Below are 114549 nucleotides of genomic sequence, written 5' to 3' on the forward strand. Positions count from 1 at the left end.
AGCGGACGCTGGCCGAAAAGGACGTGCTGATCGAGCAGAAGGACGTCCTGATGAAGGAGGTCAATCACCGTGTGCAGAACAGCCTGCAGATGGTCTCCGCCTTCCTCGCGCTACAGGCCAAGGCGGCGGGCGACGCGAACGTCACCGCGCATCTTGCCGAGGCGCAGGCACGGCTGTCCGCGGTCGCGCTGGTGCACCGGCGTCTGTACCGCGACGACCAGGTCCAGTCGGTCGACCTCGCGCGCTATCTCGAGGAACTGGCGGGCGACATGAAGGGGACGCTGGGGCAGGAATGGGGCGCGCAGATGCGGCTCGACCTCGCACCCGTGCTGATGCCGACCGACCGTGCGGTCAATGTCGGGCTGATCCTGACCGAACTCGTCATCAATGCCAGCAAATATGCTTATGGCGGACAGCCCGGGCCGATCCTGATCGCGCTCGAGCAATATCGCAACCAGATCCGGCTGATCGTCGCGGACAAGGGCGTCGGTCAGACCGGCACGCGCGTCGGGTTCGGCAGCCGGATGATGAACGCGGTGGTCGGGCGGTTGTCGGGATCAATCGCGCAGCAGGACAACATGCCCGGGCTGCGCGTGATCATGACCGCCCCGATCGAGGATTGAGGCTTAGCGCGCGGCGGCGGCGCGGCGGTACAGGTCGAAGGTCGCGCGCGCGCCGGTGATCGCCTCGTCGATCCAGACGTCCGATCCCGCAAGCGTCGCAGCGTTGTCGAGCGCGCCGAGCAGCTCGCGCCATTCGCCCGACAGATGCCGCGCGCCGAGATAGGCGGTCGGCTGCCCGTCGGGCACGGAACGCGCGAGCATGATGCCGCCGAGCCGCGACCCCTCCACGACATAGAGCGCGCCCCAGGCCGCCGCGTCGCCCGCGGGCAGCGTGAAGGGCAGGGGTGGCGGCATCGTCTCGCCCAGCGCCGCGAGGTCGGCGGCGAGGAGGGGCGTGCGGGGGCGGAAGCGCGGTAGGCCCGGGACGGCGACGAGCGCGTCCTCGGCTGCGGGAAGCGCGCGCGCGTGCGCATGGAGGAACGTGCGGTAGCTGTCGGGCGCGGCGAGGTCGAAGCCGCCATAGGCGGTGTCGACGCGGTCGTGATCGCCGCCTGTCGCGCTGCGCAGCGCGGCGACGATCGAGCGTGGCGGGTCGTTCAGCAGCATCGGCCACCGCCCTTGCCGCCGTAGCGCGCCTGCTCGCGGTCGCGGAAGAACGCCGCGGGATCCATCGCCGCATGGCCGGGGTGATGCTCGGCCATGTGCCGCAGATAGGCGGCGTAGGAGGGCTGGCCGACCATCATCAGCGCGGTCTCCCGCGCGCGTGCCAGCAGGTGGCGGATCCGCGGCGTCATTCGGCCGGGACCAGCATGGGCGGAACCTCGGTCACGGTCGGGCGATCGACCTTCAGCGCCGCGCGGCAGCTGCGGATGCCGAAGGCGAGGATCGACACGACGACGCCGAGGAACAGCGCGATCAGCGCCGCGTCGATGCGGTCGTTGAAGATGATCCGCTGCATCTCGGCCATCGTCTTGGCGGGCGCGAGGATCTCGCCGCGCGCCGCCGCGTCCGCGAACTTGGACGCATGCGCGAGGAAGCCGACCTTCGGATCGCTCGAAAACAGCTTCAGCAGCCCCGCGGTGATCGTGCACAGGCACAACCACGCGGCGGGCAGGATCGTCACCCAGGCATAACGCTGGCGCTTCATCCGGAACAGCACGACCGTGGCCAGGATCAGCGCGACCGCGGCGAGCATCTGGTTCGAGATGCCGAACAGCGGCCACAAGGTGTTCACGCCGCCGAGTGGATCGGTGACGCCCTGATAGAGGAAGAAACCCCAGGCCGTGACGCACAGCGCGGTGGCGACGATGCCCGGGCCGATCGCCGAGGCATTGCGGAACGACGGCACCGCGAGCCCGATCAGGTCCTGCAGCATGAAGCGCCCGGCGCGGGTGCCGGCATCGACCGCGGTCAGGATGAACAGCGCCTCGAACAGGATCGCGAAGTGGTACCAGAACGCCTTCATCGCCTGACCACCGATCAGGTTGCTGAAGATCTCCGCCATCGCGACCGCGAGCGTCGGCGCGCCGCCGGTGCGGCTGATAATGGTGGTCTCGCCGACGTCGCGCGCGGCCTGCGCCAGCGCCTCTGGGGTGATTGCAAAGCCCATATTGGTGACCGCGGCGGCCGCCGACGCTGCATCCGTACCGAGCACCGCGGCGGGGCTGTTCATCGCGAAATAGATGCCGGGATCGAGGATCGTTGCGCCGACCAGCGCCATGATCGCGACGAAGCTCTCCATCAGCATCGCGCCATAGCCGATGAAGGGGGCGTCGCCCTCGCTGGCGATCAGCTTGGGCGTGGTGCCGCTGGCGATCAGCGCGTGGAAGCCAGAGACTGCACCGCAGGCGATCGTGATGAAGAGGAAGGGGAACAGCCCGCCCGACCAGACCGGACCGCTGCCGTCGATGAACTTGGTGAGCGCGGGCATGCGCAGCGGCGGCGCGACGACCGCGATCCCGATCGCCAGCGCGACGATCGCGCCGATCTTGAGAAAGGTCGACAGATAGTCACGCGGCGCGAGCAGCAGCCAGACCGGCAGAACCGACGCGACCGCGCCATAGCCGACCATCAGGATGCACAGCTGGACCGGGGTCAGCGTGAAGACCGGGCCCCAGAAGGCGGACTCGGCGACCTGGCCGCCATAGACGATCGCGAGCAGCAGGCCGATGACGCCGAGGATCGAGACTTCGCCGATGCGCCCCGGACGGATCCAGCGCGTGTAGACCCCCATCGCGAAGGCGAGCGGGATCGTCGCCGCGACGGTGAACAGCCCCCAGGGGCTGCCCGCGAGCGCGCGGACGACGATGAGCGCGAGCACTGCGAGGATGATGACCATGATCGCGAAGGCACCGATCAGCGCGATCGTGCCGGCCACCGCACCCATTTCCATGCGGATCAGCTCGCCGAGCGACCGCCCGTCGCGGCGCATCGAGATGAACAGGATCATGAAGTCCTGCACCGCGCCCGCCAGCACGACGCCGGCGAGGATCCAGAGCGTGCCGGGGAGATAGCCCATCTGCGCGGCGAGCACCGGCCCGACCAGAGGTCCGGCGCCGGCGATCGCCGCGAAATGGTGGCCGAACAGGACGTTGCGGTCGGTCGCGACATAATCAAGCCCGTCCGCGCGGCGGATCGCCGGGGTTGGGCGCGTCGCATCGAGCTGCATGACGTTGCGCGCGATATAGCGGGCGTAGAAGCGATAGGCGATCAGGTTGACCGAGACCGACGCGGCGACAATCCACAGCGCGTTGACATGCTCGCCGCGCTGGAACGCCACCACCGCGAGCGCGCACGCCCCGAGCAGGCTCATCGCACCCCAGCCGATCTTTTCGCGTAACGTCATGCGGTTGCTCCCCCGTCCGGTCCTTGTACCAGCCATCGCGGATTTGCCCGAGAAGCGCTAGGGGGGAGCGCTAGGGGGAGTCGCCTCAGACCTGCGAGTGGTGGCCCTTCAGCTCGTCGCCGACGATCCGGACGACATGCAGGACGTTGGTCGAGCCCGGCGTCCGGAACGGCACGCCCGCGAGCACGATCACGCGGTCGCCCGCCTTCGCCATGCCGTGGCGCAGCGCCATGCGCTTCGACTTGGCGACCATATCCTCGAACGACTCGACGTCGCGGGTGTGAACTGCATGCGTGCCCCACAACAGGCCGAGGCGGCGCGCGGTGTCCTGGCTCGGCGTCAGCACCAGCAGCGGCACCGAGGGCCGCTCGCGCGCGATCCGACGCGCGGTCGAGCCCGAGGTGGTGAAGCAGATGATCGCGACCGCGGATACCGTCGCGGCGATGTTCTTCGCCGCCTCGGCCAGCGCGTCGGCCGTCGTCGGATCGGGCTTCATCACGGTGAAATGCATGCGGTCGCCATGCTCGGGGTCGGCCTCGACCGACACGCCGATCGCGTCCATCATCGCGACCGATTCGACCGGCCACGCGCCCGCGGCGCTTTCCGCCGAGAGCATGATCGCATCGGCACCGTCATAGACCGCGGTCGCGACGTCCGAGACCTCGGCGCGCGTCGGCGAGGGCGAGGTGATCATCGATTCGAGCATCTGAGTCGCGACCACGACCGGGCGGCCCATGCGACGCGACACCTCGACGATGCGCTTCTGCAGCGGCGGCACCGCCTGCGGGGGCATTTCGACACCGAGATCGCCGCGCGCGACCATCACGCCGTCGCAGGCCTCGACGATCTCCTCGAGCCGCTCGATCGCGGCTGGCTTCTCGATCTTTGCGAGCAGCGCGGCCTTGCCGCCGATCAGCTTGCGCGCCTCCCACAGATCCTCGGGACGCTGGACGAACGAAAGCGCGATCCAGTCCACGCCCTGGTCGACCGCGAAGTCGAGATCGCTGCGATCCTTCTCGGTCAGCGCGGCCATAGGCAGTACGACGTCGGGAACGTTCAGACCCTTGTTGTTCGACAGCGCACCGCCGACCTCGACCCTGGTCGTGATCTCGCGCGGGCTGTGCGAGACGACGCGCAGCACCAGCTTGCCGTCGTCGAGCAGCAGGCGCGCGCCCGGCTCGATCGCGGCGAAGATTTCGTCATGCGGCAGCTCGACGCGGGTCGCATCGCCCGGCGTCGTGTCGCGGTCGAGCACGAAGGTCGAGCCGGTTTCGAGCACGGTGCGGCCGCCGTCGAACTTGCCGACGCGCAGCTTGGGCCCCTGGAGATCGGCGAGGATCGTCGAGGGACGACGATATTGCTTCTCCAGCGCGCGAATCGCCTGGATCACCGCGATCTTCGACTGCTGGTCGCCGTGGCTCATGTTGATGCGGAACGCGTCGGCGCCGGTGCGGAACAGCGTCGCGATCATCTCGGGCGTGCTGCTGGCAGGGCCTAGCGTCGCGAGGATGCGGACTTTGCGCGAGCGGGGTGCGATGGCCATGGTCATGCGTTGCGTTTCCTGGGGGAGGTCTTTGCCGCCACGGGCCTTAAACCCTATCTCGGTGGGATCAACTACGGAGCATACGAATGAACCACGATAGCGACACGCTGGACACACTCGACGATGCCGTAGCGGCGCAGGCCTTTCGCCGGCTGATCCGCCACCTGCGCCACCGCGACGATGCGCAGAATATCGACCTGATGGGTCTGGCGGGGTTCTGCCGCAACTGCCTGTCCGACTGGGTCGAGGAGGCTGGTGGTCTCGACAAGGATGCGGCGCGCGAGGCGGTGTATGGCATGCCCTATTCGCAGTGGAAGGCGCAGCACCAGGGCGACGCCACGCCCGAGCAGCTCGAGCGGATGAAGGCCAGCGTCGCCAAGAATGCGGTCGTCTGACCCGGGGTCGCTTGAGCCGCGAACGGTTACCGCCTAGACGCGGCGCCGCACTTGCAGCGGCGCGATTCATCGGCGGTCCTTGGGACCCCGGTCGCCGCATGCGGGTCTGTGTTTCGAGCGAATGGGGACGAGTATCATGACGGACGAACGCCAACACGGCATGGGCGGCGGCGCGGTCGCAGCGGACGAACTGCGTCTGCTGATCGAGCGCGCCGAGCGTCTCGAAGAAGAGAAGAAGGGTATCGCGGACGACATCAAGGACGTGATGGCCGAGGCCAAGGGCCGTGGCTACGACCCCAAGGCGATCCGCAAGATCCTGTCGATCCGCAAGAAGAAGAAGGAAGAATATCAGGAGGAGGAGGCGATCCTCGAGGTGTACCTCCAGGCTCTGGGGATGATCTGACGATCGGACTCTGCGCGGTGTCTCCCTCGCGATGCGTCATCAACGCCGGGGTGGACGCCGCGTCAACGTCGACGCGGTACCAGTGAGCCATGCTCGTATCGATCGCGGCGGCGTCATTTCTGTTTCTGGTGATCAACGCGGTCACGGTCGCCGCGTTCGCGCTGGATAAGCGCCGATCGCGCGGTGGCGCATGGCGCATCCCCGAATCCCGTTTGCTCTGGTTCGCAGCGCTCGGTGGCAGCCCCGGCGCCTTCTGGGCGCGCCGTCGGTTTCGTCACAAGACCCGCAAGCAGCCGTTCGTCGGCCGGCTGCAGATGATCGCGATCGTGCAGATCGGCGTGATCGCCGGACTGGTCTTCGCTTTCGCGGTCTAGTTAAGCCGCTTCTGCCGGCAGTGTCGTCCAGCCGAGTCCCGGGATCGTGATAGAGCGCTTGCCCGCCAGGTCTGTGCGGCAGACGATCAGGTTGCGGCTTTCGATATAGCCGATGAGGCGCTTCACGCGGCCGAGCGAGCTGGTGCCATAGGTCGCGGCGATGCGCGCGTCTGAGGGGCAGGGTTCGCCCTCGCGTGCGGCGCGTGCGACCAGCAGGAAGGCGCCGAGCATGTCGTCGGGCAGCCCGCTCGCGACGTCGAGCGCGGCGGTCCACGCCTCGTCGGTCATGTCGAAGATGCCGGCGCGTGCGCAACTCAGCCGGCGGACGAAGCCCGGCAGATCGAGCGGGGGCTTGGCGAGGCCGCCCATCCGGCATCGCACCTGAAAATCCTGGAACAGCACCGAGGGCGGGCGCAGCGTCGATTCGGGATCCTCGACGATCGCGCGGAACACGTCGGCATAGACCGCCTCGACCTCGTCATCGGTCTTCTCGGGTGGTGGCGGCGCGGCGGTGCGCGGCTCGGGCGGGCGGGCGATACCGTCGAGCAGTTCTTCCGCCGGAACGCGCCGCGGGCGCGAATCGAAGAGCAGGCCGAGTTCGGGCGCGTCGACTACCGGCTCGGACAGCAGGTCCTGCAGGTCCATCGGCGCGGCGCTAGGGAGCGGGGTCAGCTTGGGGCTGCCGCTGCGCGCCGAGGTCGCGACGTCGCCGATCTTTACGGTGATGGGGCGGCGCGAGACCGCGGGGCCGAGCGCCATGAACGTGCCGCGCTGGAGGTCGCGGATCGCCTCCGCCTGACGCCGCTCCATGCCGAGCAGATCGGCGGCGCGTGCCATGTCGATGTCGAGGAAGGTGCGGCCCATCAGGAAGTTCGACGCTTCCGCCGCGACGTTCTTCGCGAGCTTCGCCAGACGCTGAGTCGCGATCACGCCGGCGAGACCACGCTTGCGGCCGCGACACATCAGGTTGGTCATCGCCGCGAGCGAGGCACGGCGTACCTCCTCCGACACTTCGCCGCCGGTGACGGGCGCGAACATCTGCGCCTCGTCGACGACCACGAGCACAGGATACCAATGCTCGCGCGGGGCATCGAACAGCGCGGAGAGGAACGACGCGGCACAGCGCATCTGCCCTTCGACCTCGAGCCCCTCAAGGCTGAGCACCGCGGACGTCCGGTGTTCGCGCAGGCGGGTGGCGATGCGCGCGATCTCGCGTTCGCTATAGTCGCCCGCCTCGATCACGACATGGCCATGCGGGCCCGCGAGCGTCACGAAATCGCCCTCGGGATCGATCACGATCTGCTGGACATGCCCCGCCGACCGTTCGAGCAGGCGGCGCAGCAGATGCGATTTTCCCGATCCCGAATTGCCCTGCACCAACAGGCGCGTGGCGAGAAGTTCCTCCAGGTCGACGCCGACGGCCGTACCATTGCCGTCGGTGCCCATATTCACGCTAACCGTCATGCCGCGCGTTTGGCAGGTGCGGGCGCATCGGGGCAAGGAGTCTTTCGCGGGTCTCGTCGCAAGCGCGATTTTGCGCGCTGGCTTAATCCGCAATCGCGGTTACGCCTTTCGCCATGGCTACATCCTCTCCGCTCGACGATCTCTCGCACCGCCTGCTCGGCAAGTCCCCCGGCGAGCTCAACGACGAGCAGCGCCGCGTGCTCGCGGGGATCGAGGCGGGGACCACGGTCAGCCGCGATGCCGCCGACCTTGCCGACGAACGCGCGACGTTCGGCGAGCGGCTCTCGGACCGGGTTGCGGCGGTCGGTGGGTCGTGGGGGTTCATCATCGCGTTCACTGCGGTGCTGCTCGGCTGGATGATCCTCAATTCGGACATCCTCACGCATTTCAACGCGGCGTTCGATCCCTATCCCTACATCTTCCTCAACCTGCTGCTGTCGACGGTCGCGGCGATCCAGGCGCCGATCATCATGATGAGCCAGAACCGGCAATCGGCGAAGGACCGGCTCGCCGCGAGCCTCGATTACGAGACCAATCTGCGCGCCGAGCTCGACATTTTGCGCGTGCATCACAAGATCGACCATCTGGTGCTCGCGCGGCTCGACGCGATTGAGGGAAAAATCGATGCTCTGGCGAAATCGGGTGCCGGAGCCTAAGAGCGGCGCATCAGCTATAGAGGCACAGATGGCAGGCCATTCCAAATATAAGAACATCATGCATCGCAAGGGTGCGCAGGACAAGAAGCGCTCGTCGGCGTTCAGCAAGCTCAGCCGGGAAATCACGGTTGCGGCCAAGATGGGCCTGCCCGATGTCGACATGAACCCGCGCCTGCGCGCGGCGGTGAACGCGGCCAAGGCGGCGTCGCTGCCCAAGGAGAACATCCAGCGCTCGATCGACAAGGCGAGCCGCGGCGATGCCGAGAATTACGAAGAGATCCGCTACGAGGGCTTCGGCCCCGGCGGCGTGTCGCTGATTATCGAGGCGCTGACCGACAACCGCAACCGCACCGCGACCAACGTGCGCGTCGCGGTCGGCAAGAATGGCGGCAACCTGGGCGCCGGCGGGTCGGTCAGCCATGCGTTCGACCGCGTCGGGCTGATTTCCTATCCGGCGAGCGCGGGCGATGCCGACACGGTGTTCGAGGCAGCGCTCGAGGCGGGCGCCGAGGACGTGACGTCGAGCGAGGACGGGCACGAGGTCTGGACCGCGCAGGGCGATCTGCACGAAGTCGCCAAGGCGCTCGAGGCGAAGCTCGGCGAGGCCGAGGGCGCGAAGCTCGCCTGGCGTCCGCAGACGATGGTCGCGGTCGACGCGGACGATGCGGCGACGTTGTTCAAGCTGATCGACGCGCTCGACGATGACGACGACGTGCAGACGGTGTGGGGCAATTACGAGATCTCGGACGAGATCATGGAGACGCTGGGTTGATTCGTTGGGGTTGAGATGAAGAAGGTGTTTTCACGCGGAGACGCGGAGGCGCGGAGAGTTGCCCTGCGCGGGTTCGTCTTCCGCGTCAGCGGCCTATCGCCGATCGGCCGGCCCGACGGCGTGAAGGTCGCGCTGACGCGCGACGGCCGCAAAATGCGCACGCCCTCCGCGTCTCCGCGTCTCCGCGTGAACTCACCTTCTTACCTATGATTATTTTAGGACTCGACCCCGGCCTCGGCACCACGGGCTGGGGCGTCATCCGTGCGGACGGTAACCGGCTGAGCCATATCGCCAATGGCCAGATCAGGACCGATCCGTCGATGGCGCTGCCGCGGCGGTTGACGGCGTTGTATTCGGCGTTGCTCGACGTCATCCGTGCGGAGCGGCCGGATGGCGCCGCGGTCGAGGAGGTGCTGGGCAACACCAATGCGCAGTCGACGTTGAAGCTGGGGCAGGCGCGCGGCGTGGTGTTGCTCGCGGCGGCGGGGGCGGGATTGCATATCGGCGAATATCACCCCTCGACCGTCAAGAAGGGCGTCGTCGGCACCGGCGGCGCGGACAAGAAACAGATTCAGGCGATGATGGCGGTGTTGCTGCCCGGCGCGAAACTCGCCGGCCCCGACGCCGCCGATGCGCTGGCGGTGGCGATCACGCATGCGCATCATGTCGCGAGCGCGGCGGCGCTGTCGCGACGCACGGGAGTAGGCGCATGATCGTCCATCTGAAGGGCCGGCTCGATTCGACCGGGATCGATCATGCGGTGATCGACGTCGGCGGGGTCGGCTATCTGGTTGGCGCGTCGGCGCGTACGCTGTCGGCCCTCGGGCCGATCGGCGAGGCCTGCACCGTCTTCACCGAACTGCTGGTCGGCGAGGATTTCCAGCGGCTCGTCGGATTTTCGAGCGCGGACGAGCGCGACTGGTTCCGGTTGCTGACCGCGGTGCAAGGCGTCGGCGCGCGGGTTGCGCTCGCGATCCTGTCCGCGCTTGAACCCGTCGACCTGTCGCGCGCGATCGCCAGCGGCGACAAGGCGATGGTCGCGCGCGCGAACGGCGTCGGGCCGAAGCTTGCACAGCGCATCGTCATGGAATTGAAGGACAAGGTCGGCGGGATCGCGCTCGGGCTCGGGCCCGCGGTGGTCAATGCGGCGCCGGGCGCGTCGGCGGATGCGGTGTCGGCGATGCTCAACCTGGGGTTCCGGCCTGCCGAGGCGAGCGTCGCGGTCGCGGCGGCGGACGAGGAACTGGGGCCTGGCGCGACGCTCGACGCTCTCGTCCGGCTGGCGCTGCGCAAGGCGTCGAAGCCCTAGCCTCAGTCGGTCTTCGGCCGTTTCGCGGACCGGCGGGGCGCGGGGCCGGGGCCGAACGCGTCGAGCGCGTCGGCATTGGTGCGGCCCCAGTCGTAGAGCAGGTTGACGGGCTCGACGAACCGCCTGCCGAGCGGCGTCAGGCGATATTCGACCGCGGGGGGCATCGTCTCGAGCACGTCGCGCAGGATCAGCCCGCTGCCCTCCATGTCGCGCAGCGTCTGCGTCAGCATCTTCTTCGAGATGCCGGGCAGGCTGCGGTGGAGGACGCCGGTACGCGCGCCGCCCTCGTGCCGCGCGTCGAGCGTGTGGAGGACCATACTCGTCCATTTGGTCGCGAACAGGTCGAGCACCCGGCGCGGTGCGCAATCCTCGCGCCAGTCGTCGGCAACAGGGGCGGGATCGTGATCGGGGGGCGTGGTTGTCATGCTGGGTCCCTGAACGTCGCTGGGTCCCGAAAGGTGCCCGGGGCCCCGAATGGTGCCGTCTAGAACGCGTCGCGGGCGATGCCTAGCTACTGCGTTCAAGCGAAACGGAGAATGACGATGGCCCGGACGGCATTGGTGGTTGGCACGAGCGGTATTGTCGGCAGCGCGACGGCGGCGCTGCTGATCGAACAGGGATGGACGGTCCATGGCCTCGCGCGGCGTCCGTCCGACCAGCCCGGCGTGCACCCGGTCGCCGCCGACCTGACCGACGCGGCAGGCACCGCCGCCGCGCTAAAGGATCTGGCGCCCGACGCGGTGTTCGTCTCGACCTGGTCGCGCCAGGCGACCGAGGCGGAAAATATCCGCGTCAACGGCGCGATGGTCCGCAATCTGCTTGATGGTTTGCGCCCGGCAAAGTCGGTGCGGCATGTCGCGCTGGTGACGGGCCTGAAGCATTATCTCGGGCCGTTCGAGGCGTATGGGAAGGGCGTGCTGCCGCAGACGCCGTTCCGCGAGGAGCAGGGCCGGCTCGAGGTCGAGAATTTCTATTATGCGCAGGAGGACGAGGTGTTCGCGGCGGCCGAGCGCGACGGCTTCAGCTGGAGCGTGCACCGTCCGCATACGGTGATCGGCAAGGCGGTCGGCAATGCGATGAACATGGGGACGACGCTGGCGGCCTATGCGACGCTCTGCCGCGAGACCGGGCGGCCGTTCCGCTTTCCGGGATCGGCGGCGCAGTGGAACGGGCTGACCGACATGACCGACGCGCGCCAGCTCGCGGCGCAGCTCGTCTGGGCGACGACGACGCCCGAGGCGGCGAACCAGGACTTCAACATCGTCAATGGCGACGTATTCCGCTGGAGCTGGATGTGGTCGCGGATCGCCGACTGGTTCGGGATCGAGGCGGCGCCGTTCGACGGCACGGTCGTGCCGCTCGAGGAGCAGATGGCGGATGACGCGGTGGTGTGGCAGCGGATCGCCGAGCGCGAGGGGCTGGTCGAGGCCGATCTCACGCGCCTCGCCTCGCCGTGGCACACCGATGCCGATCTTGGTCGGCCGATCGAGGTCGTCACCGACATGGGCAAGAGCCGGCGGATGGGCTTTACGCGCTACCAGCCGACCGACGACGCGTTCTTCGACCTGTTCGCACAGCTGCGCGCGGACCGGCTGATCCCATGAATCTGGTAGGCCGGTCGGGCGGGACGCGCGCGACGGGGTGACAGGGGCGGGCGTGAACGGGTAGGGAACGGGCTTGATGACCGATGCCGAACGCCTGCTCACGCCAGCCCGCCGCCCCGAGGACGTGGATGCGGCGCTGCGCCCCAAGAATCTCGACGAATTCGTCGGGCAGAAGGCCGCGCGCGAGAATCTGCGGATCTTCATCCAGGCGGCCAAGGCACGCGGCGATGCGCTCGACCATGTGCTGTTCTTCGGGCCGCCGGGGCTCGGCAAGACCACGCTCGCGCAGATCGTTGCGCGCGAGATGGGGGTGGGGTTCCGCGCCACCTCGGGGCCGGTGATCGCCAAGTCGGGCGACCTCGCCGCGCTGCTGACCAATCTCGAGGATGGCGACGTGCTGTTCATCGACGAGATCCACCGGTTGCAGCCCGCGGTCGAGGAGGTGCTGTATCCGGCGATGGAGGACCGCGCGCTCGATCTGATGATCGGTGAGGGACCCTCGGCACGCAGCGTGCGGATCGACCTGCCGCGCTTTACTTTGGTCGGCGCGACGACGCGGCAGGGGCTGCTGACGACGCCGCTGCGCGATCGCTTTGGCATCCCGGTGCGGCTGCAATTCTACACCGTCGACGAGCTCGAGCGGGTGGTGACGCGCGCGGCCGGGCTGCTCGGGCTCGCGATTTCGAAGGACGGGGCGATGGAGGTGGCGCGGCGCGCACGCGGCACGCCGCGCATCGCCGGGCGGCTGCTCCGCCGGGTTCGCGATTTCGCCGATGTCGCGGGCGCGGAGATCGTCGATGCGCGCACCGCCGACGCCGCGCTCAACCGGCTCGAGGTCGATGCGCTGGGGCTCGACGCGATGGACCGGCGCTATCTGATGATGATCGCCGACATCTATCGCGGCGGTCCGGTCGGGGTCGAGACGCTGGCAGCGGGCCTCAGCGAACCGCGCGACACCATCGAAGAGGTGATCGAGCCCTATCTGATTCAGCTCGGCCTCGTCGCGCGGACCGCGCGCGGGCGGTGCATGAACGCGGGCGGCTGGAAGCATCTCGGACTCAACCCGCCGGTCGGAAGCCAGGACGGGCTGTTCGACGTTTGAGGCGGGGCATGCAGCAATGACGATCGACCGGGCTTGCGCAGAAGAATGCTTTTGTTGCGTGGCACCCAAGCGCTTGATCTGGTAGCTCCTCCCCATGCCCGTTTCGGCCGCCGCCTCCGCCCGCGAGATCCTCACCAGCCTTCACGACGTGATGGCCGCGCGCACGACCGCGCAAGCCAAGCTCAATTCGGTCGTCGGCATCATCGCCGCGGCGATCGATAGCGAGGTCTGTTCGATCTACCTCCTGCGCGAAGGCGTGCTCGAGCTGTTCGCGACGCGCGGCCTTGCGCAGGAGGCGGTGCACGTCACCAAGCTGGCGCTGGGCGAGGGGCTGGTCGGCACGATCGCGCAGCAGGTCGAGGTGCTCAATCTCGACGAGGCGGCGAGCCATCCCGATTTCGCCTACAAGCCCGAGACCGGCGAGGAGCGCTATCACAGCTTTGCCGGCGTGCCGATCATCCGGCGCGAACGCGCGGTCGGCGTTCTTGCGGTGCAGCATGCCGAAACGCGTAAATATCAGGACGTCGAGATCGAGGCGCTGCAGACCGTCGCGATGGTGCTGAGCGAGCTGATCGCCAATGCCGGGCTGATCGACACCGCGGGCGGCGGGTCGGATCGCCCGCAATCGACCGCGGCGATGCGGATCCCGGGGCAGAAGCTGGTCGACGGGATGGGTGCGGGCTTTGCCGTGTTCCACCAGCCACGCATTCATATCGAGCATACCGTCGCCGAGGACACCGATGCCGAGCGGCACCGTGTCTATGCCGCGTTCGACAAGATGCGCGAAGGCATCGAGCGGATGACGCGCGAGGCCGAGTTCGGCGTCGGCGGCGAGCATGAGGAGGTCCTCGAGACCTACAAGATGTTCGCCTATGACGAGGGCTGGGCGCGGCGGATCAACGAGGCGATCGATTCCGGCCTGACCGCGGAAGCGGCGATCGAGCGCGTCCAGCAGCGCACCCGCCAGCGGATGCGGCAGATCGACGATCCCCTGCTCGCCGACCGGATGCACGATCTGGAGGATCTGGCGAACCGCCTCCTGCGGATCGTGTCGGGCCAGATGGGTACCGCCGCGCAGATGGGGCTCAGGCAGGACACGATCCTGATCGCGCGCAATCTGGGGCCGGCCGAATTGCTCGAATATGACAAGCGGCGGTTGAAGGGCGTGATCCTCGAGGAGGGATCGCTCACCGCGCACGTGACGATCGTCGCGCGGGCGATGGGCGTGCCGGTGCTCGGCCGTGTCCGCGACGTCCGGCGGCTGATCGCCGAGGGCGACCTGCTGCTGCTCGACAGCGCCGACGCCAATGTCTTCGCGCGGCCCTCCGCCGCGATGGAGGAGGCGTTCGAGGCGCGGCTTGCGCTGCGGCAGAAGCGCAGGGCGGCGTTCGCGGCGCTGCGCGACGTGCCGCCGATCACGAAGGATGGCCACCGGCTGACGCTGATGGTCAATGCCGGGTTGCGCGACGATGCGGCCGCGCTCGACATCACCGGCGCGGACGGGATCGGCCTGTTCAGGACCGAATTCCAGTTTTTGGTATCCGCGACGCTGCCGCAGCGCGAGCGCCAGCAGCGGCTGTACCGCGAGGTGCTGGAGGTGGCGGGCGATCGGCCGGTGATCTTCCGCACCGTCGATATCGGCGGCGACAAGGCGCTGCCCTATCTCAACAAGGCCGCCGCGGATGAGGAAAATCCGGCGATGGGCTGGCGCGCGCTGCGGCTGGGGCTCGAACGCGACGGGCTGATGAAGGTGCAGGCACGCGCGCTGCTGGAAGCGGCGGCGGGGCGCACGCTCAACGTGATGTTCCCGATGGTCAGCGAGCCTTGGGAGTTCGACGAGGCCAAGGCGCTGTTCGAGGCGCAGCGAAGCTGGCTCGCGGGACGCGGGCGCAAGCTGCCGACGACGATCCGCTACGGCGCGATGCTCGAGGTGCCAGCACTTGCCGAGATGCTCGACATCCTGCTGCCCAAGATCCAGTTCCTCTCGGTCGGCACCAACGACCTGACACAGTTCCTGTTTGCCGCCGACCGCGCCAATCCCAAGCTCGCCGAGCGCTATGACTGGCTGAGCCCGTCGATCCTGCGGTTCCTCGCCCGGCTCGTCGAGCCCGCGCGTGCCGCCGGTGTCGATCTCGGCGTATGTGGCGAGATGGGCGGGCGGCCGCTCGAGGCGATGGCGCTGGCGGGGATCGGGATCGACCGGCTGTCGATCACCCCGGCCGCGGTCGGGCCGATCAAGGCGATGGCGCGCTCGCTCGATCTGGCGGCGATTACCGCGAAGATGACGGCCCTGCTCGCCGATCCACCGCGCGACATGCGTGCCGTGCTGACCGACTGGGCGACGGAAAACGGCGTCGAGCTGGCCTGACGCGCGGGTTTCGCTAGGGCCTTCGCGTTGACATGGGTTATTGGCTCTGGAACATGACCCGCCTTGATGGGCGCGCGCTACAGCCCATAATCGGAGACAAGAATGGACGACGTCGCAACCGGGCAGATCCCTCCGCCCGCCTCGCCCGAACGGGCCGGCGATATCCTGCGCGCAACGCGCGAGGCACAGGGGCTGACGATCGCCGATGTCGGGGGCCGGACGCGCGTGCCGCTGCGGCATCTCGAGGCGATCGAGGCGTCTGATTACGCGACTTTGCCGTCGTCGACCTATGCGGTCGGGTTCGCCAAGGCCTATGCCCGCGCAGTCGGCGCGGACGAGGTGCGGGTGGCCAATCTCGTGCGCGCCGAGCTTGGCAAGATCGTGCGCCGCACGCCCGAATACGAACCCTATGAAATGTCCGATCCGTCGCGGGTACCGTCGCGCGGCGTGGCGGTGATCGCGCTCGGCATCGCGCTGGCCGTGCTGATCCTGGTCGGCATCTGGTACGGCACCGACCTGTTCCGTGGCGGCGCGACCACGTCCGGGTCTGCGGCGGGATCGGTGGCGACGGTTGCCGAAGTGCCCAGCCCGACGCCGGCCTCCCCCGCAGCGGCGCCCGCGGCGCCGGCGCTGGAGACCGGGCAGGTCACGCTGGCCGCGACCGACGAAGTGTGGATGCGCGTCTATGATGCCGACAACAAGACGCTGTATCTGGGGACGATGAAGGCCGGCGATCGGTTCGACGTGCCGCGTGACGCGAAGGATCCGATGATCAACGTCGGTCGCCCGGACAAGCTGACGGTTACGCTCAACGGCTCGAACGTGCCGCCGCTGGGAACCGGCGAACGCGCGATCAAGGACGTCCGCGTCGGCGCCCCGGCGATCGCCGCACGGCTCAACGGCGCGCCTGCCGCGAGCGGTGGCGATGCCGCTGCCGAGGGGGCACCGGGCAATGCATCGGGAACGCCTTAAGGCTGGCGACAGGAATGATGTTGCAGCTATATCGCTCGTCTTATCCAGTGCCCCGGGGGGTATAGCCCATGCATAAGTCCATCATCGTCGGCATTCTGCTTGCCGGTGCATCGCTGCCCGTCGCGGCATCCGCGCAGTCGAACGTCGAAGGTCGTGTCGGCAAGCTCGAGAGCGAGATGCGCGCGGTCCAGCGCAAGGTGTTTCCGGGCGGGGCAGGGCAGTTGCTGCAGCCCGAAGTGACGGGCCCGCAGACGACCGCAGGCCCCGGTCCTGGCACGCCCGCCACCAGCGCGGTCGCCGATCTGGCGCAGCGCGTGACCTCGCTCGAACAGCAGATTGCGTCGATGACCGGGCAGGTCGAGCAGACCGAGTACAAGATCCGCCAGCTGCAGGAGCAGTTCGACGCGTATCGGCGCGCGACCGACGACCGGATGAAGCTGATCGAGACGGCCCGGACGAACAGTGCGCCCGGTGCAGCCGGAACGGCCGTCGAGGGCACGGGTGGTCCGGACGAGGACGCCGGGCCGCCGGCGCGGCCATCGGGGGCCACCGCCGCCGCGCGGCCAGCAAACGCGGTCGAGAAGCCGTCGACCGGCAATCCGGCCGAGGACGAGTATCTCTACGGCTATCGGCTGTGGGCGGCCAAGAGCTATGCCGAGGCGCAGACGCAGCTGAAGAAGGTGGTTGCGACCTATCCGAAGGACCGGCGTGCGAGCTATGCGCAGAATCTGCTTGGCCGCGCCTATCTCGACCAGGGCAAGCCGAGCCTCGCGTCGATGGCGTTCTACGACAATTACAAGAAGATGCCCGATGGTGAGCGGGCGTCCGAAAGCCTCTATTATCTCGGCCAGTCGCTGACGAAGCTGAACAAGTCCGCGGATGCGTGCAAGGTGTATGACGAGCTCAACGACGTTTATGGCGCCAAGCTCTCACGCGACATGACCGCCAAGGTCGCTGCCGGACGCGCCGCCGCCAAATGCAAGTAAGCGTGCATCGCGGCGTGTGGTGGCCGGCAGGATGAGCGATCCTGTCCTCACCGAGGAGGCCCAGCGTTTTGCAGCGGAGGTCGCAAGGCTTGGCGCGGGGCTGACATCGCCCGTGCTCGCGGTGTCGGGCGGACCCGACAGCATGGCGATGCTGACGCTCGCGCAGGAATCGCTCGTGACCGGTTTCACCGTGGCCAGCGTCGATCATCGTCTGCGCCCCGAAGCCGCGGGCGAATCGGCGATGGTGGCGGCACATTGCGCGACGTTCGGAATCCGCCACGCGACGCTGGCGCCGACCGAGCCGATCACCGGGGCCAGCATCCAGGCGCAGGCGCGCACTGTCCGCTATGCGCTGCTCGCGGATCATGCGCGCGCGATCGGTGCAGGATGCGTGCTGACCGCGCATCATGCCGATGATCAGGCCGAGACGTTCCTGATGCGCGCCGCGCGCGGGTCGGGGCTGGCGGGGCTGGCGGGCGTGCGCGCCCGGACCGAGGTTGCGGGCATCCCCGTCATCCGGCCGCTGCTCGACTGGCGTCGGGCGGAGCTTCGCGCGATCGTCCGACGGGCCGAGGTGCCGTTTTTCGACGACCCGTCCAACCACGACGATCGGCATGACCGCACGCGGTTTCGTCGGCTGCTCGGCGCGAACGAATGGCTCGGCACCCCCAATCTGGCGCGCGCGGCCGCGGCACTGGCGGAGGCGGATGCCGATGTCCGTGCGGCGGTCGAATGGCTCTGGGCCGACCGCGCGAAGGTCGCGGCGGGCGAGGTCCGGCTGACCGTCGGCGACGTGCCGCGCGAGTTGTTGCGTCGCATGGTCCGGCGCGCGATCGGCGTGGTGCGCGATGCCGTCACGGACGCCGCGCGCGACGGTGCCGGGCAGGACGCGGCCGCCACGATCGAGGGCGACTGGAGCGCGGCGGTCAATATCGAGCGGCTGCTCGATGCGCTGATCGCGGGCAAGCGCGCGACTCAGGCGGGGGTGATCGCATCGCCCCGCGCGGGTGTCTGGCGCTTCCGTCCCGCGCCGCCGCGTCGCTCGGTGTAGATTCGTCCCGCGCGGACACATTGATGCTGCCAAGTCGCGGCTTGTTCCATTGCCATTAACCTGCGCGCGCTTATCTTGTAGGTTCGAAAGGTATCCGGCACCCATGAACGACAATGACAATCGAGGGGACAACCGCGGCAACAAGCCACAGGGCCCCGAAAATGGCAGCCCGTGGATGAAGAGCCTGCTCATATGGGTCGGCATTCTCGTCGCGCTGGCGCTGTTCGTGACCATGTTCGACGGCCGCACCGCGACCTCGAGCGGCAACACGATCGCCTATTCGGCGTTCCTCGACAAGGTCGACGAGGGCACCGTCAAGGACGTGAACATCTCGCGCGACATCATCTCGGGTACGTTGTCGAGCGGCGAGAAGTTCAAAGCCTATCCGATCCAGGACGCGACGCTGGTTCCCAAGCTGCGCGAAAAGGGCGTGGCGATCAGCGCAAAGCCTGAGGAAGGGCCGTCGATGCTGGCGCTGCTCCTCTATCAGTCGCTGCCGTTTTTGCTGTTTCTCGGCATCGCGTTCTTCGTCCTGAAGCAGATGCAGAAGAATTCCGGCTCTGGCGCGATGGGCTTCGGCAAGAGCCGCGCGAAGATGCTGACGCAGAAGGAAGGCAAGGTCACCTTTGCCGACGTCGCGGGCATCGACGAGGCGCGTGAGGAGCTTGAGGAGATCGTCGAGTTCCTGAAGGACCCGACCAAGTTCGCCCGTCTCGGCGGCAAGATCCCCAAGGGCGCGCTGCTGGTCGGCTCGCCCGGTACCGGCAAGACGCTGCTCGCCCGCGCGATCGCCGGCGAGGCGGGTGTGCCGTTCTTCACGATCTCGGGCTCCGATTTCGTCGAGATGTTCGTCGGCGTCGGCGCGAGCCGCGTCCGCGACATGTTCGAGCAGGCCAAGAAGTCCGCACCGTGCATCGTCTTCATCGACGAAATCGATGCGGTCGGTCGTCATCGTGGCGCCGGTCTCGGCAATGGCAATGACGAGCGCGAGCAGACGCTGAACCAGTTGTTGGTCGAGATGGACGGCTTCGAGGCCAACGAAGGCATCATCATCATCGCCGCGACCAATCGTCCCGATGTGCTTGATCCTGCGTTGCTGCGTCCGGGCCGCTTCGATCGTCAGGTCGTTGTGCCGCGCCCGGATATCGAGGGCCGGATCAAGATCCTCGAAGTGCACATGAAGAAGGTGCCGCTCGCACCCGATGTCGATGCCCGCGTCATTGCGCGCGGTACGCCGGGCTTCTCAGGTGCTGATCTTGCTAACCTCGTCAACGAGGCGGCGCTGCATGCAGCGCGCAAGGGCAAGCGTCTGGTGGCGATGGCTGAGTTCGAGGAGGCCAAGGACAAGGTCATGATGGGCGCAGAGCGTCGCTCGATGGTCATGACCGACGACGAGAAGCGGATGACCGCGTATCACGAGGCCGGCCATGCCGTCGTCGCGATGCACGAGGCCGCGTCGGATCCGATCCACAAGGCGACGATCATTCCGCGCGGTCGTGCGCTGGGCATGGTCATGCGTCTGCCCGAGCGTGACAGCTACAGCTATCACCGCGACAAGATGTACGCGAACCTCGCGGTGTCGATGGGTGGTCGCGTCGCCGAGGAGGTCATCTTCGGCTACGACAAGGTCTCGTCGGGCGCGAGCGGCGACATCCAGTACGCCACGGGTCTGGCACGCGACATGGTCACGCGCTGGGGCATGTCGGACAAGGTCGGCCCGCTCGAATATGGCGAGCCCGAGGGCGAATCGTTCCTCGGCTATTCGTCGAGCCGTCCTTCGCGCATGTCGAACCAGACGGCGCAGCTGATCGACGACGAGATCAAGCGGATCGTCGAAGGCGGTCTCGATCGTGCCAAGCAGGTGCTGAGCGATCATGTCGACCAGCTCCACACGGTTGCGGGCGCGCTTCTCGAATATGAGACGCTGACGGGTGATGAGATCAAGCAGCTGATCGCGGGCGAAGATCTCGACCGGCCGGATCCGGGTGCGAAGGCGAGCCTCGTACCAAAGGCGGGGACGTCGATCCCCAAGACTCGGAGGCCTAATGGGCCGTTCGGAACGCCGACCCCGCTAGGCGCCTGATCCGGTTCAGCGGCTAGTCAGCTAAATGCCTCCATGGGCGGTCTTTTCTTCGGAAAGGCCGCCCATGTCGTATGTGCTTCCCAAGGCCGTGATTGCCGCGATGCTGGTTGGCGGGATGGCGATGCCTGCGTCCGCGGCGATGACCGTGGGGACGTTTCTCGCGCGCGCCAATGCCCTCCGCGACCAGGGGCCGATGGCACTGATGTCGCCCGACTTCCCGGCACTGAAGGCCGAGGCGAAGGCCGCGACGACGCAGCTGAAGGCCGAGCGTGCGGCACGCGCCGCGGCCGGCAAGCCGCCGATCGCCTGCGTCCCCGAGGGGGAGTCGGTGGGAATCATGGACATGCTCGACGGCTTGTCGGATTTGCCGGCGAGTTATCAGAAGCGGCCGTTGAAGGACGGCTATGCGCGCGTGCTGGCAAACTTATACCCGTGTCGGTGAGCGGGTGAGCCGGACGCGGGGAGGGGCTCGTCGAGGCGAAGCCGAGCAACCGCTGGCGTCCAGGTCTACTCCGTCAGGCCGTGCAGCAGGATCAGCACGACGAACGCGATCAGCACGGTGAACGCGAAGGTGAGCAGCGCGACGGTGCGCCATCCCGCCGAAACCTTGCCGAGCGCATAGGCGCCGCGGAGCTGCGCGAACATGTGGACCGGCGGGACGAGCAACGCCGCCATCACGATCCACCCGCTCGCCAGCCCCGCCAGCCCGCCAAGCATCAGCGCGATCACCAGCAGCATCATGAACGCCAGCGAATAGGTAACGAAGATCGCGTGGTCGTAGAGATGGTGCTTGCGGCGCCACAGGAACAGCAGCGCCATGAACGGCACCGAAAGCGGGATCAGCCCCCAGCTATATTTATACGCGCTCGACTGGAGCTTGTAGATCATCAGGCCGGGATTGGCGTTCGCCTTGGCGATGCCGTGGTCGAGCAGTGGCCAGCCGGTCTTCTTCACGTCGGTGAAGGTAAAGTTGTCCGTGTCGCGTCTGGTCGTGCCGCTTGCGCTCGTCAGCGCGCGGATGCTGCCGCGCAGGACGAGTGCCTGCGTATCGAGATCGGTGGTCGACTGACCCGCGCGCACTGCGATCGCGCGGTCCCGCTCGATGCGGGCTAGGTCACCACGGGCCTCGTCCAGCCCGCGTGCGAGTTCGGCGCGGTCGCGCGTCGTGGGGGCGGCGATCTGCTCGGTTATCTCGCCACCGACCACACCGATCGTCGCGAACATCAGGAAGACGGTGAACAGGAACAGCGCGAGCGGCGAGACGAACCGCGCGCGCTCGCCATTGACGTAGCGCCGGGTGAGCGTGCCGGGATGCAGGACGAGCAGCGGCAGCGTGCGCCAGATCTTGCCCTCGAAATGGAACACGCCGTGCGCAATCTCATGCCCGATCGCGCCGAGCGACCGGTGGACATGCGCGGCCTGGCCACAGGCATGGCAGTGCGCGCCGATCAGCGCGGTGCCGCAATTGAGACAGAGCGCGCCCGTTGCATGCGTCCTGCCGATTGCGGTCGATTCGCCAGCACATGGTTCGAACGCGCGTCCGACCAATGCCCCCGTGGCGATGTCCGCCGCTGCCCCCATGTCTCCGTTCATAACGCAAGCGTAACGCAGCCCGGGCGTTGGCGCGAGTCGGTTTGGCGTGATAGTCGGATGGCATGACCGACCTTCCCGGCGCCGAGACGCACCCCGCAACCCTGATCGCCGACATGGGCGCGCGCGCGCGCCGCGCCGCAAGCGTTCTCGCGGCGCTGCCGACTCCGCGCAAGGCCGCAGGCCTGGTGTCTGCGGCGGCGGCGCTGCGCGACGCAGCGGCGACGATCGAGGCGGCGAACCGCGAGGATATGGCGCGCGCGACCGCCGCGGGGCTGTCGGGGGCGCTGCTCGATCGGTTGCGGCTCGATCCCGGGCGGATCGCGGCGATGGCTGACGGCGTCGCCGCGGTTGCTGCGCTGGCCAATCCGGTCGGCCAGATCATGGATTCGCGCGCACGTCCCAATGGCCTCGTCCTCAGCCGGGTCCGCGTACCGATCGGCGTGATCGGGATCATCTATGAAAGCCGGCCCAACGTGACCGCAGACGCCGCCGCGTTGTGCGTGATGGCAGGCAATGCCGCGATCCTGCGCGGCGGATCGGAAGCCGTGGCGAGCAATCGTGCGATTCACGCCGCCCTGATCGAAGGCCTCGCCGCGGGTGGGGTCCCCGCGGACGCGGTGCAGCTGGTCCCGACCACCGACCGCGCAGCGGTGGGGGCGATGCTCACGGCGGACGGCGCGATCGACCTGATCATCCCGCGCGGCGGCAAGAGCCTGGTCGCGCGTGTCCAGGCCGAGGCGCGCGTGCCGGTGCTCGCGCATCTCGACGGGATCAATCATGTCTATGTCGATGCATCCGCCGACCCCGCGATGGCGGCGGCGGTGGTGGTCGATGCGAAGATGCGCCGGACCGGCATTTGCGGCGCGATGGAGACGCTGCTGATCGACCGCAGCTATGATGGCGCGGTGTCGCTGATCCGCCATCTGGCTGATACAGGTTGTGTCGTGCGGGGCGATGCGGCTGCGATCGCGCTCGTGCCCGAAATCGCGGCGGCGGACGCGGCGGACTGGGATACCGAATATCTCGACGCGATCGCCTCGGTCGCGATCGTCGACGGGCTGGACGGTGCGGTCGCGCATATCGCGCGGCACGGGTCGCACCATACCGATGCGATCGTCGCGGCCGATGCGGACGTCGCCGAGCGGTTTCTCGCGCAGGTCGACAGCGCGATCGTGCTGTGGAACGCGTCGACCCAGTTTGCCGATGGCGGCGAATTCGGGCTGGGTGCGGAGATCGGCATCGCCACGGGGCGGCTCCACGCGCGCGGCCCGGTCGCACTGGAGGGGCTGACGACCTACAAGTGGATCGGACGCGGCACGGGGCAGGTGCGGGGTTGAGGTGTCGGGCCGATCGGCGTCGCGCGTGACGCCATGACCCGCGTCGGTATTCTCGGCGGATCGTTCAACCCGGCACACCGGGGGCACCGCGCGATCACGCTTTCGGCGATCGAGGCGCTCGCGCTCGACGAGGCGTGGTGGCTCGTCTCGCCGGGTAATCCGCTGAAAGAGGCGGCGCGCGACATGGCGCCGCTGTCCGCGCGGCTCGCCTCTGCCCGGCGGATGGCGCGGCGCGCCCCGATCCGCGCCACCGATATCGAGACCCGGCTGCACACCCGCTATACGCTCGACACGATCCGCAAGCTCAGGCGACGCCATCCGAAGATCCGCTTCATCTGGCTGATGGGTGCGGACAATCTCGCCGACTTCCACCGGTGGAAGAACTGGCGCGCGATCGCCCGCGAGGTTCCGATTGCGGTAATCGCTCGGCCGGGATATGACGGGCGCGCCCTCGCGGCCCCCGCGATGGGTTGGCTGCGGCGCTTCCAACGGCGCACAGACCATGCGAAGAGCTGGACGACGTGGAGATTGCCGGCCCTTGTGCTGTTGCGCTTCCGACCCGACCCGACCTCCGCAACCGGCCTGCGCGCCGAAAATCCCGACTGGTTCCAGCATGTTGCCGGGCCGGTAACCTGACCCAGGAGCTGACTTGGCCACTTCCCCTACTGCCCCTCGCGCGACCGACCCCGAAGAGGTTGAGGCGCTGCATCGCCTGATCCTCGCGTCGCTCGACGACGACCAGGCGGTCGAGACCATCTCGATCCCGCTCGCGGGCAAGACGAGCATCGCCGATTACATGGTGATCGCCAGCGGCCGTTCGACCCGCCAGGTCGCCTCGATGGCACAGAAGCTGGCCGAGCGTATCAAGGCCGAGTTCAAGCGTCCGGTGAAGATCGAGGGGCTGCCGACCGCGGACTGGGTCCTGATCGACGCCACCGACATCATCGTCCACCTGTTCCGCCCCGAAGTCCGCAGCTTCTACAATCTCGAGCGGATGTGGGCGTTCGGCGATGCGCCGACGCCGCCGACTGCTCCGTTCGCCGACCTGTCCGACCAAGACTGATCCGGGTGCGCGGGCGATGCTGCTGCATATCGTCGCCCGCGGCCGGATCGGGCGATCGCCCGAAGCCGAACTCGTCGATCGCTATCTGAAGCGGATCGCATGGCCGACCAAGGTGTCCGAGCTTCCCGACACGGGCGGGCGGATTCCCCCGGTCGGCGACCAGACCCGGCGGATCCTGCTCGATGAAAAGGGCGACGTGCTGTCGTCCATGGCGTTCGCGCGCGTGCTCGAGCGGTGGCGTGACGACGGCGTGCGCGAGGCCCGGTTCATGATCGGTGCGGCCGACGGCTTCGACGACGCCGCGCGCGACGAGGCCGACCTGCTGGTCTCCTTCGGCCGCGCGACCTGGCCGCATCTGCTTGCGCGGGCGATGCTCGCCGAACAGCTCTTCCGCGCGACGAGCATCCTGGCCAACCACCCGTATCACCGCGAAGGCTGACGATGCGGATCACCGCGTCATCGCGCCTGTCATCGGCAGTGCTGTTGCTGTTCGCGGCAGTCGCCCTTGGTCTTGCCGCCACCCCGCGCGCGAGTGCGGCGGCGACACCGCAGCAGCGACTGATCGAGGCGAGACGCGGCGCGCGGATCGCGGCGATACGCGCCGAACGTCTGGCCGCCGCCGCGTCGCAGGAGCGCGACGCTGCCGAGCGCGCCAGGGCCGAAGCGCGCGCGATGGCCGCAAGGATCGACGCGACCCGCGCCGACATCGCCGCCGCGCGGATCCGCCTCGCCATCCTCGAACAGCTGCTCACCGAACAGCGCGCGGCCCTGGGGGTCGTCCAGTCGCCGATCGCGCGGTTGCTGGCGGCGCTGCAATCGCTCGCGCGGCGGCCAACGATCGTCGCGGTCGCACAGCCCGGATCAGTCGACGATCTCGTCCATGTCCGTGCGGTTCTGGGCACCGCCCTACCTGCGGTCCGGCTGCGGGCCGACGCGGTGCGCACCGCGCTCCGGCGGACCCGGCGCCTGCAGACGGGCGCAGCGCAGGCGGCACGCGCGCTGCGTGACGGACGGATCCGGCTCGAGGCACAACGCGTCGCGCTCGCCAAACTCGAAGCGACGCATCGCCGTCGCAGCCAGGCACTGGGGCGCGGCGCGATCGGCGAATCCGATCGCGCGATCGCGCTGGGCGAGCGCGCGCGCGACCTGGTCGACAGCCTCGCCGAGTCGGGCAGTGCGGAGGCGACCGCGCTCGACCTGGCGGCGCTGGCGGGGCCGGTGCCGCGCCCGCTTGCCCCCGGCAGCATCCCCGCCGCCCGCGTCCGCGGTGCCTATCGCCTGCCCGTACGCGGTCGGCTCGTCACCGGCTTCGACGCGGTGTCCGATGTGGGCGTGCGATCGCGCGGCCTGACCTTCGCGGTTGCGCCGGACGCGCGCGTGGTCGCGCCGGCGGCGGGCATCGTCCGTTATGCGCGGGCGTTTCGCGGTTATGGCCGGATCGTGATCCTTGATCATGGCGATGGCTGGACGACGCTGTTGACCGGGCTTGCCGACAGCGGGGTGAAACCGGGCGTTCGCGTCGTCGCCGGATCGCGGATCGGCACCGCGCCGGGGGGCGAGGATCCGCTGATCACGGTCGAGCTTCGGCGGCGCGGGCGACCCGTCGACGCGGCTGCATTGATCGGCTAATCAACGACGAACCGGTCCGGCGTCCATTCGCCAGACCGCGAAGACCGTCGCGGCTTTGCTCCGCGCGCACTATACCGCTACGCTGTGCCTTCCCCCGGTTTCAGGACCTTAGATGCCACGTCCGATCCTTACCGCTACCGCCATCCTCGGCGCGCTAACCCTCGTGCCGCTGGCCACCTCGGCGATGGCGGCGGTCGATACCGACACGTATCGCGAGTTCGACCAGTTTCTCGACGTCTTCAACCGCGTGAAGGCGGAATATGTCGACAAGGTCGATGACAAGACGCTGATCAAGGGCGCGATCCAGGGGATGCTCGCAAGCCTCGACCCGCATTCGAGCTATGTCGATGCGCTGGATTACGAGAATCTGCGGATCATGACCGAAGGCAATTATGGCGGCCTCGGCCTGACGGTGCAGATGGAGGACGGCGCGATCAAGGTCGTGACGCCGCAGGAAGACTCGCCCGCCGCGCGCGCGGGCGTCAAGTCGGGCGATTACATCACGCATATCAACGGCAAGCTGATCTACGGCGATTCGCTCGACGAGGCGGTCGCACAGATGCGCGGCAAGCCCGGCAGCAAGATCACGCTGGGGCTCGTCCGGCCGGGTCGCGGCAAGCCGCTCGACGTGTCGATGCTGCGCGAGATCATCGTTCAGAAGCCGGTGAAATGGGAGGTGCGCGGCGATGTCGGTTATATCAACATCAACACCTTCAGCGAGAATACCGGCGCGGACACGCGCGCGGCGATAATGGCGATCGACAAGTCACTGGGGCACCGTCCGCTCGGCTATGTCGTCGACCTGCGGCAGAATGGCGGAGGTCTGCTGACCCAGGCGATCGCAGTCAGCGACGCGTTCCTCGATCACGGTGAGATCGTGTCGCAGCGCGGCCGCGAGAAGACGGATATCGAGCGCTACTACGCCAAGCCCGGCGACGACGCGCATGGCCTGCCGGTCGTCGTGCTGACCGATCCAGGGACCGCATCGGCCTCCGAGATCGTCGCCGGCGCGCTGCAGGATCATCACCGCGCGCTGATCATGGGCGAACGCACCTTCGGCAAGGGATCGGTCCAGACCGTGCTCCAGCTCGGGCCCGAGACCGCGTTGCGCCTGACGACCGCGCGCTACTTTACGCCGTCGGGCCGGTCCGTCCAAGAGGGCGGAATCGAACCCGATATCCGCGTGCCCCAGATCAGCGATCCCGATCACAAGGCGCGCCCGGTGTTCCGCGAGGCCGACCTGCGTCGTCACCTGATCAACGAGGTGAAGGCCGACAATGCGGTGCTCGAGGAAGATACCAAGGACGATCCGCGCTTCTCGGCGACGCCCGAGGCGCTGAAGAAGCAGGGGGTCGAGGACTTCCAGCTTTATTATGCGCTGAAGACGGTCGCCCGGCTCGGCGGCGCCGCGCAGGTCGCCGCCGCGACCAAGGCACCCGTCAAGTGAGCGTACGCCGCGGGCTGGGGATGACCAAGAACGAGGAGATCGCCCGGTCGATCGCGCTCGTGCTGCCGCTGCTGCTGTTGCTGGGGGCGCTAGGGTCGCAATATCTTGGCGGGCTCTATCCGTGCGAGATGTGCCACTGGCAGCGCTGGCCGCATTATTCGGCGGTGCTGCTCGCGGCGGCGACGTTCGTGGTGCCGCAGCGCTCGCTGCGCGCCTCGCTGGTGCTCGTCGCGGCGTTGCTGATCGGGATCAGCGGCGCGATCGGGCTGTTCCATGCCGGGGTCGAATATCATTGGTGGAACGGCATCACCGCCTGCACCACGACGGTGTCGATGGCGGGCACGACGCCGGCCGAACGGCTCGCCGCGATCATGAATGCGCCGATGGTGCGCTGTGATTCGGCGCAGTGGTCGCTGGCGGGGATTTCGCTCGCCGGGTTCAACGCGATCTTTTCCCTGGGCGGCGCGATCACCATCTTCGTGCTGATGAGGAAGACACGATGACCACCGCGACCCCGATCCCGACCGTCCCGCGCGGCACCGGCTGGAAGCCGGGCGATCGCAAGCACCCGAGCGAGGCGATGGTCCGCGTCGACCAGGCCGGCGAATATGGCGCGATCCGCATCTATGCGGGGCAGCTCGCGGTGCTGGGCGACCGGCATCCGTCGTCGCGCCTGATCCATCACATGGCGCAGCAGGAGGAGCGTCATCGCGCGTTCTTCGACCGGATGATCGTCGAGCGGCGCGTACGGCCGACCGTGCTGCAGCCGATCTGGAAGGTCGCGGGTTTCGCGCTTGGCGCGGTCACTGCCGCGATCAGCCCGCGTGCCGCGATGGCCTGCACTGCGGCGGTCGAGACCGAGATCGACAAGCATTATGCCGAGCAGCTCGTCGCGCTGGGCGACAGCGATCCCGAACTGAGCGCGGCGATCCTCGATTTCCAGGCCGAGGAGCTGGAGCACAAGGCGACGGCGATCGCTGCCGGGGCGGAGGAAACCCCCGGCTATCCGGTGATGAGCGCGTTGATCCGGCTGGGGTGCAAGGTCGCGATCGCGACCGCAAAGCGGATCTGACCGCGCCGCCGGCCGTTGGGACTGAAACGCGTGGCCTTGCGGCGTTCAGCCTAGGGCCACCGACGATAGCCGATCCTGTCGGCCAACAGATACGGATTATGGGAGTGGTGCGTATGAGGATGATGATGGCGGCGGCCTTGCTGGTCGCCGGTCCGGTGGCGGCGCAGACGGTGACGTCGGGTGCGGCGATCCCGGCCAAGCCCGGTGCCCCCGCAGCCAAGCCCGCCTCCGCGCCGGGTGAGGTGTCGCGCAGCGCGCCGGTCAACGGCGTGCTCACGCTGTTCGGCAACGAGCGCTGCCCGACCAATGCACAGGGCGAGGAAATCGTCATCTGCGTGCGTCGCAGCGCGCAGGAGCAATATCGCGTCCCCAAGGAGTTGCGCGAGTTCGCCGTGACGCCCGAAAATGAGAGCTGGGCGGCCAAGGCGCAGGGCACGCTCGGCACCGGTGTCGGTGCGAACAGCATCGGCAGCTGCTCGACCGTCGGCCCTGGCGGCGCAACCGGATGCTTCGGCCAGCGCGTTCGCGAAGCGCGCCGGGAAAACAAGGAGCGTGCAGCTGAGGTGCCCGTCCTCCCCTAGGCTGCCGCGACCGGTTTGCGTGCAGGGCGCGAACCCGTCGATGCTGTTGCGTCGTCAAAGACAACCGCATAGCGTCGGCTCGTCCGCGTGACTGGCGCCGAGTGGATCACCACGGGGAAGCGCGGACGGTTCCGCCGCGCGCCTGGGCAGCCCCTCTGGACGGAGCCTGTGCCATGCGCGACCCTCTTCGTATCGCCTTCCTGCTGTTTCCCAACGTCACCCAGCTCGACCTCACCGGTCCTGCCCAGATCCTGTCGCGGCTTGGCGAGGCGCAGGTCGATCTTGTCTGGAAGACGCGCGATCCGGTGCCAACCGACGCCGGGTTTTCGATCCTTCCGACCGCGATCTTTGCCGAGGTGCCGTACGCGGACATCCTTTGCGTCCTGGGAGGCTTCGGACCCAACGACGTCATCGCCGACGACGAAGCGATGGCATGGGTGGGGGCCGTCGGGGCAGGCGCGACATGGGTCACCAGTGTCTGCACCGGCTCGTTGATCCTGGGTGCCGCGGGATTGCTCGACGGGTACCGCCCGGGGTGCCACTGGGCTCAGCGTGACATGTTGCCGCTCTTCGGTGCGATCCCCGTCGACGCGCGCACCGTGGTCGATCGGAACCGAGTCACCGGCGGCGGTGTGACGGCGGGCATCGACTTTGCGCTGACGCTGATCGCGCTTATCCGCGGCGAGGCGCATGCACGCATGGTGCAATTGGCGCTCGAATATGATCCCCAGCCACCGTTTGACAGCGGCTCACCCGCACAGGCCGGGCCGGAGATCGTCGCCGCGTACCAGCGGCGTGTGCAGGCGCTGGCACCGACGCGTGACGAAGACCTGCGCGCGCTTGCCCGGCGTCGTGGTTACGGGTGACGCTTCAGCCCGCGGACGCGGTGCCAGATATAGAAGCCGACCAGCGCGATCAGGACGATGCCGATCAGCAGGTCCGCGCTGTGGAAGGCGGCCTTCACACGCGGGTCGCTGTCCCATTTGTCGCCGAGCTTCATGCCGACCCAGGCAAGCCCGAAGCACCACGGCCAGGAGCCGATGAAGGTGTAGAGGTGGAAGGGCACGAGCTTCATCCGCGCGACACCCGCCGGAAAGGCGATGAACGAGCGGATGACGGGGAGCAGACGCCCGATCAGCACCGCCATGCTGCCCCAGCGCGCAAAGAACCGGTCCGCCGTATCGAGCTCGCCCGGCCCGATCAGGACATAGCGACCCCAGCGCTCGGCCATCGGTCGACCGCCGCGCTTGCCGACCTCATAGGCGACGATCGAGCCGAGGTTGCACCCGATCGCGCCCGCGGTGGCGGCGAGATACAGGTCGAACCGGCCGGTCGACACCAGATAGCCGGCGAACGGCATGATGATCTCGGATGGAAGCGGGATACACGCGCTTTCGATCGCCATGAGGATCGCGATGCCGACATAGCCGCCGGACGAGATCACCCAGATCGTGAAGGTGGCCAGCACGGCCAGAATCTTTTCGAACATGGCGCGGGGATTTGCGCGATGCGGCGCGCGAAGGGAAGGGCCAATCGGTTCGCCTAAGCCAGCCGCGTGCCGGCCATTCGCAGATCCTCGACGAATCGCGCATATTCCTCGTCGGCCTGAACCTTGTCGGGCAGGCGCAGCAGGTAGCTGGGATGGACGGTGATCCATGCCTCGCCGCCGCCGGGAAGCTGCAGCGCGCGGCCGCGTTCCTTGCCGATCGTCATCACCTTGCCGAACAGCGAGCGGGCCGCGGTGGCGCCGAGCGCGATCGTCACCTTGGGCGCGACGAGCATCTGCTCCTGCTCGATCCACCACCGGCAGGCCTCGATCTCGCCGGCGCCGGGCTTGGCGTGGATGCGCCGCTTGCCGCGCTGCTCGAACTTGAAATGCTTGACCGCGTTGGTGACATAGGCGCGGCTGCGGTCGAGTCCCGCCTCCGCCATCGCGCGATCGAACATCTGACCGGCGGGGCCGACGAACGGCCGCCCGGCAAGATCCTCCTGGTCGCCTGGCTGTTCGCCGACGAACATCAGCGGCGCGTCGATCGGTCCCTCGCCGAACACGGTCTGGGTCGCGGGCTTGTAGAGCGGGCAGCGGGTACAGCCCGCGGCCTCGTCGCGCAGCGCCTCCCAGGCGATCATGCTGTTACCGCCGACGACGTCGCGGGCGCGCTCGATCATGCCGCTCTCGCGTGCCTGTGCGGTGGCGATCATGCCGGGGACGAGATCGGTTTCGGGCATGTTCTTCCAGTATTTGCGGGGCATCTCCTTCAACATCGCGCCGATCTTGACGCGCGCCGGGTTGAAGGTGCTGGCGTAATAGGTCTTCCAGACCTCTTCGGTCGGATCGCCCTCGGGTGCGTCGGTCTTCTTGGCGCCCGGTCCTTCGCTGAGCATCGTCCCGTCCCAGTGGATCGAGACGTCGGGGGTCAGGATCGACCAGCGCATGCTCGCGAAGCGGTTGACGAAGAAGGCGGCGTTGGCGCGGACGATGTGGTGATCGGGTTCGAACCAGGCGACGAACCGGGTTGCGCCCTCTTCCTCGACCTCGCGGAAGCGCAGGAACGCGCGCATCTTGTGGATGTCGCGGCGGACATCCTTCGCAATCCGGTCAAGCCGTCGCACGAGCGGATCGGCCCGATCCTCGATCAGCTTGGGTTCGCGGCGCAGGCGGTGAAGCAGCGTGTAGAGCAACGCGAACCGCTCCGGATCGCTGCCGAGGATGACGCTGCGGGCAAGATCGAGGAACGCGCGCGGGACCGAGACGGTCGCGGAGGCAGCCCGCGGCGCGGATGCTGCAGGAGGATCCGGTGGCACCGTCCCGAACAGGTCGGCGGGGGCGTTGCCGACCTGCCACACGACATCGTCGGGGGGCACGTCATCGGCCATCAGGCCGCGCGCTGCATCGCGCCAGCCATCGAAATCGTCCGGTTCGGCAAGGGTCACGACGCGCATCGCCGGTTCTACGCCGGGTAGCGGCGCTTGTTCCGCCGCGCTTGTATCTCGACCCCGACGGATCGCCGTCCTATTTTATGGTGATGACCCAACAGACCTCAGCCCCGGAACCCGCTCGTCCGCTGATCGGGCGCGATACACGCCTGTGCATGTCCTTGTCCGCGCGACCGGGCAATTTCGGGACCCGGTTCCATAATCGGCTCTATGCGCTGACCGGGCTCGACTATGTCTACAAGGCGTTCTCGACCCGCGACCTGGAGGGCGCGGTGCGCGGTATCCGGGCGCTCGACATCCGGGGCTGCGCGATCTCGATGCCGTTCAAGGAGGCGGTGATCGCGCTGCTCGATGGACTCGCGCCCTCGGCCGCGGCGATCGACAGCGTCAACACGATCGTGAACGACGATGGCGTGCTGACCGGGCACAACACGGATTATGCCGCGGTCGCGGCGCTGATCGCGGATATCGACCCGGCAACGCGGTTCGTGCTGCGCGGATCGGGCGGGATGGCGAAGGCGGTCGCCGCGGCATTGCGCGACACGGGCTTTCGCGACGGCGTGATCGTCGCGCGCAACGAACCCGCCGGGCGTGCGCTCGCCAATCTCTATGGCTTCGCATGGGCCGCGGATCTTCACACCGAAGAGCAGGCGGACCTGCTGATCAACGTCACGCCGATGGGGATGACGGGAGCCGATGCGGAGGCGCTCGCCTTTCCGCCGGCGATGATCGCGACGAGCGCCATTGCGTTCGAGGTCGTGCAATATCCCCCGGAAACGCCGTTCCTGCGCGCCGCAGCAGCGGCGGGGAAACGCTGCATCACCGGCACCGAGGTCGCGATCCTTCAGGCGCTCGAGCAGTTCGTGCTCTACACCGGCGTCCGCCCGAGCGACGCACAGGTCGCCGACGCCGCCGCCTTCGCGCGGTCGCACGGCTGAGCTCCGGCAGCGATTTACCCTTGTGATCGGGCAGGGGCGGCACAAGATATGCTGCACTGCACCATTCACGGGGCCGGGCGTCAAGGCGTCGGGCGCGCATGACGGGACGATCGATGGCCAGGCTTTCGGAAACACTCGCGCAACTGGCGCAGGCGCAACGCGCCGCGGCGGCGCGCTTCGCCGAGCAGCCGGAGGGCGACGACTCACGCCTGCGCCCGCTCGAATCATTCGGCGCGAATCCCGGCGCGTTGCGTGCGTTGACCTATGTGCCCGAGGCGACGTCCGACCGGCGGATGCCGCTGGTCGTCGTTCTCCATGGCTGCACGCAGACCGCCACGGGGTACGACCGGGGGGCGGGCTGGTCCGATCTTGCCGACCGGCACGGATTCGCCGTGCTCTATCCCGAGCAGCAGCGCGCGAATAACGGCAATCTCTGCTTCAACTGGTTCGACGCCGAGGACATTCGTCGCGGTGGCGGTGAGGCGCAGTCGATCCGGTCGATGATCGCGACGATGGTCCGCGACGTCGCGATCGATCCCGACCGCATCTATGTGACGGGATTGTCGGCCGGCGGTGCGATGGCTGGCGTGATGCTCGCCACCTATCCCGAGCTGTTCGCTGCCGGGGCAATCATCGCTGGGCTTCCCTATGGCACCGCGACCTCGATGTCGCAGGCGCTCGACCGGATGCGCGGGCGGGGCCTGCCCGCAGATTCCCGGCTGGCCGCGCTGGTCGACGGCGCGGCGCCGGCCGGCGGACGCGTGCCGCGCGTCTCGGTCTGGCACGGCGATGCCGATGCGACCGTGGTGCCCGCCAATGCCGATGCGATCGTTGCACAGTGGCGCGGCGTGCACGGGCTCGCCTACGCACCCGACGAGGTCGAACAGGTCGAAGGCCATGCCCATCGCCTCTGGCGCGACGCGCAGGGCCGTGCCGCGGTCGAGGAGTATCGGATCCGCGGGCTGGGTCACGGCACACCGCTGGCCACGACGGGCGCCGACGGTCTCGGCCAGCCGGGTCCGCACATGCTGGAGGCGGGGATCTCGTCGACGTTGCACAGCGCCGCGTTCTTCGGGCTGATCGAGCGCCCATCGGCGCGCGCGGCGGCGACCCGCGCGAAGCCGAAGCCCGCATCGCCCCGTCCGCACCCATGGAGCCACAGTCCGGGCCGATCGCAGGTCGGCGACATGATCAACGGTGCGCTCCGCGCTGCGGGGCTGCTGCGCTAGCCACTGGAGCGGATCCGGCAATGGTACGGGCGGGCGGCGCAGGTCGTGGCGCAAAGGATCGATCGAGATCCGCGCCAACCGCGAAGGCGGCAGCTTGCGGGGCGGCGATCCACTGTTATACCTTGGTATAACAGTCGTCGTATTCCGGGGAAAAATCCATGTCGTTGAAGCTCTTGGCTCTAGCTGGCGTCGCCACCGCCGCGCTTGTCGCGCCGGTTGGCGCGCAGGTCGCGAAGCCGGCGCCGGTCGCCACGCTCGTCACCTCGGTCGATATTCCCTATCAGCAGTTCACGCTGAAGAACGGGTTGCGCGTGATCGTGCACACCGATCGCAAGGCGCCGGTCGTCGCGGTGTCGGTCTGGTATGACGTCGGGTCGAAGCACGAGCCGCGGGGCCGTACGGGCTTTGCGCATCTGTTCGAGCATTTGATGTTCAACGGCAGCGAGAATGCGCCGGGCGATTTCTTCGCGCCGCTGAAGGAGGTCGGGGCGACCGACTTTAACGGCACGACCTCGTTCGACCGGACCAATTATTTCGAGACCGTTCCCGCCGCCGCGCTCGAGCGCGCGCTGTTCCTCGAGAGCGACCGTATGGGGCATCTGACCGGCGCGATCACGCAGGGCGTGCTCGACGAGCAGCGCGGCGTAGTCCAGAACGAGAAGCGCCAGGGCGACAACCAGCCTTACGGCCTCGTCCAGTACAAGCTGTTCGGCGGGCTGTTCCCCGCGGACACGCCCTATGGCCACACCCCGATCGGGTCGATGGCGGATCTCGACCGTGCCAGCCTTGCCGATGTGAAGGACTGGTTCCGCTCGCATTACGGGCCCAACAATGCGGTGCTGGTGCTCGCGGGCGATGTCGATGCGGCGACCGCAAAGCCGCTAGTCGAGAAATATTTCGGCGATATCAAGACGGGCCCCAAGTCGGTCCTGCCGACCGTCACCGTGCCGACGCTTGCCGCGCCGGTGAACGAGGTGATGAAGGACCGTGTCGCAGCGGTGATGATCACCAAGAACTGGGCGGTGCCGGGGATGCTCGATCCCGATGCCGCGGCGCTCGACGTCGGTGGTACGGTGCTGGGCGGGCTCGCCTCGTCGCGGCTCGACAATGCGCTGGTCCGCAAGGAGAAACTCGCGGTCAACGTGTCCGCGGGTTACAGCGACATGGCGCAGATCGGCATGTTCACGATCCGCGCGATCGTGCGGCCGGGCGTCGATCCCGCGGTCGTGTCGAAGCGGCTCGACGAGATCCTTGCCGACTTCCTGAAGACCGGACCGACCGCGGACGAGATCCAGCGCGTCCAGACGCAGGCGGTCGCGGGCCGTATCCGCGGCTATGAATCGGTCGGCGGGTTCGGCGGCAAGGCGGTCGCGCTGGCGGGCGGCGCGCTCTATGCGAACGACCCGGGCCACTACAAGAAGGAGTTGGCGGCTATCGCGGCGCAGACGCCGGCGAGCGTCAAGGCCGCCGCGACGCGCTGGCTGACGCGCCCCGCTTATACGCTGACCGTCGTCGACGGCGAGCGCGACAAATATGAGGAGGCGGCCGTGCCGCCTGCGGTCGCGGTGAAGCCCGCGGCCGAGACGCCGGTCAAGGGCACGCGCGCGGGCGGCATCCCCGCGGTCGGCAAACTGACCGGACTCGCCTTCCCTGCGGTCGAGCGCGCGCGGCTGTCGAACGGGATCGAGCTCGTCTATGCGCGTCGCGACGCGGTGCCGATCACGCAGGCGGTGCTGAGCTTCGACGCGGGCTATGCCGCCGATGTCGCGGACAAGCTCGGCACGCAGCAGCTGACGCTGAGCGTGATGGACGAGGGGACGCGGACGCTCGACGGCATCGCGCTGGCCGAGGCGCGCGAGCGGCTGGGCGCGTCGATCGGGACAGGCACTTCGCTCGACCGGACGACGCTGTCGATGAGCGTGCCGAGCGCCAATTTGACGCCCGCGGTCGCGCTGTTCGCGGATATCGCGCGCAATCCGGCCTTCGCGGACGAGGAGGTCGGCCGGGTCCGCAACCAGCAGCTGGCCGGCATTCAGCAGGAGCTAACCAGCCCGCAGGGCCTGGGCAACCGCGTGATCGGCAAGCTGATCAACGGCGATACCCCTTACGGCAAGGCACAGGGTGGCGGTGATCCGAAGGCGGTCGCCGCGCTGACGCGCGCCGACCTGATCGCGTTCCAGCAGGCGTGGCTGCGCCCCGACAAGGCGAAGATCTTCGTCGTCAGCGACCGCCCGCTCGCCGAGGTCAGGGCGGTGCTCGACCGCGGGTTTGGCGACTGGACGGCGCAGGGGCCGGCGGGGGTCAAGAGCTTCCCGACGACGCGCACGCCGCTGACGCCGAAGATCGTGCTGGTCGACCGGCCAAACAGCCCGCAATCGCTGATCCTCGCGGGCCAGCGGACCGGGTTGAAGGGCAGCGACGACATGCTGGTGTTCAACACCGCGAACGATGCGCTGGGTGGCAGCTTCCTCAGCCGGATCAACATGGACCTGCGCGAGGAGAAGCACTGGTCCTATGGCGCAGGCGGGCGGTTCCAGACGGCCGCGTTTGATGCGCCCTATGGCATCTCGGCCGGGGTGCAGGCGGACAAGACTGGTCCGTCGATCACCGCGCTGCAACAGGACGTGACGCAGTTCGTGACGACCAAGCCGATGACCCAGACCGAATTCGGGCTGGCGATCGACGGCGGGATCCGCGCGTTGCCCGGCAGCTTCGAGACGTCGGGCGCGGTGCTCGGCGCGATGCAGCAGAATGATTTGTTGAAGCGCCCCGACGATTATTACGCGACGATCACGCGACGCTACGGCGCGCTGACCTTGCCGCAGCTGAACACCGCGATCGCGGGCGTCATCGACGTGAAGAAATTCACCTGGGTGGTCGTCGGCGATGCCAAGACGGTCAAGCCGCAGCTTGACAGCCTGGGGTTGCCGGTCGAGGTCGTGAGCGCGGCTTCGGTCGCGGGGCTGCCGGTGGTTCCGGTGACGCCGCTTGCGGCCAAGGCCAAGTAATCGAAGGAGAGAATAGCATGGCAAATGTCGATGGCAGCTGGGATTGCGTCGTGAAGTCGCCGCTGGGCGATCAGAAGATGACGCTGACCGTGAACAGCGCGGACACCAGCTTTTCGGGCGCGGTGTCGGGTGCGATGGGCGGCATGGATGTGACCGGCGAGGTCGATGGCGACACGCTGAGCTGGAAGCAGGCGATGACCGTGCCGATGCCGATGACGCTCGACTGCAAGGCGACCGTCGATGGCGACACGATGACCGGTACCGTCGGTGCGGGCGCATTTGGCAGCTTCCCGCTGTCGGGAACGCGCACCGCTTGATCGCCTCTGGCATCATGACGTGACGAAGAACGGCCCGTCTTCCCGGTGGAAGGCGGGCCGTTTGCATTTCGGAGAGTGGGATGAGTTTGAAGATCCATCGCCGCGCGGTGCTTGCGGGCACGATGCTGGGCGGCGCGGCGTCGCTGGTACCGGCGCTCGCGCAGGCAGCCGACACGCCCGCGACGCCGCTGTCGCGGCTGTTCGACCAGCTCGTCCAGGCGCAGTTGCGGCGCAGTCCCGAGAGTGCGACCTCGCTCGGGCTCGATACCGGCGCCAACGCCGATCTGCGCGCGAAGCTGTCGGACCAGTCGGCGGCAGGAATCGCCGCGGCGAAGGTGCAGACCAGGGCCGAGCTGGCGCAGCTTGCAGCGATCGACCGCGCCGGGCTGTCGTCGGCGGAGCGGATCGACCTCGACTGCGTGATCTATACGCGGCGGTCGGCGGCGGCGGTGCAGGCGTTCGATTTTGGCGGCACGTCCTATGGCCCCAGCCCCTATGTCGTGTCGCAGCTGTCGGGTGCGTATCAGTCGGTGCCCGATTTCCTCGACACCAAGCACCGGATCGAGACGAAGGGTGATGCCGACGCCTATCTGCAGCGGCTTCAGGCGTTTGCCGAACAGATTGACGCGAACACCGCGCGCATGCGGCATGACGCGGGCGTCGGCGTGGTCGCCCCCGACTTCATCCTCGACCTCGCGCTCGACCAGATGACCAAGACGCGCCAGCCTGGGAGCGAGGCGCTGGTCGTGCAGAGTCTCGTCCGGCGCGCGGCGGCCAAGGGGCTGGGCGAAAGCTATGGCCGCGATGCCGCGCGGATCTATGACGCGGCGGTGCTGCCCGCGCTCGACCGGCAGATCGCGGCGACCCGCGACCTCCGCCGGACGGCCACGCATGATGCGGGCGTGTGGAAGCTGAAGGAGGGCGCCGCCTTCTATCCCGCCGCGTTGAACGCAACGACGACGACCAATCTGTCGCCCGACGAGGTGCACAGGTTCGGGCTCGACCACGCGAAGATGCTGTCGGCGCAGCTCGACACGCTGTTGCGCAAACAGGGGTACAGCAAGGGGAGCATCGGCGCGCGGATGGCCGCGCTCTACACGAATCCCGACCAGCTCTATCCGAACACCGATGCGGGCAAGCGCGAGGCGATCGCCTATTGCAACGACCGGCTCGCGGCGATCCGCGCGAAACTGCCAAGCGTGTTCGAGCGGATGCCGCCTTACGGGTTCGAGGTGCGGCGCGTGCCTGCGCAGACCGAGGCCGGTGCCGCCGCGGCGTTCGCGCAGCCACCGGCGATCGGTGGCTCGCGGCCGGGGCTGGTTTATTTCAACCTGAAGGACAGCGCCGACTGGCCCAAATTCTGCCTCGCGACGACGGTCTATCACGAGGGGCTGCCGGGGCATCAGATGGAGAGCGGGCTCGCGCTGTCGAATACCCGGCTGCCGCTGATCCGCAAGATGACGAGCTTTTCGGGTTATGGCGAGGGCTGGGCGCTCTACGCCGAACAGCTCGCGGACGAGATCGGTATGTATGATGACGATCCGCTCGGGCGGCTCGGCTATCTGAAGTTCCAGCTGTTCCGCGCGAATCGCTGCGTCGTCGATACGGGCATCCATCACCTGCGCTGGACCCGCGAACAGGCGATCCGCCATTTCATCGACGCGGAAGGCGAGGCGGAGGGCTTCGCGACGCGCGAGGTCGAGCGCTATTGCGTCAACCCGGGCCAGGCGGCGAGCTACAAGCTTGGCCATTCGGTGTTCGTCGATATCCGCGAACGCGCCAAGGCGAAGATGGGCACAGCGTTCGACCTCAAGGCCTATCATGCGGCGGTGCTCGCTTATGGGCGCGTACCGCTCGATATGCTGCGCGAGATCGGCGATGCCTGGATCGCGAAGGGCTGACTGAAGGACACGCTCAGCGGCGGGCCGCGTAACTCTACGTAATCGCCCGTTAAAGCCTGACCGTGCAAGGGGAGGGGGATGCCGAGCGCTCCCTCTCGATGACGCGTGCCGTCCGCCCCAGGCCCGATCCGGTCATCAGCGTCGTCATGCCGGTGTATAATGGCGCAGCCTTGTTGCCCGCCACGCTCGACAGCCTTGCCGCGCAGTCTTTCATCGATTTCGAGGTGATCGTCGTCGACGACTGCTCGACCGACGCGACGCGTGCCTGCGTCGCGGGCTGGTCCGATCCGCGCGTCAGGCTGGTGGCGATGCCGGTCAATGGCGGCCCCGTGCTGGCGCGCAACGCCGGGGTCGCTGCAGCGCGGGGCCGCTATATCGCCGCACTCGATGCCGATGATCTGTGTCGCCCCGACCGCTTCGCCCGCCAGGTCGCGTATCTGGAGGCGAACCCGGCGACCGTGCTGCTCGGGACGGCGGCGGACCTGCTCGTCGACGGCGTGATCAGGCCGTCCGAGCATGCCGCGATCACCACGCCGATGCTCATCGACTGGCTGACGGGAATCGAGAACCCGCTGATCTGGTCATCGGTCATGATTCGCGGCGACGCGGCGCGGCGGCTCGATCCGTTCATGCGGCCCGAGCGGGTCTATGCGGAGGATTTCGACCTGTATCAGCGGATCCGCCGGTTCGGCGCGATCGCGCGCCTCGACGAGCCGCTGATGGTGTACCGCGTACACGCGGGCGGGGTCTCGAAGCGGTTCACCGAGCGGATGGAGACCGTGGCCGCGGCGATTCTGGCCAAGCGGCATGCCGATTTGTTCGGCGAACAGGTGGACCGGATCGCGGCGCTGATCGTGGCGCATGTCCTGGCACGGCGTCCGGTGCGCGATCGTGCTGCGTTGATGGCGCTGGGTACCGCACTGGGGGCGATCCAGACCAAGTTTCTCGCACGGCATCGCTGTTCGGGGGAGGATCGCCGGCTGATCCGGTGGGAAACCGCGCGGCGCTGGCGCGGTGTCGGGCGGGCCGGCCTGCGCGCGGGGACTTTGGGGGTTGCCGACCTGCTTGCCGCACGGCCGGCGCATCTCGGGCTCGGCTATGCCGGGCTGCCCGCGCTGCTATGGTCCGGGGCGATCGGCGGCGTACGCCGCGCGATGCGCCAACCGGCGCGCGTGCCTTAGACCTTGGCGGCGAAGATCATCCGACCCTGACCCAGGCGGGCAAACACCTGGTCGAGATCCTTCTCGCCGACCGCGAAGCAGCCCTGGCTGCGGCCGAGCATGCCGTGCGACGCGATCATGTCCTTGTTCGCATACCACGCCGAATGGACGACGATCGCCCGACCGAGTGCATTGTTGTTGGTGCGATCGAGCCCGATCAGCCGCTGCGACCGACCATGTTTGCCGACATAATAATCGTCGGTCACGAAGGCGCCTTCCGACGACGCATTCGAGCCGAACGCGTTCGAGAAGCGCTCGAGATAGCCGGTATGCGCCGGGTCCGAACCGCTGCCGTGCGACACGAGCAGCGACGTGCTGCGGCCGCTGGCGAGGTCGACGAAGTGGAACCGCGGCTGCGACGACGAGGCGGTGAAATCGGCGATCGCGATCCGGTCGTGATGCGGGATCCGGCTGCCGTTGCGACCCAGCGCGGCCATCGCCTGGCGCAGCAATTCGGGGCGCACAACGCGCGACGACGAAATCGGCATCGCCGGCGAACGCGGCAATGGTGGCTGAGTCATCGGCTTCAAATCGCGTGCCGTAAGACGTTGTGTTGCAGATACCGCACTCGGAACTGCAAGTGCACCGGCCAATACAAGGCCGTTCTTTAGAATGGCACGACGATCTCGCCGTGCGCCCTGTTCATCGTACATCGAAATTCCCGAAAAACCCCAATCCCGTGACCCTCTCTATAGCGTAGAAATGATGAACATTCCTCAACCATTTCCACCGGTTGTCGTGATGTTCCTTCTGTCCGCCCCGGGAAGGAGGCGGTTCGTCGTAGGCACGTGCGCGGCGAGGTGACTCCCCCGCTGGCCAGCGGCGTCGGAGCGGGTTGCCATATCAGGCGACACGATCGGTCCTGACGCGGCACATCCGATGCGCGGTCTTCGGGCGTTTCTATGGGAATTACGGGCGCGCATCGTCGTGCGCGCACGGTTCAGCGCGGGGGCGTTTCGCCCTTAGCGCCAATTGGCAGGCCAAGCTCGACGAGTCGCGAGCGGAAGCTGGCGGCATCGGTGAAGAGCACCGATTCGATCCCGAGCGCGCGTGCGGCGGCGATATTGGCCGGATTGTCGTCGACGAACACCGTCTCGTCCGCACGCACGCCGAATCGATCAAGCGCGAGCCGATAGATGGCGGGGTCGGGCTTCACGATCTTCTCGTCGCCCGACACGACGATGTCGCGGAAGCGGTCGAACATCGCTGATTCGCGGGCGCGAAACGGCGGCCAGAATTCGTGGCTGAAATTCGTGATTGCGAACAAAGGTACGTCGGCTGCGTCGAGATCGCGGACGAGTTCGTGTATCCCCGCAATCGCCGGGCCGATACTCTCGCTGAAGCGCGGGCCCCAGACGGCGATCAGGTCGGCATGCTGCGGATGCAACGCAGATAGCTCCGCCGAGGTGTCGGCGAAGTCGCGGCCAGCATCATGCTGGAAATGCCAATCGATCGTGACGACATCGCGCAGGAACGCGTCGAGCGCCCGATCGTCATCGATCAGGCGCTCGTACAGGATCCGGGGATCCCAATCGTACAGGACACGACCGACGTCAAAAATGACGCTGGTCTTCAGGGGTTTAGCCCTGGCGTGCCTTGAAGCGACGGTTGGTCTTGTTGATGACGTAGGTACGGCCACGACGACGGATCACGCGGTTATCGCGGTGACGATCCTTGAGCGACTTCAGGGAATTGCGGATCTTCATGATCGATTCGCTTCTTTTCAAATCTAGGTGTGCGGAAAGACGGGATCGCCTAATGGCGGGGTGTGTCCAAGTCAAGCAACAGACGCACTCGTTCCGGCCGGGAACCCTCCCGGCTGGTCCAAGCGTTACTGTAGCGCAACATTCTAAGGAAGTCCCGATGGCGGTTCGTTCGATCATGGTTCTCGCGCTGGCGGGCGCATCCCTCACGGCCTGCGCGACCGGTCCGTCGCTGCCGCCGACCGAGGTGCTGCGCTATCACCTCGGCGAACCGCTCGACCGCGGCACGATCGCGGTCCAGCCGCTGACCGCGGGCGCACCGGCGAGCCTCGAGTTCAAGAGCTATGCCGCCGCCGTGCAGGGCCAGCTGATCAAGGTCGGGTACAACCCGCCCGCGCCGGGGACGAAGCCGCTGCTGGTCGCGACCGTCGCCTTCACGCGTACCACGCAGGCGGGGCCGCCCAAGCGGTCGCCGTTCAGCGTCGGCATCGGTGGCGGTGGCTTCAGCGGCGGCCGGGGCGGCGGCGGTGTGGGGCTCGGCGGCGGGGTCGGCTTCCCGATTGGCGGGGGCGGCCGCGACGCGATCCTGGTCACCGAGATGGCGGTGACGATCAAGCGGTCGCTCGACCAGTCGCCGGTCTGGGAGGGGCGGGCGCAGACCTTCGCTGACGCGAGGAAGCCCGATGCAACGAGCCAGATCCAGGCCGAAAAGCTCGCCAGCGCGCTGTTCGCGGGGTTCCCCGGCGAGTCCGGTCGCACTATCCAGGTGAAATGAACGATCACCCTATGACCGCCGCCGCCACCACCACCACGCCTCTCGCCATCAACGCCGCCTTCGATGGCGGCAATATCCGTCTCGTGCGGGTCGATGGCGTCCGGATCGACTTGGAAATCGTCAAGGACCGCGACTCCGACTATTTCCAGTGGTTCTACTTTCGCGTGGCGGGGGCGGCGGGCCGGACGCTGACCTACCGGATCCTCAATGCCGGTAGTTCGGCCTATCCGTTCGGCTGGCCCGGTTACAAGGCGCGGGCGAGCACTGATCGGCAGGCGTGGCGGATGATCGAAACCCGCTACGCCGATGGCGTGCTCAAATTCGATTTCACCGCCGATACCGACCTCGCCTGGTTCGCCTATTTCGCGCCGTACACGATGGAGATGCATGCGGCGCTGATCGCGCGGACCGCCCTGCTGCCGGGCGTCACGCACCGCGAGCTTGGCCAGTCGCTCGACGGGCAGGCGATCGATGCCTTCACCATCGGCACCGGGCCCAAGCAGGTGTGGATCTATGGCCGCCAGCATCCCGGCGAATCGATGACCGAATGGTGGATGGAAGGCGCGCTGGAGCGGCTGACCGATTCCGCCGACCCGGTGACTGCGACGCTGCTGGAAAAGGCGACGTTCCACGTCGTGCCGAACATGAACCCCGACGGCACGTACCGCGGGCATCTGCGCACCAATGCAGCGGGGGTGAACCTCAACCGCGAATGGGCGACGCCGAGCGCGGAAAAGAGCCCCGAAGTCTTGTGCGTCCGCAACGCGATGGACGTGACCGGCGTCGACATAGCGATGGACATCCACGGCGACGAGGCGATCCCGGCGAACTTCATCGCGGGCTATGAGGGCATCCCGTCCTGGACCGATGCGCATGGCGAGAAATTCTACGATTATGGCCGCCGTCTCGCGGCGCACACGCCCGACTTTCAGACCGAGAAGGGCTATCCCAAATCCGCGCCCGGCACCGCCAACCTGTCGATGTCGACCAACCAGCTTGCCGAGCGCTTCGGCGCGGTGTCGATGACGCTCGAGATGCCGTTCAAGGATCACGACGCGAATCCCGATGCCGAATATGGCTGGTCGCCGGAACGGTCGAAGCAGCTTGCGCATGCCATGCTCGAGACGCTCGCGGATGTAATCGACGCGATCTGATCCCTAACCGTCAGCCTGACTTTCGTCAGGATGACGGTTAGGGGGCGATCGCCGCATTTCCATTTCGTCCCTCGCCATTGCAGGAGCCCGCATGCCCAAACTTGTCCTGATCCGCCACGGCCAGTCCAGCTGGAACCTCGAAAACCGTTTCACCGGCTGGTGGGACGTCGACATGACCGCCAAGGGCGAGGCCGAGGCCAAGGCCGCCGGCGAGCTGATGGCGGCCAAGGGGCTCGATTTCGACCAGACCTTTGTCAGCCTGCAGACGCGCGCGATCAAGACGCTGAACATCGCGCTCGAGGCGATGGGGCGGCTCTGGCTGCCGGTCGAGAAGGACTGGCGGCTGAACGAGCGGCATTATGGCGGGCTCACCGGGCTCGACAAGGCTGAGACCGCGGCCAAGCATGGCGACGCGCAGGTCCATATCTGGCGCCGCAGCTTCGACGTGCCGCCGCCCCCGCTCGAGGATGGCAGCGAGTTCGACCTGTCCAGGGACCGTCGGTATGACGGCATCGCGATTCCGAAGGCCGAAAGCCTGAAGGACACGATCGATCGCGTGCTGCCCTATTGGGACGCGCGGATCGCGCCGGCGCTGAAGGACGGACAGCGCGTGCTGATCTCGGCACACGGCAATTCGCTGCGTGCGCTGGTCAAGCACCTGTCCAACATCCCGGACGACGAGATCACGAGCCTCGAGATCCCGACGGGTCAGCCGATCGTGTACGAGCTGGACGCCGATTTGAACGCGACCGATCGTTATTACCTGAGCGAGCGGTAAGCCTTTCTTCTCGAATGACCCAGGCCGGTGAGATGCGCCACCCCGGCGAAGGCCGGGGCCCAGTTGGACAGGTCGCGGTAACGGGGCGCCGTGCTTCGTTAACGGCATCCCCCAACTGGACCCCGGCCTCCGCCGGGGAGGTGCGGTCGAAAATGGCGGCAATCGCGTTTGCCGGTCGATCCGTACGATGCCACCAACAGCGTTGCCCTCGTCCCCCCGCGTCGCTAGGCACGGCGCTTCCTGAAGCGGGGGGCGAAATTGGCTCTAATCGGCATCATCATGGGCAGCACCTCCGACTGGGAGACGATGCGCCACACCGCCGAGACGCTCGATGCGCTCGGTGTCGCGTACGAGACCAGGGTCGTGTCCGCGCATCGTACGCCGCAGCGGCTCTACGACTATGCGACGAGCGCCGCCGATCGGGGGCTGAAGGTCGTGATCGCCGGCGCGGGCGGCGCGGCGCATCTGCCCGGCATGGCGGCCTCGATGACGCACCTGCCGGTGCTCGGCGTGCCGGTCGAATCCAAGGCGCTGAAGGGCATGGATAGCCTGCTGTCGATCGTCCAGATGCCCGGCGGCATCCCGGTCGGCACGCTGGCGATCGGCAAGCCGGGTGCGATCAACGCGGGGCTGCTCGCCGCGGCGATCCTCGCGACCGCCGACGACGCGTTGGCCGAGCGGCTGAAAGCCTGGCGCGCCGCGCAGACCGACTCCGTCGCCACCGACCCAGCCTGAAAGACGCCGACATGACGCCGCTTCCCCCCGGATCGACCATCGGCATCCTTGGCGGAGGTCAGCTCGGCCGGATGCTTGCCACCGCCGCGGCGCAGCTCGGCTATCACACGCATGTGCTCGCCCCCGACCAGGAAAGCGTCGCCGCGCAGTCCGCCTCGACGATGACGCGCGCCGATTATCACAACCGGATCGTGCTCGCCGATTTCGCCGACGCCTGCGACGTGGTGACCTATGAATTCGAGAATATCGCGGTCGAGCCGGTCGAATGGCTCGCCGACCGCGTTCCCGTGCATCCGAGCCCGCGCGCCTTGCGCGTGGCGCAGGAGCGGATCGGTGAGAAGCGCTTCGTCGAGAGCGTTGGCGGACGGCCCGCGAAATGGGCGGCGGTCGACAGTCTCGCGAGCCTGCATGAGGGGCTGGCGCGGGTCGGGACGCCCGCCGTGCTCAAGACCGCGCGGTTCGGCTATGACGGCAAGGGGCAGGTGAAGATCGACGCGCCCGAGGGTGCGCAGGACGCCTGGGACGCGATCGGCGGCCCCGCGGTGCTCGAGGCGTTCGTGCCGTTCGAGCATGAATTCTCGATCCTGATCGCGCGCGGGCTGGATGGCAGCATCGTCCGTTACGCGCCGCCGCTCAACCTCCACCGCGATGCGATCCTGCGGCACTCCACCGTGCCCGCGCCCGCCGCCGTGCTGGCGCAGGCGGACGAGGCGGCGGCGCTCGCCGAGCGGATCGCGACCGAGCTCGACTATGTCGGCGTGCTGGCCTGCGAGTTCTTCGTCGGCGCGGACGGGCCGGTGTTCAACGAAATGGCGCCGCGGGTGCATAATTCGGGGCACTGGACGATCGAGGGTGCCGAATGCTCGCAGTTCGAGAACCATATCCGCGCGATCTGCGGCCTGCCGCTCGGCGCGCCGACGCTGACCGGGCGCGAGGCGACGATGGAGAACCTGATCGGCAGCGACGTGGATCGCTGGCGGGATCTGCTCGCCGAACCGGGCGCGCATCTTCATTTGTACGGCAAGGGGACGGCGCGGCCCGGCCGCAAGATGGGTCACGTCACGCGGGTGCGGCGCTAGGCGCGGCACCCGCTGCGCGTCACTTCGCCAGGGGCTTGCCTGCGAGATCCTGAACCGCGTGCGCGAGCTCGATCCACATCGCGCCTTCGGGGATGACATATTCATTCTCACCCCAGAAGAACGGCCAGTCCTCGTGATTTTCGGGGAAATCGGGTTTCACGATCAGGACACCCGGCACCACGCCGCCGGCGATGAACGAGAAGTCGGCGCGGTTGTTGCCGTAGGCGACCTCCTTGGATCGTGTCCCGACGCCCGACACGAACGAGATGTCCGAACCGGGGTGATGCCCCAGCAGGAACTCCGCACCGCGGAACACCGGATCGGCGGGCATGATGTCGGGAAACGCCTTGTGCAGCGCATAGGCGTTTAGCGCACCGGCGATCACCGTGCCGCTTCCGGCCCAGCCGCCCGTCGTGATCGGCACGCCGAACGGGTTTGCTGCGGCCGCCTTGACCGTCGCGGCCGCATAGGCGCGGACCGCGGGGATCATGCCCTCGCGATAGCTTTGCGGCATGAGCGGGATCGCGGCGACGGCGTCGCGCAGGTTGAACGCGAAGCGCCGCTCCATCGCCGGCCACAGCGTCTGGACCGCGGTGGCGTAGCGCGGGTCGCGGGTCGTGCGCAGCAACTCGACGGCGGCGGCGAACCGCTCCGAGTCGAGCGGGCCACCGGTGGTGTTGCCATGCTGGTACAGGTCGGGGGCATGAGTCTGCTCCTCCGCCCAGATGCGCGTCGCGATTCCCAGCGCCGTCTTGGCCAATGCCGGATCGGCTTCGGCAAGCGAGCGCGATGCGGCGGCAAGCGCGGCGATCGAGCCATAATTGAGCGCCGAAGCCTTGGTCGTGAAGGCCCAGCGATCGTCGGGCGTCCCGCTGCGGCCACCGCGCTCTTCGCCAATCTTCAGCGCCGGATCGTGGATCATTCCGTCGGTCTTGGTCGATGCGTCGCCGAGATGCGTATATTGCGCGACGTCGGGCTCGACGATGCCGTGAATCGCATGGCCGACCGCATCGAACTGGGCAACGAGCTGGAGCGTGCCGTGGCGGATCTGCTGGAGCAGATCGGGCGTGCCGTCGGGGACGTGGATCTCGGTCCGGCGACGGGTCCAGTCGACCGCGGTCGTGTCGCGCGTCGGGCGCCATTGCTCCCACGTGTCGACCAGCGACCGGACGACCTGATATTGCGACTGGGTGCGGATGTCGAAATCGCCCGCGTCGAACCAGCCGCCGACCGCGAGACCGGGGATATGCTCCCCCGGCTTGTACTTCGTGTCGGTGGTCGGCCCCTGCGCGTAGAGGTCGATATGCTCGTGGTTCAGCGGCGCCTGGCGTGCATCGTCACGATGCGCGTCGCCATGCCACACGCGATAGCCCTCGTTCACGTACATGTGATCCATCGCGACGGGGAAGTAGACGTCGAGCGTCGGATGCCATGCGCCCGCATAGACGTCGTCGGCGATGCGGAACGGCGCGGTGCGCGTTGCGCCATATTCGAGCATGTAGAGCCCGGGCTGGCGGACGTCGCTGAAGTCGAGCTGCCGGTAATTGTAGCGCAGATAATCGCCCCAGCGGGTCGCCGGTGCGGTCTTGACCGCGGTCGTGCTGCCATCGGTGCCGACCCGGAGCAACCGCGCCGGTGCCGTCGTGCGATCGTTGCGATCGAGCTCGATCGTCGCGACCTTGCGTGCGCCGGGGGCATAGCCGAGCTGCGAATGCGCGATCACGGGCGCGCGCAGCCAGCCCGGGACGCTGTTCGGCTGAACCTCCCATTCGAGCACGGTCCCGATCCGCCCGGCAGGCAGGAGCGAGCGGAGCACGAACCAGCCATTCTGCGCCTGATTACGACCGTCGAACAGCTGCACCGGCGCGCTCGAGCGGATCGTCACGCGGCGGGCGGGATCCTCGGGCGCGAGGACTAAGCGGGTGCCCTGCGCAATGGCGTTCGGCTCTGCGCCAAGCCCCTCGGCGCGACCGCTCGCCGCATTGCGCTGTGGCGTCGCGGTCATCGTGTCGGCGGGGTGCAGCGGGAAGACGCCGCTGCCATCGTCGGCGATATAGCCGTGGTGGAAATAGGCGGCGGGGAGGAATTCGAGGTTGAATCCCGCCTTGCCCGCAAGCGCCGCGGGAACCGGCGCGTCGAGGATCACCGCCAGCGCGACGGCCGCGCCCTTGGTCGAGGAGCGGATCCGGTATCGCCAGTTATAGTCGGGATATTCGAGCGTGACGGTGACGGTGCCGGCCGCGCGATCGACCTGCCGGTCGACGAATCGCGCGGTCGCATCCCATTGCCCCGGCGTGACGGACAGGCGCACATCGCCATTGGTCGCGATCCGTTCGCCCTGCTGGATGATCTCGACGCCGCTGATCTTCGAATCGGCGAACAGCCCGTCATACCAGTTCGAGAAGACCAGCACGTTGACGGCCGGCGCCTCGTAATAGCCCGCCTCGCCAAGCGTCGGTGCAACCGCGTCCGGGCGTGGAGCCCGACCTGTGCGGGCAGGGGTGATACGTGGTCGTGCGGTGGCATCCTGCGGGGCTGCGGCGTCGCGTGGTAGTGCACGCGCCACGCCGGGCGTCGCGGTCGAAACCAGTGTCCCCAGCAGGCAAAACCAAGCCGTTCCCGTCATATACCCTCTCCCAAGTCCCGGTATCGCCGATTGCTGATCGGTCAATCTTACTCAGACTATAGCGCTAACTTCTGGCGGCGCTACCATGTCATTAGGACCTGGAAAGCCAGCCGATACGCGGCTGGACATGATAGCGGTATCGACTTACGTTCGCACCTTACGAGCAGGGCAGGCATCGGGCGAAGGCGCCGGTGGATCGACCCGATGCCGTGGCGGAGGGAGAGAGATGACGGGGCTCATCACCGATCGAAGTCGCGCACCGCGGGGATCGCTCGTGCACTGGGCATGCGTGCCGTTGCTGGCAGGCCTGTCGCCCAGCACGGCGGCGGAGCCTTTGGTGGCGCCAGGTCCGGACTCAATCGCCGCCGTGGCGGATCCCCAGATTGCGGCCAGACCGATACCACCCGCGCTGGCGCCCTATTTCACGGCGGTGTCGGACGCGGCGAACACGCCTGATAGCGACGGCTTTCTGCGCCGCTGGCTGTTGCTCGAACCCATCGCCAAACCCAACCGCACGAACACCGGCTTTACCGCCACCTATGTCCGGCAGGCCTTGACCGCATCCCTGCCAGGGTCGCCGGCCGCAATCACGAGGGACGGGCAGGTCGAAAAGGCCGCCGCGCCACTGCGCTGGCATGCACTTGATTCGAAAGGGTTCGACGTCAAGCTGTTCGACTTCGCCAAGGCACTGGGGGCGCCGACCTATGGCGTGATATTCTGGGCGGTGACGATCGTCGACAGCCCCCGCGAGCAGCGCAACGTCCGCCTGGCGGTCGGTTCGAACGCGGCATCAATCTGGTGGCTGAACGGCACCGAGGCGGTCGGGCTGTTCAACGACCGTCGCATGGTGATGGACGACGTGCTGTCGGATCGCCTGACGCTGCGCAAGGGACGCAACGTCATCCGCGGCGCGGTGATCAACGGCCCCGGGCTGAGCAGCTTCTGTGTCCGCTTCGTCGACGAAGCCGGCCGCCCGATCACCGATCTGACGACCCATGTTCGATAACCCCCGTCGCGATACCGCGGTTCGGCAACAGCGAGGTACCCGGATGTGGTGCGGACTGATCGCGGTGTGCCTGGGGTTTGCGGGCGCAGCGCCCGCCGCCGCGCAACTGGCGGGCGAACCCTTCATCCACGATCCCTCGACCGTCACGCTGTCGGACGGGAAATACTACACGTTCGGCACCCGCGGCGGCGGGCTGGTGTCCGACGACGGCTGGACCTGGCGTGGCGGCCCCGAGCGGCCGGGCGGCGGGGTGGCGCCCGACGTCATCAGGATCGGCGACCGCTATTACGTTGCCTATGCGGTCGGCGGCGGGGGCATGGGGGGCGGCCATGCCAGCCAGGTCAAGATGATGTGGACGCTGTCGCTCGATCCGGCATCGCCGCGCTTCAAGTTCCACGACATCGGCGTCGTCGCGTCGAGCGACGGTGTCGAGACCGCGGATGCGATAGATCCCGCGTTTCTCTACGCCGAGGGGCGGTTGTGGCTGACCTACGGCACCTATTTCGGCCCGATCCGGATGATCGAACTCGACCCGAAGACGGGACTGCGCATGGCGGGCAACGCCCCCGTCGACGTGGCGATCGACATGGAGGCCACCGCGATGCTGTATCGCGACGGCTATTATTATCTGCTGGGGACGCACGGCACGTGTTGCGACGGGCCCAATTCGACCTATCACATCCGGGCAGGCCGGGCGCGCAGCCCGCTTGGCCCCTATCTCGACCATATGGGGATCCCGCTGCTGCGGGGTGGCGGCAAGATGGTCGTCAGCGCGCGCGGTCGCCGCATCGGACCGGGGCATTTCGGACGGATCGCGCTCGCCGGCGGGGTCGAGAAGCTGTCGCTGCATTATGAAGCCGACATGGATCGCAGCGGCCGGAGTGTCCTTGCGATCGAACCCCTGCGGTGGACGGACGGCTGGCCGGTCGTGGGCGAGACGGTGGCGCCGGGCACCTATGAGATCGCCTCCGAGCGCAGCGGCTATGCCTTGAGTCTGGCGACCGATATCGTCCGCATTCCGTTCGACGTCCGCCGCAGTTTCATGGCGGCCGCGAGCGATCCAGTCGGGCCGATCCCAGATCAGACGCTGGCACAGGATGCTGCCGACTGGCCACGCGGGCGGATCCGGGTGGATCTGGCGGACTATCTGGTGCGGCCGCATCAGTTGTGGACGATCACGCCGGTGCCCGCGGCGGGGGGCTATTTCGGCGCCCCCTATTACCGGATCGCGATCGCAGGCACGTCGCGCATGCTCGCCGCCACCCCGAACGGGGAGGTCGAGACGATCACTGCCGCCACCGCAGGCGCCGAGCCCCTATGGCAGATCGATCAGCTCACCGACGGCAGTTACCGGATCAAGCCGAAGATCGTGCCCGGGGATGGGCAGGATCTCGCGCTGGTCGCGATCGGTGCGAGCACGCCGACTCTTGCGGCCTTCGATCCGGCAAGCCCGGCGGGACGGTGGACGTTCAAGCGACCCTGACACGGCCGTCGGTCGCCAAGCGCAGTTGACGGATGCGTAGAGTCGACTACTCCTACTATTAAATTCAAAAGACGGGGCCTCGCCAAGGGGCCGAAAGGGAGAGCATGAACCGGATCAGTCCTCGCCTCGCACGGTCGTGCGCCATCCGCCCTCGTCGCATGGGACGCATGACCGCAGCGTCGTTGCTCGCGCCGCTGATCCTTGCGGGCATGGCGCTGTCCGGCGCCGCCGCAGCGCAGACCCTGTCGGCGGAAACGGCCAGTGCGACATTGCAGGCCGACAAGCCCGGCCCGCAGATCCACCGCGACGTGTTCGGGCAGTTCGCCGAGCATCTCGGTCATGGCATCTATGGCGGCATCTGGGTCGGCAAGAATTCGCGGATCCCCAATGACGGCGGCTACCGGCGCGACGTGCTCGCGGCGATGAAGGCGATCAACGTGCCGATGGTGCGCTGGCCCGGTGGCTGTTTTGCGGACGAATATCACTGGCGTGACGGGATCGGCGCGACCAAGGCGCGGCCGACCAAGGTCAATACCAACTGGGGCGGCGTCAACGAGGATAACAGCTTCGGCACGCACGAATATTTCGGGCTGATGGACCGGCTGGGCGGCAGCACCTATGTCTCGGCCAATGTCGGCAGCGCACCGCCTGCCGAGACCGCGCAATGGGTCGAATACATGACCGCGCCGCAAGGCACCACGGTGCTGGCCAAGGAGCGCGAGCGCAACGGCCACGCCGCGCCGTGGAAGATCCAGTATCTCGGCATCGGCAACGAATTATGGGGCTGTGGCGGCAACATGCGTGCGGAATATGCCGCCGATCTTACCAACCGCTATGCCCAGTTCGCCAAGTCCGCCAACGGCCCGATGCTCAAGATCGCGAGCGGCCCAAGCGATTCGAATTATGAATGGACGGAGGCGATGATGCGCATCGCCGGCAAGAATATCGATGGGCTCGCGCTGCATTATTACACGCGTCCGCGCGACAAGAACTGGGCCGACAAGGGGCCAGCGCTGGGCTTTGCCGAGCGCGAATGGGCAAGCACCATGGCGCACACGCTGCAGATGGAGGAGTTCATCACCAAGCATTCGGCGATCATGGACAAATATGATCCCGCCAAGCGCGTGATGCTCGCGGTCGACGAATGGGGGACATGGTATGACCCGACGCCGGGCAGCAATCCGGGCTTTCTCGAGCAGCAGAATTCGGTGCGCGATGCGGTCGTCGCGGGGCTTAACATCAACATCTTCGCGCGCCATGCCGACCGGGTGAAGATGGCGGCGATCGCGCAGATGGTGAACGTCCTGCAGGCGATGCTGCTGACCGACGGCGCCAGGATGGTGAAGACGCCGACCTATTGGGTGTTCGACCTGTACAAGCCGTGGCAGGGCGCGACCTCGCTGCCGATCACGCTGACTTCGCCTTGGTACCACAAGGACGAGGTGGCGGTGCCCGCGGTCAGCGCGTCGGCGGTGCGTGACGCGGCGGGGCAGGTGCATGTCGCGCTGGTCAACCTCGACCCCAATCGGGCGATGCCGGTCTCGGTCGCGATGACGGGGTTGCAGGCGACCCAGGCGAGCGGCCGGATCGTCACCGGTCCGACGATGGACGCGCATAACAGCTTCGATTCGCCGGATGCGGTGACCCCGCAGCCCTTTGCCGATGCCCGGATCGCGGGTGGGACGCTCAGCGTGACCGTCCCGGCAAAGTCGGTGCTGGTGCTCGATCTGCGCTGACCGGCCGGCCGGGCATGACGTGGTCGGCGGCGATGATGGATGGGGGATGCGATGCGAAGTCGTGGTGGAACGTGGCTGCTGGGTGCGGCGCTGGGGCTGGCATCGATCGGGAGTGCGGGCGCGCAGGTGAAGACCCCGGCGCCCGCGGTCGTGGCAGGCGCGAAGGCCGTCACGCTCGAGCGCATCACCGTCCATTCCCCCGCCATCACCGGCAATCTGGAGGGGAATAGTCCCGACCGCGCGGTCATCGTCATTCTTCCGCCCGGCTACCGGACCAGCCCCGGCAAGCGCTATCCCGTGGTCTATGCGCTGCACGGCTATTCGATCGGCGTGGAGCAATGGATCGGCGAGATCCATGTGCCGCAGACGATCGAGGGGGCGTTTGCCAAGGGTGTCCGCGAGATGATCGTCGTGCTGCCCGACAGCAAGACGGTGCACAACGGATCCTTCTATTCGCGGTCGGTGACGGTGGGCGATTTCGAGCGCTTCGTCGCGCACGATCTGGTCGGCTATGTCGACACGCATTACCGGACGATCGCGGATCGGCGCAGTCGCGGCCTCGCGGGGCATTCGATGGGCGGCTATGGCACCGCACGGATCGGGATGAAGCATGCCGATATTTTCGGCGCGCTCTACATGATGAGTCCCTGCTGCCTGTCGACGCGCGCGCTCGGCACCCCCGACGCCGCGGTCGAGGCCACGATCCGCGCGCTGAAATCGCCCGCCGACGGCGCGACGCTGCCCTGGGGCGTGCGGGCGCAACTCGCGACCGCCGCCGCCTGGTCGCCCAATCCCAAGGCCCCGCCGCTCTATCTCGACCTGCCCGTCAAGGACGGCCAGCCCCAGCCCGACGTGACCGCGCGCTGGGCCGCCAACGCCCCGCTCGCCATGCTCGACCAATATGCCGGTGACCTGCGCCGCTATGCCGCGATCGGGATTGACGTGGGCGACCGCGACGGCCTGAAGGACGACGCGGTCAAATTTCACGAGGCGCTCGACCGCTACGGTATCGCCAACGGCTTCGCCCTCTATCCGGGTGATCATACCAGTGGCGTTGCGGGACGTGTGCAGGACCAGATGATGCCGTTCTTCGCGCGCGCGCTGGCGTTCGGCAAATGAAGGCGGGATCGGCGATCGCTGCGGGCCTACTCCTCGCGACCGCGGCCTCGGCGCAGGTCTGGCGGTCGGATCAGGGCGATGGCAGCTACCGCAATCCGGTGCTCTATGCGGACTATCCGGATCCCGACATCATCCGCGTCGGGCGCGACTATTATTTCGCGTCGACGACCTTTGCGAACACGCCGGGGATCACGATCCTGCACAGTCGCGACTTGGTGAACTGGACGATCACTTCGCATCTGGTGCCGCGTCTTGAGGGTCGGCCGCAATATGACCTGGTCGACGGCAACGCCTATCGCAAGGGGCTCTACGCCTCGAGCCTGCGCTATCACGCGGGCACCTATTATCTGGCCAATACGCCGGTCGGGCAGAATACGCGGATCTGGTATGCCAGGGATGTGCGCGGCCCGTGGCGCTACCACGAGCTCGATCGCCAGGCGTTCGATCCCGGCCTGTTCATCGAGCCCGATGGCCGCGCCCATCTCGCGACTGCGAGCACCGCCGACGGGACGATCACGCTGCTGACGCTCGATCGTGCGCTCGCGCACGTCACGGCATCACGCAAGATCCATTATATCAAGGGGGCCGAAGGGTCCAAGCTGCTGCGGCGTGGCGACTATTATTATCTGTTCAACGCGCTGCCGCCGCGGCTCGCACTCTCCGTATCGCGGTCGCGCAGCCTGTTCGGGCCGTGGGAAACCCGCGACCAGATCGACGACACGACCGGTGGGCACCAGGGCGCGCTGGTCGATCTGCCCGACGGGCGCTGGTTCGGGTTCGTGATGGAGGATAGCGGCGCGATCGGGCGGATGACCAATATCAGCCCGGTCTTCTGGCGCGACGACTGGCCGGTTTGGGGGACGCCCGCCGCCCCGGGCCGCGTGCCGCGTCAGGCAGCCAAGCCGATCGCGGGCCATCGCTTTGCCGAGCCCGCGACGTCGGACGACTTCGGCGGGCGGCGGCTCGGGCTGCAATGGCAGTGGAACCATAATCCCGAACCGGCACGCTGGTCGCTTGCCGCACGCCCCGGCTGGCTGCGGTTGCGCCCGACCGTGGCGGAGCGGTTCTGGACCGCACGCAACACGCTGACGCAAAAGGGGCAGGGGCCTGCAAGCCGCGGCGAGGTGAAGCTTGATATCGCTCGTCTGGCACCCGGCGATCGCTGCGGTTTCGGCACGCTGGGACAGATCAGCGCGAACCTGACCGTGACGCGCGACGCGAACCGCCGGGCACGGGTCGCGATGGAAGTGACGACGGACCGGGTCGAGGGCGCGCAGACCGAAACGCGTGCCACTACCGACCTGCCGCCGGGCGATACGCTGTGGCTGCGCACCGACATGGATTTCACGACGAGCCGGGGCCGGGTTGCCTATAGCGCGGACGGTGTTCGCTGGACGGGGCTCGGCGGTGACTTCCCGCTCGCCTTCGCATGGCAGACGGGCACGTTCCAGGGCGAGCAGTTCGCGCTGTTCTGCTACGCGCACGCCCGCAGCGAGGGCTGGGTCGACATCGACAGCTTCCGCCTTTCGCGACTGACACCGTCGGGCGGCGCGCCACGATAGGCGAAGGCCGGTCGCAGCCTATCGCAGCAGCGCCGCCTCCGCCCAGGCGACGGGCTGCGCCGCGGTCGCGATGCTGCCGCGGGCGACGAGTTCGACGATCCGTACGCCCTTGATGTCCGCGCGCAGCGGCGCGGCGGCCATGCCGAACGCCATCGCCGGCGAGGTCGCGAGCAGCCGCCCGTCCCCCCAGACCTCGAACGTGACCGTGCCTGCCTTGGGGGTGCCGGAATCGTTGACGCCGACCTTCGTTGCGAAGCGCGTGAACCCGGCATTGCGCACCTCGAGACGCGACTGGCCGAGCACGCCGAGCCCCGTGTCGAAGTCCGTCCCGGCGATCCGCAACAGCTTGCCATAGGGTGCCCGGTCCGCCTCGGCCCCGCCCCAGCCGCCATATTGCGGATGCTCGCCCGGGCCGTGCGTGCCGATCCAGGGGGTGATCGAATGGTGGATGGTCGGATCGGCCTGGGGCGATGCGACGCCGTCCACCGCCGGATTGACGCGTCCGGTCTGTTCGGAAAGATAGAGCCCGTCGGCAAGGCGCCGGGTGCCCGCGGCGCGGAACACGCGCGTTTCGTGCGGGGCCAGCGACAGGGCCATATCCTTGCGGAAGCTGCTGTCCGCCTTGCTCCACAGGTCGCGCAACCGGACTTCTGTATCGGGGCGCAGCTTGAGATGCTCGGCGGTCAGCGTCGCCTTGGCAGGCTGCGCGGTCCGGTTGACGACGGCGACGCCCTTGCTGCCGTCGGCCAGCGTCTTGACGAGGATCTGCACCTCGTCCGAGTCATAGGCGAGCACCGCCTGGTTGCCGGCCGGGTCCTGGTTCAGCGCGACGATGTCGGCATTGCCGAAGATCGCGAGCAGATCGGGCGTCAGCTTGCGCAGGTCATAGCCGATGATCAGCGGCGAGTTCAGCATTGCCCAGAGCGTGAAATGCGCCCGCGCCTCGACGAGATGGCTGCGATCGAAATCCCCCGACCCGACGAACAGCATGTCGGCGTCGTTCCACGACCCGGGATGCGCATAGAGCGCACGGTGCGTCACGGTGTCCATATTGGTCAGCATGCGCGGCCAGAGCGGCTGGATGTCGTCGCTGGTGCGCGAGGTGTTGCCGACGTCCTTCCCCCAGGCGCGCACGTCGCCCGCGCCCCACAGGCACAGCGAATAGACATAGGGCCGTCCCCCCGCCTCGGCGCGGATCGCCGCCCCGACATCTTCGTAGAGGCGGCGGATACCGGCCACGTCGGACCGGCCGAGCGACTGCATGTCGACCAGCGGTGGCAGCGCGCGATACAGGCCCGATCGCACGCGCGGCGCGTCCGCGGGCAGCCCCCGGATCCCGCAGGCATCGACCTTGATGAAATCGAAATTCCAGTCGCGGAAATAGGTCTTCATGTCCTGATCGACATGGCCGTAGAGCCCGACTTCGCGTTCGGCGACGCTGCCTTCAGGCTGGTTCTTGAAATCCGGGGTGTAGATCTGGCCGCAGCTGTTGCGGCCGATGTCCGAATAGATCCCGGCCTTCAGCCCCATCGCGTGGAGCCGGTCGGTGAGCGGGCGGAAGCTGGTGTCGGGGCCGGTCGCCGCAGACGGGAAATGGCTGGTGCGGATGATCATCCGCCCGTCAGGCTGGCGGCGCTTGAGCCACCAGCCGTCGTCGATATTGACGTAGCGATAGCCGAGCGTCGCCAGCTTCGTGTCGACCAGCGCCTGCGCGGAGGCGAGCACCTTCTCCTCGTCGACATCGCTGTTGAACGCGTTCCATGAATTCCAACCCATCGGCGGGACGGGGGCGTGGCCATCGGCATTCGCGCTCCACCGGCCGGTCGCCGCAAGCGGATCGCGCGGGGCGGCGTGGGCGGGTGAGGCGGGGGCACCGGCGAATGCGAGCGCGGTGCCGATCACCAGGACCGAGCGGGCGATCATAGTGGCAACGCCGCGGAGGCGCGCGCCGCGAACCTTGTCGTCGCGCCCGGAACGCCGGTGCCGGGCTGGCCCGACCCGAGCGTCACGCGGTACGTGCCGGCGGCGACCGATCGCGTGCCGTCGAGCGCGACCGAACTGAGGTCGCGCGGCGACAGGTCGAAGCTGAGCATGCGGGTTTCTCCGGGGTTGAGGTCGACGCGGCGAAATCCGCGCAGTGCGATCCGCGGCGTGCCGGGCCGGTCGGGGAAATCGAGATAGAGCTGCGCGACTTCGGCGCCCGCGCGCTTGCCGATATTGCGGAGCCGCGCGGTGACGCGGATGCCGGTCTCCGCCCCGCCCGGCGCGGGCTCGACCCGGATCGCATCATAGGCGAAGCGCGTGTAGCTGAGCCCCGCCCCGAACGGATAGACCGGCGTGCCGGTGAAATAGCGATAGGTGCGTCCGGCCATCGCATAGTCGCCGAACGGCGGCAGATCCGCGACGCTGCGGTAGAAGGTCAGCGGCAGGCGGCCCGACGGATTGGTCCGGCCGGTCAGGATATTGGCCGCGGCGAGACCGCCCTGTTCGCCCGGGTACCAGGCTTCGAGGATGGCGGCGGCGTGATCCTTGGCCCAGGCGAGATTGATCGGGCTGCCGTTCATCGCGACCAGCACGATCGGCTTGCCTGCGGCGCGCGCCTGTTCGAGCATCGCGATCTGGTCGGCGGGAAGGTCGAGCGTGGTCTTGTCGCCGCCGGCAAAGCCCGGGACGCTGACGCCGGTTTCCTCGGCTTCGAGGTCGGAGGTGAGGCCGACGACCGCGACGACGATGTCGGCCGCCGCGGCGGCGCGTTTCAGCGCGGCACCGGGATCGTCCGATACGCGTTTCCAGACGAGATCGCCGCCGCCGCCGTCGACCTCGATGCGGTAGCGTCGCCCGGCGGTGAGCGTGAGCGTCTTCATTCCGGGCAGATCGTTCCAGCGGGCCTTGCGACGGTCCGACACGACCACCCCGTCGACCTTCAGCACGCCGCCCGCCCCCGACAGGCCGAGGCGATAGGTGCCGGTTTCGGGGGGGATGAGGAATCCGGTCCGGATCGTCCGGTGAACGTCCGCAACCCCGGCCAGCGCGAGCTGACGGTCGCCGACATCGGGTTCGATCCGGGTCACGAAGGGGGTGTCCCGATAGCGCACCGCCGCGACGATCGCGTCGCGCGTGCCGGGGGCAAAAGCGGTCGGCAGCGGGGTGACCGGGTTGTAATAGCGCGCGAGCACGCCCGGCTTGCCGTCGGGGGTCTGCAGCGCGGTGGTCGGAACGCGGTCGCCGTCGGTCACCGATTCACCGAACGGGACCAGCGTGATTCTGTCAGTGCCCAGCGTCGTGCGCAGACCCTCGACGATCGAGACGGGGGGGCCCGACAAGGGCGATGCGTAATTGCCGCGCAACACGCGCGTGGCGTCGCCCAGCGGCCCGATGACCGCGACCTTCGTCCCGGCGCGCAGCGGCAGGACGCCGTCATTCTTCAGCAACACCATCGACCGTTCGGCGGCGGTCAGCGCGAGCCGACGATGCTCGGCGGCACCGACCGCGTCGACCGGCACCGCCGCGGGCGCGCCGGCCAGACCGGGCAGATCGCCGGTGCGGTAGCGCGCCGCGAACAGGCGGACAAGGCTGCGGTCGATATCAGCCTGGGTGACGAGGTCGCGCCGCAACGCGGTGCGATAGCGGGCGTCGAGCCCCGCCGTGTCGCTCAGCGTATCCCCGCTGCATTCATTGTCGACACCCGCGCGCAGTGCCGCGGCGACCGCAGCCGCGCCATCGGGGGCATATTTGTGGTTGTCGGCAATGTCCTTCACCGCGTCGCAATCGGACACGACATAGCCCGAAAACCTCCAGGCGCCGCGCAGATGCGTCTTGAGCAGCGGGTCGCTGGCACAGGCGGGCTGACCATCGATGCGGTTATACGCGCACATGACCGACCTCGCCTGTCCGTCGACGATCGCCGCACGGAACGCCGGCAGGAAGGTATCCTCGAGGTCGTGCGCGGAGACATAGACATTGGCCTGGTGCCGGGTGGCTTCCGGCCCGCTGTGGACGGCGAAATGCTTCGGCGTGGCGATGACCTGGGGGCGCTCGGGATCGGGGCCCTGCAGGCCGCGGGTGAAGGCGACGCCCATCGCCGCGGTCAGGACGGGATCCTCGCCATAGGTTTCCTGGCCGCGCCCCCAGCGCGGATCGCGGAAGATGTTGATGTTGGGGGACCAGCTGTCGAGCCCGGTGCCGATATGCCCGACCCGCCCGGTTTCGCGCGCCAGCGTGTGAAGCCCGCGGACCTCGGTGCTGATCGCGCCGGCCACCGCCTGGACGAGCGGCGTATCGAAGCTCGCGGCCAGACCGATCGGCTCGGGAAAATTGGTCGTCGCGATCGGGCCCAGCGCGCCGTGGAGCGATTCGGTCCACCAGTTATAGGCCGGAATGTCGAGCCGCGGGATTGCGGGCGCGACGTTGAGCAGTTGCGGCAGCTTCTCGTCCGCGCGCAGCTGCGCGACGAGCGCCGTGGCCATGACCGTGGCCTGGTCGGGCGCGGTCGGGCTGGTCTGCGCAGCGACCGGGGCCGCGACGAGCGCGATTGCAAGCGCAAGCGACGGGCCGATCGCCGCGCGCCGGGTGGGCATCATAGTCGTGCGCATCATCGTATTCCCCATGGTCGCAGGATGCCGCAGCGGTCGCATCACGATATCGGTGTTTCGAACGGGCCGACGGGCAGCCCCGCATCGTCGACCAGGTTGATCGCGGGCGCGTCCGACCAGGCATAGCGGACCCGCGTGACGGGCTGGCCGTCGCCGGGCAGCGTCACCTGCGTGCCGACGACCGTGCCGGATGCGTAGCGACAGCTTGCGGCGGCGGCACCGCACAGCTCGAACCCGATCGCCTCGCGCGCGCTTTTCGCGTGCAGCGCGCCGGTCACGCCGGAAAAGTCGAGCGCGACGCCACCACCGGCGGCACGCTGCGCACGGGCGAGGGCCGGGCCCGAGGGTGCGATCCGCTCGCCATAGACCGCCGCCCGCATGACCTGGGCAAGGCGCTGCCCCACCGCATGTTTTTCGCCCGGATGGATGTCGAGTGCATCGCCGATGTCGAGCGTGACCGCGACGCCGGCGTGGCGGTCCGTGGCGGCGACGCGACGCTGCGCATCGCGCACAGTGGCCCAGCCGCTCTCGCCTGGCGCAAAGGACGGGGATCCGTAGCCGGCGAGCTGGGCGATGGCGAAGCCGGCCTGCGGGCTGCCGAGACGCGTGCGCCAGTCGGCGATCAGCGCGGTGAGACGCTGATCATAGCCCGGAATGCCGGTGTCGGACTCGCCCTGATACCAGGCGATCCCGGCGACGCGCGTCCGACCGAGCGGCGCGATCATCGCATTGTAGAGCGTCCCGGCGCCGTTGATGTCGTCCCACGGCACCCGGGGGGCGGAACCCGCGATCCGCTGTGCCTTCGCATAGCGCCAGCCATCGCCGAGCGGCACGCTGCTCCCGTCCCCGAAGGTGATCCGCATCGTGTCCGCAGGACCGGTCATCCCGCCATAGGCATAGACGTCGTCGTCGTTGACGGTGATGACGTTGCGCCCGGCCTTCAGCGTGCCGACGGGCAGCGCATAGACGCGCGATTGTGAGGCGAGGCTGCTGCCGCCGACACCGATCCCGTTGACCCAGGTCCGGTCGGCATCGTCGATCGTCCCCAGCACGAGCGTGGCGGGACCGCGCGCCTGTTCGGCGGTGATCTCGACGCTGCGCTGATACCACAGCATGCCGTTGTAGCTGGCGAGGTCGGCGATGCCCCAGGTCTCGAAATTGGTCATCGCGGGCACCGCCTGCCAGTCGAGCGCGGCGCCGGGCTGCCACGGCTCGCGCCCGACCGCGTCGCCCGATCCGGTCCGCCACCAGGTCTCCCACAGCGTCATCGCACGCCGGTTCGCCGCCGCGGGATCGCGGGCATAGAGCGCCAGCAGATCCGCCTGGTCGCCGAGCCCCGCCTGGCGCAGCGCGGGATCGCTCATCCACGCGCTGATCCGCGACCCGCCCCAGCTCGCATGGATCGCACCGATCGGCACGGCCGCGCTCCGCCGGAGCGCCTGCGCCATGTAGAAGCAGGCCGCGGAGAAGGCGGGCTGGCTCGCCGGGCCGGCGACGGTCCAGCGCACCGCATCGTCGAGCCGCGCGACGGGCGTCGCGGCGGCGCGCTTCGGGATGGTCAGCAGGCGCAGGCTGGGGTCGACGGGTGCATGCGCGTCGGGGATCAGGTCCTGCGCCTCGCTGACCGCCAGTTCCATGTTGCTCTGTCCCGAGCAAAGATAGACATCGCCGATCAGCACATCGTGCAGCACCGCCGCACCGCTCTGCGCCGCGATCGTCAGATCATAGGGACCGCCGGCGTCGAGCGCGGGCAGCTCCGCGGCGAAGCGGCCGGCCCGGTCCGCCTTTGCCGTGACCGAACGCCCCGCCAGCGTGATCATCACCGTCTCCCCCGCCGCCGCCTCGCCGGTCAGCGCGATCGGCTGACCCCGCTGGATCACCGCGTGATCGGTCAGCACGCCGTCGAGGCGCGGGGCGGCCAGCGCGGCGGACGCGCTGCTGGCGAGAAGGACGGCGATGGCGAGACGCACGGGCAGGCGTTGCATGATTCGATGGGTCCTCTGGCAGGTCAGACGGGCTGGAGCCCGGAGCGAACGAAACGGTGGATACGATCGCGGTGGTGAGGCGGGCTGGCCACCAGACGGTGTGTCGGGGCGTCGTTTTCGATCGAGCCGGGCATCACCGCCGTGCGTGCGCGGAGGCTGACGACTATGTCGTTACCAGCCTCGTCTATTGCGGGCAGGGGTAGCATGTTGCTTTGAATGGCAATGTCTTGCGCGAAGGCGGGCAGCGCGCAGGTAAGCGCGGCAACGCTGATCACGTGCGCGACTGCAGGGCCACGGCGGGCTAGCGTCGGGTTTTGGGCCGCAACGGTGGAAGCAGCAGACGTCGTCGAGCCCATCCTTGCCTCCCCTCATGGGTCGCATTGCCTCATCGTGCGTGGGGCATGGGCGACCGAATTGCATCTCTCCGACTTCAGAAGGACATGCGCAATTTAGCAGTTGCGATAGCGCTCACACTACCTCGGATATCGGGCGTTGCAAGTATTTGTCCGAGTGAAGTCAAAACGGCTCTCAAATGCCGGAGCGCCATGCGATCTGGAGCGCAACTGATTAGACTATAGGCTCGATGGCCGCCCGGGCGAGGCTGGACCATGAACGGCATGATGCGGCGGCTGAGCGCGCGTGGACGCCTGCCGCAAAGTACGGTTCGGCGTTGCAATATCAGAAGAAAAATGGTGCCCGGAGACGGGGTCGAACCGCCGACACTGCGATTTTCAGTCGCATGCTCTACCAACTGAGCTATCCGGGCATCGTCCGATCGGGATCGGATGAAGGACCGATCGTGCGATCGGAAGGGCGCGTTTAGTCGGGCTCTTCACCGCTGTCTAGCCCCGTTTGCGATATTGCGCGGCCGGGGATGCGATAGCCTTCGCCGAGCCATTGCAGCAGGTCGCGGTCGCGGTGCCGGCTCGAGCAAAAGGGGGCGTAGTCGGGGACGGCGGGCTGGCCGCAGATCGGGCATTTCACGGCGGGCATCAGCGGCTCTCCAGATCGTGGACGACGCCCGTACGACGGGCGAGCGTCGCCAGCCAGTCGGGGTGCGCCATGAGGCGGGCATGGACCGCGGCGGGCAGCGCATGGCGCCGCGGGGCGGTCGGCGGGGTGCGCTCGAGCGTGCGCAACGCCGCGCGGGCGGCGGCGCCGACCGGATCGGCGCGCAGGATCTCGGGGATCGACGCGCGGGCGCGCGGGCGGATGATCTGCAGGAAGCCGAAGCCGTTGACCGCGGTGCGCTCGAACGGGGGCGGCAACGACGCGTCGATCGCGGCGGCGACGGCGCTGCGCTGAGCCTTGCCGGCGATGGTGGGGAAGTCGACGCCGATCGAGCCGCCAATCCCGTGGCGGCGGATCGCGCGCGCGACGGCCTGCGCCGCGGCAACCGCCAGCGGGTCTAGCGGCGGCGCGCCGTCGACATCGAACAGCGTCATCGCCGGCGTCGGGGACAGCCGCAGCGCACCGAGCGGGAAGACGATCTCGCCGCTCATCGCCTCGTCGAGCAGTTCGGACCAGCCGGCGGCCTCCAGCGCGTCGGGTTCGTGCGTGCGCGGGGCGTGGATCGGCAGGCCGGTCGCGACGAGGCGGTCGTACAGCGTCGGCGCGGCGCAGGGCGGGCGATCGGTGGCGTTCGCCTTGGCGAGCTTGGCGCGGCCGGCCTCGGGCAGTGCCTCTCGGACGATCTCGACGGTCAGGCTGGCGCCCTGCGTGATGCCGGGCGGGAGGTGGCTGACCAGCGCCTCGCCGCCGTCGAGCGCGACGCGGCCGCGCCCGCCGCCCAGCGCCTCGACGAGACGTGCGCGCGCGACATGGCCGACGCGCAGCGCCACGTCGTCGCGCTCGATCAGTGCCTCGACGATCTGGTCATTGTCGACCAGCGCGGCGCGGTCTTCGCCGATGCCGGCTTCGTAGAGCCAGACGGGGCCGGGTTCAGGCAAGCGCGAGACCAGCGGTCTTCAGCAGCGCGCGGGTTTCGAACAGCGGGAGCCCCACGACTCCCGAATGGCTGCCCGAGAGAAAGCGCACGAACGCCTCCGCGCGGCCCTGGATCGCATAGCCGCCCGCCTTGCCGAGCCCTTCGCCGCACGCGACATAATCGTCGATCTCGGCGCTCGACAGCGGCTTGAACGCGACGATCGTGTCGGCGAGGCGGGTGCGGACGGTGCCGGCGGCGTCGATCACGCAGACCGCGGACAGGCAGTGATGACGTCGCCCGGACAATTTGCCGAGCAGGTCGCGCTGGATGTCAGCCGTGTCGGCGGGCGGCAGGATGCGGCGGCCGAGGGCGATGGTGGTGTCCCCGGCGATGACGATCTCACCCGCCACGCGATCGACCGCGCACGCCTTCTCGACCGCGAGACGCAGCGCATAGGCGCGCGGCACTTCGGCCCGGTGCGGGCTTTCGTCGATATCGGGGGACGCCACGCGCGACGGCACGACGCCGAGCCGCGCCAGCAGGTCGCGGCGGCGGGGCGAGGAGGAGGCTAGGACGAGCACAATTGCCTCGATCTTGCTGCACGACCGCGGACGACCCGCGGCCAGCGCTTATTTGAAGCGGTAGGTGATGCGACCCTTGGTCAGATCATACGGGGTGAGCTCACACAGCACCTCGTCGCCGACCAGCACGCGGATGCGGTTCTTGCGCATCTTGCCGGCGGTGTGACCGAGAATCTCGTGGTCATTTTCGAGCTGTACCCGGAACATCGCGTTGGGGAGGAGTTCCACCACGCGGCCGCGCATCTCGAGCAGTTCTTCCTTGGCCAAATATAATCTCTGAATTGGGGGAATTTCGGGACGAGCGCCCTTACCGCAGGTTCGCGAAAAAGGAAAGCACGCCCGAAAGGCGCGCATGGCCCTTATGCCCATACGCGCCCGTCAGACTTGGATGTCGGTGTTCGCCGCGTCCGAAACAAGAGCGCGTCACAGCAGCCCGGGCTGTGTGCCCGTGGCTTCGCGCGCGGCGCGGCGGAAGGCGGCGCGGTCGACATTGGGGATTCGCGGCCGCTTGCCCTGGAACAGGTCGGCGAGCGTGAGGATCTGAAGCCGCGGGAACGTCTCGTCGACGCCCGCGCGATAGATGCCGACCGCAGCGGCGCGGCGCTCCATCTCGCGCGTTGGCCTGGCGTTCATGATCAGCACGCCGATCGGCGCCTTTTCGCGCGCGATCGTCGCGGCGAGCGTCTCGACCATCGCGACATCGGGATTAAGCCCACCCTTGACCGAGACGATCGCACGGTGCGTGACCATCTTCCCCGCAGTGACATCGTGATCGTTGAAATAGATGAGCCCGTCGATCCCGCCATCCGCCCCCTTCTTGCGGCCGCCAAAAGGGAGCGCATCGACCAGCGACACCGCCCACCACTGAAACTGGTATTTGTCGCGCAGCGCCAGATCGCGTGCGGAGGCGAGGTCGGTCGGCGTGCCCTCGACACTAAACATGACGGCGGGAAAGGCGTCGCGCATCCGCTTTTCGATCAGCGAGATCGCAAGATGCGTGACGTCGATCCCGATCCACTGGCGGCCGAGCTTCTGCGCCGCGTGGACCGCTGTGCCGCAACCGCAAAAGGGATCGAGGACGACATCCCCCTCGCGGGATGAGGCGGCGATGATACGCTCAAGCAGCGCGACCGGTTTCTGCGTCGGATAGCCGAAACGTTCCTTCGACGACGACGACAGGATCGGCATCGGCCAGACGTCCGACATCGCTTTGCCGCCGGCGAGGATATCGTCAATCCGGCGAAGCTTGTTTTTGGAATGCCCCTTGCCGCCCGGCATCCAGATCCACTCCACCCCGGCCTCGTCGACATGGACTGCCTGGCGGCGCGATGCGAGCAGTTCGCTGCGCGTCCACGGCGTCTTCGGCATGGCGAAACGGCTCCCAGCACTCTTGCCGTAGAACAGGATGACGTCGTGCTTGCGGTTGAAGAAATGCGGCAGGTCCATCAGCCGGAACGAATAGTCCCAAACGATCTCGTTCCGATACGCCTTGTGCCCGAATACGCCGTCGAGAAGAAGTTTCAGATAGTGGCTCGCGGTCGGGTCGCAGTGGAGATAGAGGCTGCCGGTCGGTTTCAGGACACGGTGCAGTTCGAGCAGCCGCACCGCCATCATCGCCAGATACGCCATCATGTCATTGTCGCCGAGAAACCCGCGCATCGCGTTGAGCAGGTCGAATGCCTTGGTGTTGCCGCTGCGCGCGACCTGGTCGAAGGCTTCCTCGGCGCTGTCGTTCCAGTGCCAGCTGTCCTCGAACGCCTCGATCTGCGCGTTCGAGGCGCGGCCGTCGGGTTCCTTGAACAGGATGCCGTAGGTCGCGTTCGAATTGAACGGCGGGTCGAGATAGATCAGGTCGACGCTCTCGTCGGCGATCTCCTTGCGGAGGACGGCGAGATTGTCGCCATAGAAGAGGTGGTTCTCAGGGCGGTTGCGCATCGGGGCAGGATGCGGGGGCGCAAGCCGGTCCGTCCAAGCCAGATGCATCCGGGGACCGGCGATCGGATCCGTTACGGCGGTATCGGCGGGGATGTTACGGAGGGGGCAGCGCGTGCCGCCCCCTCCGTCAGGCTGCGCCTGCCACCTCCCCCTTGCGGGGGAGGATCGTCAGGTCAGCCCGCCCCGCCGCCTGCCAGTGCGGCGAGCAGCAGCAGCGCGACGATATTGGTGATCTTGATCATCGGGTTCACCGCGGGGCCCGCGGTGTCCTTGTAGGGATCGCCGACCGTGTCGCCGGTCACCGCGGCCTTGTGCGCCTCGGATCCCTTGCCGCCGTGATTGCCGTCCTCGATATATTTCTTCGCATTGTCCCAGGCGCCGCCGCCGCTGGTCATCGAGATCGCGACGAACAACCCCGAGACGATCACGCCGAGCAGCATCGCGCCGAGCGCGGCGAAGCCCGAGGCCTGGCCGGCGACCGCGGTGATGATGAAATAGACCGCGATCGGCGACAGCACCGGCAGCAGCGAGGGCACGATCATCTCGCGGATCGCCGCCTTCGTCACGAGATCGACGGTGCGCGCATAATTGGGGCGGCTGGTGCCGAGCATGATGCCGGGATTGTCGCGGAACTGCGCGCGCACCTCCTCGACGACCGCGCCCGCCGCGCGACCGACCGCGGTCATCCCGAACGCGCCGAACAGATAGGGGAGCAGCGCACCGAGCAGCAGCCCGACGATGACGTACGGATTGCTGAGGCTGAAATCGACCGTGACCTGCGGGAAATAGGTCGCGAGGTCGGTGGTATAGGCGCCGAACAGGACGAGTGCGGCAAGCCCGGCCGAGCCGATCGCATAGCCCTTGGTCACCGCCTTGGTGGTGTTGCCGACCGCGTCGAGCGCATCGGTCTTCTGTCGGACGTCATCGGGCAGGCCCGCCATCTCGGCGATCCCGCCGGCATTGTCGGTGACCGGGCCGTACGCGTCGAGCGCGACGACCATGCCTGCCTGGGCGAGCATCGCGGTGGCGGCAAAGGCGATGCCGATGATCCCGGCGAGCTGGTAGGCGACGATCACCGCGACGACGATGACAAGGGTGGGCAGCGCGGTGGATTCGAGGCTGATCGCGAGCCCCTGGATGACGTTGGTGCCGTGGCCGGTCTCGGATGCCCTGGCGATCGACTGGACCGGGCGGTGGTTGGTGCCGGTATAATATTCGGTGATCCACACGATCAGCCCGGTGACGACCAGCCCGATCATCATCGACCAGAACAGGTCCATGCCGGTGAAGCTCTGCGTCAGTGATGGCGCGGCCTGGGTGGTCAGGTCGTCGGTGGCGGGATCGAGATAGCCTGCGCCGCCGATCACGCGGTGGAGGTCGCCGAGCACATATTGCGTGGCGAGGTAGATGGCGGGAATCGACAGGATCGTCGAGGTGAAGAAGCCCTTGTAGAGCGCGCCCATGATGCTGCCGCCGCCGAGCCGGACCATGTAGGTGCCGATGATCGAGGTGACGATGCACACGCCGCCGACGAGCAGCGGGAGCGTCATCAGCCGCATCAGCTCGGCGCCGCTCGCCTGGATCAGCAGTGCGATCGAGATCATCGTGACGCCCAGCGTGACGACGTACGTCTCGAACAGATCGGCGGCCATGCCCGCGCAGTCGCCGACATTGTCGCCGACATTATCGGCGATGACCGCGGGGTTGCGGGGGTCGTCCTCGGGGATGCCCGCCTCGACCTTGCCGACCAGATCCGCGCCGACGTCGGCCGCCTTGGTGAAGATGCCGCCGCCGAGCCGCGCGAAGATCGAGATCAGCGAGGCCCCGAACGCCAGCGCGGTCAGCGCCTCGACGATGATCCGGTCGTTGGGCGCGTGACCCGCGGGGCCGGTGAGGTACCAGAAGAAGGCGCTGATCGCGAGCAGCCCGAGCCCTGCGACGAGCATGCCGGTGACCGCGCCAGAGCGGAACGCCATGGTCAGCCCGGCCTGGAGCGAGGTGCGCGCGGCCTCTGCGGTGCGGACGTTCGCCCGGACCGAGATGTTCATGCCGACATAGCCCGCGACCCCCGACAGCACCGCGCCGATGACGAAGCCAATCGTCGAGATGACACCGAGCGTGGCGAGCAGGATGACGGCGACGATGACGCCGACGATCGCGATCGTGGTGTACTGGCGGCCGAGATAGGCCTTTGCGCCCTCCTGGATGGCGGCGGCGATGTCCTGCATCTTCGCATTGCCGGGGGATGCGGCGAGCACCTGCCGACTGGTGACGAAGCCATATAGGACGGCGATGACGCCGCAGATCATGGCCAGATAGACGGTCGTCATACGGCACTATCCCTTTTTTCAGTTCCTCCCCGGTCTCGGCTTTGCCGAGTCCCGTCCAAGGAACCTATCAGTGCAGGGGTATTGCGCAAGCGACCGTCAGGCGCGGTGCTCATAGCCTAGACTTGGCGGCAGCGGGACGGGCGTGCCGGCATCGTGAAGGACCAGCCCCGATCCCGTGAAGAAGGCGCCTATTCGGGTGGCATCGGTGGCGAAATCTTCGGGTGCGGCGAACAGCAGCTGATAGTCGTCGCCTGCGGTCGCCGCCGCGACCCGGTCGCCCGAAACCATGCGATAGGCGTCGGAGAGGGGGATGGCGGCGAGATCGATCGCGACAGCGAGGCCGCTCGCCAGCGCCATCCGCGCGGCGTCGATGAGCAGCCCGTCGGACACGTCCATCATCGCATGGACGTGGCGGGCTAGGCGGCGGCCATCGGCAAGCCGGGGCTGCGGGCGGTGGTACGCGGCGAGCAGCTCGGCCGGGCCATGCTTGCCGAGCGCGATCGCCAGTCCTGCGCCCGCATCGCCGATCGTGCCGGTGACGTAGAGCGCGTCCCCCGGCTTCGCGCCGGCGCGGGCGGGGGCGGCGGCGTCGCTGCCGAAGGCGGTGACGGTGAGGATGCGGGGTGCTCCCGGGGGGAGGGTGACCGTGTCGCCGCCGATCAGCCGCGTGTCATGGGCCGTAAGGATGTCGGCGAGGCCTTCGAGAAACGCGCGGTCCCATGCGTCGTCGCCGAGCGGGTAATTAAGCAGGATGCCCTCGGGGACCGCACCCTTGGCGGCGAGATCGGACAGGTTGGTCGCGACCAGCTTCCACGCGACGTCCTGCGGCGGGTCGGTGGGGAGGAAATGCACGCCCTCGACCAGCGTGTCGGTGGTGACGACGAGGGGCCCTGCGTCGAGCAGCGCGGTGTCGTCGTTCAGGCCGCGCGCCGCGGGGTGGAGCGGGAGGCGGCGCAGCGCGGCAATGAACTCGGCTTCGGTCATGTCCTCCGCCAATACAGCAGCGTCATCCTGACGAAAGTCAGGACCCAGAGTAACGAACGCTCCGTCCTGTTACTCTGGGTCCTGGGTCGAGCCCAGGATGACGAGAGTTTACGCCCGAACCTCTTTCGCGATGCCGTCGAGCAGGCCGTTCACGAAGCCCGATTCGCGCTTGTCGTAAAAGGCGTGCGCGACGTCGACATATTCGCTGATCACCGCGGCGACCGGCACGTCCTTGCGCGCCAGCAGTTCGTAGGTGCCGACGCGGATGATCGCCTTCATCGGCTTGTCGAGGCGGGCGAGCGTCCAGCCCTTGGCGAGCTTGCCCTCGATCAGCAGATCGATCTCGCCGCTGCGGGCATTCGCACCGGTCACGAGGTCGTCGAAGAAATCGACGTCCGCCTCGGCATATTCGACGTCTTCGATCGTCGCGCCAAGCCGGTGCTGGTGGAATTCGTTGAGCAGGACGGGCATCGCGGTACCTTCCATCTCATGCTGATAGGTCGCCTGGACGGCGGCGAGTCGCGCGGCGGCGCGTGCCTTGGTGCGGGGAGCGGTTCTGGACATAAGCGGTTGCCTGTACGCGCGGGGGGGCTGCGTGTCAGCCCTTCGCGTTTCTTACGCGTGGGGGCCAAGAAGATTGGTTCGCGCGGAGGCGCGGAGGCGCGGAGATGTCGACCCTGCCGCGCAGCGGCCCCCCAATCACCTGCTGGTGATGATCGGAGCGGCTGCGCCGCATGCAACATCTCCGCGCCTCCGCGCCTCCGCGCGAACAAAATCAGTGGTTGAGGCGAAGCCGCAGCGCCACTGACTTGGCGTGGGCGGGCAGGCCCTCCGCATTGGCGAGCGCGACCGTGGCGGGGCCGAGTTCGCGCAAGGCGGCTTCGTCGAGCGCGAGGAAGCTGGTGCGCTTCATGAAGTCGAGCACCGACAAGCCGGATGCGAATCGCGCGCGGCGGCCGGTGGGCAGGACGTGGTTCGGGCCGGCGACGTAATCGCCGATCGCCTCGGGGGTGTAGCGGCCGAGGAACACCGAGCCTGCGTGGCGGACGTGGTCGAAAAAGCCCTGCGGGTCGGGGATGGCGAGCTGGAGGTGCTCGGCGGCGAGCCGGTCGACCAGCGGGATCGCGTCCGCCAGCGTATCGACGACGATGATCGCGCCGTTCGTATCCCAGGCGACGCGCGCGACCGCTTCGGTGGCGAGCGCGCTGAGCTGGCGATCGACCGCGTCGGCGACCTTGTCGGCGAACGCCGCGTCGTCGGTGAACAGGATCGACTGGGTGGTGACGTCGTGCTCGGCCTGGCTGAGCAGGTCGGCGGCGGTCCATTCGGGGTCGTTCAGCGCATCCGCGACGACGACGATCTCGGAGGGCCCTGCGACCATGTCGATACCGACGACGCCATAGACCTGGCGCTTGGCCTCCGCGACCCAGGCGTTGCCGGGGCCGGTGATGACGTCGACCGGTGCGATCCGGCCGGCGCCATAGGCGAGCGCGGCGACGGCCTGCGCGCCACCGACGCGCCAGACCTCGTCGACACCCGCGAGATGTGCGGCGGCGAGGACGAGCGGGTTGATCTGGCCGTCCGGCGTCGGGGTGACCATGGCGAGCCTGCCGACGCCTGCGACCTTGGCGGGGATCGCGTTCATCAGCAGCGACGAGGGATAGGCCGCGCGGCCGCCGGGGACATAGATGCCCGCAGCGTCGACCGGCAGCCAGCGTGCGCCGAGCCGGACACCCGCCGAGTCGACCGAGTCGCTGTCAGTCGGGCGCTGTTTCTCGTGATAGGCGCGGATCCGCGTCGCGGCGAGTTCGAGCGCGGTGCGCAGCTCGGGCTCGAGCGCGTCGAACGCGGCCTTGCAGTCGGCGGCGTCGATCTGCCAGCCGGTCGCTTCGAGGTCGTGGCGGTCGTGCTTCTGCGTCAGGTCGCGCAGCGCGGTCCCGCCGTCGTGGCGGACGGACGCGATGATCGCGGCGACGTCCTGCGTGACGCCTGCATCCGATTCGCGGCGATCCTCGACGAGCGCGGTAAAGCGGTCGGCGAAGTCGGCGTCGGTGGTGGAAAGGCGGATCATGCGGCCTGCTCCTGCTCGACGGCACGACGGAACGCCTCGACCAGCGGCACCACCCGAGCGCGCGTCTTCATCGCGGCGCGGTTGACGACCAGACGGCTGGTGACGTCCATGATCCGCTCGACCTCGACCAGGCCGTTTTCCTTGAGCGTCCGGCCCGACGAGACGAGGTCGACGATGCGCGGCGCGAGGCCGAGCGTCGGGGCGAGCTCCATCGCGCCGTTCAGCTTCACGCATTCGGCCTGGACGCCGCGGGCAGCAAAATGTGCAGCGGTGACGTGCGGATATTTGGTCGCGACGCGGACATGGCTCCAGCCGCGCGGATCGTCCTTCGCCGCCATCTCGGTCGGCTCGGCGACCGAGAGGCGGCAATGACCGATGCCGAGATCGACCGGGGCGTAGAGTTCGGAATAGCCGAATTCCGCGATCACGTCAGAGCCGACGATGCCGAGCTGCGCCGCGCCGTGCGCGACGAAAGTCGCGACATCGAACGCGCGGACGCGGATCAGCGAGATGTCGGGGTCGTTGGTCGCGAAGCGGAGCGCGCGGCTGTCCTCGTCCGAAAACGCCGCTTCGGGATGGATGCCGGCGCGGGCGAGCAGCGGCAAAGCCTCGGCGAGGATACGTCCCTTGGGGACGGCGATGATGATCTGGGAGTCTGGCACGCGCCGGGCTTTACGATCGGGCTGGGGAGGGTGCAACCGGATCGCCCCGATCGCCACAACAATACGGCCCGGGATCGCTCCCGGGCCGTCGTGGCGCCTTAGTAGAAGAAGCCGTTATTGACCTGTGCGACGCGACCGTTGCGCGTGTCGACCAGGACGACGTCGCGGCCATAGCGGACCCAGCGCTGATAGCCGAAGCCCGGGCGCGGCAGGCGATAGGTCTGGTAGTCGTTGATCCAGTAGTTGCGGCCATAATATTGCGGCGCGAACCGGTGGCCGACGTTGATCGGGCGATAACGATAGCCGCGCGGGCCGACATAGGCCGGACGACGATAGACGTTGGCGTGGCTGCGGCGATAGTCACGCCAGTCCTCGCGGCGCTCCTGACGGTCTTCGCGCAGCTCGCGGCGGGCATCGCGGACGTCGCCGCGGTCGCCGAAACGGCGCGCCTGCTGAAGTTCGCGCTGGCTCTGACGCACTTCACGGTCGCTGCGACGGACTTCGCCATAGCTCTGCGCGCTGGCAAACGTGGGGACCAAGGTTGCGGCGGCTACGGCCGCGAGGATGATCTTACGCATAATGCTCTCCTGTCTTCGACGCCGTATCAAACGGCATGACAGGGGATTTGCTCCCCGGCCGCTGAACGGTTTCAGAATGTGCTGGTCAGGATTCAGACAGGTGGCGAGCATGCGTTCTATCAATGTCGTCATCCTGACTTTCGTCAGGATGACGAGGGGGGAGTTAAATTCCCCAGCGGCGCATCGCGGCGATCACCGCGTCGGGTTTTTCCCAGGGGACGAAATGGCCCGCATCGACCTTTTCGATCGTCAGCTCGGGGACATAGTCGGCGAGGTCGAGCTGGCTCGGCAGCAGCGCGGTGTCGCGCATGCCCCAGATCACTAGCACCGGCATCTTCATCGGCGGGAAGGGCGCGTCGAGAAAGGCGGGGCGGGGCGGGGTCTCGTCCATTGCGGGGACGACGATCGCGCTGGCGCGGTACCAGTTGAGCATCGCGGTCATCGCGCCGGGCTGTGACCATTCGTCGAGATAGGCGGCCTTGTCCTTGCCCGCGATCGCCTGAGTCACGTGATGCGCGAAGGTCGAGCCGAGGAATTTCTCGAGCCCTGTGCCGGTGAGGCCCTGGTCGATACTCGTGTCGCGGAAGCGGCGGATATACTGGCTCGCCTTGCGCTGTTCGGGGTCGTCGAAGATCGTCCGCTGGAAGACGAGCGGGTGGGGCGCGTTGACGATCACCAGCCGTTCGATCCGGTCGGGATGCTGGAGCGCGGCCATCCAGGCGACCGCGCCGCCCCAGTCATGCCCGACCAGCGTGAAGCGGTCGATCTTGAGCTGATCGGCGAGCGCGAGCAGATCGGCGACGATCTTGTCGGGGGTGTAATTGGCGACGCCCTCGGGCTTCGACGAGCGCGCATAGCCGCGCTGGTCGGGGGCGATGACATAATGGTCGCGCGTGAGATCGGGGGCGATGTGGCGCCAGGTGCGGTGCGATTCGGGGAAGCCGTGGAGGAGGATGACGGGCGGATGCGCGGGATCGCCGCTGATCGCGACGTCGAGGTCGACGCCGGTGGATAGTCGGAGGCTCTGCAGCTCGCTCATGTCTCTCTCCCGCGTGGTGCCCCGGATCTGGCCGGGGGTCGATATGGTCTGCACCGATAGGGGGAGTGTGCGGTACCGCGCAGGGCGGGACAAGGGTCGTATCCATTTTGCGATCCTCCGCCTGGCGGGGGAGGATCTATCTGCGGGTCAGGGGTAGCTGACCGTCTTGGGTATCGCCGGGATCTCGATCCGTTCCTTCTCGTCGCCCGGGACCTTCGGGAAATTGCCCGCATTCCAGTCGCGTTTCGCCTGTTCGATGCGGTCGCGGTTCGAGCTGACGAAGTTCCACCAGACGTGGCGCGGCGTTGTGAACGCGTCGCCGCCGCACAGCATCGCCCGCCCGCCGCTCGCCGATCGCAGCGTCGCCGCGATCCCGGGGCGCAGCACGTAGAGCACCTGCGGCTCGAGCGGCACGCCCTCCAGCGTCGCCTCGCCCATGGCGAGATAGACCGCGCGTTCCTCCGCCGCGGCATCAATCGGCACGCTCGCACCCGGATCGAGCGCGATGTCGGCGTAGATCGTGCCCGAATAGGTCGTGGTCGGCGCGCTCTGGCCCCACAGGCTCCCCATGATGATCCGCGAGCGCGCACCGTGCGCCTCGATCACCGGCAGCTGCGCCTTGGTGACGTGTTCGAACGCGGGATCGATCTCCTCGACCGCCTCGGGCAGCGCCAGCCAGGTCTGGATACCCGACAGGTTCGGCCCGCCGGCGCGCTCGTCACCGGGCGAGCGTTCGGAATGGACGATGCCGTGGCCTGCGGTCATCAGATTGACCGCGCCGGGCTCGATCCGCGCCTGCGTGCCGAGCGAGTCCCGGTGGTCGATCGCGCCGTCGAACAGATAGGTGACGGTCGACAGGTTGATGTGCGGATGCGGGCGCACGTCGATGCCCGTACCCACCTCGAGATGCGCGGGGCCCATCTGGTCGAAGAACAGGAACGGGCCGACCATCGTCCGCTCCTTGTTCGGCAGCGTGCGGTGGACCTTGAAGCCGCCCAGATCATGCGTCGAGGGCAGGATGGTCTGGAGGACGAAATCATCCAGCATGGCGTGTCTCCGTGGCGTCGAGGAGTTCGACGAGGTCCGCTGGATAGAGGACTTCGTCATGCCCCGCGATGTCGTTTCGGGAAAACCAGCGGTGACCGACGAGCAGCTTGCGCTCCTGATCGGTGAGCCCGCCCGCCGCGACGTCGCACGTATCCACGTCGACGCGGAAATAGCGTTCGTCGGCGGTCACCTCGACGCCCTCGAAGGTGCGGAAGTCGACGACGCGACGCGCGACCTCGGGGCCGCAGTCCATGTCGAGCCCGACCTCTTCCCAAAGCTCGCGGCGGGCGGCGGCGGCATAGCTCTCGCCCGGATCTACCGCGCCACCCGGCGTGCACCAGAGCGGCGGGCGATCATCGGGCGTGAAGCGGAACATCAGCACGCGGTCCTGCGCGTCGACGAGCAGGATGCGCGCGGCGGGGCGCGGGGTTCTCACGCGGCGTCGAGTTCGGGATAGTGGCGGAAGATGCCGTCGGTGTTGAACGCGATCCGCCGGTCGCTGTTCAGATAGGCCCTGATCGCGGGAATCTCGGCGACCTGGTCGCGGATGCGGATCAGGTTGGGATAGTCGGGTTCGAGCGTGCGCATCCGCTGCGGGAACATGTAGCGCAGCCCCTCGACGATCTGGAACAGCGAGGTGTCGGCATAGGTCCAGCGGTGGTCGATCAGCCATTCGCCCGGATTGGCCTGTGCCGCATCCTCGAAGTGACCGAGGAATTTGGGGAGCCGCTGCTCGCGGAACTGCTCGGCGGCGCGCGCGGCCTCGGGCTTCTGGTCGGCGTAATAGTCCATCATCGCGACCGGGTGGTGGACGTTGTGGACCTCCGCGACGAGATCGGCGAACGTCAGCTGGAGCTGGTTGAGCCACAGCCGATCGGCCATGTTCGACGGCGCGAGGTCGTGGCGTTCGCCCAGATACATCAGGATGTTGGCGACCTGTGCGATCACCAGACCATTGAGTTCGAGATAGGGCGGGGCGAAGGGCGTGCGGCCGGTGCGGTCGTTCAGATCGGCCATCAGCGCCTCGGCACCGCGATCGTGGGCCGCATCCGCATAGGGGATCTCGCCGCCTTCGAGCGCGAGCCGGACGAATTCGCCGCGGCCCTGAAGGCCGGGCCAGTACCAGAGCGTATAGGCCATCATGCCTCTCCAGGCGCACGCGCCTTGATCGCGAGCGCGTGGATCTGCGTGCTGAGCAGTTCGGCGAGCGCGTGGTTCACGAGGCGCTGCCGGGCGACGCGGTTAAGCCCTTGGAACGCCGGTGCTTCCACCTCGACACGAAAATGCGTCTCGCCGGTGCCGTCGTCCCCCATATGTCCGGCATGCAGCGCGCTCTCGTTGACGACGGTCAGATGGGTCGGGGCGAGCGCGGCGGTGAGGCGCGCGGTGATCTGGTCCTGTACGGAGCCGGTGGCGAGGTCTGTCATCCGACCTATATAGCCCGTTTTGGATAGACGGGGAGCCGGTGACGCAAGACGCGAGAAAAGAGCGCAAGGACCGGCCCAGCCCCCGTTTCCACGGGCGCGTGGAGGGCAGCGGGCGCGCGTGCATGTGGCCGGGCTGTGCCGAACCCGGCGAATTCCGCGCGCCGCCGCTCGAGGGGCCGAGCGATGGCGGGCCGCCGCAATTCCGCTGGTTCTGCCTCGAGCATGTCCGCGCGTTCAACGCAGGCTATAATTATTTCGACGGGATGACCGCGGACGAGATCCACCATGCGCAGCGGCCGATGGCGGGATGGGAACGCGAGACGCGGGCGTTTGCGCATGGCGGCGGCGACACGCCGCCCAAATGGGCGGACTTTGCCGACCCGATCGACGCGATCGGCGCGCGGTTCGGTGAGCGGATGGCGGCTGCGCGCAAGGATGGTCGCGTGCTGTCCGATGGCGAGCGACGATCGCTGCGCGTGCTGGGGTTGGGGACCGACACCGACCGCACCGCGCTGCGCAAACGCTATAGCGAACTGGTGCGGCGCTATCATCCCGACCGCAACGGCGGGGACCGGGCGCATGAATCGGAGCTGCAGAAGGTCATCGCCGCCTATCAGCATCTGAAGGGTGCCGCGGCGTTCGCCTGACGGGTCAGGAGGCGGGGAAGCTTGCCCCTTCCTTGGTGCCATGCGCTGTCTCGCGGTCATAGGCGACATGATAGGCGTCGAACCCGGCCAATACGGCCTGCGCGGCGGCGTCCGCGGTCCGGCAGGTCGCCCCCCGGATCGCGGCCAGGATGTCGCCGCGGTGACGATAGGTGTAGCGGACATGCCCCGCCTCGTGCCGGGCGAGCGCCGCGACGTAGCGGTCCCAATCGGCGCGCTCGGCGGCGGTCAGTTGGGCGGTCGCCGCGAGTTGCGGCATGCGCACGGTCGCCTTGTAGCGGACCGTCGCCGCGGCAAGATCGCAGCCGCCGTGTCTGGTCCGCGGCCAGGACCAGCGCAGGTCCCAGCTGCTCAGCGCATCGACCCGGCGGCCGTCATGCGCATCGGTCGGCCGGGCGGCGTCGATTGCGCGGCGGACCGCCATCGCATCGCCGCCATCGACCGGGTAATAGTCGATCGTCACGTCCGGTATTCCGGCAAACGCTAGGTTAGCGTGCGCGCTCGTCTGGCTGCTGATCCCCGCGATCGCGACCAGCGCGACGAGGGGCCGGATCGGCAGGGCGTGGTCACGCATCGGCCCAGCGACGGAGCAGATTGTGATAGACGCCGGTCAGCCGGATCGTCGCCGGGTCGGCCATCCCTTGCGCCGCGGCGACCGCCTGCACGCCCTGATCGAGATCGAACAGGATCCGGCGCGCGCCGTCGTCGCGGACCATCGACTGCAGCCAGAAGAACGAGGCGGTCCGCACGCCGCGCGTCACCGGCGTCACCCGGTGCAGGCTGGAGGCGGGATAGACGACCATGTGCCCGGCGGGCAGCTTGACCGATTGCGGGCCGAACTGATCCTCGATCACCAGCTCGCCGCCGTCATAGTCGGCGGGGTCCTCGAGAAAGAGCGTTGCCGACAGGTCGCTGCGGATCCGGAAATCGCTGCCGCGGCGGATACGGATCGCGGTGTCGACGTGCAGCCCGAAATCCTGCCCGCCGGCATAGCGGTTGAACAGCGGCGGGAAGACCTTCAGCGGCAGCGCGGCGGCGATGAACAGCGCCGACTGCCCGAGCGCGTCGAGGATCATGCCGCCGGCGTCCTTCGCCGCGGCGGACTCCTCGGGCAATTGTTCGTTGCGCTTGGCGAGCGCGCTTTGCGTGCCCGAGGTCGCGTTGCCGTCGACCCACTCGGCCGCGTCGATCAGCGCACGGACCCGCGCGACGCCGGCGGAATCGAGCACGTCTGGAACCGCGATCAGCACTGCGCGCCCTCCCGCAACGCCGCGACGCCGCGCGTGCGGAACGCCGCGATGTCGCTGGCCGCGAGAAACGCCTGCGCCTTCGTCACGAACGCGGCGTTGCCCCGAGCGCCGGCCCGTTCGAGCCAGCCGAGCGCGGCGTCGATCTCGCCCGCCGCACCGAGCATCCGCGCATGGTTGAAACAGCCGCGGAAATCGCCGCCCTCTGCCGCACTCGCATAGCAGGCCGCGGCACGCGCGAGGTCGCGGGGGCAGGCCCAGCCATCCTCGGCGAAGCTGCCGACGAAGTTGATCGCCTTCGCGCTTGCAAGCCCTGTGTTCATCGCGGCAACCTTCTCCAGCAGGGCGAGCGCGGCCGGCCTGTCCTCGGGCACGCCGTCGCCCAGCGCCAGCAGCGTCGCGTAATTGTACATCGCCCAGTCGAGCCCGCGCGCAGCCGCGACCCGGTAGCATTCGGCCGCACGCGCCTTGTCGACCGGCGTGCCCCAGCCGAGATCGTAGCAGCGCCCGACCATGTTGAGCGCCATCACGTGATGCTGCGCCGCGGCCCTGATGAACCAGGCCAGGGCGGCAGCCGGATCGGCCGCGACGCCGGCACCGTCGAGCAGCATCTGCCCGTACACCGCCTGTGCCTCCGCCACGCCGGCTTCCGCCGCCTCGCGCACGAACGCCGCGCGCTCCTCCGAACTGCCGGAAAGGCGCGCGGCGATGGCGTCGGGCGAAAGTGTGTCTAGCGCCGTCACTCTGGCCCTCAGAACCGCAGGTTGACCGTGCCGAACACCGTACGGCCCGCAGCGAGCGTGGCATAGTGGCTGGCATAGGTCTGCGAGAAATAGGTCTTGTTGGTCAGGTTCTGCGCGTTGACGCTGAGGTCGATCATGTCGGTCAGCTTGTAGCTGGCCCGGGCATCGAACCGCCAGTAACCGGGCGTGCTGCGGGTGAGGATTTTGGTCGCGGGGGTTACCGTGACGACGCCCGCCGCAGTCTGCCGCGCGCTGCGATTGTCCGCATAGCCGCCGATCTGTTCGTCCATGTACAGTGCCATGCCACCGATCTGCAGCCGGCGCGTCACATCGACATTGGTCGTCGCGGTGAAGCTGTTCTTCGCGGTCTGCGGCACCTGCTTGCCGGTGTTGACCGACACGACGCCGGTGGTCCGCGCAGGCTGAACGACGGTCGTCACCCCGTTCGCGGTGGTCGTGATCGCGGGCGCGGTCAGCGTCGTGAAGCCGCCGTCGATGATCTTCGGGTCGAGATGCGTGAAGCCGCCGAAGACGGTCCAGCCGGGCAGGATCGTCCCGCTGACGTTGAACTCGAACCCGCGGATCCGTGTCTCGCCAATGAACGATGCGGTGTTCGTGTCGTCGAGCACGCGCGCGTTGGAAATCTCCGTCTGGAACACCGCCGCGCCGAGCTGCAGCTTCTCGGCGAACAGGCTCGCCTTCGCGCCGACCTCGTACGACTTGGTCTTTTGCGGCTTCAACAGCCCGAGCACTGCGGCGGTGATCGCGTTATCCTCGCGGCCTTCGCCGAGCAGGCTGTTCGGCGGCGTTGCGGCGGTCGCGTAGCTCGCATAGAGGCTGGTTTCGGGGGTCGGCTTGAAGACGAGCCCTGCTTGCCAGTTGAAGAGGTTGTCGACGCGCGTGAGCTTCGTCTGCGTTGCGCCCGGCAGCGTGATCGTCGATTCGAACCGGTCGTAACGCGCACCCAGGTTCAGGATCAGCGCGGGGATCAGCGTGATCGAATCGAACGCGTAGACCGCCTTGGTATTGGCGTCGTTCTGCGTTTCGGTGGACAGCGCGCCCCGTGCGATCGGGGTCTGCGTCGTCGACGTGTCGCTCGCGTAGTTGACCCATGGCGCATAGGGATCCGGATCGAACAGGCTGACGCAATAGGAGCGCGCGATCGTCGCCGTGTTGCAGCGTGGCGAGATCGTCGAGCCGTTCGCCGACACGAACGTGCCGCGCCGCGTCTTTTCCCACGAAAGCTCGGTGCCGAGCGAGAAGCTGTGCTCGATGCCGCCGGTATTGAATTTGCCGTACAGGTCGGTCTGGTCGACGATGCTTTCGCTATAGCCGTAGCGCGTGTTGCCGCGCGTCCAGACATAGCCGCCATTGGTCACGTTCGCGCCCGTATTGGTCGCGGTGGTGCCATAGACATTGCCCTGGCTGTCGTCGGGGAGGGTGAAGATGAAGCTTTGCGTGCTGTGCGTGTAGCGTGCGGTGTTGCGCAGCGTGATGCCGCCGAAATCATGCTCGACGCGGATCGTCGCCTGGTTGGTGTCGGCGTCGCGGAAGTCGCGCGCGGCCAGCCCGTAGAAGTTTTTCCGGGAGACAAAGCCGGTCTGGCCCCCCGCGGTCGTCACGGTCCCGAGCGCGGGCCCTGTCGTGACGCTGCCGGTGCCGGGGTGATTGTTGATCGTGTAGAGATAGGGGATGCCGCTGTCGGGCAGTTCGCTGCTTTCCATGTGATAGAAGCTCGCGGTCAGCCGGGTCGGCGTGCCGAGCCCGATCGCGACGGAGGGCGCCACGCCCCAGCGCTTCTGCCAGATCGCATCGCGGCCCGCGACGTCCTGGTCGTGCCACATGCCCTGGATCCGGAACGCCGCGGTGTCGGAGATCTTGAGGTTCAGGTCGCCGGTGACGCGCTTATAGTCCGCCTCGCCATAGCTGCCGCTGAGCGATCCGAACGTGTCGAGCACGGGCAGGCGCGACAGGATGTTGATCGTGCCGCCCGCCGAGCCGCGGCCGCCGAGCGTCGAATCGGACCCGCGGACGATCTGGACTGACTCCACCGCGAACACCTCGCGCGTCTGCGAGGCGAGGTCGCGGACACCGTCGACGAAGATGCTGCCCTGGCTGTCGAACCCGCGGATGAAGGGGCGGTCGCCGATCGGATTGCCGCCCTCCGCGGCGCCGAAGGTGATGCCGGGCACGGTGCGCAGCGCATCCGCGAGGCTGTTCGATCCGGTCTGTTCGATCACCTCCTTGGGCAGGACGATGATCGAGCGCGGGGTATCGACCAGCGGCGCGACCTGTTTCGGGCCGGCGTCGCGTTCGCGGTGGCCGTTGACCAGGATCTCGTCGCGGTGCTGCACGTCGGCCGTATCCGTCGTGGCCTTGGGCGTCGCCGTCGTCCGGTCGGCATCGGCGGCGAGCGCCGGCGCGGTCGTGAAGGCACCGATGCAGGACAGGGCCAGAAAGGCGGGCATCGTGGCAGGACGCGGCGCGACGCCCCGCGGCGAAACAGTCGACATAGTGAAACCCCTTTTGCTCTTGGAGTATCGCTATTGAGAGTCGTTCGCACTGTCAATGCTAATGCGACTGGTTCTCAAGTCGACTCGTCGAACAGCCAGCTTCGCAAGGCACTGGCAAGGTTCGGGGGCACGTCCGCGACGATGCGCAGCGCGTCGATCTCGGCGACCAGCGCAGACAGGGGCAGGCCCAGCCGGACCGCCTCGCGTTCGAGCGCCTGCCAGAAGATCGGTTCGAGGCTGATCGACGTCTGGTGACCGGCGATCGTGATCGACCGCTTCACGGGGCCTGCAAACCCGCCGCGCGGGGGGGCGATCACGCGCGTGGTGGCCGAATGGCCGTCACTCGGTGTCGAAGAGCGATGCGAGCTGCTCGATGATCGTCCCGCCGAGCTGTTCGACGTCCATGATCGTCACCGCGCGCGCATAATAGCGCGTCACGTCGTGGCCGATGCCGATCGCGACGAGCTCGACCGGCGACCTGGTCTCGATCCAGCCGATCACCTGACGCAGATGGCGTTCGAGATAGGAGCCCGAATTCACGCTGAGCGTCGAATCATCGACCGGCGCGCCGTCGCTGATCACCATCAGGATGCGGCGTTCCTCGGGCCGCGCGACGAGCCGGGCATGCGCCCACATCAGCGCCTCGCCGTCGATATTCTCCTTCAGCAATCCCTCGCGCATCATCAGCCCGAGCGAGTTGCGCGCGCGCCGCCACGGTTCGTCCGCACGCTTGTAGACGATGTGGCGGATGTCGTTGAGACGGCCGGGCTGGGGTGGGCGACCCGCTGCGAGCCACGTCTCGCGCGACTGGCCGCCCTTCCACGCACGCGTGGTGAAGCCGAGGATCTCGGTCTTCACGCCGCAGCGCTCGAGCGTGCGCGCAAGGATGTCCGCGCTGATCGCCGCGATCGAGATCGGACGTCCGCGCATCGACCCCGAATTGTCGATCAGCAGCGTGACTACGGTGTCACGGAAATCGGTCTCGCGCTCGGCCTTGTAGCTGAGCGACAGCGTCGGGTTGACGATCACGCGCGCGAGTCGCGCCGCGTCGAGAATGCCCTCCTCCTGATCGAAATCCCACGAGCGCGACTGCTGCGCCATCAGCCGGCGTTGCAGGCGGTTGGCGAGTTTCGAGACCGCGGACTGGAGATGGACGAGCTGCTGGTCGAGATAGCCGCGCAGTCGTGCCAGTTCCTCGGCATCGCACAGCTCGGTCGCGGCGATCACCTCGTCGAACTGTGTCGTCCATGGCTTGTAATCGAACGCGGTGCCCATGTCCGCCATCGGGCGGTTGGGGCGGACGGGCTGCATGCCCTCCTCGCCGTCATCACCGGGCTCGCCGTCGATGTCGTCCATCGACTCGTCGCTCTGCTCCTGGCCGTCGCTTTCCTCGTTCTGCTGCTCGGACTGTTCGCCGCGCGCCTCGACTTCGCCCTGGCCGTCCTCGCCCTGGTCGTCGCCTTCGTCGCCCTCGTCCTGCTGCTGCTCGTCAGTGCCCTCGTCCTCGGAGCCGCCCTCTTCGCTCTCCTCGGGGACCTGGTCCGCCTGGACGAGCTCGAGCTCGGCGAGCATCTTGCGGGCGAGGCCCTGGAACGTCTTCTGGTCGTCGATCGCATAGGCCAGCGCGTCGAGATCGGTCTTCTGCTCGATCCACTCCCGCACCAGCGCGAGACCGGGGGCGGCGACCGCGGGCGATTCCTGCCCGGTCAGCCGCTCGCGCACCATCAGCCCGAGCGCGGTCGACAGCGGCACCTCGTCCCGGTTGCGCGCGCGCGTGATCGGGTCGGCGCGCAGCCGGACGTCGAGCGCCATGGCGAGATTGTCGCTGATCCCGGCATAGCCGCGCGACCCCAGCGCCTCGACGCGTGCGGTCTCGACCGCGTCGAACACCGCACGCGCGACCGCCTCGACCGGCGCGGCGCGGTTGTGCAGCGCGATGTCGTGATGCTTCAGCTGAAGCGCGAATCCATCGGCGAACCCGCGCGCTTCCGCGACCTGTTCGGGCGGCAGCGCGCGCGCGGGCATCGGCACCTTGATGTGCTTGCCCGACTGCGCCGGCGCATCCGCGGTGAAGGCGAGCTCGACCTCGGGCTCCTCCGCGATCGCGCGCGCGGTGCCGGCGAGAACCGCCTTGAACCGGTCGAGGGGCGTTTCGTTCGCCAAGGCCTCAGGCCTTGCCCATCACGCTCTCGGGCAGGTCCTTGCCGAACACGCGCTGATAATATTCCGCGACCAGCGACCGTTCTGCCTCGTCGCACTTATTGAGGAACGACAGGCGGAACGCGAAGCCGACGTCACCGAAGATCAGCGCGTTCTGCGCCCAGGTGATGACGGTACGCGGGCTCATCACGGTCGAGATGTCGCCGTTGACGAAGCCCTTGCGGGTCATGTCGGCGACGCGGACCATGTTCTCGACGACCTTCTTGCCGTCGGGCTTGTCATATTCACCCGATTTCGCGAGCACGATCTGCGCTTCGACCTTGGCGGGCAGATAGTTGAGCGTGACGACGATGTTCCAGCGGTCCATCTGGCCCTGGTTGATCTGCTGCGTGCCGTGATACAGCCCGCTGGTGTCGCCGAGGCCGACCGTGTTGGCGGTCGCGAACAGGCGGAACCAGGGGTTGGGGCGGATCACGCGGTTCTGGTCGAGCAGCGTCAGCTTGCCCTCGGTCTCGAGCACGCGCTGGATCACGAACATCACGTCGGGACGCCCAGCGTCATATTCGTCGAACACGAGCGCGGTTGGCGTCTGCAGCGCCCAGGGGAGCAGGCCTTCGCGGAACTCCGTGATCTGCTGACCGTCCTTCAGGACGATCGCGTCGCGGCCGATCAGGTCGATGCGGCTGATATGCGCATCGAGGTTGATGCGGATGCACGGCCATTTCAGGCGCGCCGCGACCTGTTCGATATGCGTCGACTTGCCGGTGCCGTGATAGCCCTGGACCATCACGCGGCGGTTGTGCGCAAAGCCCGCGAGGACCGCGAGCGTGGTGTCCGCGTCGAAGACATAGGCGGGGTCGAGATCGGGGACGCGCTCGTCCGCCTCGGAGAAGGCAGGCACCTCCATGTCGGAATCGATCCCGAACATCTCGCGCACCTTCACCATGCGGTCGGGGGCGTCGAGAATCGTCGTCTCGCGGCTGTCGGGCTGGGTATTGGGGATATCGGTCATGCTGGCCTCGTGTTCCCGGTAGCTCTAGGCCAAGCGCGGGTGAATACTCAACCGCGACGTACGCGATTGTCGGGAAGACATCATCGAACCGCCGGACGCGCGATGGGTTCCCGCCCCGCCGGGAATGTGGCGGGGCAGGGCTTCGGTTTGCGCCTATCGGCCGAGCAGCACGCGCGCCTGGCTGGCGATCTGCGCGAGCATCGCGGCGTTCGGGACGGCGGCGTGGCGTGCACGGTCGATCACCGCCTTGAACTGCGCGACGCGGGTGGCATTGCTCGCCAGCCACGTGTCGACCGCGCCCTGCGGATCCTTGGCCCCGCACCGCGCGAGGAACTCCAGCCGCAACTGCTGGAAATCGCGGGCAAGTCCGGCGATCAACAGGCGTTCCCAGGGATCCGACGGCGTGATCCGCGCCGCATTGGCCTGTGCCCAGTCGAGCCCGAGCGCCTGTCCGAGATGCGTGAAGGCGCGGGTCAGCACCGCCTCGTCGAGCGCGAGGCGCTCGCCGAGATCGGCGAGCCCGACCGCACCGTCGAGCTCGAACAGCCGGACCACCTTGATCGCGAGGTCGTGCGGGGCACCTGCCGTCTCGAGCTGCGCGGCGATGCGGTCGCTCTGTGCGCTCGCCTCCTCGAGCAGCAGCGCCTTGGTCTGGCCATCGAGATGCGTGATCCCCTTGGCGAGCCGCGCGAGTACGGCACCGGGCATCGTGCCGGGCGCGGACACGCGGAGCAGATCCGCGATCTGCGAGCGCGTGGCGACCGCCACCTCGTCGAATAGCGCGATGCGCGCGGCTTCGGGCATCGGTCGTGACTCGATGTCCGCCCAGAGCGCAGGCAGGTCGAACAGCCGTTCGGCGACGACGAACATCGCCGCGATATCGCCCATCGCCGCGCCTTCCTCCTCGGCAAGCTCGAACGGGTGGAGCACGCCGAGCCGGTTGACGATGCGGTTGGCGAGCTTGGTCGCGACGATCTGGCCGCGCAGCCGGTGGTCGTCGATCGCCTGCGCGAAATGCTCGCGCATCGCGGCCGGGAAGGCGGCGTGAAGATCGGGTTTCAGCGCAGGGTCGTCGCCGAGCCCGGCATGCTCGATCGAATCCTGCAGCGCGAGCTTTGCGGTGGCGAGCAGCACGGCGAGTTCCGGTCGCGTCAGGCCATGGCCGTCGAGCCCGCGGCGGAGCAGGTCGTCATTGGCGGCCAGCCCCTCGACCGCGCGATCGAGCCGTCCGCTGCCCTCGAAGATTTCGATGACGCGGACATAGCTCGGCATCGAGCCCGGCCCGCCGCCGCCGCCGGTCGCGCCGCCAAGGCCGCCGGGGCCTGCCAGCGCGCCCGCGCCCTCGGCGATCGACAGCGCGAGCGTCTGGAGCCGGTTGTCCTCGAGCACGAGATGCGCGACGTCGTCGGTCATGCTGGCGAGCAGCGCGTTGCGATCCTCATAGCCAAGGCGCCCCTCGATCATCTCGCGGTTGAGCGCGATCTTGATGTTAACCTCGTTGTCCGAGCAGTCGACGCCCGCCGAATTGTCGATGAAGTCGGTGTTGATCCGCCCGCCGCGCTCGGAAAACGCGATGCGCGCGGCCTGCGTGACGCCGAGATTGGCACCTTCGCCGATCGCGGTGACGCGCAGATCCTCGGCATTGACGCGCAGCCGGTCGTTGGCGGGATCGCCGACCTGGACGTTGTTCTCGGATGCCGCCTTCACATAGGTGCCGATGCCGCCGAACCAGAGCAGGTCGGCGGGCGCTTTGAGGATCGCGGAGATCAGCGCGCCGGGTTCGATCTCGTCGACCGCGATGCCGAGCACGGCCTGCGCCTGGGGCGAGAGACGGATGACCTTGGCGGTGCGCGGAAAGACGCCGCCGCCTTCGGAGATCAGCGCGGTGTCGTAATCCGCCCAGCTCGAGCGGGGGAGGGCGAACATGCGCGCGCGCTCGTCCCAGCTGGCGGCGGGATCGGGGTTCGGATCGATGAAGATGTGGCGATGGTCGAACGCCGCGACGATCTTGAGCGACTTCGACAGCAGCATGCCGTTGCCGAACACGTCACCCGACATGTCGCCGCAGCCGACGACGGTGATCGGATCGCTCTGCACGTCGATGCCGCGTTCGGCGAAGTGACGCTGGACCGAGACCCAGGCACCCTTGGCGGTGATGCCCATGGCCTTGTGATCATAGCCGACCGAGCCGCCGCTCGCGAACGCGTCGCCCAGCCAGAATTCGCGGTCGAGCGCGAGCGCGTTTGCGACGTCGCTGAACGTCGCGGTGCCCTTGTCCGCGGCGACGACGAAATAGGGATCCTCGCCGTCGAGGATCGCGACGCCCGCCGGATGGACGACCTTGCCCTCGACGATGTTGTCGGTGATCGACAGCAGCGTGCGGATGAAGATCCGGTAGCTCTCGGTCCCTTCCGCCAGCCACGCGTCGCGGTTCGACGGGGCGGGGAGCTGTTTGGGATAAAAGCCGCCCTTCGCGCCGGTCGGCACGATCACCGCGTTCTTCACGCGCTGCGCCTTCATCAGCCCGAGAATCTCGGTGCGGAAATCGTCGCGACGGTCGGACCAGCGCAGCCCGCCGCGCGCGACCGGGCCGGCGCGCAGATGGATGCCCTCGATCCGCGGGCTGTACACCCAGATCTCGCGCCATGGCACGGGCGCGGGGAGGCCGGGGATCAGGTGGCTGTCGAGCTTGAACGCAAGCGCCTCGGCCGCGGCGGGCGTGAAGGCGTTGGTGCGCAGCGTCGCGCCGACCAGGCTGTGATAGGCGCGCAGGATGCGGTCGTCGTCGATCGCGGTCACCGCGTCGAGCCCCGCCTCGATCGTCGCGTCGGCATCGGCGGGGTGTCCGGCATCGGCCGGATCATGCGCGGCGGCAAAGCGCGCGATCAGCGCGGTCGCGACCCTGGGTGCGCGGCGCAGCGCGTCGACCACCGTCGTCAAGCCGTAGGGCAGCCCCGCCTGGCGCAGATAGCGGAACCAGGCGCGGAACAGCACGACCGCCTGCGGGCTCATCCCCACTTCGACGATCAGCCGGTTGAACGCGTCGTTCTCGGCCGCGCCTTCGAGCACCGCGGCGATCGCGCGCTCGAGCGTCGCGGCATCGGCCTGCGCGACCGCATCATTCGCCTCGAGCACGAAGTCGTGCACGAAGGGATCGCTGTCCTCCTGCAGCCGGGTCGGCAATTCGCCGATCACGCGGAAGCCGAAATTCTCGAGCACCGGCACGGCATCGGACAGCGGCAGCGCGCCGCCCAGCTTGTAGATCTTGAGCTGGCGGTCTTCGCCGGGCGCGCTGGAGATCAGGCGCACCCCGCGCGAGCCCGGCCCGTCGAGCGCGGCGAGCCGCTGGATGTCCTCGGCGGCTTCGGCCGGGCTGCTGAGGTTGCGATAGTTTTGCGGGAAGGCGGCGGCCCAGCGCAGCGCGAGGCGGGCGGCGCGCGGCGACGGCAATGTCTCGACCAGCGCGGCCTCGACGTCGGACACCCAGCCGCGGACCATCCGCTGCAGCCTGAGCGCGAGCGGCGCGACGTCGGGCACGCGGCCTTCGCCGCGCAGGTCGAGCGTGTAGCGCAGCATCGCGGTCTCGCCGTCCTCGAGCGCGATCGACCAGTTCAGCACGGTGGCATTCGCGGCCTCGGCGAGCATCTCGCCGATCGCGGTGCGGCGGCCGGTCGTGACGTCGTCGCGCGGCAGCCAGACGAAGCCGAACAGATGGCGGCCGAGCGGCGATGCGACCAGCACCAGCGCGGGACGCGGCCGGTCGGCCAGGCTCATCGCGGTCAGCGCAAGTTCCTCGAGCGCGTCGGGCGCGAACGCGATCACCAGATCATGGGGCAGGGCGGTGAATGCGTGGGTCAGCGCCTTGCCCGCATGGCCGCGGGGATCGAAGCCGAACTTGGCCTTCATCGCCGCCAGCCGCGTGCGCAGGATCGGCACGTCGCGCGGCATCGTCGCCAGCGCCGCGCTGGTCCATAGACCGCTGTAGATCGACAGCCCCGCGATCGTCTCGCCCTCGATCACCGGCACGACGACCAGGTCGAGCGGGACGGCGCGGTGGACGGTCGAGATCAGGTTCGACTTCAGCAGCAGCGGGGCGAGATTGCCCGCCTCGAACCACTGGATCGCGAGCGCGCGCGAGGCCTCCGCCAGGATCGGCACGGCATGCGGATTGCGCGCGATGCCGAGCGCGGCGCCGCCGCTGCCGTCGCGGTGCCAGACCTGATGCCCGAGCAGCGTCAGGTGGCCGTCGAGGAACCAGCGCAGCAGCGCGGCGCCTTCCGCATCAGGGCCGTCGCTGTGGAGCAGCGCGATATCGGTCGCCATCGCGCCCTGCATCGCGCGCCAGTCCTTCACCGCCGCGCGGACATCGGCAAGCACCCCGGTCAGTTCCTCGATCAGCCCGCGCCGATCGCGGGCGTCCGCGCGCTCCATCTCGAGATAGATCATCGATTCGGCGGGACCGGTGTCGCCGATCGCCTGGAGCACGCCGTCGGGGCTGCGCGTCGTGTGAACGACCGGGTGGATGATGCGATCGATCGCGATGTCCTGCGCGGCGATTGCGGCGGAAATCGAATCGACCAGGAATGGCATGTCGTCGTTGACGATCGCCAGCCGCATGCGGCGGCGCGTGTCGTCGGCGCTGATCGGTTCGAGCGCGATGGCGGGCGCGCCATCGTCGCGGCGAAGCGCCGTGGCGACGACGAAAGCCGCGGCGTGCGCCGCCTCCGTCGTGCCGAAGTCCTTGAGTTCGCCCGGAAGCGCGCGTTCGGTCAACCGGGCGGCGAGCGCGTCGGTCAGCGTCGTGGAAAGATCAGCCATGACCGCGCCTATGCGCCGGGTACGATACGACCTCAAGGCTTGTGGCAGGTGCGAACACCGCTGTTGCGGTGCAGCATTCGGATGCGCGTCGGCGCGGCGCGAACACGGTTTTCGGCTACCTAATCGCGGCCATGGCCTGCGCGGTGAGGGCCGCGTCGTCGGTGATCGTGCCGATGATGTCGAGCCCGCCATCCACCCCCGCGCGGGCGACGAGCAGGACGATCGCGCCGGGCTCCGCATCGGTGCGGAGCACGACATGCGCGAGCGTGTCGGGTGCCGGGCCATCGGCCAGGCCGGTCGCCGGCATCGGGTCGGCAAATTCGGCACTCGGCCCGTCGGCCCAGATCGGCGCGCCCGGCGAGGTGGCGGGCGCGTGCCCGGTCGAGGCCAGCGACGCGCCGAGCCCCGGCATCATCGGCGCGTGGCGGGCATAGGCGGTGAGCCCGGACGCGGGCACCGGCGCGGCGCGAACCGCTGCCTCGAGCTCGGCGGCGAGCGTCGCCTGCATCCGGTCGTCGGCGAGTTCCTTCCAGTTGATCACGCCATACAGGAAATCGATGCCCTCGTCGCTCGACGAGAACGGCATGAGGATGCCGCGGTACAGCGTCGTTCGCCCGCGGCTGTTGACGAATTCAGCCTCGAACCCGATCGGCGCGCGATTCGCGATGATCTGCAGATAATGGTCGGTCAGCCGCGACAGCAGCGACCGGCTCGGCACGTCGGCGATCGACGTGATCGGCCCGACCAGTCCGCATTCCTCGCGCAGCTTGGCGCCAAGATAGGCGATTCGCGGATCGTCGATCGTCATCACCGCCGCGGCATCCCGGTCCGCAGCCGCGCCCGGATCGGTGCGGAAGTCGAGCAGCACGCTGTGCGGGCCGAAATCGGCGATCGAGCCGGGATCAAGGTCCGCGATCGTCGGATAGGGGCGTCCCCTCAGCAGCGACACCCAGTGGTTATAGGCGCGGACATGCATCCGGCGTTCGTCCCCGCCCAGATCGAACATCACGTCGTTGACGCCCGCGTCGGTCGCCCCGCCGGGAAGCCCCGTCCCGGCCTCGTCGATCTCGCCGTATTCGCCGTCCGGCTCGCGTCGCATGCCCATACCGAAAACTTCCCCGTTCACTTACGGCTGCTTGTGCACGCTGCTTGGTAAACGGCACGTAAATGCGGGTTAGCGCTTGTCACGGCAAATTTCCCCTGTTAAGCGCCGCCCCCTCGACCGGAGATATCCGTCATCGGGCCGCTTTAGCTCAGCTGGTAGAGCATCGCATTCGTAATGCGGGGGTCACAGGTTCGAGTCCTGTAAGCGGCACCATACTACAGAAGCGCGGTTGAGCAGGGCGAGTTTTAAGACTTACTCACGCTGCGCTTGACGTGTAGGATAATGTTGCTCAGATGTTCTCGCCGCAGCAATAGGCGGGGGATGGCATGGTCCAGACATCAGGCACCAGTAAGCGGACCGCATTTTCACGGTGGCTACGGACGGGCATGGTGCCATCGGCGCTAGGTCCTGACGGTCTCGAACTCAAATTCAATCCATGGCATGATCCGGCGGACGGCCGGTTTACATTTGCAGGCGCGGGGCGCCATGATGGACCGACCCAAACCGATACGACGAGCGCCAGAAACGATCGTGCGCGTTCTGGGAGCGGTCGCGCTCCAAGCCCAGGGGATAATCATACATCGCGGACCGCAAAACCGCCAAAGGCTGAAACGCCCCGCGCCCGATCGCTCACGGGCGACGACCCGAAATCGGTAGAACGCAGGTCGGCCAAGGTGCAGTCCACGCGGATCCCGGGAGCGCGGCCCGGTGGTCAGCCGAACCCCGTCGCCGAATTCGTTGATGGCGTCGGTCAGGGACTTTATGATGTTGGGGAAGGAACCGTGGCGGGAGTCCATGCTGCGCTAACACCAAATCCGGTAACGACTGTTCGCAACGCCGGCCGTGGCATCGCGGCCATGATCGACACCGCAATCGCTGCTGAGGATACCCCGGCCCATATCCAGGCCTCCCGCGCGGCAAGCGCCGTTGCCAACGCCTCGGCGCGGGACATCGGTCGCGCCGCAGGAAAGGTTGCTGGGAACGTCGCACTGGCGGTAGCGCCGGGGGCGGCGCTCTCCAAGGCTGCCGCATTGCGCCGACCCGCTATCGCGAGGCCGCGTATAACCTTTGACCCGCCGCAAATCGGCTGGGTCAAGGAGACGACCAAGTCAAAAAAGCCTTGGAAACCTTATAACGATTCGGCGCCCGGCGCGCGCGCCGGTCAGGCGCCAACGTTGATGCGGACGATGCCCAACGGTTCTAAGCGGCCGGTGAAGTTTGACGGCATTCAGGGCGATTTCATGGTCGACCGAAAATGGGCTGTCGTAAACAGGCCTCGTTCGCGGGCCCAGATTTTGCGGCAGTCGGAGGTATTAGCACAACACCGCCTGATCGGGACGTGGGAGGTCCCTACGCCTGTCGAGAAAACCAAGGCACTGAAACTGCTCAAGCAGATGAGCATCACGAACATCCACATAAAGGTTGTGAAGCCATGATCGCTATGCAGGTTGCAGAAATTATCGCGGAGTATGCCGTGTTCCTCGAACTGACCGACGACGAGGAACTTAACCCTGACACCGCCGTGAAGATGATGGAAGCCTTGGCTAGCCATCTTCAAGAGATGGACAAGGGATTTCTCCGTGAGCTCGTGAATGCGTTTCCGATCATAGTGGAAGAATATAGTGGCGAGGCGCAAGAGGTGGTGCGCAACATATCTTATGGCTACTATCTTGAAGAGGCTCTTGCAGTTAACGACCCGGTCAAGATGGCTACATTGGAAGCGTTGCGCGACGCGAGGGGCTGAACGGCCGTCGCTGTGACCCATGAAACCTTCTAAATCCCACTTCGTAGCGCCGCGGTTGCGCGCGAAGGTCGTGAGGCTGTGGCGCAATAGGTACGAGCGCCACTCGCGGCCCTTCGGTAGTCCGAGCTTCGTAAGCAAGGTGTCCCAGGCCCGGTCGACATCCTGCACCGCTCGCCCGTGATAATTGACCAGCCAGCCGCGGCCGGCGCGGTCCCCCAATTTGATATACGTGAGGTCGCGTATTCGGCCCATAGCCGGCGATCGAGCGTCGGGAGGACGGGCGGCAAAGCTCGATGCTTCTTGTTTTGCGTCCTGCCCTGCAGGTTCAGGTCGATCGTTCGTGCACCTGGCCACCACTGCGGTCGGCCGCGTTGCCATAGCGGAGTGGTGACGTTAGGAGACAACATATCATCGCATATGAGGAAGTCTCTTGGCACGCTGGACGATGCGGACTGTGACACGATTATCGGGCGGGGCTGTGCCGCTTCGGCTGCGGCACACGCTTGGCGCGATCGGCATGATGGCAGGGTCGCCCGCGGTTGCGCAGGCCGTGGAGGAGCCGGCGGAGCGCAACGAGATCGTCGTGCTGGGGACCCGGACGTCGCGGGACGCGACGCTTTCCTCCGATCGCGCGACCGAAGTGATGTCGCAATCGAGCCGGTCGCTCGAACAGGACATCCTGCGTGCGGCGGGCACCTACCGGTTGAGCGACGCGCTGGAATTGGTGAGCGGCAGCAGCCAGCAGAATAATCGCGGGGGCTTTGCCGACAATTTTGCGATCCGCGGCTTCCTGAGCACAGCGGATGGCGGCGGCGAATATTATACCGATGGCTTTATCGCCAATCGCGGCAGCGCCCCCGCGCGGGACCCCGCGACGATCGAGCGCATCGAGATCCTCAAGGGCCCTGCCGGCGCCGTCTTCGGCGATATCGATCCAGCCGGACGGGTCAATATGGTCAGCAAGACGCCGCGTTTTGCATCACAGGCGTCGGCTTCGCTGCACTACGGATCGTTCGACACGCGCCGCATCGAACTCGACGCGACGGGGCCGCTGACCGGGACGCTCGCCGCGCGGATCGTGGTCGCGACCGAAGACAGCGACGGCTACCGCGATTTCGTAACGGTGAAGCGCCGCGTCGTGTCCCCATCGCTGACCTTCCGGCCGAGCGACGCCGTACGGCTCACCTATCTCGCCCAGCATATCGTCTATGACGCGCCGTTCGACCGCGGTGTGGCGGCGGTCGATGGCGATCCGCTCGCGCTGCCGGCGTCGCGGTTCCTCGGCGAACCCTCGAACGGGTCGACGCGCGCGCGCGACACCCGCCACCAGCTGACCGGCGAAGCGCGGCTGGACGGGGCATGGTCGCTCGTCGGCGGCGTCGCCTATCGGACCGGCACGTTGCGGGGCTTTTCGGCGGATCCGTCGCGCGTCGTCGACGGGCACACGCTCTGGCGACAGCGCCGCGAACGGGGTTACGAAGTCGAGGATCTGTCCGCGCGTCTCGAAGTGCGCGGCGAAGTGCAGGCGCTCGGGCTTCATCGTCCGAGCCTGGGCATCGAGGGCTACACGCTCGACTATCTCGAATTGCTGAACCGGCGAAATCCGACCGCCGCCAATCCCTATGCGATCGACGTCTTCAACCCCGTATATGGCGAGACACAGGCCCTGCCGCTCCTGCCCAGTATCGATCAGCGCGAAACGCGGCGCGTGGTGTCGCTCTACGCGCAGGACGCCTGGGCGGTGACCGATCGGCTCGATCTCGTCGGTGGCGTCCGCCTCGACGCCTATCGGCAGCAGCTCGCGCGCAATCTCGTCAAGGCGACGACCGTGTCCAGGGGGCGCCCCGTCAACTTCCGCCTGGGTGCGCGCTATGCCGTCACCGACGCGCTCTCGGTCCACACCAACTGGGGTGAGTCGTTCCAGCTGAATTCCGGCAGTGGCGCGGGGGGTGTCGCGTTCGCGCCCGAACAGGGGCATGGCTATGAAATCGGCGCGGCGGGCCGGTGGCGCGGTATCGATGTCGGCCTGACCTGGTTCGATATCAAAAAGAGCAACGTCCTCACGACGGATCCGAACGACGCCAATTTCCTGGCGCCGGTGGGATCGCTGACGAGCCGCGGCGTCGAATTCGATGCGTCGCTGCGGCTTGCCGCGCGGTGGCAGGCGGTGGTGAACTATGCCTGGACCCGGGCGCGCACCGACGATCGGTCGTTCGCCACGCCGCTGGCGCTGAACGTCCCCGATCATTCGGCGACCGCCTTCCTCGTGCACCGCTTCGATCCCGGCACGGGCCGGGACTGGCAGATCAGCGGCGGTGTCGCCTATGTCGGCAAGCGGTCCGGCGCGACCGACGCCAGCGGGCTCATGCTGCCCGATTATGTGAAGGTGAAGGCGTCCGCCGACATTCCATTATCAAGTGCGCTGACAGTCCGCGCCGAGGTCGATAACCTGTTCGACGAGCGGTACGCGCAAAGCTCGTACAATTCGGTCTGGATCTATCCAGGCGCGCCACGCACCGTGCGCGCGTCGCTGCGGGCGGAATTCTGAATGGCGATAATGACGGACCAGACGCGCGCTGCCGCACCCGATCGCGATATCCCGCGCAGGCGACTGGAGAGCATCGACGCGGTGCGCGGGATCGTGATGATCCTGATGCTGCTCGACCATCTGCGCGAGACATGGCTTGTCCTTGTTCCCATGCCCGATCCGGTGGATGCGAACACTGTCATGCCGGCACTCGCGATCGCGCGCTTCGCCGCCAGCTTCTGCGCGCCGATCTTCGTCGCGCTGACCGGCCTCTCCGCCTATCTTTTCGGCGTCAGCCACACGCCGCGCGAAACCGCCGCCTTCCTGGCAAAGCGCGGGTTGCTGTTGATGGCGATCGACGTGCTGTACCTCTCACCGCTTTATTGGGGGGTGGTGCCGCAGCCGACCTTCTGGCTGCAGGTGATCTGGTGCCTCGGCCTGTGCATGATCTTGCTCGCCGGGCTGATACGGCTCCCCCGGCCGGCACGGATCACACTGGGACTGGTGCTGGTATGTGGCCACAATCTGCTCGATCCCGTTCGGCTGCACCAGGGGGACACGCTGTTCCCGGTCTGGGCGTTGCTGCACCAGCGTGACGTGATCGCCCTGCCGTTCGGGTTCCTTGCCAGGACGACCTATCCGATCCTTCCGTGGCTGGGGGTCATGCTGCTCGGTCACGCGATCGGGCCGTGGTTTGACCGCATGGTCGAATCCGCGAAGCGCAGGCGATATCTGACGCGCCTCGGCATCGGGATGATCGTCGGCTTCATCACGCTGCGCGCGTTCAACCTCTATGGCGACGCGCCCTGGCATGTGGTCGATAACAGCCCGCTGCGGACGGCGATCAGCTTCCTGTCGATGACGAAATATCCGCCGTCGCTCCTGTTCCTGCTGCCGACGCTGGGCGGCGGAGCGCTGCTGCTGGCGCAATGCGAGCGACTGGCGAGCTCACGGCTTGTCTCCGGTCTGGCCGTCTTCGGCGCCGCACCGATGTTCTTCTATCTGTTTCATCTCACCATGCTGCGCATCCTCTATCACACCGCGCTGGCGTGGTGGGGGCCGACCGATGGCGCGGTCTTCATGGTCGATGGCTATGCCTGGGTGCTCATCTGGTACGTCGCCCTGATCATACCTTTTGCGCTTCCGACGATGTGGTTCGCACGGTTGAAGCAGCGTCGTCGGGATATTGCGTGGCTGCGGTTTTTCTGATGGCAGGTCCGCATCGGCGCGGTGACGACGCGATCACGCGGCCCCCGACGGGCATGCCGCAGCTCAGGCGGCGTGTCTGACGGCCATCGCGACGATATGTTCGATCACCTGTTCGGGGATCGGGTTGGCGACCTCCAGCCCGAATCCCCCGAGATAGGACCACGCCACCCAGCCGGGATATTGGGCGAGCCCGGGTATGTCGAGCGAGAGAAACCGGCCGATCGTGACGCCATATTCGGACTGGATATTGAAACCCCGGGACGAGACATTCTGAACGATCGCCGCGTGTGTGTCGCCGAAGCCGGTGACGATCGTCACGGGGAGGCTGATCGCACGACGCGTGCAATTGCGTCGATCGAGCAGGTCGTGGCTGATGTCGCTGGCGAGGCGGCGGTAGGTCTTCATACGCCACATCTAGGCCATCAACCCTAATGCCGCGTTAAGCACGCGTCGCGTCAAAAGGCGGCGAACCCGTAATCCGCGTCCTCGTCGATACCAACCGGGGCGGGGGGGCTGGTGGTCGCCGATCGAGACGAGCGCAGGCGAATGTCCCCCTGTAGGTCCGGTTGTTCGGTCATCTGCCGAATTGCCCCGGCGCCACGCTGCGCGCCTTCGATGCGGAATTTCGCCGCCTGGTCCGACAGCGCTGCGACTTCGGCGGTCAGGTTGCGCGCCGCCGCGGAGGTCTGTTCGACCATCGCCGCATTCTGCTGCGTTGCCTGGTCCATCGCACCGACCGCCATGCTGACCTCGGTAATCGCGCTCGACTGCGCACGATTGTCGTCCGCGATCCCGGCGAGCAGCGTGTGCACGCCGCGCACATCCGTCGAGATCGCCGACAGCGCACCATCGACCCGCTGCACGCGTTCCACCGCGGTGCCGATATCGGCCTGCGTCGCGGTCAGCTGGTCGCGCGCGCGTCCGGCCTCCTCCTCGGCACGCATCGCCAGGGCGGAGACGAGGTCGGCGACCACCGCAAACCCGCGACCCGCCTCGCCCGCACGCCCTGCCTCGACCGCGGCGTTCATCGCCAGGACGCGCGTCTGGAACGCGATCTTGTCGAGCCCTTCGATCACGCTGTCGATCCCGGTCGCGCTTTCGCTGACCCGGGTCATCGCCTGGACCGCCTCGTCCGCGATCCTGCGCCCGTCCGCCACGGTGGTGATCGCGCCGTCCGCCCGCTCGACGGTCTGGCCCGCGGCGACAGCGGTAGCCCTGAGGCGCTGATCCATCTGCGCGATCGCGGCGGCGGTCTGCTCGAGGCTGGCCGCGTTGCTTTCGGTGCGCCGGGCGAGATCCTCGCTGGCCTGCGCGATCTCCTGTGATCCGGTCCGGATCATCATCGCCCCTTGCGCGACCGATCCGATCAGCCCGCGCAGGCTGGCGAGCGCGCTGTTGAAATTGCTCTTGAGCCCGGTGAACGGCGCATGCAGATCCGCGACCACCTCGGCAGTCAGATCGCCCTGCGCCAGCGCGGTGAGGCCGGTGCCAAGGCTGTCCACGATCAGCGCGGCCTGTGCCTGTTTCGCTGCCTCGGCCGCCTGGAGTTGGTTGCGGAACGCCAGCATCGCCTTCGCCATGTCGCCCAGCTCATCGCCACGATCCGCGCCCGTCACCTCGGCCGCAAGATTGCCATCGCCGAGCGCGCGCATCGTGCCGGCAAGGACCACGATCGGCTGGACGACCCGGCGCTGCGCGACCACCACGAAGGCGAGCGTCCCGGCAACGCCGACCGTCAGCGTGATGGCGAGCAGGATCATCGCGATCGTGCCGAGCTGCTCCGCTTTCTCGGCGGACCGTGTCGAATTCGTCTCGATCGCATCCGACGCCGCGCCCATCGACACTTCGAGCACGCGGAACTGATCGAAGAACCGGGGCAGCATCGCACGCGCGGCGACCGGATCGCGGCCGACGCGATCGATGACCTGCGTCGCGATGCGGACATAGGCCTCCATCGGCGCCGCCAGCCTGGACGTTACCGCGGCGACTTCGGCATCGCCGGTGTACGCCGAATCCGCTGCGATCCCCTCGCGCAGGGCGATGAGATGCTCGCGGAAATCCTTCTGGATATCATCCGGCTTGATCGCGCTGCCGGGCTCCGCTGCCTGGAATGTCGCGAGCACGTCGCTGCGGATCGCGTCGTGCATCATGTCCGCGCCCTGGTGATTGGAAAGCAGCGTCGTCGCATCGGTCAGACGGTGCAGCGCGGCGCTCTGCATCCACGCCGCGCCGATGCCGGTCGCACCGCAGAGCAGCATCAGTCCGAACAGGACCACGCCCGCCATCCGGATCATACGGGTCAGCGACATCGCATCACGCGACCGGGACTTCGTCATCATCATGTTTTGCTGGCCTGTTCCGTACTGGGACACGTTTCGATTTCTATAATAGGCGGGAATGCAGTGCTCGGAGGTGGCGCGTGGATATTATGACGGTGCCTCGACTGGTCGGACCCGCCCTATTACTCTCCGCGGCCTGGACGTTACCTGCCTGGGGGCAGTCCGGCCCGCCAGAAGTCGTGCAAGACCCCCCGCCACGTGCCGTCGCGATCACGGGACGCTATGTCGTCGATCTCATGGGCAACGTCGCTGGCGGCGACGCGCGGGGCGCGCGGGTGCTCGACAATCTCGAGATCACGGCCGATGGCGACCTCGACCGGCTGGCCGGCTGGCGCGGCGCGCGCGCGCATCTCCATGTGCTGAGCAATCAGGGGGGATCGATCAATGCGCTGGCGGGGACGGTGCAGGGCGTCGACAATATCGAGGTCGCTGACGGCCGCGTGAAGCTGTACGAGGCGTGGGTCGAACAGGATCTTGCGGGTGGGCGCGCCGCGCTGCTGGTCGGGCTGTCCGATCTGAACGTCGACTTCTACCAGAATGACTCCGCGGGCATGCTGGTCGCGCCGGCGTTCGGCATCGGCTCGGAGCTGGCGGCGACGGGGCCCAACGGGCCTTCGATCTTCCCCTCGACCGCGCTGACGATGCGACTGAAGACGTCGATCGGCACATCTGGCTATTTCCACGCTGCCGTCGTGAATGCGCGGGCAGGGGTGTTGGGCGATACGACGGGGATCGACCTCGGAATGCACGATGGCGCGCTTCTGATCGCGGAGGCCGGGACACGCGCCAACGGCAAGCTGGCGTTCGGTGCGTGGCGCTACACACGGCAGCAGGACGACATGCGGGCGTGCGACGGCAACGGAAATCCGGTCAAACGGACGGCGATCGGTGCCTATGTACTGGTCGATCAGCGGCTGGTCGGTGACGACGGCCGGGGCATCGATCTGTTCCTGCGCGCGGGCATATCGGACGGGAAGACGACGCCGTTTCGCGGCGGCTTTCAGACCGGGCTGCTCGCACGCGGCCTCGTTCCCGGACGGCCCGACGGGCAATTCTCGATCGGCGTCGCGCAGGGCCTTTTGTCGCAGGCTCTTCGTCAGACGGTGCGCGATGCGGGCGATCGCGCCGACGCCGCCGAGACGGGGATCGAGATCACCTATCAGGATCGCGCGGCGCCCTTCCTCGCGGTGCAGCCCGACGTGCAATATGTTCGCCGCGCCTATGCCGGCGCAGGCCGCCGGTCGGCGTTCGTGGTCGGCCTGCGGCTGATCGCCGAGTTTTCACGTCGCTGACGGTCATCCTCATCGCGGCTCCTGCGGGTCCCCGGGGACTGGCGTTGCCGTGAGCAACGGCCAGCCGCGTCCGATCCGCGCAGCCGGCTCAGGCGGCCTGTGAGTGAAGCGCGTGCATGCGGGAGACGAAGGGAAGCGTTTCGACGAACGGCACGGGGCGGCTGAAATAATAGCCCTGCGCGCTGTCGCACTTCTCAGCGACCAGGATATTCAGCTGATCGAGCGTCTCGACCCCCTCGGCGGTCGACAGGATCCCGAGGCTCCCGCAGAGCCCCGTCACCGCACGCACGATCGCCAGGCTGTCGCTGTTGGTGCCGAGATCGCGGACGAACGACTGATCGATCTTGACCCGGTCGAACGGGAAATTGCGGATATGGCTCAGCGACGAATAGCCCGTGCCGAAATCGTCGAGCGAGATGAGCACGCCCAGTTGCTTGATGTCACGCAACTGCCTGAGGACGCTTGCCGTGTCGTCGAGCATCGCGCTTTCGGTGATCTCCAGTTCCAGGCGGCGCGGATCAAGGCCGCTGACACGCAGCGCGTGTGCGACGACCGCCGGCAGCGTCCCCGACTTGAACTGCAGCGCGGAGAGATTGACCGCGATCTTGACGCTGTCCGGCCAGCATGCCGCATCCCGACAGGCGCGCGTCAGGACGAATTCGCCGACCGCGCCGATCAGCCCGATCTCCTCGCACACGCTGATGAATTCGTTCGGGGGGATGATGCCGCGCTCGGGGTGATACCAGCGTGCGAGCGCCTCGAAGCCGACCACCGCATGCGTGCCGATCGCAACCTGCGGCTGATAGTGAACCTCGAACTCTTCCGATTTCAGTGCACGGCGCAGTTCGATCTCGAGCTCGCGCCGGCGGGTTGCGAAGACGTGCATGTCGGGCGTGTAGAAACAATAATTGCCGCGCCCGCCCGCCTTGGCGCTGTAGAGCGCGAGATCGGCATTGCGGAGCATCACGTTGGGGTCGAGCGCGTCGACCTCGACCATGGTGACGCCGATGCTCGCGCCGATCTGGATATGGTGACCGCCAATCTCAAAGGGTTGCGTCAGTGCCTCGATGATGCGGCGGCACAGTTGCTCGATCGCATGGTCCGACGTGACATGCTGGACGAGGACCGAAAATTCGTCGCCGCCCAGCCGGGTCACGACGTCATGATGACGGACCAGCGTGACGAGACGCGATGCCACCGCGACGAGCAGCGCGTCGCCGACCGGATGGCCGAGCGTGTCGTTGACGAGCTTGAACCGGTCCAGGTCGAGACACAGCATCGCGCAGCGATCGCCGCTTCGGGCATTGCGCATCATCTCGTCGAGCCGTTCGCGCAGCATGGTTCGGTTGGGAAGATCAGTCAGGGCATCGTGCCGCGCCAGATGCGCGAGGCGCGCGGACGCGTTGCGCGCTTCGGTGACGTCGGCAACGGTGTCGAGAAAACCGCCATCGACCAGCCGGGTGCGCTCGATCGTGATGGTCCGTCCATCCGGCCAGCGCTGTTCGATCCTTGCGCCATAGGCGGAGGCCGCGCCGTCATATTCCTCGACCAGTCGGCGATGCTCGTCGGCCGTGCTGACCGACAGGCAGGGACTGTTGGTCAGCAGCTGGTCGAGCGTCAGGCCGGGAACGGCATGGTCGAGCCCGTATATGTCGAGGAACCGCTGATTGGTCAGCACCAGCCGCCGGGACGCATCGAACAGCGCGAGCCCCTGGTTCATGTTGTCGAGCGCGGCCTTGAACCGCAGGTTCTGAAGTGCGCTTTCCGCCAACGCGACCTCCAGTTCCTGCGCCATCAGGCGGTTCGCGCGATCCGATCGCCGCCGATCGACATCGGTTTCGGCATAGGTCGCCGACACCAGCGCGAGCAGGCGATCGGTGTCGATCCCGCCGTCGGGCCGTCGCGCGCGTTCCGCCTGGCGTGCCGCGATCCGGTGGAGCACCGGCGGCTCGATAGTGATCGGGGGCGGGGGCTTCACGCACATTCCCCGATCAGCGTGATCGTCATCGTCTGATTGTGGAGGCACGGCACCGCGGTCTGATTTTGCGGCGCGATCTCGCCATAGGAATAGAAGCCCGCCAGCGCGATGTCCGGGCCGAGCGCGGTGGCGACCGCGGCGATTTCCTCTTCGGTGCGCTGGCCCATCAGCAGCCTCCGCCCGACACAGCTGATCGCGAGGCACGCTGAGGGTAAAGTCCCCCACGCGGCCGTCTGGTCGAGCGCGTGGTGCGCCGCGGTCGAGGCGCCGTTGATCAGTTCGTCGAACATCCCGCGCATCAGCCGCGCCTTCCACCCCTGCGGCATGTCGCCAGCAAAGGTCAGCGTGCCGGAGTCACGGTCGATGGCGAGCAATGTGCGGACGACGCGAACATCGGGGTGGGCGGGATCCCAGATCTCGAGCGGATAGAGCAGCCCCGATGCGGGCAGATCCACCGCCTCCTCACCGAGATAGCGCTCGTACAGTGCGAGCGCCGGCTCGCCGTCGAGTCCGCGCAGTGTCGATCCCGCCGCATCGTTGATCGTGCGTACGGGGCCGAAAGGCTGCCAGCCTCCCGCGCTGCCATGCGCGAACCGGACATGGTCGCCGTAGAAGCCGATGGCGGCGACGACGTCTGCGTGGTGTTCGCCGCGTGCCAGGATCCGCGTGTCCGCAAACCGCGCGCCATCGCCTGCCAGCCCGCCGCTCAGCGCGACGTGATCGCCAATCACCGTGCGCAGACCGGCGACGAGGGCGCTGCCATTGACGTTCAGGCCGTTCGACAGGACGAATATCCCCGACAGCCCGTCGCCCGCGAGCTCCTTGCCAAGCGCGGCACCGGCTGAAAACGACAGGTCTGACGACGGCAGCGGCTGGACCGCGAGCCGCAGCTCGGTCCGGTCGAATCCCATGCCGAGGATGACGACCCCGTCGTCGTCGAGCCGATCACCTTCGACCATTGTCCCCGAACTGCAGCCGACGATCATCGCGGTGTCGTAGCGGTGCGCGAGACGGTCGATGAGCGTGCGATCGGCAAGGCGGTCGGTCGGGCCGAACACGATCACCAGATCGGGGGCCGCTGGGAACATCGCCGATTCGCTGTTCGCGTTGATTTGCTTCGACCACATGAGCGCCGTCCCGGAAATGGCAGTGAACGCCGCTTGTGCCGGTGGACTGGTTTCCGGCCTGTTGCAGGGGACCTAAGGGAAACCCCTTAGTCAGCATGCCGATTCCTCCAGCCCGGAGCTGACCGATCGCACATGAACAACCGAAGCCCATTGAGAACGAAACAGGAACAAGATAGAAGTGCCGTCATCGAGTCGGCAGGAGGATCAGGTGATGGACAGGGACGATGACGGGGTTGAAACGACGCGCGAGACATTCGGCAGGTGGCTGCTGAAACAGCGCGATCGCGGCGACTGGATCGATCCGGTCGCGGATGCGGCACGCGCCGATCGTCAGTTTCCGAAGGACGGCGACCCGGAAGCCGTCCGCAAGCGCCTGCGCGAGATGTCGGCGGATGGCGATGCGTTCGCGGCGATCGACGATGCCGAACTGGACTGGATGGTGCAGTAATGGGCGCGCGACTTCGCCTGGCGCTGGTGCCGGCAGATCCGCGCCAGGCGCTGCGCCAGCTGGCCGACGAGCGCGGAGAGAGCCTTTCCGCTTTGTCACGCATGATCGACCGGTCGCCCGGCTATCTGGCGCGCTTCATCAGCGAGGGGCGTCCGGCGGCCTTGACCTGCGACAATCACCAGCGGCTCTGCACGTATCTCGGCGCGGGGGAGTTCGGGCTCGGGATTCGCGACATCTGGGTCCCGCGCACATGACGCGGCGCTGCATCGGGCGCCGTGCGTGACCAATGTCCGATCCTGCAAAACCGCCCACGCGTGCGCGGCTGATCTACACCGCGCTATGCGTGCTCGACCAGACAATCGACGATTGCTGTCCGCACCCGGTGAAGCCAAATCCAGGGCTGCGGCTGGCGCTGGCCTTGCTGCATTTCTGGGGTGAGGGCGACCGGTCGCCGTTCGACCAGTTCTGGCGCGTCGTCACCGCGGCACCCAATGCGATCACGCGGACGCCGGACACGCGGGCGACCTATGCCCGGACCTATCTCAGCGCGATCTGCCGGCAGGTCGGAATGCCGCTCAGCGTCGATATGCTGATCGGCCTGCGCAAGGCGCGCGGCCTGCCGACCTATGAACAGCCGCCCGCCGCTTGCCTGTGCCCGGTGATGGCAGAAGCGCCACAAGACGACGGCGGCGACCCGATAACGGCCGTTGGACGCTCGCCCGATCGCGATGCTGCCGTTGGAAAAGGAGGGCAGGGCGCGTGACGGGGCGCTGTTTGTCTCGATCCGGGATTCGCGGACGACATGAGGCTTGTCCGCCGCGGCCATATTTGAGACGCTCGTCGCAGAGCTTACTGCTCCAAGACGGTAAGAGCTCGGCATCCCGCCCGCGACATCGACGGTGTCACACGGAGCGGGCGGGATGCTTCACACATTATCAACGAGTTGATCCTAATCAAGCACTCGAGGCTCTCGCCTCCAGTGACGAGTACCCTCAGCGCCCCGCCATGATCTTTCACACGGACATGCGGGGCGCTTTTCTCGTCTTTGGCCAAGGCACGGGATCCATGCCGTAGCGGACAGCTGGGCGGGTCTGGCAAACGCGTCATGGCTCCGGCGAGCATATACTCCCAGAGCAGCGGTTCCCGACCCGCGCTATCGATCCTGGCCGGCGAGTAATGCGCCGAGTTGTTCCAGCTGCTCCGGCAAGCCTGCCGCCGAGCCCTGCAGTGCCTCGTCGAGCGCTTCCCGGGACGGATAGAATTCGCGAAACGTCAGCAGCGTCTGTGCATCGCGGTCCTCGAAGGTCACCGTCGTGATCGCGCCCTCTTCGCCTTCGTCATTGGTCCAGACGATGCGGTCGTTCGGTACCACCTCGATATAGCGGCCGTAGAAGGTCATGATATCGGAGCCGCCGGCGCTGAATCCCAGCCGGTATGTCCCGCCGGTGCGGACGTCCAAGTCGCAAGAGACCAGCGAAATGCCCGCGGCGGACTTCGGTACCCACCATCGCTGGAAGAGATCGGCCTGGCTCCACGCCTCATAGACGGTGCTGCGCGGTGCATCGAATATCCGCGTTACGACGAGTTCGCGATCGCCGCAGCGCTCGACCGCATCGCTACCCTGGCTGTTCATCGTTTTCCTCCTGCTTCAGGTCACCGATCACATTCTCCAATGCGGCAAAGCGGGCCTCGCAAAGCTGCCGGTGCGCCTCGATCCACATCGCCCCCGCGGCGAGGCCGCGCACGCCATCGCCAATTTGGCGCAGGTTTATCACCGGACATCTCGGTCCCCAGCGTGAAAAATGCGCCAGCTATATGCGCGCTATATGCCATTCCCCGGAATCGATCTCGAATTGCTACGATCGATGCGCCTAATCGCACATCCCTGAAGGCATCGTCGTGTGACGAGCGCCGTTCAAGGGGTGCATCAATGAAGTTCCGTCATGCGGCCATGGTCGTCGCGATCCTCGCTCTTCCCGTCACCGCGCAGGCGCAATCGACACCCGGCGACAAGGCCGAGGCCGCTGCAGACACCGCTCTCCCGGCAACGCTGACGGTCAGCGGTTCGGCGGCGATCGCCTCCGACTATCGGTTTCGCGGCGTGTCCCAGTCCGACCGGGAAATGGCCGTCCAGGGCGGCATCACGGTGTCGCACGCAAGCGGTCTCTATGCCGGCGTCTGGGGATCGAACCTTGCCGGCTGGGGGACGTTCGGCGGCGCCAATATGGAGCTCGATCTGATCGGGGGCTACAAGGCGAAGCTTGCCGATAACGCGACGCTCGACGCCGGGCTGACCTGGTACATGTATCCGGGTGGCGCGGATAATACCGACTTTGCCGAGCCCTATGCCAAGCTGACCGGCACCGCCGGCCCCGCGACGCTGACCGCGGGCGTCGCCTATGCGCCCAAACAGCAGGCGATCGGCAAATGGTATGCGACCGGCGCGGACGCGGTAGCGGGCGTCTATACGAGTCCGGGCGACAAGGACGACAATCTGTACCTGTGGGGCGACGGCGCGCTCGCGCTGGCGGGCACGCCGATCACCGCCAAGGCGCATGTCGGGCACAGCTGGGGTCAGGACGGGCTAGGCCCCAACGCGACCGCGGTCGCGCCGACCGGCGAATATTGGGACTGGTCGCTCGGCGCGGATGCGACCTGGCACAACCTCACCTTCAACGTGTCGTACATCGACACCGACATTTCGGGCGCCGAGGCGATCTATCTGCGCCCCAGTTTCAGCAAGGGACAGGACGGCAGCGGCAATATCGCCGGCGGCACCATCGTCGCGTCGCTCACCGCGGCCTTTTGAGGAGAGACGGTAATGGACGACCTGCTCTGGATCCTCGTCATGGTCGGGCTGGTGGCGGCGACGCTCGCTTATGCCCGGCTCTGCGACAACGCATGAGGACGCACGCATGACGCTCGACCTCTGGCTCGCGGCGCTGACCGCGCTTGGCCTTCTCATCTACCTGGTGGCGGTCCTGATCCGCCCCGAACGCTTCTGAAGGAGGCGGACACCATGACATTCCAGGGCTGGATCCTGATCCTCGGCTTCGTCGCCATCCTGCTCGCGCTGACCAAACCGGTCGGCGCGTGGCTTTTTGCCCTTTACGAGGGGCGGCGCACACCGCTCCACATCGTGCTCGGTCCGGTCGAACGCGGCTTCTACACGCTCGCCGGCATCGACCCGAATGCCGAGCAGGGTTGGCGGCGCTATGCGCTGCACATGCTATTCTTCAACGTTGCGTTGATGGCGTTCACCTATGCCGTGCTGCGCCTGCAGGGCGTGCTGCCGGGCAATCCGCAGGGGCTGGCGGGGCTGTCGCCGAATCTCGCGTTCAACACCGCGATCAGCTTCACCACCAACACCAACTGGCAGAGCTATGGCGGGGAATCGACGATGTCGAACCTCAGCCAGATGCTCGGGCTGACAATCCACAACTTCCTGTCCGCGGCCACCGGCATCGCGCTTGCCTTCGCGCTGTTCCGCGGCTTCGCGCGGCGGGAGTCCAGGGCGATCGGCAATTTCTGGGCGGATATGACGCGCGTCACGCTCTACGTCCTGCTGCCGATCTCGATCGTCTACGCGCTGTTCCTAATCGCCAGCGGCGTGCCGCAGACGATGGCGGGCGTCGTCGACGTGCAGACGCTGGAGGGCGCGAAACAGTCGCTGCTGCTCGGCCCGGTCGCGAGCCAGGAGGCGATCAAGATGCTCGGCACCAATGGTGGCGGCTTCTTCAACGCGAACTCGGCGCATCCGTTCGAGAACCCGACCGCGCTGACCAACCTTGTCCAGATGCTGTCGATCTTCCTGATCGGTTTCGGGCTGACCTGGACGTTCGGCAAGGCGGTCGGCAACACGCGGCAGGGCTGGGCGATCCTGTCGGCGATGGTGATTCTGTTCCTCGCCGGCGTCACCGTCACCTATTGGCAGGAAGCCGCGGGCAACCCGGTGCTCCAGCATCTCGGCGTCGCGGGCGGCAATATGGAGGGCAAGGAGGTCCGCTTCGGGATCGCCGCGTCGGCCTTGTTCTCGGTGGTCACGACCGCGGCGTCGTGCGGCGCGGTCAACAGCATGCACGACAGCTTCACCGCGCTCGGCGGGATGATCCCGCTGTTCAACATGCAGTTGGGCGAGGTCGTGATCGGCGGCGTCGGCGCAGGGATTTACGGCTTCCTGCTGTTCGCGATCCTCGCGGTGTTCGTCGCGGGGCTGATGGTCGGGCGTACGCCCGAATATGTCGGCAAGAAGATCGAAAGCCGCGAAGTGAAGCTCGCGGTGCTGGCGATCGCGGTGCTGCCGTTGATGATCCTAGGTCTGACCGCGCTGTCGTCGGTGCTGCAACAGGGGTTGGCGGGGCCGCTCAACAAGGGGCCGCATGGCTTCTCGGAGATCCTCTACGCCTTCACCAGCGCGGTCGCCAACAACGGCTCCGCCTTTGCGGGCCTGACCGCCAACACGCCCTATTACAACGGGCTGCTGGGCGTCGCGATGTGGGTGGGCCGGTTCTTCATCATCGTGCCGATGCTCGCGATCGCGGGGAGTCTCGCGGCGAAGAAGTACACGCCGGAAAGCGCAGGCTCGTTCCCGACCACGGGCGGGCTGTGGGTGGGGCTGCTGGTCGGCATCATCCTCATCCTGGGTGGTCTCACCTTCCTGCCGGGCCTCGCGCTCGGTCCCATCGCCGATCATCTCGCGATGATCAGCGGCACATTGTCCTGATCGGGGGCCACCATGGCAAAGACCCAGACAAAAAGCCTGTTCACGGCCGACCTCGTCGTCCCCGCGATCAAGGCCTCGTTCCTCAAGCTCAACCCCAGGGAGCTGGTCCGCAATCCGGTGATGTTCGTCACCGCCGTGGTCGCGGCGTTGATGACCGTCCTGCTCGTGGTCGGGCAAGATAGCCTGTCGATTGGCTTCAAGCTCCAGCTCGTCATCTGGCTGTGGCTGACCGTGTTGTTCGGCACGTTTGCCGAAGCGCTCGCCGAGGGGCGCGGCAAAGCGCAGGCGGCGTCGTTGCGCGCGACCAAGGCGGAACTGACCGCAAAGCGGCTGAAAGGCGACGGGCGCGAGTTCGACGCGGTGCCCGCCAGCCAGCTCAAGGTCGGCGACATCGTGCTGGTCGAGACCAACGACCTGATCCCGTCGGACGGCGATGTCGTTTCGGGCGTGGCCTCGGTCAACGAGGCGGCGATCACCGGCGAGAGCGCGCCGGTGATCCGCGAGGCGGGCGGCGATCGCTCGGCGGTGACCGCGGGGACGCGCGTCATCTCGGACGAGATCCGCGTCAAGGTGACGGTCGAGCCCGGCAAGGGCTTTCTCGACCGGATGATCGCGCTGGTCGAGGGTGCCGAGCGCCAGAAGACGCCGAACGAGATCGCGCTGACGCTGCTGCTCGTCGGGCTGACGATCATCTTCCTGATCGCGGTCGGCACCGTCCCGGGCTTCGCGTCCTATGCCGGCGGGTCGATCCCGGTGGCGATGCTGGCGGCGTTGCTGATCACGCTGATCCCGACGACGATCGCGGCGTTGCTGTCGGCGATCGGGATCGCGGGCATGGACCGGCTGGTGCGCTTCAACGTGCTCGCCAAGTCGGGACGCGCGGTCGAGGCGGCAGGCGACATCGACGTCCTGTTGCTCGACAAGACCGGCACGATCACGATCGGCGACAGGCAGGCGAGCGAGTTCCGCGCGGTCTCCGGCACCAGCGCCCAGCAATTGGCCGAAGCCGCGTTGATCGCCAGTCTTGCCGACGAGACGCCGGAAGGCCGCTCGATCGTGCTGCTCGCGCGCCAGACGTTCAACGTCGCGACTACCACGCTCCCTACCGGGGCCGAGATCATCCCGTTCACCGCGCAGACCCGCATTTCGGGGGTGAAGATGGCCGACACCTTGATCCAGAAGGGCGCGGTGGATTCGATCCTGCGCGCCAATGCCGGATCGGGCGAAACCGCCGCGGCGACCGAACTGCGCCGGATCACCGACGAGATCGCCCGCGCGGGCGGGACACCGCTGGCGGTGGCGCAGGACGGGCGCCTGCTCGGCGCGATCTTCCTCAAGGACGTGGTCAAGGCCGGCATCCGCGAACGGTTCGGCGAGCTGCGCGCGATGGGCATTCGCACGGTGATGATCACCGGCGACAATCCGCTCACCGCCGCGGCGATCGCCGCAGAGGCCGGGGTGGACGATTTCCTCGCCCAGGCGACGCCCGAGGACAAGCTGGAGCTGATCCGCAAGGAACAGACCGGCGGCAGGCTGGTCGCGATGTGCGGCGACGGCACCAACGACGCGCCCGCGCTCGCGCAGGCCGATGTCGGGGTCGCGATGAACACCGGGACACAAGCGGCGCGCGAAGCGGGCAACATGGTCGATCTCGACAGCGATCCGACCAAGCTGATCGAGGTCGTCGGCCTCGGCAAGCAGTTGCTGATGACGCGCGGTGCGCTGACGACCTTCTCGGTCGCCAACGACGTCGCAAAGTATTTCGCGATCATCCCGGCGATGTTCGTCGTGCTCTATCCGGGGCTCGGCGTGCTGAACGTGATGCGGTTGGGGAGCCCCGAAAGCGCGATCCTGTCGGCGATCATCTTCAACGCGGTCATCATCCCCTGCCTCGTCCCGCTGGCGCTGCGCGGCGTCGCCTACAAGCCGATGGCAGCCGGGCCGCTGCTTGCACGCAACCTCGCGGTGTACGGTCTGGGTGGCCTCGTTGCACCGTTCATCGGCATCAAGCTCATCGACCTTGTGGTCGGTGGCCTCGGTCTCGCATAAGGAAAGACAGACATGGGTAAGGATTTCACTTCCGCGCTGCGGCCGGCGATCGTCATGACGATCCTGTTCGCGGTCCTTCTCGGGCTGGTCTACCCGCTCGCCATGACCGGTATCGGCCAGGCGATCTTCCCGAGCCAGGCGAACGGCAGCCTGATGCGCGATGCGCGCGGGACCGTCATTGGCTCGACCGTGGTGGGGCAGGCGTTCACGATCGATCGCTACTTCCAGACGCGGCCATCGGCGGCAGGCAAGGGCTATGACGGTCTGGCGTCGTCGGGGTCGAATCTCGGCCCGGCGAGCCAGGCGCTGGTCGATCGCGTGAAGCCCGACGTCGCAAAACGCCGTGCCGAAGGTGTGGCCGGTCCGGTACCCGCCGATCTGGTCACCGCGAGTGGCTCGGGGCTCGATCCCGATCTGTCGCCCGCCGCCGCTCTGGCGCAGGCGCCGCGCATCGCGCGCGTTCGCGGCGTGCCGGTCGAGCGGGTTCGCGCTTTGGTCACGGATGCAACGGATGCGTCCATCCTCGGGGAGCCGCACGTCAACGTGCTGGCGCTCAACCGCGCGCTCGACGCTCTGTCGGCCTCGGGCGCGCCCGCGCGCTGATGCCGGTATCGGGCGACGGCAGACCTGATCCCGACGCCCTCCTGCGCGCCGCCGCGCAGGAGGGCAGGGGGCGTTTCAAGGTGTTCCTCGGCGCCGCGCCTGGAGTCGGCAAGACGTTCGAGATGTTGTCCGAGGGCGCGGCGCGCCGCCGCGACGGCGTCGACGTCGTCGTCGGCGTGGTGGAAACGCATGGCCGGGCGGAAACCCAGGCGCTGACCCGCGGGCACGAGATCATTCCGAGGCGGGCGGTCGCCTATGAAGGTCGCACGCTCCAGGAGATGGATCTGGATGCGATCCTCGCGCGCGCGCCGCGCCTCGTCCTCGTCGACGAGCTCGCACACACCAATGCGCCGGGCAGTCGCCATCCCAAACGCTATCAGGACGTCGAGGAACTGCTGGTCGCCGGAATCGACGTCTATTCGACCGTCAACATCCAGCACGTCGAGAGCCTGAACGACATCGTCGCCAGCTTCACCCGCGTCCGGGTGCGCGAGACGGTGCCCGACAGCGTGCTGGAAATGGCCGAGATCGAGGTCGTCGACATCCCGCCCGACGAGCTGATCGAGCGACTGCGCGCCGGCAAGGTGTATCTGCCGCACGAGGCGACGCGGGCGCTGTCGCACTTCTTCTCCAAATCCAACCTTTCCGCTTTGCGCGAACTCGCGCTGCGGCGCGCAGCACAGGCGGTCGACGCGCGGATGCTCGACGACGTTCGCGCACTGGGTCTCGGCGGCACCTGGGCGGGCAGCGACCGGATCGTCGTCGCGATCAACGAATTGCCCGGTGCCGACACGCTCGTGCGCGCCGCCAAGCGCGTCGCCGACGGGCTTCGGGGCCCCTGGACCGCGCTCTTCATCGAAACCCCGCGCGTCGCGAATTTCTCCGATGCCGAGCATCAGCGCGTTGCCGCGGCGATGACGCTGGCGACGCAGCTCGGTGCAGCCGTCGCGACGGTGCCCGCGACCGATGTGGTGGCGGGTATTCAGGGCTTTCTCGCCGATGCCCGTGCGACGCAGCTGGTTATGGGAAAGTCGCACCGGTCGCGGTGGTTCGAGTTTCTGCACGGTTCGGTCGTCGACCGGGTGATCCGCGATACCCCGGGCGTCACCGTCCATGTGCTGCCCGTGGCTGCAGACCCGCGCGGCCGGGACCGTGGTCGCCGCCGGCCGGCGCGGTGGGGTACGCCCGCCGGCTATGTGGTCACGACCGCACTCGTCGCGAGCGTCACCGGCGTTGCCAGCGGCCTGTTCCACATCCTCGATCTCGGCAACGTCGCGCTGTTGTACCTGTTGCCGGTGATGGCCGCCGCCAGCCTCTATGGCCTGCGGACCGGTCTTTACGCGGGGATCGCCTCCAGCCTTGCCTACAATTTCTTCTTCCTGCCGCCGGTCGGTACGCTGAGCATCAGCAATCCCGAAAATCTGGTCTCTGTCGTCGTCCTGCTCGCCATCGCGGTTGCGACGAGCCAACTGACCTCGCGCGTCCGGGCGCAGGCGGATCTGGCCGCGGCGAGTGCGCGGACCAACGCGACGCTTGCCGGTTTCCTGCGCCAGATCACGAGCGTCAACGACATCGACGTCGCGGCGCAGATGATCTGCGACGACGTCCGCGGACTGCTCGACGTACAGGTCGTCCTGCTGGTGCCCGGGATCGGCAAGAACCTGGAGATCCTCGCGGCCAGCGATGCCGGCTATCATCTCGGCACGATGGATACCGCCGCGGCGACCTGGGTACTCGACACGGGGATGGCGGCGGGGAAGGGCTCGGGCACGCTCGCGGCATCGGAGTGGCTGTTTCAGCCGCTGAAGGCCGGGGGCCATGTGCTCGGCGTGCTCGGCGTGGCGAAGGACAGCGCAGCCGACCCGGTCCGCGCCGACCAGCTGCCGCTGCTCAGCAGCCTGCTCGACCAGTCCGCGCTGGTGCTCGAGCGGTTGCGGCTCGAGGTCGAGATGCGCGATGTCGAGACCGTGCGGACGCGCGACCGCCTGCGCGCCGCGCTGCTGTCGTCGGTGAGCCATGACCTGCGTACGCCGCTGACCGCGGTCATTGCCGCGGCGGACCAGCTTGAGCACGGCGCGACGCCCGACCTGATCGCGACGATCAAGGCCGAGGCGGCGCGGCTCAACCGCTTCGTCGCCAATCTGCTCGACATGGCGCGCGTCGAGGCGGGCGCATTGAAGCTCAACGTGGAACCGACCGATCTCAGCGATGCGGTGACGGGCGCGGCGCACGATGCGCGGCGCGCGCTGGAGGGCCATGCGGTCCGGCTCGACGTCCCGCCCGACCTGCCTTTGGTCTACACCGACCCGCAGCTGCTCCACCATTGCCTGCTCAACCTGCTCGACAATGCCGGGCGCTACGGCGATCCCGGAACCGAGATCGTGATCGAGGGGCGGCACCGGTTCGGTGAGCTTCGCCTGGCCGTCATGGATCACGGACCCGGCCTGCCGCCGGGCAAGGAAACCGAAGTGTTCGAGACGTTCCGCCGCCTCGAAGGGTCCGATCGCGCGGTGGGTGGAACGGGGCTCGGCCTCGCGATCGTCAAGGCATTCGCCGAGGCGATGGACATGA

Annotated in this window: 104 protein-coding genes, 2 tRNA genes, 1 pseudogene and 1 riboswitch (2 of these 108 only partly in view); of the genes and pseudogenes, 58 read left to right on the top strand and 49 right to left on the bottom strand. The window is 67.6% G+C overall.

What is annotated here, in order from left to right; genetic code table 11:
• On the top strand, positions 1-623 hold the 3' portion of the coding sequence (locus GV027_RS08145) for a histidine kinase dimerization/phosphoacceptor domain -containing protein (RefSeq protein ID WP_159511556.1). Its footprint begins 1504 nt before the window's first position; the window shows 623 of its 2127 coding nt (coding positions 1505-2127); its start codon lies beyond the left edge, outside the window; the stop codon is at positions 621-623.
• A 3-nt stretch (positions 624-626) separates the two neighbouring features.
• Here GV027_RS08145 and GV027_RS08150 read toward each other — a convergent pair whose 3' ends face one another.
• The 4 genes from GV027_RS08150 to pyk form a co-directional block, all read right to left on the bottom strand.
• Complete coding sequence (locus GV027_RS08150; protein ID WP_159511557.1) at positions 627-1169, bottom strand: biliverdin-producing heme oxygenase; 543 nt, start codon at positions 1167-1169, stop codon at positions 627-629.
• Positions 1160-1357 carry a YbdD/YjiX family protein gene (locus GV027_RS08155; protein ID WP_031395223.1) on the bottom strand — a complete coding sequence of 66 codons (198 nt, stop codon included), beginning with the start codon at positions 1355-1357 and terminating at the stop codon, positions 1160-1162. Before GV027_RS08155 ends, GV027_RS08150 begins: the two co-directional genes overlap by 10 nt.
• The gene (locus GV027_RS08160) at positions 1354-3408 is read right to left on the bottom strand and encodes a carbon starvation CstA family protein (RefSeq protein ID WP_159511558.1); all 2055 of its coding nucleotides are present in this window, start codon (positions 3406-3408) and stop codon (positions 1354-1356) included. Before GV027_RS08160 ends, GV027_RS08155 begins: the two co-directional genes overlap by 4 nt.
• An 85-nt stretch (positions 3409-3493) precedes the next feature.
• Positions 3494-4957, bottom strand: coding sequence for a pyruvate kinase (gene pyk / locus GV027_RS08165; protein WP_056408891.1), 1464 nt, complete (start codon positions 4955-4957; stop codon positions 3494-3496).
• Between the two features lie 80 nt (positions 4958-5037).
• On the opposite strand from pyk, the gene GV027_RS08170 reads away from it, so the two are divergent.
• The 3 genes from GV027_RS08170 to GV027_RS08180 all read left to right on the top strand — a co-directional run bounded on the left by GV027_RS08170 (position 5038) and on the right by GV027_RS08180 (position 6123).
• On the top strand, positions 5038-5346 hold the full coding sequence (locus GV027_RS08170) for a DUF1244 domain-containing protein (protein ID WP_031440324.1): 309 nt from the start codon (positions 5038-5040) through the stop codon (positions 5344-5346).
• Between the two features lie 160 nt (positions 5347-5506).
• Complete coding sequence (locus tag GV027_RS08175; protein WP_197975315.1) at positions 5507-5749, top strand: DUF2312 domain-containing protein; 243 nt, start codon at positions 5507-5509, stop codon at positions 5747-5749.
• Positions 5750-5838: 89 nt separating this feature from the next.
• Positions 5839-6123 carry a DUF1294 domain-containing protein gene (locus GV027_RS08180; RefSeq protein ID WP_159511559.1) on the top strand — a complete coding sequence of 95 codons (285 nt, stop codon included), beginning with the start codon at positions 5839-5841 and terminating at the stop codon, positions 6121-6123.
• Here GV027_RS08180 and GV027_RS08185 read toward each other — a convergent pair whose 3' ends face one another.
• Positions 6124-7587, bottom strand: a complete 1464-nt coding sequence (locus GV027_RS08185) for an ATP-binding protein (RefSeq protein ID WP_107045068.1) — start codon at positions 7585-7587, stop codon at positions 6124-6126.
• A gap of 113 nt (positions 7588-7700) precedes the next feature.
• Here GV027_RS08185 and GV027_RS08190 point away from each other — a divergent pair, with 113 nt between their 5' ends.
• The 4 genes from GV027_RS08190 (at position 7701) to ruvA (ending at position 10324) form a co-directional block, all read left to right on the top strand.
• On the top strand, positions 7701-8243 hold the full coding sequence (locus GV027_RS08190; RefSeq protein ID WP_159511560.1) for a DUF1003 domain-containing protein: 543 nt from the start codon (positions 7701-7703) through the stop codon (positions 8241-8243).
• Between the two features lie 28 nt (positions 8244-8271).
• On the top strand, positions 8272-9015 hold the full coding sequence (locus GV027_RS08195) for a YebC/PmpR family DNA-binding transcriptional regulator (protein ID WP_031395214.1): 744 nt from the start codon (positions 8272-8274) through the stop codon (positions 9013-9015).
• 206 nt (positions 9016-9221) lie between these two features.
• Positions 9222-9728: a crossover junction endodeoxyribonuclease RuvC gene (gene ruvC, locus GV027_RS08200; protein WP_031395213.1), complete on the top strand. Its 507-nt coding sequence runs from the start codon at positions 9222-9224 to the stop codon at positions 9726-9728.
• Positions 9725-10324 (top strand): Holliday junction branch migration protein RuvA, encoded by a 600-nt coding sequence (gene ruvA, locus GV027_RS08205; protein ID WP_031440320.1) that lies wholly within the window; start codon positions 9725-9727, stop codon positions 10322-10324. The genes ruvC and ruvA overlap by 4 nt, the downstream gene beginning before the upstream one ends.
• Before the next feature lie 2 nt (positions 10325-10326).
• Here ruvA and GV027_RS08210 read toward each other — a convergent pair whose 3' ends face one another.
• Positions 10327-10749, bottom strand: a complete 423-nt coding sequence (locus GV027_RS08210; protein WP_159511561.1) for a winged helix-turn-helix transcriptional regulator — start codon at positions 10747-10749, stop codon at positions 10327-10329.
• Between the two features lie 117 nt (positions 10750-10866).
• Between GV027_RS08210 and GV027_RS08215 the strand changes: the two genes are divergently transcribed.
• From GV027_RS08215 to GV027_RS08250, 8 genes are all read left to right on the top strand, one after another.
• On the top strand, positions 10867-11928 hold the full coding sequence (locus tag GV027_RS08215) for an SDR family oxidoreductase (protein WP_037532038.1): 1062 nt from the start codon (positions 10867-10869) through the stop codon (positions 11926-11928).
• A gap of 76 nt (positions 11929-12004) precedes the next feature.
• Entirely contained in the window at positions 12005-13030 is a 1026-nt protein-coding gene (gene ruvB / locus GV027_RS08220) for a Holliday junction branch migration DNA helicase RuvB (protein WP_031440317.1), read from the top strand.
• Between the two features lie 94 nt (positions 13031-13124).
• Complete coding sequence (gene ptsP / locus GV027_RS08225; RefSeq protein ID WP_031396191.1) at positions 13125-15398, top strand: phosphoenolpyruvate--protein phosphotransferase; 2274 nt, start codon at positions 13125-13127, stop codon at positions 15396-15398.
• A gap of 102 nt (positions 15399-15500) precedes the next feature.
• Positions 15501-16370, top strand: a complete 870-nt coding sequence (locus GV027_RS08230) for a helix-turn-helix domain-containing protein (RefSeq protein WP_043158400.1) — start codon at positions 15501-15503, stop codon at positions 16368-16370.
• Positions 16371-16438: 68 nt separating this feature from the next.
• Positions 16439-17356, top strand: a complete 918-nt coding sequence (locus tag GV027_RS08235) for a YbgF trimerization domain-containing protein (protein WP_159511562.1) — start codon at positions 16439-16441, stop codon at positions 17354-17356.
• A 31-nt stretch (positions 17357-17387) separates the two neighbouring features.
• Entirely contained in the window at positions 17388-18407 is a 1020-nt protein-coding gene (gene tilS, locus GV027_RS08240; protein ID WP_159511563.1) for a tRNA lysidine(34) synthetase TilS, read from the top strand.
• Positions 18408-18510: 103 nt separating this feature from the next.
• Positions 18511-20490, top strand: a complete 1980-nt coding sequence (gene ftsH, locus GV027_RS08245) for an ATP-dependent zinc metalloprotease FtsH (RefSeq protein ID WP_031396187.1) — start codon at positions 18511-18513, stop codon at positions 20488-20490.
• A 64-nt stretch (positions 20491-20554) separates the two neighbouring features.
• Positions 20555-20932 (top strand): hypothetical protein, encoded by a 378-nt coding sequence (locus tag GV027_RS08250; protein ID WP_236559115.1) that lies wholly within the window; start codon positions 20555-20557, stop codon positions 20930-20932.
• 65 nt (positions 20933-20997) lie between these two features.
• Here the strand turns inward: GV027_RS08250 and GV027_RS08255 are convergent, their stop codons facing one another.
• Positions 20998-22083, bottom strand: coding sequence for a DUF3667 domain-containing protein (locus tag GV027_RS08255; protein ID WP_159511564.1), 1086 nt, complete (start codon positions 22081-22083; stop codon positions 20998-21000).
• Positions 22084-22145: 62 nt separating this feature from the next.
• Here GV027_RS08255 and GV027_RS08260 point away from each other — a divergent pair, with 62 nt between their 5' ends.
• The 10 genes from GV027_RS08260 (at position 22146) to GV027_RS08305 (ending at position 30078) form a co-directional block, all read left to right on the top strand.
• A complete protein-coding gene (locus tag GV027_RS08260) occupies positions 22146-23420 on the top strand; it encodes a glutamate-5-semialdehyde dehydrogenase (RefSeq protein ID WP_159511565.1) in 1275 nt (424 codons plus the stop codon).
• Between the two features lie 33 nt (positions 23421-23453).
• Entirely contained in the window at positions 23454-24056 is a 603-nt protein-coding gene (locus GV027_RS08265) for a nicotinate-nucleotide adenylyltransferase (RefSeq protein WP_031441652.1), read from the top strand.
• 13 nt (positions 24057-24069) lie between these two features.
• Complete coding sequence (gene rsfS / locus GV027_RS08270) at positions 24070-24483, top strand: ribosome silencing factor (protein WP_031395980.1); 414 nt, start codon at positions 24070-24072, stop codon at positions 24481-24483.
• Between the two features lie 16 nt (positions 24484-24499).
• On the top strand, positions 24500-24922 hold the full coding sequence (locus GV027_RS08275) for a 23S rRNA (pseudouridine(1915)-N(3))-methyltransferase RlmH (protein WP_031395979.1): 423 nt from the start codon (positions 24500-24502) through the stop codon (positions 24920-24922).
• A 2-nt stretch (positions 24923-24924) separates the two neighbouring features.
• Entirely contained in the window at positions 24925-26112 is a 1188-nt protein-coding gene (locus GV027_RS08280; protein ID WP_159511566.1) for a murein hydrolase activator EnvC family protein, read from the top strand.
• Between the two features lie 112 nt (positions 26113-26224).
• Positions 26225-27559, top strand: coding sequence for a S41 family peptidase (locus GV027_RS08285; RefSeq protein ID WP_159511567.1), 1335 nt, complete (start codon positions 26225-26227; stop codon positions 27557-27559).
• Between the two features lie 20 nt (positions 27560-27579).
• Positions 27580-28062, top strand: coding sequence for a disulfide bond formation protein B (locus GV027_RS08290; protein ID WP_031395676.1), 483 nt, complete (start codon positions 27580-27582; stop codon positions 28060-28062).
• Positions 28059-28631 (top strand): demethoxyubiquinone hydroxylase family protein, encoded by a 573-nt coding sequence (locus GV027_RS08295; protein WP_042466726.1) that lies wholly within the window; start codon positions 28059-28061, stop codon positions 28629-28631. The genes GV027_RS08290 and GV027_RS08295 overlap by 4 nt, the downstream gene beginning before the upstream one ends.
• Before the next feature lie 113 nt (positions 28632-28744).
• Positions 28745-29212, top strand: a complete 468-nt coding sequence (locus GV027_RS08300) for a hypothetical protein (RefSeq protein WP_056408911.1) — start codon at positions 28745-28747, stop codon at positions 29210-29212.
• Between the two features lie 77 nt (positions 29213-29289).
• Positions 29290-29367, top strand: a riboswitch (ZMP/ZTP riboswitch).
• 18 nt (positions 29368-29385) lie between these two features.
• Positions 29386-30078, top strand: a complete 693-nt coding sequence (locus GV027_RS08305) for a DJ-1/PfpI family protein (RefSeq protein WP_159511568.1) — start codon at positions 29386-29388, stop codon at positions 30076-30078.
• Here the strand turns inward: GV027_RS08305 and GV027_RS08310 are convergent.
• Both GV027_RS08310 and GV027_RS08315 read right to left on the bottom strand, forming a co-directional pair.
• Entirely contained in the window at positions 30069-30701 is a 633-nt protein-coding gene (locus tag GV027_RS08310) for a DedA family protein (protein ID WP_031439961.1), read from the bottom strand. The genes GV027_RS08305 and GV027_RS08310 overlap by 10 nt on opposite strands.
• A 53-nt stretch (positions 30702-30754) precedes the next feature.
• Positions 30755-32155 carry a UdgX family uracil-DNA binding protein gene (locus GV027_RS08315; protein WP_159511569.1) on the bottom strand — a complete coding sequence of 467 codons (1401 nt, stop codon included), beginning with the start codon at positions 32153-32155 and terminating at the stop codon, positions 30755-30757.
• Positions 32156-32238: 83 nt separating this feature from the next.
• On the opposite strand from GV027_RS08315, the gene GV027_RS08320 reads away from it, so the two are divergent.
• The 6 genes from GV027_RS08320 to GV027_RS08345 all read left to right on the top strand — a co-directional run bounded on the left by GV027_RS08320 (position 32239) and on the right by GV027_RS08345 (position 40723).
• On the top strand, positions 32239-33087 hold the full coding sequence (locus GV027_RS08320; protein ID WP_159511570.1) for a shikimate 5-dehydrogenase: 849 nt from the start codon (positions 32239-32241) through the stop codon (positions 33085-33087).
• A gap of 113 nt (positions 33088-33200) precedes the next feature.
• Positions 33201-34316 (top strand): extracellular catalytic domain type 1 short-chain-length polyhydroxyalkanoate depolymerase, encoded by a 1116-nt coding sequence (locus GV027_RS08325; RefSeq protein WP_159511571.1) that lies wholly within the window; start codon positions 33201-33203, stop codon positions 34314-34316.
• 158 nt (positions 34317-34474) lie between these two features.
• The gene (locus GV027_RS08330) at positions 34475-37324 is read left to right on the top strand and encodes a M16 family metallopeptidase (protein WP_159511572.1); all 2850 of its coding nucleotides are present in this window, start codon (positions 34475-34477) and stop codon (positions 37322-37324) included.
• A gap of 17 nt (positions 37325-37341) precedes the next feature.
• A complete protein-coding gene (locus tag GV027_RS08335; protein WP_031439525.1) occupies positions 37342-37641 on the top strand; it encodes a hypothetical protein in 300 nt (99 codons plus the stop codon).
• Between the two features lie 80 nt (positions 37642-37721).
• Positions 37722-39542, top strand: coding sequence for a DUF885 domain-containing protein (locus tag GV027_RS08340; protein WP_159511573.1), 1821 nt, complete (start codon positions 37722-37724; stop codon positions 39540-39542).
• A gap of 98 nt (positions 39543-39640) precedes the next feature.
• Positions 39641-40723, top strand: coding sequence for a glycosyltransferase family 2 protein (locus GV027_RS08345; protein ID WP_159511574.1), 1083 nt, complete (start codon positions 39641-39643; stop codon positions 40721-40723).
• Here GV027_RS08345 and GV027_RS08350 read toward each other — a convergent pair.
• From GV027_RS08350 to ykgO, 3 genes are all read right to left on the bottom strand, one after another.
• Complete coding sequence (locus GV027_RS08350; protein WP_031439528.1) at positions 40720-41415, bottom strand: murein L,D-transpeptidase catalytic domain family protein; 696 nt, start codon at positions 41413-41415, stop codon at positions 40720-40722. The two genes, GV027_RS08345 and GV027_RS08350, sit on opposite strands and share 4 nt — an antisense overlap.
• 287 nt (positions 41416-41702) lie before the next feature.
• Positions 41703-42338 carry an HAD family hydrolase gene (locus GV027_RS08355; RefSeq protein ID WP_159512813.1) on the bottom strand — a complete coding sequence of 212 codons (636 nt, stop codon included), beginning with the start codon at positions 42336-42338 and terminating at the stop codon, positions 41703-41705.
• A gap of 4 nt (positions 42339-42342) precedes the next feature.
• Positions 42343-42468 (bottom strand): type B 50S ribosomal protein L36, encoded by a 126-nt coding sequence (ykgO, locus tag GV027_RS08360; RefSeq protein WP_003046794.1) that lies wholly within the window; start codon positions 42466-42468, stop codon positions 42343-42345.
• Positions 42469-42625: 157 nt separating this feature from the next.
• Between ykgO and GV027_RS08365 the strand changes: the two genes are divergently transcribed.
• The 5 genes from GV027_RS08365 to GV027_RS08385 all read left to right on the top strand — a co-directional run bounded on the left by GV027_RS08365 (position 42626) and on the right by GV027_RS08385 (position 46986).
• Complete coding sequence (locus GV027_RS08365; protein WP_107931619.1) at positions 42626-43240, top strand: hypothetical protein; 615 nt, start codon at positions 42626-42628, stop codon at positions 43238-43240.
• An 11-nt stretch (positions 43241-43251) separates the two neighbouring features.
• A complete protein-coding gene (locus tag GV027_RS08370) occupies positions 43252-44394 on the top strand; it encodes a M14 family metallopeptidase (protein WP_159512814.1) in 1143 nt (380 codons plus the stop codon).
• Positions 44395-44485: 91 nt separating this feature from the next.
• Positions 44486-45172, top strand: a complete 687-nt coding sequence (gene gpmA / locus GV027_RS08375) for a 2,3-diphosphoglycerate-dependent phosphoglycerate mutase (protein ID WP_159511575.1) — start codon at positions 44486-44488, stop codon at positions 45170-45172.
• Positions 45173-45451: 279 nt separating this feature from the next.
• Positions 45452-45907: a 5-(carboxyamino)imidazole ribonucleotide mutase gene (gene purE / locus GV027_RS08380; RefSeq protein ID WP_159511576.1), complete on the top strand. Its 456-nt coding sequence runs from the start codon at positions 45452-45454 to the stop codon at positions 45905-45907.
• 11 nt (positions 45908-45918) lie between these two features.
• Complete coding sequence (locus tag GV027_RS08385; RefSeq protein ID WP_159511577.1) at positions 45919-46986, top strand: 5-(carboxyamino)imidazole ribonucleotide synthase; 1068 nt, start codon at positions 45919-45921, stop codon at positions 46984-46986.
• 19 nt (positions 46987-47005) lie between these two features.
• Here GV027_RS08385 and GV027_RS08390 read toward each other — a convergent pair whose 3' ends face one another.
• On the bottom strand, positions 47006-49612 hold the full coding sequence (locus tag GV027_RS08390) for a glycoside hydrolase family 9 protein (RefSeq protein ID WP_159511578.1): 2607 nt from the start codon (positions 49610-49612) through the stop codon (positions 47006-47008).
• 226 nt (positions 49613-49838) lie between these two features.
• Between GV027_RS08390 and GV027_RS08395 the strand changes: the two genes are divergently transcribed.
• From GV027_RS08395 to GV027_RS08415, 5 genes are all read left to right on the top strand, one after another.
• Positions 49839-50618, top strand: coding sequence for an acetylxylan esterase (locus tag GV027_RS08395; RefSeq protein WP_236559117.1), 780 nt, complete (start codon positions 49839-49841; stop codon positions 50616-50618).
• Positions 50619-50661: 43 nt separating this feature from the next.
• Positions 50662-52101, top strand: coding sequence for a family 43 glycosylhydrolase (locus GV027_RS08400; RefSeq protein WP_159512815.1), 1440 nt, complete (start codon positions 50662-50664; stop codon positions 52099-52101).
• Between the two features lie 167 nt (positions 52102-52268).
• Positions 52269-53837 carry an alpha-L-arabinofuranosidase C-terminal domain-containing protein gene (locus GV027_RS08405; RefSeq protein WP_159512816.1) on the top strand — a complete coding sequence of 523 codons (1569 nt, stop codon included), beginning with the start codon at positions 52269-52271 and terminating at the stop codon, positions 53835-53837.
• A 51-nt stretch (positions 53838-53888) separates the two neighbouring features.
• Positions 53889-54956: an alpha/beta hydrolase gene (locus tag GV027_RS08410; RefSeq protein ID WP_159511579.1), complete on the top strand. Its 1068-nt coding sequence runs from the start codon at positions 53889-53891 to the stop codon at positions 54954-54956.
• Positions 54953-56518, top strand: coding sequence for a glycoside hydrolase family 43 protein (locus tag GV027_RS08415; RefSeq protein WP_159511580.1), 1566 nt, complete (start codon positions 54953-54955; stop codon positions 56516-56518). Before GV027_RS08410 ends, GV027_RS08415 begins: the two co-directional genes overlap by 4 nt.
• 18 nt (positions 56519-56536) lie before the next feature.
• On the opposite strand, the gene GV027_RS08420 is transcribed toward GV027_RS08415, so the two are convergent.
• From GV027_RS08420 to GV027_RS08520, 21 genes are all read right to left on the bottom strand, one after another.
• Positions 56537-58441, bottom strand: coding sequence for an NPCBM/NEW2 domain-containing protein (locus GV027_RS08420; protein ID WP_159511581.1), 1905 nt, complete (start codon positions 58439-58441; stop codon positions 56537-56539).
• Entirely contained in the window at positions 58438-61110 is a 2673-nt protein-coding gene (locus tag GV027_RS08425) for a glycoside hydrolase family 3 C-terminal domain-containing protein (protein WP_159512817.1), read from the bottom strand. The genes GV027_RS08420 and GV027_RS08425 overlap by 4 nt, the downstream gene beginning before the upstream one ends.
• A gap of 41 nt (positions 61111-61151) precedes the next feature.
• Positions 61152-63095, bottom strand: a complete 1944-nt coding sequence (locus GV027_RS08430) for a sialate O-acetylesterase (protein WP_201302599.1) — start codon at positions 63093-63095, stop codon at positions 61152-61154.
• 23 nt (positions 63096-63118) lie between these two features.
• Positions 63119-63451: a hypothetical protein gene (locus tag GV027_RS08435; protein ID WP_159511582.1), complete on the bottom strand. Its 333-nt coding sequence runs from the start codon at positions 63449-63451 to the stop codon at positions 63119-63121.
• 334 nt (positions 63452-63785) lie between these two features.
• Positions 63786-63861 (bottom strand) — tRNA-Phe (locus GV027_RS08440).
• A 53-nt stretch (positions 63862-63914) separates the two neighbouring features.
• Entirely contained in the window at positions 63915-64088 is a 174-nt protein-coding gene (locus tag GV027_RS08445; RefSeq protein ID WP_081877796.1) for a DNA gyrase inhibitor YacG, read from the bottom strand.
• Positions 64088-65044, bottom strand: a complete 957-nt coding sequence (locus tag GV027_RS08450) for a ribonuclease (RefSeq protein WP_159511583.1) — start codon at positions 65042-65044, stop codon at positions 64088-64090. The genes GV027_RS08445 and GV027_RS08450 overlap by 1 nt, the downstream gene beginning before the upstream one ends.
• A complete protein-coding gene (locus GV027_RS08455) occupies positions 65037-65606 on the bottom strand; it encodes a Maf family protein (RefSeq protein WP_159512819.1) in 570 nt (189 codons plus the stop codon). The genes GV027_RS08450 and GV027_RS08455 overlap by 8 nt, the downstream gene beginning before the upstream one ends.
• Before the next feature lie 45 nt (positions 65607-65651).
• Complete coding sequence (infA, locus tag GV027_RS08460; RefSeq protein WP_031441079.1) at positions 65652-65870, bottom strand: translation initiation factor IF-1; 219 nt, start codon at positions 65868-65870, stop codon at positions 65652-65654.
• A gap of 156 nt (positions 65871-66026) precedes the next feature.
• On the bottom strand, positions 66027-67538 hold the full coding sequence (locus GV027_RS08465; protein WP_159511584.1) for a DNA methyltransferase: 1512 nt from the start codon (positions 67536-67538) through the stop codon (positions 66027-66029).
• Between the two features lie 173 nt (positions 67539-67711).
• Positions 67712-69868 (bottom strand): sodium-translocating pyrophosphatase, encoded by a 2157-nt coding sequence (locus GV027_RS08470; RefSeq protein ID WP_159511585.1) that lies wholly within the window; start codon positions 69866-69868, stop codon positions 67712-67714.
• A gap of 96 nt (positions 69869-69964) precedes the next feature.
• Positions 69965-70852 carry a thiamine-phosphate kinase gene (gene thiL / locus GV027_RS08475; RefSeq protein ID WP_159511586.1) on the bottom strand — a complete coding sequence of 296 codons (888 nt, stop codon included), beginning with the start codon at positions 70850-70852 and terminating at the stop codon, positions 69965-69967.
• Between the two features lie 108 nt (positions 70853-70960).
• Entirely contained in the window at positions 70961-71416 is a 456-nt protein-coding gene (gene nusB / locus GV027_RS08480) for a transcription antitermination factor NusB (RefSeq protein ID WP_031396492.1), read from the bottom strand.
• 211 nt (positions 71417-71627) lie between these two features.
• On the bottom strand, positions 71628-72923 hold the full coding sequence (hisD, locus tag GV027_RS08485) for a histidinol dehydrogenase (protein ID WP_159511587.1): 1296 nt from the start codon (positions 72921-72923) through the stop codon (positions 71628-71630).
• Positions 72920-73585, bottom strand: a complete 666-nt coding sequence (hisG, locus tag GV027_RS08490) for an ATP phosphoribosyltransferase (protein ID WP_031441074.1) — start codon at positions 73583-73585, stop codon at positions 72920-72922. The genes hisD and hisG overlap by 4 nt, the downstream gene beginning before the upstream one ends.
• 98 nt (positions 73586-73683) lie before the next feature.
• The gene (locus GV027_RS08495) at positions 73684-74163 is read right to left on the bottom strand and encodes an RcnB family protein (RefSeq protein WP_031441073.1); all 480 of its coding nucleotides are present in this window, start codon (positions 74161-74163) and stop codon (positions 73684-73686) included.
• A 163-nt stretch (positions 74164-74326) separates the two neighbouring features.
• Positions 74327-75202: an alpha/beta fold hydrolase gene (locus tag GV027_RS08500; protein ID WP_159511588.1), complete on the bottom strand. Its 876-nt coding sequence runs from the start codon at positions 75200-75202 to the stop codon at positions 74327-74329.
• Positions 75203-75349: 147 nt separating this feature from the next.
• Complete coding sequence (locus GV027_RS08505) at positions 75350-76249, bottom strand: pirin family protein (RefSeq protein ID WP_159511589.1); 900 nt, start codon at positions 76247-76249, stop codon at positions 75350-75352.
• Positions 76239-76685, bottom strand: a complete 447-nt coding sequence (locus tag GV027_RS08510) for an NUDIX hydrolase (protein WP_056408949.1) — start codon at positions 76683-76685, stop codon at positions 76239-76241. Before GV027_RS08510 ends, GV027_RS08505 begins: the two co-directional genes overlap by 11 nt.
• The gene (locus GV027_RS08515) at positions 76682-77389 is read right to left on the bottom strand and encodes a glutathione S-transferase (protein ID WP_159512820.1); all 708 of its coding nucleotides are present in this window, start codon (positions 77387-77389) and stop codon (positions 76682-76684) included. The genes GV027_RS08510 and GV027_RS08515 overlap by 4 nt, the downstream gene beginning before the upstream one ends.
• Positions 77389-77676, bottom strand: coding sequence for a BolA family protein (locus tag GV027_RS08520; RefSeq protein ID WP_031396501.1), 288 nt, complete (start codon positions 77674-77676; stop codon positions 77389-77391). Before GV027_RS08520 ends, GV027_RS08515 begins: the two co-directional genes overlap by 1 nt.
• A 122-nt stretch (positions 77677-77798) precedes the next feature.
• On the opposite strand from GV027_RS08520, the gene GV027_RS08525 reads away from it, so the two are divergent.
• The gene (locus GV027_RS08525) at positions 77799-78323 is read left to right on the top strand and encodes a J domain-containing protein (RefSeq protein ID WP_081877806.1); all 525 of its coding nucleotides are present in this window, start codon (positions 77799-77801) and stop codon (positions 78321-78323) included.
• A gap of 4 nt (positions 78324-78327) precedes the next feature.
• Here the strand turns inward: GV027_RS08525 and GV027_RS08530 are convergent, their stop codons facing one another.
• The 9 genes and pseudogenes from GV027_RS08530 to GV027_RS08570 all read right to left on the bottom strand — a co-directional run.
• Complete coding sequence (locus GV027_RS08530) at positions 78328-78915, bottom strand: DUF922 domain-containing protein (protein WP_159511590.1); 588 nt, start codon at positions 78913-78915, stop codon at positions 78328-78330.
• A complete protein-coding gene (locus tag GV027_RS08535) occupies positions 78908-79591 on the bottom strand; it encodes a Fe2+-dependent dioxygenase (RefSeq protein WP_159511591.1) in 684 nt (227 codons plus the stop codon). Before GV027_RS08535 ends, GV027_RS08530 begins: the two co-directional genes overlap by 8 nt.
• On the bottom strand, positions 79585-80331 hold the full coding sequence (locus tag GV027_RS08540; RefSeq protein WP_159511592.1) for a tetratricopeptide repeat protein: 747 nt from the start codon (positions 80329-80331) through the stop codon (positions 79585-79587). The genes GV027_RS08535 and GV027_RS08540 overlap by 7 nt, the downstream gene beginning before the upstream one ends.
• Positions 80332-80339: 8 nt before the next feature.
• Positions 80340-82844 carry a TonB-dependent receptor gene (locus tag GV027_RS08545; protein ID WP_159511593.1) on the bottom strand — a complete coding sequence of 835 codons (2505 nt, stop codon included), beginning with the start codon at positions 82842-82844 and terminating at the stop codon, positions 80340-80342.
• 74 nt (positions 82845-82918) lie between these two features.
• The gene (locus GV027_RS08550) at positions 82919-83161 is read right to left on the bottom strand and encodes a ribbon-helix-helix domain-containing protein (protein ID WP_031393924.1); all 243 of its coding nucleotides are present in this window, start codon (positions 83159-83161) and stop codon (positions 82919-82921) included.
• A gap of 22 nt (positions 83162-83183) precedes the next feature.
• Positions 83184-85007, bottom strand: a complete 1824-nt coding sequence (cobT, locus tag GV027_RS08555; RefSeq protein ID WP_031393923.1) for a cobaltochelatase subunit CobT — start codon at positions 85005-85007, stop codon at positions 83184-83186.
• Positions 85008-85011: 4 nt separating this feature from the next.
• On the bottom strand, positions 85012-86016 hold the full coding sequence (gene cobS, locus GV027_RS08560; protein WP_031393922.1) for a cobaltochelatase subunit CobS: 1005 nt from the start codon (positions 86014-86016) through the stop codon (positions 85012-85014).
• A 153-nt stretch (positions 86017-86169) separates the two neighbouring features.
• The gene (locus GV027_RS08565; RefSeq protein WP_159511594.1) at positions 86170-90834 is read right to left on the bottom strand and encodes an NAD-glutamate dehydrogenase domain-containing protein; all 4665 of its coding nucleotides are present in this window, start codon (positions 90832-90834) and stop codon (positions 86170-86172) included.
• A 259-nt stretch (positions 90835-91093) separates the two neighbouring features.
• A pseudogene (locus tag GV027_RS08570) lies at positions 91094-91933 on the bottom strand (PAS domain-containing protein); the annotation flags it as partial.
• 143 nt (positions 91934-92076) lie between these two features.
• Between GV027_RS08570 and GV027_RS08575 the strand changes: the two are divergent.
• From GV027_RS08575 to GV027_RS08595, 5 genes are all read left to right on the top strand, one after another.
• Positions 92077-92152 (top strand) — tRNA-Thr (locus GV027_RS08575).
• 644 nt (positions 92153-92796) lie between these two features.
• The gene (locus GV027_RS08580) at positions 92797-93375 is read left to right on the top strand and encodes a hypothetical protein (RefSeq protein ID WP_159511595.1); all 579 of its coding nucleotides are present in this window, start codon (positions 92797-92799) and stop codon (positions 93373-93375) included.
• Complete coding sequence (locus GV027_RS08585; protein WP_159511596.1) at positions 93372-93683, top strand: hypothetical protein; 312 nt, start codon at positions 93372-93374, stop codon at positions 93681-93683. The genes GV027_RS08580 and GV027_RS08585 overlap by 4 nt, the downstream gene beginning before the upstream one ends.
• A gap of 454 nt (positions 93684-94137) precedes the next feature.
• Entirely contained in the window at positions 94138-96231 is a 2094-nt protein-coding gene (locus GV027_RS08590) for a TonB-dependent siderophore receptor (RefSeq protein ID WP_236559118.1), read from the top strand.
• Positions 96232-97419 carry a DUF1624 domain-containing protein gene (locus GV027_RS08595; RefSeq protein ID WP_159511597.1) on the top strand — a complete coding sequence of 396 codons (1188 nt, stop codon included), beginning with the start codon at positions 96232-96234 and terminating at the stop codon, positions 97417-97419. It begins immediately after the preceding gene.
• A 63-nt stretch (positions 97420-97482) separates the two neighbouring features.
• On the opposite strand, the gene GV027_RS08600 is transcribed toward GV027_RS08595, so the two are convergent.
• Together GV027_RS08600 and GV027_RS08605 are read right to left on the bottom strand one after the other, a co-directional pair.
• Positions 97483-97824: a PilZ domain-containing protein gene (locus GV027_RS08600; protein WP_031395616.1), complete on the bottom strand. Its 342-nt coding sequence runs from the start codon at positions 97822-97824 to the stop codon at positions 97483-97485.
• Positions 97825-97874: 50 nt separating this feature from the next.
• Positions 97875-99758 carry a methyl-accepting chemotaxis protein gene (locus GV027_RS08605; protein WP_443029528.1) on the bottom strand — a complete coding sequence of 628 codons (1884 nt, stop codon included), beginning with the start codon at positions 99756-99758 and terminating at the stop codon, positions 97875-97877.
• Between the two features lie 179 nt (positions 99759-99937).
• Here GV027_RS08605 and GV027_RS08610 point away from each other — a divergent pair, with 179 nt between their 5' ends.
• Positions 99938-101050 (top strand): carbohydrate porin, encoded by a 1113-nt coding sequence (locus GV027_RS08610; RefSeq protein WP_236559119.1) that lies wholly within the window; start codon positions 99938-99940, stop codon positions 101048-101050.
• Between the two features lie 88 nt (positions 101051-101138).
• Here the strand turns inward: GV027_RS08610 and GV027_RS08615 are convergent, their stop codons facing one another.
• Both GV027_RS08615 and GV027_RS08620 read right to left on the bottom strand, forming a co-directional pair.
• On the bottom strand, positions 101139-103028 hold the full coding sequence (locus GV027_RS08615; protein WP_159511599.1) for a putative bifunctional diguanylate cyclase/phosphodiesterase: 1890 nt from the start codon (positions 103026-103028) through the stop codon (positions 101139-101141).
• Complete coding sequence (locus GV027_RS08620; protein WP_159511600.1) at positions 103025-104155, bottom strand: FIST signal transduction protein; 1131 nt, start codon at positions 104153-104155, stop codon at positions 103025-103027. Before GV027_RS08620 ends, GV027_RS08615 begins: the two co-directional genes overlap by 4 nt.
• A gap of 211 nt (positions 104156-104366) precedes the next feature.
• On the opposite strand from GV027_RS08620, the gene GV027_RS08625 reads away from it, so the two are divergent.
• From GV027_RS08625 to GV027_RS08635, 3 genes are read left to right on the top strand one after another with little or no spacing between them, the layout of a single operon-like run.
• Positions 104367-104603: a hypothetical protein gene (locus GV027_RS08625; protein ID WP_159511601.1), complete on the top strand. Its 237-nt coding sequence runs from the start codon at positions 104367-104369 to the stop codon at positions 104601-104603.
• Positions 104603-104857, top strand: coding sequence for a hypothetical protein (locus GV027_RS08630; protein WP_159511602.1), 255 nt, complete (start codon positions 104603-104605; stop codon positions 104855-104857). The genes GV027_RS08625 and GV027_RS08630 overlap by 1 nt, the downstream gene beginning before the upstream one ends.
• Positions 104858-104889: 32 nt before the next feature.
• Positions 104890-105366: a hypothetical protein gene (locus tag GV027_RS08635; protein ID WP_159511603.1), complete on the top strand. Its 477-nt coding sequence runs from the start codon at positions 104890-104892 to the stop codon at positions 105364-105366.
• 390 nt (positions 105367-105756) lie between these two features.
• Here GV027_RS08635 and GV027_RS08640 read toward each other — a convergent pair whose 3' ends face one another.
• Entirely contained in the window at positions 105757-106236 is a 480-nt protein-coding gene (locus GV027_RS08640) for an SRPBCC domain-containing protein (RefSeq protein WP_159511604.1), read from the bottom strand.
• Positions 106220-106378: a hypothetical protein gene (locus tag GV027_RS08645; RefSeq protein WP_159511605.1), complete on the bottom strand. Its 159-nt coding sequence runs from the start codon at positions 106376-106378 to the stop codon at positions 106220-106222. Before GV027_RS08645 ends, GV027_RS08640 begins: the two co-directional genes overlap by 17 nt.
• Positions 106379-106533: 155 nt before the next feature.
• Between GV027_RS08645 and GV027_RS08650 the strand changes: the two genes are divergently transcribed.
• From GV027_RS08650 to GV027_RS08675, 6 genes are all read left to right on the top strand, one after another.
• A complete protein-coding gene (locus GV027_RS08650; RefSeq protein ID WP_159511606.1) occupies positions 106534-107412 on the top strand; it encodes a TorF family putative porin in 879 nt (292 codons plus the stop codon).
• Positions 107413-107518: 106 nt separating this feature from the next.
• Positions 107519-107608 (top strand): K(+)-transporting ATPase subunit F, encoded by a 90-nt coding sequence (gene kdpF / locus GV027_RS08655; RefSeq protein WP_022685962.1) that lies wholly within the window; start codon positions 107519-107521, stop codon positions 107606-107608.
• Between the two features lie 14 nt (positions 107609-107622).
• Positions 107623-109326 carry a potassium-transporting ATPase subunit KdpA gene (kdpA, locus tag GV027_RS08660; RefSeq protein WP_159511607.1) on the top strand — a complete coding sequence of 568 codons (1704 nt, stop codon included), beginning with the start codon at positions 107623-107625 and terminating at the stop codon, positions 109324-109326.
• A gap of 12 nt (positions 109327-109338) precedes the next feature.
• On the top strand, positions 109339-111375 hold the full coding sequence (gene kdpB, locus GV027_RS08665; protein ID WP_159511608.1) for a potassium-transporting ATPase subunit KdpB: 2037 nt from the start codon (positions 109339-109341) through the stop codon (positions 111373-111375).
• A 12-nt stretch (positions 111376-111387) separates the two neighbouring features.
• Positions 111388-111978, top strand: a complete 591-nt coding sequence (gene kdpC, locus GV027_RS08670; protein ID WP_159511609.1) for a potassium-transporting ATPase subunit KdpC — start codon at positions 111388-111390, stop codon at positions 111976-111978.
• Positions 111978-114549, top strand: partial view of a sensor histidine kinase gene (locus GV027_RS08675; protein ID WP_159511610.1) — the 5' portion only. It continues 104 nt past the right edge of the window; only the first 2572 of its 2676 coding nucleotides appear in the window; it begins with the start codon at positions 111978-111980; its stop codon lies beyond the right edge, outside the window. The genes kdpC and GV027_RS08675 overlap by 1 nt, the downstream gene beginning before the upstream one ends.

The sequence above is a fragment of the Sphingomonas sp. T1 genome, assembly GCF_902506585.1.
Classification (GTDB): Bacteria; Pseudomonadota; Alphaproteobacteria; order Sphingomonadales; family Sphingomonadaceae; genus Sphingomonas; species Sphingomonas aerolata.

Excerpts from the sequence above, each read along its gene's own strand:
- GV027_RS08150 (WP_159511557.1), bottom strand. The coding sequence starts at position 1,169 with ATGCTGCTGAACGACCCGCCACGCTCGATCGTCGCCGCGCTGCGCAGC.
- GV027_RS08155 (WP_031395223.1), bottom strand. The coding sequence starts at position 1,357 with ATGACGCCGCGGATCCGCCACCTGCTGGCACGCGCGCGGGAGACCGCG.
- GV027_RS08160 (WP_159511558.1), bottom strand. The coding sequence starts at position 3,408 with ATGACGTTACGCGAAAAGATCGGCTGGGGTGCGATGAGCCTGCTCGGG.
- pyk (WP_056408891.1), bottom strand. The coding sequence starts at position 4,957 with ATGACCATGGCCATCGCACCCCGCTCGCGCAAAGTCCGCATCCTCGCG.
- GV027_RS08170 (WP_031440324.1), top strand. The coding sequence starts at position 5,038 with ATGAACCACGATAGCGACACGCTGGACACACTCGACGATGCCGTAGCG.
- GV027_RS08175 (WP_197975315.1), top strand. The coding sequence starts at position 5,507 with ATGGGCGGCGGCGCGGTCGCAGCGGACGAACTGCGTCTGCTGATCGAG.
- GV027_RS08180 (WP_159511559.1), top strand. The coding sequence starts at position 5,839 with ATGCTCGTATCGATCGCGGCGGCGTCATTTCTGTTTCTGGTGATCAAC.
- GV027_RS08185 (WP_107045068.1), bottom strand. The coding sequence starts at position 7,587 with ATGACGGTTAGCGTGAATATGGGCACCGACGGCAATGGTACGGCCGTC.
- GV027_RS08190 (WP_159511560.1), top strand. The coding sequence starts at position 7,701 with ATGGCTACATCCTCTCCGCTCGACGATCTCTCGCACCGCCTGCTCGGC.
- GV027_RS08195 (WP_031395214.1), top strand. The coding sequence starts at position 8,272 with ATGGCAGGCCATTCCAAATATAAGAACATCATGCATCGCAAGGGTGCG.
- ruvC (WP_031395213.1), top strand. The coding sequence starts at position 9,222 with ATGATTATTTTAGGACTCGACCCCGGCCTCGGCACCACGGGCTGGGGC.
- ruvA (WP_031440320.1), top strand. The coding sequence starts at position 9,725 with ATGATCGTCCATCTGAAGGGCCGGCTCGATTCGACCGGGATCGATCAT.
- GV027_RS08210 (WP_159511561.1), bottom strand. The coding sequence starts at position 10,749 with ATGACAACCACGCCCCCCGATCACGATCCCGCCCCTGTTGCCGACGAC.
- GV027_RS08215 (WP_037532038.1), top strand. The coding sequence starts at position 10,867 with ATGGCCCGGACGGCATTGGTGGTTGGCACGAGCGGTATTGTCGGCAGC.
- ruvB (WP_031440317.1), top strand. The coding sequence starts at position 12,005 with ATGACCGATGCCGAACGCCTGCTCACGCCAGCCCGCCGCCCCGAGGAC.
- ptsP (WP_031396191.1), top strand. The coding sequence starts at position 13,125 with ATGCCCGTTTCGGCCGCCGCCTCCGCCCGCGAGATCCTCACCAGCCTT.
- GV027_RS08230 (WP_043158400.1), top strand. The coding sequence starts at position 15,501 with ATGGACGACGTCGCAACCGGGCAGATCCCTCCGCCCGCCTCGCCCGAA.
- GV027_RS08235 (WP_159511562.1), top strand. The coding sequence starts at position 16,439 with ATGCATAAGTCCATCATCGTCGGCATTCTGCTTGCCGGTGCATCGCTG.
- tilS (WP_159511563.1), top strand. The coding sequence starts at position 17,388 with ATGAGCGATCCTGTCCTCACCGAGGAGGCCCAGCGTTTTGCAGCGGAG.
- ftsH (WP_031396187.1), top strand. The coding sequence starts at position 18,511 with ATGAACGACAATGACAATCGAGGGGACAACCGCGGCAACAAGCCACAG.
- GV027_RS08250 (WP_236559115.1), top strand. The coding sequence starts at position 20,555 with ATGTCGTATGTGCTTCCCAAGGCCGTGATTGCCGCGATGCTGGTTGGC.
- GV027_RS08255 (WP_159511564.1), bottom strand. The coding sequence starts at position 22,083 with ATGAACGGAGACATGGGGGCAGCGGCGGACATCGCCACGGGGGCATTG.
- GV027_RS08260 (WP_159511565.1), top strand. The coding sequence starts at position 22,146 with ATGACCGACCTTCCCGGCGCCGAGACGCACCCCGCAACCCTGATCGCC.
- GV027_RS08265 (WP_031441652.1), top strand. The coding sequence starts at position 23,454 with ATGACCCGCGTCGGTATTCTCGGCGGATCGTTCAACCCGGCACACCGG.
- GV027_RS08275 (WP_031395979.1), top strand. The coding sequence starts at position 24,500 with ATGCTGCTGCATATCGTCGCCCGCGGCCGGATCGGGCGATCGCCCGAA.
- GV027_RS08280 (WP_159511566.1), top strand. The coding sequence starts at position 24,925 with ATGCGGATCACCGCGTCATCGCGCCTGTCATCGGCAGTGCTGTTGCTG.
- GV027_RS08285 (WP_159511567.1), top strand. The coding sequence starts at position 26,225 with ATGCCACGTCCGATCCTTACCGCTACCGCCATCCTCGGCGCGCTAACC.
- GV027_RS08290 (WP_031395676.1), top strand. The coding sequence starts at position 27,580 with ATGACCAAGAACGAGGAGATCGCCCGGTCGATCGCGCTCGTGCTGCCG.
- GV027_RS08295 (WP_042466726.1), top strand. The coding sequence starts at position 28,059 with ATGACCACCGCGACCCCGATCCCGACCGTCCCGCGCGGCACCGGCTGG.
- GV027_RS08300 (WP_056408911.1), top strand. The coding sequence starts at position 28,745 with ATGAGGATGATGATGGCGGCGGCCTTGCTGGTCGCCGGTCCGGTGGCG.
- GV027_RS08305 (WP_159511568.1), top strand. The coding sequence starts at position 29,386 with ATGCGCGACCCTCTTCGTATCGCCTTCCTGCTGTTTCCCAACGTCACC.
- GV027_RS08310 (WP_031439961.1), bottom strand. The coding sequence starts at position 30,701 with ATGTTCGAAAAGATTCTGGCCGTGCTGGCCACCTTCACGATCTGGGTG.
- GV027_RS08315 (WP_159511569.1), bottom strand. The coding sequence starts at position 32,155 with ATGCGCGTCGTGACCCTTGCCGAACCGGACGATTTCGATGGCTGGCGC.
- GV027_RS08320 (WP_159511570.1), top strand. The coding sequence starts at position 32,239 with ATGACCCAACAGACCTCAGCCCCGGAACCCGCTCGTCCGCTGATCGGG.
- GV027_RS08325 (WP_159511571.1), top strand. The coding sequence starts at position 33,201 with ATGGCCAGGCTTTCGGAAACACTCGCGCAACTGGCGCAGGCGCAACGC.
- GV027_RS08330 (WP_159511572.1), top strand. The coding sequence starts at position 34,475 with ATGTCGTTGAAGCTCTTGGCTCTAGCTGGCGTCGCCACCGCCGCGCTT.
- GV027_RS08335 (WP_031439525.1), top strand. The coding sequence starts at position 37,342 with ATGGCAAATGTCGATGGCAGCTGGGATTGCGTCGTGAAGTCGCCGCTG.
- GV027_RS08340 (WP_159511573.1), top strand. The coding sequence starts at position 37,722 with ATGAGTTTGAAGATCCATCGCCGCGCGGTGCTTGCGGGCACGATGCTG.
- GV027_RS08345 (WP_159511574.1), top strand. The coding sequence starts at position 39,641 with ATGACGCGTGCCGTCCGCCCCAGGCCCGATCCGGTCATCAGCGTCGTC.
- GV027_RS08350 (WP_031439528.1), bottom strand. The coding sequence starts at position 41,415 with ATGTACGATGAACAGGGCGCACGGCGAGATCGTCGTGCCATTCTAAAG.
- ykgO (WP_003046794.1), bottom strand. The coding sequence starts at position 42,468 with ATGAAGATCCGCAATTCCCTGAAGTCGCTCAAGGATCGTCACCGCGAT.
- GV027_RS08365 (WP_107931619.1), top strand. The coding sequence starts at position 42,626 with ATGGCGGTTCGTTCGATCATGGTTCTCGCGCTGGCGGGCGCATCCCTC.
- GV027_RS08370 (WP_159512814.1), top strand. The coding sequence starts at position 43,252 with ATGACCGCCGCCGCCACCACCACCACGCCTCTCGCCATCAACGCCGCC.
- gpmA (WP_159511575.1), top strand. The coding sequence starts at position 44,486 with ATGCCCAAACTTGTCCTGATCCGCCACGGCCAGTCCAGCTGGAACCTC.
- purE (WP_159511576.1), top strand. The coding sequence starts at position 45,452 with ATGGGCAGCACCTCCGACTGGGAGACGATGCGCCACACCGCCGAGACG.
- GV027_RS08385 (WP_159511577.1), top strand. The coding sequence starts at position 45,919 with ATGACGCCGCTTCCCCCCGGATCGACCATCGGCATCCTTGGCGGAGGT.
- GV027_RS08390 (WP_159511578.1), bottom strand. The coding sequence starts at position 49,612 with ATGACGGGAACGGCTTGGTTTTGCCTGCTGGGGACACTGGTTTCGACC.
- GV027_RS08395 (WP_236559117.1), top strand. The coding sequence starts at position 49,839 with ATGACGGGGCTCATCACCGATCGAAGTCGCGCACCGCGGGGATCGCTC.
- GV027_RS08400 (WP_159512815.1), top strand. The coding sequence starts at position 50,662 with ATGTGGTGCGGACTGATCGCGGTGTGCCTGGGGTTTGCGGGCGCAGCG.
- GV027_RS08405 (WP_159512816.1), top strand. The coding sequence starts at position 52,269 with ATGACCGCAGCGTCGTTGCTCGCGCCGCTGATCCTTGCGGGCATGGCG.
- GV027_RS08410 (WP_159511579.1), top strand. The coding sequence starts at position 53,889 with ATGCGAAGTCGTGGTGGAACGTGGCTGCTGGGTGCGGCGCTGGGGCTG.
- GV027_RS08415 (WP_159511580.1), top strand. The coding sequence starts at position 54,953 with ATGAAGGCGGGATCGGCGATCGCTGCGGGCCTACTCCTCGCGACCGCG.
- GV027_RS08420 (WP_159511581.1), bottom strand. The coding sequence starts at position 58,441 with ATGATCGCCCGCTCGGTCCTGGTGATCGGCACCGCGCTCGCATTCGCC.
- GV027_RS08425 (WP_159512817.1), bottom strand. The coding sequence starts at position 61,110 with ATGCGCACGACTATGATGCCCACCCGGCGCGCGGCGATCGGCCCGTCG.
- GV027_RS08430 (WP_201302599.1), bottom strand. The coding sequence starts at position 63,095 with ATGCAACGCCTGCCCGTGCGTCTCGCCATCGCCGTCCTTCTCGCCAGC.
- GV027_RS08435 (WP_159511582.1), bottom strand. The coding sequence starts at position 63,451 with ATGGGCTCGACGACGTCTGCTGCTTCCACCGTTGCGGCCCAAAACCCG.
- GV027_RS08445 (WP_081877796.1), bottom strand. The coding sequence starts at position 64,088 with ATGCCCGCCGTGAAATGCCCGATCTGCGGCCAGCCCGCCGTCCCCGAC.
- GV027_RS08465 (WP_159511584.1), bottom strand. The coding sequence starts at position 67,538 with ATGCGCAACCGCCCTGAGAACCACCTCTTCTATGGCGACAATCTCGCC.
- GV027_RS08470 (WP_159511585.1), bottom strand. The coding sequence starts at position 69,868 with ATGACGACCGTCTATCTGGCCATGATCTGCGGCGTCATCGCCGTCCTA.
- thiL (WP_159511586.1), bottom strand. The coding sequence starts at position 70,852 with ATGACCGAAGCCGAGTTCATTGCCGCGCTGCGCCGCCTCCCGCTCCAC.
- nusB (WP_031396492.1), bottom strand. The coding sequence starts at position 71,416 with ATGTCCAGAACCGCTCCCCGCACCAAGGCACGCGCCGCCGCGCGACTC.
- hisD (WP_159511587.1), bottom strand. The coding sequence starts at position 72,923 with ATGATCCGCCTTTCCACCACCGACGCCGACTTCGCCGACCGCTTTACC.
- GV027_RS08495 (WP_031441073.1), bottom strand. The coding sequence starts at position 74,163 with ATGCGTAAGATCATCCTCGCGGCCGTAGCCGCCGCAACCTTGGTCCCC.
- GV027_RS08500 (WP_159511588.1), bottom strand. The coding sequence starts at position 75,202 with ATGAGCGAGCTGCAGAGCCTCCGACTATCCACCGGCGTCGACCTCGAC.
- GV027_RS08505 (WP_159511589.1), bottom strand. The coding sequence starts at position 76,249 with ATGCTGGATGATTTCGTCCTCCAGACCATCCTGCCCTCGACGCATGAT.
- GV027_RS08515 (WP_159512820.1), bottom strand. The coding sequence starts at position 77,389 with ATGGCCTATACGCTCTGGTACTGGCCCGGCCTTCAGGGCCGCGGCGAA.
- GV027_RS08520 (WP_031396501.1), bottom strand. The coding sequence starts at position 77,676 with ATGACAGACCTCGCCACCGGCTCCGTACAGGACCAGATCACCGCGCGC.
- GV027_RS08525 (WP_081877806.1), top strand. The coding sequence starts at position 77,799 with ATGTGGCCGGGCTGTGCCGAACCCGGCGAATTCCGCGCGCCGCCGCTC.
- GV027_RS08530 (WP_159511590.1), bottom strand. The coding sequence starts at position 78,915 with ATGCGTGACCACGCCCTGCCGATCCGGCCCCTCGTCGCGCTGGTCGCG.
- GV027_RS08545 (WP_159511593.1), bottom strand. The coding sequence starts at position 82,844 with ATGTCGACTGTTTCGCCGCGGGGCGTCGCGCCGCGTCCTGCCACGATG.
- cobS (WP_031393922.1), bottom strand. The coding sequence starts at position 86,016 with ATGACCGATATCCCCAATACCCAGCCCGACAGCCGCGAGACGACGATT.
- GV027_RS08565 (WP_159511594.1), bottom strand. The coding sequence starts at position 90,834 with ATGGCTGATCTTTCCACGACGCTGACCGACGCGCTCGCCGCCCGGTTG.
- GV027_RS08580 (WP_159511595.1), top strand. The coding sequence starts at position 92,797 with ATGATCGACACCGCAATCGCTGCTGAGGATACCCCGGCCCATATCCAG.
- GV027_RS08585 (WP_159511596.1), top strand. The coding sequence starts at position 93,372 with ATGATCGCTATGCAGGTTGCAGAAATTATCGCGGAGTATGCCGTGTTC.
- GV027_RS08595 (WP_159511597.1), top strand. The coding sequence starts at position 96,232 with ATGGCGATAATGACGGACCAGACGCGCGCTGCCGCACCCGATCGCGAT.
- GV027_RS08600 (WP_031395616.1), bottom strand. The coding sequence starts at position 97,824 with ATGAAGACCTACCGCCGCCTCGCCAGCGACATCAGCCACGACCTGCTC.
- GV027_RS08605 (WP_443029528.1), bottom strand. The coding sequence starts at position 99,758 with ATGATGACGAAGTCCCGGTCGCGTGATGCGATGTCGCTGACCCGTATG.
- GV027_RS08620 (WP_159511600.1), bottom strand. The coding sequence starts at position 104,155 with ATGTGGTCGAAGCAAATCAACGCGAACAGCGAATCGGCGATGTTCCCA.
- GV027_RS08625 (WP_159511601.1), top strand. The coding sequence starts at position 104,367 with ATGGACAGGGACGATGACGGGGTTGAAACGACGCGCGAGACATTCGGC.
- GV027_RS08630 (WP_159511602.1), top strand. The coding sequence starts at position 104,603 with ATGGGCGCGCGACTTCGCCTGGCGCTGGTGCCGGCAGATCCGCGCCAG.
- GV027_RS08635 (WP_159511603.1), top strand. The coding sequence starts at position 104,890 with ATGTCCGATCCTGCAAAACCGCCCACGCGTGCGCGGCTGATCTACACC.
- GV027_RS08640 (WP_159511604.1), bottom strand. The coding sequence starts at position 106,236 with ATGAACAGCCAGGGTAGCGATGCGGTCGAGCGCTGCGGCGATCGCGAA.
- GV027_RS08650 (WP_159511606.1), top strand. The coding sequence starts at position 106,534 with ATGAAGTTCCGTCATGCGGCCATGGTCGTCGCGATCCTCGCTCTTCCC.
- kdpF (WP_022685962.1), top strand. The coding sequence starts at position 107,519 with ATGACGCTCGACCTCTGGCTCGCGGCGCTGACCGCGCTTGGCCTTCTC.
- kdpA (WP_159511607.1), top strand. The coding sequence starts at position 107,623 with ATGACATTCCAGGGCTGGATCCTGATCCTCGGCTTCGTCGCCATCCTG.
- kdpB (WP_159511608.1), top strand. The coding sequence starts at position 109,339 with ATGGCAAAGACCCAGACAAAAAGCCTGTTCACGGCCGACCTCGTCGTC.
- kdpC (WP_159511609.1), top strand. The coding sequence starts at position 111,388 with ATGGGTAAGGATTTCACTTCCGCGCTGCGGCCGGCGATCGTCATGACG.